The organism is Paraburkholderia sp. UCT31 (genome assembly GCF_014397655.1).
Classification (GTDB): Bacteria; Pseudomonadota; Gammaproteobacteria; order Burkholderiales; family Burkholderiaceae; genus Paraburkholderia; species Paraburkholderia tuberum.
Genome location: NZ_VZQP01000018.1, coordinates 56898 through 142871, shown reverse-complemented (window position 1 = coordinate 142871; position 85974 = coordinate 56898). Strand labels below are relative to the sequence as shown.

At 59.2% G+C, this 85974-nt stretch carries 77 protein-coding genes, 14 tRNA genes and 4 pseudogenes (1 of these 95 cut by a window edge); 63 read left to right on the top strand and 32 right to left on the bottom strand.

What is annotated here, in order from left to right; translation table 11 throughout:
• The 3 genes and pseudogenes from F6X40_RS41865 to F6X40_RS17510 form a co-directional block, all read right to left on the bottom strand.
• A pseudogene (locus tag F6X40_RS41865) lies at positions 1-257 on the bottom strand (hypothetical protein); the annotation flags it as partial.
• A 955-nt stretch (positions 258-1212) separates the two neighbouring features.
• A complete protein-coding gene (locus tag F6X40_RS17515; protein ID WP_187628706.1) occupies positions 1213-1893 on the bottom strand; it encodes an SPRY domain-containing protein in 681 nt (226 codons plus the stop codon).
• Positions 1894-2040: 147 nt separating this feature from the next.
• On the bottom strand, positions 2041-2199 hold the full coding sequence (locus tag F6X40_RS17510) for a hypothetical protein (protein WP_187628705.1): 159 nt from the start codon (positions 2197-2199) through the stop codon (positions 2041-2043).
• Between the two features lie 273 nt (positions 2200-2472).
• Between F6X40_RS17510 and F6X40_RS17505 the strand changes: the two genes are divergently transcribed.
• The gene (locus tag F6X40_RS17505; protein WP_187628704.1) at positions 2473-3135 is read left to right on the top strand and encodes a hypothetical protein; all 663 of its coding nucleotides are present in this window, start codon (positions 2473-2475) and stop codon (positions 3133-3135) included.
• A 47-nt stretch (positions 3136-3182) separates the two neighbouring features.
• Here the strand turns inward: F6X40_RS17505 and F6X40_RS17500 are convergent, their stop codons facing one another.
• The 4 genes from F6X40_RS17500 to F6X40_RS17485 all read right to left on the bottom strand — a co-directional run bounded on the left by F6X40_RS17500 (position 3183) and on the right by F6X40_RS17485 (position 5673).
• Positions 3183-3341, bottom strand: coding sequence for a hypothetical protein (locus F6X40_RS17500; RefSeq protein WP_187628703.1), 159 nt, complete (start codon positions 3339-3341; stop codon positions 3183-3185).
• A gap of 62 nt (positions 3342-3403) precedes the next feature.
• Positions 3404-3601, bottom strand: a complete 198-nt coding sequence (locus F6X40_RS17495) for a hypothetical protein (RefSeq protein ID WP_187628702.1) — start codon at positions 3599-3601, stop codon at positions 3404-3406.
• Positions 3602-3642: 41 nt separating this feature from the next.
• Entirely contained in the window at positions 3643-4614 is a 972-nt protein-coding gene (locus F6X40_RS17490) for a hypothetical protein (protein ID WP_187628701.1), read from the bottom strand.
• 270 nt (positions 4615-4884) lie between these two features.
• Positions 4885-5673, bottom strand: coding sequence for an SDR family oxidoreductase (locus F6X40_RS17485; protein WP_187628700.1), 789 nt, complete (start codon positions 5671-5673; stop codon positions 4885-4887).
• Between the two features lie 112 nt (positions 5674-5785).
• On the opposite strand from F6X40_RS17485, the gene F6X40_RS17480 reads away from it, so the two are divergent.
• The 4 genes from F6X40_RS17480 to F6X40_RS17465 all read left to right on the top strand — a co-directional run bounded on the left by F6X40_RS17480 (position 5786) and on the right by F6X40_RS17465 (position 8875).
• Positions 5786-6016: a hypothetical protein gene (locus tag F6X40_RS17480; RefSeq protein WP_187628699.1), complete on the top strand. Its 231-nt coding sequence runs from the start codon at positions 5786-5788 to the stop codon at positions 6014-6016.
• A 60-nt stretch (positions 6017-6076) separates the two neighbouring features.
• Complete coding sequence (locus F6X40_RS17475; RefSeq protein WP_187628698.1) at positions 6077-6802, top strand: methyltransferase; 726 nt, start codon at positions 6077-6079, stop codon at positions 6800-6802.
• Positions 6803-6980: 178 nt separating this feature from the next.
• Positions 6981-7481 (top strand): molybdopterin-dependent oxidoreductase, encoded by a 501-nt coding sequence (locus tag F6X40_RS17470; protein WP_187628697.1) that lies wholly within the window; start codon positions 6981-6983, stop codon positions 7479-7481.
• Positions 7478-8875 (top strand): sensor histidine kinase, encoded by a 1398-nt coding sequence (locus F6X40_RS17465; RefSeq protein WP_187628696.1) that lies wholly within the window; start codon positions 7478-7480, stop codon positions 8873-8875. The genes F6X40_RS17470 and F6X40_RS17465 overlap by 4 nt, the downstream gene beginning before the upstream one ends.
• 117 nt (positions 8876-8992) lie before the next feature.
• On the opposite strand, the gene F6X40_RS17460 is transcribed toward F6X40_RS17465, so the two are convergent.
• Positions 8993-9163, bottom strand: a complete 171-nt coding sequence (locus F6X40_RS17460) for a hypothetical protein (protein ID WP_187628695.1) — start codon at positions 9161-9163, stop codon at positions 8993-8995.
• 93 nt (positions 9164-9256) lie between these two features.
• Between F6X40_RS17460 and F6X40_RS17455 the strand changes: the two genes are divergently transcribed.
• A complete protein-coding gene (locus F6X40_RS17455; RefSeq protein ID WP_187628694.1) occupies positions 9257-11074 on the top strand; it encodes an ATP-binding protein in 1818 nt (605 codons plus the stop codon).
• A gap of 181 nt (positions 11075-11255) precedes the next feature.
• Positions 11256-12446 carry a porin gene (locus tag F6X40_RS17450; protein ID WP_187628693.1) on the top strand — a complete coding sequence of 397 codons (1191 nt, stop codon included), beginning with the start codon at positions 11256-11258 and terminating at the stop codon, positions 12444-12446.
• 79 nt (positions 12447-12525) lie between these two features.
• Here the strand turns inward: F6X40_RS17450 and F6X40_RS17445 are convergent, their stop codons facing one another.
• Positions 12526-12759, bottom strand: coding sequence for a DUF4148 domain-containing protein (locus F6X40_RS17445; protein ID WP_187628692.1), 234 nt, complete (start codon positions 12757-12759; stop codon positions 12526-12528).
• A 251-nt stretch (positions 12760-13010) separates the two neighbouring features.
• Here F6X40_RS17445 and F6X40_RS17440 point away from each other — a divergent pair, with 251 nt between their 5' ends.
• Positions 13011-13232: a hypothetical protein gene (locus tag F6X40_RS17440; RefSeq protein WP_187628691.1), complete on the top strand. Its 222-nt coding sequence runs from the start codon at positions 13011-13013 to the stop codon at positions 13230-13232.
• Between the two features lie 98 nt (positions 13233-13330).
• Here F6X40_RS17440 and F6X40_RS17435 read toward each other — a convergent pair whose 3' ends face one another.
• From F6X40_RS17435 to F6X40_RS17415, 5 genes are all read right to left on the bottom strand, one after another.
• Positions 13331-13519 (bottom strand): hypothetical protein, encoded by a 189-nt coding sequence (locus F6X40_RS17435; protein WP_187628690.1) that lies wholly within the window; start codon positions 13517-13519, stop codon positions 13331-13333.
• 47 nt (positions 13520-13566) lie between these two features.
• Complete coding sequence (locus tag F6X40_RS17430; RefSeq protein WP_187628689.1) at positions 13567-14067, bottom strand: hypothetical protein; 501 nt, start codon at positions 14065-14067, stop codon at positions 13567-13569.
• A gap of 43 nt (positions 14068-14110) precedes the next feature.
• Positions 14111-14467, bottom strand: a complete 357-nt coding sequence (locus F6X40_RS17425) for a hypothetical protein (protein ID WP_187628688.1) — start codon at positions 14465-14467, stop codon at positions 14111-14113.
• 103 nt (positions 14468-14570) lie between these two features.
• Positions 14571-15008 (bottom strand): hypothetical protein, encoded by a 438-nt coding sequence (locus F6X40_RS17420; protein WP_187628687.1) that lies wholly within the window; start codon positions 15006-15008, stop codon positions 14571-14573.
• An 18-nt stretch (positions 15009-15026) separates the two neighbouring features.
• Positions 15027-16253: a DNA methyltransferase gene (locus F6X40_RS17415; protein ID WP_316251816.1), complete on the bottom strand. Its 1227-nt coding sequence runs from the start codon at positions 16251-16253 to the stop codon at positions 15027-15029.
• 289 nt (positions 16254-16542) lie between these two features.
• Between F6X40_RS17415 and F6X40_RS17410 the strand changes: the two genes are divergently transcribed.
• From F6X40_RS17410 to F6X40_RS17395, 4 genes are all read left to right on the top strand, one after another.
• Entirely contained in the window at positions 16543-17241 is a 699-nt protein-coding gene (locus F6X40_RS17410) for a hypothetical protein (protein ID WP_187628685.1), read from the top strand.
• Between the two features lie 132 nt (positions 17242-17373).
• A complete protein-coding gene (locus F6X40_RS17405) occupies positions 17374-18147 on the top strand; it encodes a hypothetical protein (protein ID WP_187628684.1) in 774 nt (257 codons plus the stop codon).
• Positions 18148-18511: 364 nt separating this feature from the next.
• A complete protein-coding gene (locus tag F6X40_RS17400) occupies positions 18512-18931 on the top strand; it encodes a hypothetical protein (protein ID WP_187628683.1) in 420 nt (139 codons plus the stop codon).
• A gap of 151 nt (positions 18932-19082) precedes the next feature.
• Entirely contained in the window at positions 19083-19472 is a 390-nt protein-coding gene (locus F6X40_RS17395; RefSeq protein ID WP_187628682.1) for a hypothetical protein, read from the top strand.
• A 137-nt stretch (positions 19473-19609) separates the two neighbouring features.
• On the opposite strand, the gene F6X40_RS17390 is transcribed toward F6X40_RS17395, so the two are convergent.
• The 3 genes from F6X40_RS17390 to F6X40_RS17380 form a co-directional block, all read right to left on the bottom strand.
• A complete protein-coding gene (locus F6X40_RS17390; protein ID WP_187628681.1) occupies positions 19610-20116 on the bottom strand; it encodes a hypothetical protein in 507 nt (168 codons plus the stop codon).
• Between the two features lie 145 nt (positions 20117-20261).
• Positions 20262-21296 carry a GSU2403 family nucleotidyltransferase fold protein gene (locus F6X40_RS17385; protein ID WP_187628680.1) on the bottom strand — a complete coding sequence of 345 codons (1035 nt, stop codon included), beginning with the start codon at positions 21294-21296 and terminating at the stop codon, positions 20262-20264.
• A 134-nt stretch (positions 21297-21430) separates the two neighbouring features.
• Positions 21431-22015: a hypothetical protein gene (locus F6X40_RS17380; protein WP_187628679.1), complete on the bottom strand. Its 585-nt coding sequence runs from the start codon at positions 22013-22015 to the stop codon at positions 21431-21433.
• 259 nt (positions 22016-22274) lie between these two features.
• On the opposite strand from F6X40_RS17380, the gene F6X40_RS17375 reads away from it, so the two are divergent.
• The 3 genes from F6X40_RS17375 (at position 22275) to F6X40_RS17365 (ending at position 24943) form a co-directional block, all read left to right on the top strand.
• Positions 22275-22496: a hypothetical protein gene (locus tag F6X40_RS17375; protein WP_187628678.1), complete on the top strand. Its 222-nt coding sequence runs from the start codon at positions 22275-22277 to the stop codon at positions 22494-22496.
• Between the two features lie 166 nt (positions 22497-22662).
• Positions 22663-23724 carry a hypothetical protein gene (locus F6X40_RS17370; RefSeq protein WP_187628677.1) on the top strand — a complete coding sequence of 354 codons (1062 nt, stop codon included), beginning with the start codon at positions 22663-22665 and terminating at the stop codon, positions 23722-23724.
• A gap of 82 nt (positions 23725-23806) precedes the next feature.
• Complete coding sequence (locus F6X40_RS17365; RefSeq protein WP_187628676.1) at positions 23807-24943, top strand: hypothetical protein; 1137 nt, start codon at positions 23807-23809, stop codon at positions 24941-24943.
• 43 nt (positions 24944-24986) lie between these two features.
• Here F6X40_RS17365 and F6X40_RS17360 read toward each other — a convergent pair whose 3' ends face one another.
• Positions 24987-25577, bottom strand: coding sequence for a hypothetical protein (locus F6X40_RS17360; protein ID WP_187628675.1), 591 nt, complete (start codon positions 25575-25577; stop codon positions 24987-24989).
• Between the two features lie 540 nt (positions 25578-26117).
• Between F6X40_RS17360 and F6X40_RS43235 the strand changes: the two genes are divergently transcribed.
• The 3 genes and pseudogenes from F6X40_RS43235 (at position 26118) to F6X40_RS17345 (ending at position 28206) form a co-directional block, all read left to right on the top strand.
• Positions 26118-26933, top strand: coding sequence for an ATP-grasp domain-containing protein (locus tag F6X40_RS43235; protein WP_187628674.1), 816 nt, complete (start codon positions 26118-26120; stop codon positions 26931-26933).
• Positions 26934-26969: 36 nt separating this feature from the next.
• Positions 26970-27551, top strand: a complete 582-nt coding sequence (locus tag F6X40_RS17350; protein WP_187628673.1) for a hypothetical protein — start codon at positions 26970-26972, stop codon at positions 27549-27551.
• Between the two features lie 158 nt (positions 27552-27709).
• Positions 27710-28206, top strand: a pseudogene (locus F6X40_RS17345) (hypothetical protein).
• A gap of 63 nt (positions 28207-28269) precedes the next feature.
• Here the strand turns inward: F6X40_RS17345 and F6X40_RS17340 are convergent.
• Together F6X40_RS17340 and F6X40_RS17335 are read right to left on the bottom strand one after the other, a co-directional pair.
• On the bottom strand, positions 28270-28998 hold the full coding sequence (locus tag F6X40_RS17340) for a hypothetical protein (protein WP_187628672.1): 729 nt from the start codon (positions 28996-28998) through the stop codon (positions 28270-28272).
• Positions 28999-30162: 1164 nt separating this feature from the next.
• Positions 30163-31968, bottom strand: coding sequence for a hypothetical protein (locus F6X40_RS17335; RefSeq protein ID WP_187628671.1), 1806 nt, complete (start codon positions 31966-31968; stop codon positions 30163-30165).
• Positions 31969-32226: 258 nt separating this feature from the next.
• On the opposite strand from F6X40_RS17335, the gene F6X40_RS17330 reads away from it, so the two are divergent.
• The 6 genes from F6X40_RS17330 (at position 32227) to F6X40_RS17305 (ending at position 37679) form a co-directional block, all read left to right on the top strand.
• On the top strand, positions 32227-32907 hold the full coding sequence (locus F6X40_RS17330) for a hypothetical protein (protein WP_187628670.1): 681 nt from the start codon (positions 32227-32229) through the stop codon (positions 32905-32907).
• 190 nt (positions 32908-33097) lie between these two features.
• Positions 33098-33697, top strand: coding sequence for a hypothetical protein (locus F6X40_RS17325; protein ID WP_187628669.1), 600 nt, complete (start codon positions 33098-33100; stop codon positions 33695-33697).
• Between the two features lie 167 nt (positions 33698-33864).
• A complete protein-coding gene (locus tag F6X40_RS17320) occupies positions 33865-34416 on the top strand; it encodes a helix-turn-helix domain-containing protein (protein WP_187628668.1) in 552 nt (183 codons plus the stop codon).
• Between the two features lie 106 nt (positions 34417-34522).
• A complete protein-coding gene (locus F6X40_RS17315; protein ID WP_187628667.1) occupies positions 34523-34999 on the top strand; it encodes a hypothetical protein in 477 nt (158 codons plus the stop codon).
• A gap of 421 nt (positions 35000-35420) precedes the next feature.
• The gene (locus F6X40_RS17310; RefSeq protein ID WP_187628666.1) at positions 35421-36254 is read left to right on the top strand and encodes an RCC1 domain-containing protein; all 834 of its coding nucleotides are present in this window, start codon (positions 35421-35423) and stop codon (positions 36252-36254) included.
• A 255-nt stretch (positions 36255-36509) separates the two neighbouring features.
• Entirely contained in the window at positions 36510-37679 is a 1170-nt protein-coding gene (locus tag F6X40_RS17305) for an RCC1 domain-containing protein (RefSeq protein ID WP_187628665.1), read from the top strand.
• A 306-nt stretch (positions 37680-37985) separates the two neighbouring features.
• Here the strand turns inward: F6X40_RS17305 and F6X40_RS17300 are convergent, their stop codons facing one another.
• Positions 37986-38510 carry a Uma2 family endonuclease gene (locus F6X40_RS17300; protein WP_187628664.1) on the bottom strand — a complete coding sequence of 175 codons (525 nt, stop codon included), beginning with the start codon at positions 38508-38510 and terminating at the stop codon, positions 37986-37988.
• On the opposite strand from F6X40_RS17300, the pseudogene F6X40_RS43540 reads away from it, so the two are divergent.
• Positions 38509-38862: pseudogene (locus F6X40_RS43540) on the top strand (hypothetical protein); the annotation flags it as partial. The gene F6X40_RS17300 and the pseudogene F6X40_RS43540 sit on opposite strands and share 2 nt — an antisense overlap.
• Positions 38863-38951: 89 nt before the next feature.
• Here F6X40_RS43540 and dcm read toward each other — a convergent pair.
• Complete coding sequence (dcm, locus tag F6X40_RS17290) at positions 38952-40043, bottom strand: DNA (cytosine-5-)-methyltransferase (RefSeq protein ID WP_187628663.1); 1092 nt, start codon at positions 40041-40043, stop codon at positions 38952-38954.
• A 269-nt stretch (positions 40044-40312) separates the two neighbouring features.
• Positions 40313-41368, bottom strand: a complete 1056-nt coding sequence (locus F6X40_RS17285) for a phosphoadenosine phosphosulfate reductase family protein (protein WP_262421476.1) — start codon at positions 41366-41368, stop codon at positions 40313-40315.
• A 193-nt stretch (positions 41369-41561) separates the two neighbouring features.
• Here F6X40_RS17285 and F6X40_RS17280 point away from each other — a divergent pair, with 193 nt between their 5' ends.
• Positions 41562-42320, top strand: a complete 759-nt coding sequence (locus tag F6X40_RS17280) for a hypothetical protein (RefSeq protein WP_187628662.1) — start codon at positions 41562-41564, stop codon at positions 42318-42320.
• A gap of 253 nt (positions 42321-42573) precedes the next feature.
• A complete protein-coding gene (locus F6X40_RS17275) occupies positions 42574-43311 on the top strand; it encodes a hypothetical protein (RefSeq protein ID WP_187628661.1) in 738 nt (245 codons plus the stop codon).
• 183 nt (positions 43312-43494) lie between these two features.
• Here the strand turns inward: F6X40_RS17275 and F6X40_RS17270 are convergent, their stop codons facing one another.
• Together F6X40_RS17270 and F6X40_RS17265 are read right to left on the bottom strand one after the other, a co-directional pair.
• Positions 43495-45273, bottom strand: coding sequence for an RDD family protein (locus F6X40_RS17270; protein ID WP_187628660.1), 1779 nt, complete (start codon positions 45271-45273; stop codon positions 43495-43497).
• Positions 45274-45958: 685 nt separating this feature from the next.
• A complete protein-coding gene (locus F6X40_RS17265) occupies positions 45959-46276 on the bottom strand; it encodes a hypothetical protein (protein ID WP_187628659.1) in 318 nt (105 codons plus the stop codon).
• A gap of 2783 nt (positions 46277-49059) precedes the next feature.
• Here F6X40_RS17265 and F6X40_RS17260 point away from each other — a divergent pair.
• The gene (locus F6X40_RS17260) at positions 49060-49953 is read left to right on the top strand and encodes a hypothetical protein (protein ID WP_187628658.1); all 894 of its coding nucleotides are present in this window, start codon (positions 49060-49062) and stop codon (positions 49951-49953) included.
• 1 nt (position 49954) lies between these two features.
• Complete coding sequence (locus F6X40_RS17255; protein ID WP_222946101.1) at positions 49955-51274, top strand: DNA topoisomerase; 1320 nt, start codon at positions 49955-49957, stop codon at positions 51272-51274.
• Positions 51275-51421: 147 nt separating this feature from the next.
• On the opposite strand, the gene F6X40_RS17250 is transcribed toward F6X40_RS17255, so the two are convergent.
• Positions 51422-52102, bottom strand: coding sequence for a helix-turn-helix domain-containing protein (locus tag F6X40_RS17250; RefSeq protein ID WP_187628657.1), 681 nt, complete (start codon positions 52100-52102; stop codon positions 51422-51424).
• A gap of 336 nt (positions 52103-52438) precedes the next feature.
• On the opposite strand from F6X40_RS17250, the gene F6X40_RS17245 reads away from it, so the two are divergent.
• The 14 genes and pseudogenes from F6X40_RS17245 to F6X40_RS17180 form a co-directional block, all read left to right on the top strand.
• On the top strand, positions 52439-52759 hold the full coding sequence (locus F6X40_RS17245; RefSeq protein WP_187628656.1) for a single-stranded DNA-binding protein: 321 nt from the start codon (positions 52439-52441) through the stop codon (positions 52757-52759).
• 176 nt (positions 52760-52935) lie between these two features.
• Complete coding sequence (locus tag F6X40_RS17240; protein WP_187628655.1) at positions 52936-53187, top strand: hypothetical protein; 252 nt, start codon at positions 52936-52938, stop codon at positions 53185-53187.
• A 16-nt stretch (positions 53188-53203) separates the two neighbouring features.
• Complete coding sequence (locus tag F6X40_RS17235) at positions 53204-54061, top strand: hypothetical protein (RefSeq protein WP_187628654.1); 858 nt, start codon at positions 53204-53206, stop codon at positions 54059-54061.
• A 356-nt stretch (positions 54062-54417) separates the two neighbouring features.
• Positions 54418-55341, top strand: a complete 924-nt coding sequence (locus F6X40_RS17230; RefSeq protein ID WP_187628653.1) for a sigma-70 family RNA polymerase sigma factor — start codon at positions 54418-54420, stop codon at positions 55339-55341.
• A 37-nt stretch (positions 55342-55378) separates the two neighbouring features.
• Positions 55379-56155 carry a hypothetical protein gene (locus F6X40_RS17225; protein WP_187628652.1) on the top strand — a complete coding sequence of 259 codons (777 nt, stop codon included), beginning with the start codon at positions 55379-55381 and terminating at the stop codon, positions 56153-56155.
• Positions 56152-57381, top strand: coding sequence for a TraU family protein (locus F6X40_RS17220; RefSeq protein WP_187628651.1), 1230 nt, complete (start codon positions 56152-56154; stop codon positions 57379-57381). Before F6X40_RS17225 ends, F6X40_RS17220 begins: the two co-directional genes overlap by 4 nt.
• The gene (locus F6X40_RS17215; RefSeq protein ID WP_187628650.1) at positions 57354-58292 is read left to right on the top strand and encodes a TrbC family F-type conjugative pilus assembly protein; all 939 of its coding nucleotides are present in this window, start codon (positions 57354-57356) and stop codon (positions 58290-58292) included. Before F6X40_RS17220 ends, F6X40_RS17215 begins: the two co-directional genes overlap by 28 nt.
• 67 nt (positions 58293-58359) lie before the next feature.
• Entirely contained in the window at positions 58360-61830 is a 3471-nt protein-coding gene (gene traN / locus F6X40_RS17210) for a conjugal transfer protein TraN (protein ID WP_187628649.1), read from the top strand.
• Positions 61831-61860: 30 nt separating this feature from the next.
• The gene (locus tag F6X40_RS17205) at positions 61861-62307 is read left to right on the top strand and encodes a hypothetical protein (protein WP_187628648.1); all 447 of its coding nucleotides are present in this window, start codon (positions 61861-61863) and stop codon (positions 62305-62307) included.
• 144 nt (positions 62308-62451) lie between these two features.
• Positions 62452-64185 carry a type IV secretory system conjugative DNA transfer family protein gene (locus F6X40_RS17200; RefSeq protein ID WP_187628647.1) on the top strand — a complete coding sequence of 578 codons (1734 nt, stop codon included), beginning with the start codon at positions 62452-62454 and terminating at the stop codon, positions 64183-64185.
• 76 nt (positions 64186-64261) lie between these two features.
• Complete coding sequence (locus tag F6X40_RS17195; RefSeq protein WP_187628646.1) at positions 64262-64594, top strand: hypothetical protein; 333 nt, start codon at positions 64262-64264, stop codon at positions 64592-64594.
• 12 nt (positions 64595-64606) lie between these two features.
• Positions 64607-64867 carry a hypothetical protein gene (locus F6X40_RS17190; protein WP_187628645.1) on the top strand — a complete coding sequence of 87 codons (261 nt, stop codon included), beginning with the start codon at positions 64607-64609 and terminating at the stop codon, positions 64865-64867.
• A gap of 326 nt (positions 64868-65193) precedes the next feature.
• On the top strand, positions 65194-68109 hold the full coding sequence (locus F6X40_RS17185; RefSeq protein ID WP_187628644.1) for a ribonucleoside-diphosphate reductase subunit alpha: 2916 nt from the start codon (positions 65194-65196) through the stop codon (positions 68107-68109).
• A gap of 105 nt (positions 68110-68214) precedes the next feature.
• A pseudogene (locus F6X40_RS17180) lies at positions 68215-69276 on the top strand (ribonucleotide-diphosphate reductase subunit beta); the annotation flags it as partial.
• A 181-nt stretch (positions 69277-69457) separates the two neighbouring features.
• On the opposite strand, the gene radA reads toward F6X40_RS17180, so the two are convergent.
• Positions 69458-70822, bottom strand: a complete 1365-nt coding sequence (gene radA / locus F6X40_RS17175; RefSeq protein WP_187628642.1) for a DNA repair protein RadA — start codon at positions 70820-70822, stop codon at positions 69458-69460.
• A 244-nt stretch (positions 70823-71066) separates the two neighbouring features.
• Here radA and F6X40_RS17170 point away from each other — a divergent pair, with 244 nt between their 5' ends.
• From F6X40_RS17170 to F6X40_RS17100, 15 genes are all read left to right on the top strand, one after another.
• On the top strand, positions 71067-71288 hold the full coding sequence (locus F6X40_RS17170) for a hypothetical protein (RefSeq protein WP_187628641.1): 222 nt from the start codon (positions 71067-71069) through the stop codon (positions 71286-71288).
• Positions 71289-71960: 672 nt separating this feature from the next.
• Positions 71961-72036 (top strand) — tRNA-Thr (locus tag F6X40_RS17165).
• 131 nt (positions 72037-72167) lie between these two features.
• Positions 72168-72243, top strand: a tRNA-Ala gene (locus F6X40_RS17160).
• 285 nt (positions 72244-72528) lie between these two features.
• Positions 72529-72604, top strand: a tRNA-Val gene (locus F6X40_RS17155).
• Positions 72605-72860: 256 nt separating this feature from the next.
• Positions 72861-72950, top strand: a tRNA-Ser gene (locus F6X40_RS17150).
• 59 nt (positions 72951-73009) lie between these two features.
• A tRNA-Val gene (locus F6X40_RS17145) sits at positions 73010-73084 on the top strand.
• Between the two features lie 93 nt (positions 73085-73177).
• A tRNA-Ile gene (locus F6X40_RS17140) sits at positions 73178-73252 on the top strand.
• Between the two features lie 16 nt (positions 73253-73268).
• A tRNA-Leu gene (locus F6X40_RS17135) sits at positions 73269-73355 on the top strand.
• 21 nt (positions 73356-73376) lie between these two features.
• A tRNA-Leu gene (locus F6X40_RS17130) sits at positions 73377-73463 on the top strand.
• An 83-nt stretch (positions 73464-73546) separates the two neighbouring features.
• Positions 73547-73623: transfer RNA gene (locus tag F6X40_RS17125), tRNA-Thr, on the top strand.
• Positions 73624-73668: 45 nt separating this feature from the next.
• Positions 73669-73745 (top strand) — tRNA-Pro (locus F6X40_RS17120).
• Between the two features lie 54 nt (positions 73746-73799).
• Positions 73800-73876 (top strand) — tRNA-Pro (locus F6X40_RS17115).
• 41 nt (positions 73877-73917) lie between these two features.
• A tRNA-Met gene (locus F6X40_RS17110) sits at positions 73918-73992 on the top strand.
• 17 nt (positions 73993-74009) lie between these two features.
• Positions 74010-74085, top strand: a tRNA-Ala gene (locus F6X40_RS17105).
• A gap of 203 nt (positions 74086-74288) precedes the next feature.
• Positions 74289-74371 (top strand) — tRNA-Arg (locus F6X40_RS17100).
• Between the two features lie 753 nt (positions 74372-75124).
• Here F6X40_RS17100 and F6X40_RS17095 read toward each other — a convergent pair.
• A complete protein-coding gene (locus F6X40_RS17095) occupies positions 75125-77092 on the bottom strand; it encodes an AAA family ATPase (RefSeq protein ID WP_187628640.1) in 1968 nt (655 codons plus the stop codon).
• 179 nt (positions 77093-77271) lie between these two features.
• Here F6X40_RS17095 and F6X40_RS17090 point away from each other — a divergent pair, with 179 nt between their 5' ends.
• The gene (locus tag F6X40_RS17090) at positions 77272-79386 is read left to right on the top strand and encodes a helicase C-terminal domain-containing protein (RefSeq protein ID WP_187628639.1); all 2115 of its coding nucleotides are present in this window, start codon (positions 77272-77274) and stop codon (positions 79384-79386) included.
• Positions 79387-79449: 63 nt separating this feature from the next.
• Here F6X40_RS17090 and F6X40_RS17085 read toward each other — a convergent pair whose 3' ends face one another.
• The 3 genes from F6X40_RS17085 to F6X40_RS17075 form a co-directional block, all read right to left on the bottom strand.
• Positions 79450-79665, bottom strand: a complete 216-nt coding sequence (locus F6X40_RS17085) for a hypothetical protein (protein ID WP_187628638.1) — start codon at positions 79663-79665, stop codon at positions 79450-79452.
• Between the two features lie 155 nt (positions 79666-79820).
• Complete coding sequence (locus tag F6X40_RS17080) at positions 79821-80465, bottom strand: C40 family peptidase (protein ID WP_187628637.1); 645 nt, start codon at positions 80463-80465, stop codon at positions 79821-79823.
• A 263-nt stretch (positions 80466-80728) separates the two neighbouring features.
• Positions 80729-81433, bottom strand: a complete 705-nt coding sequence (locus tag F6X40_RS17075; RefSeq protein WP_187628636.1) for a hypothetical protein — start codon at positions 81431-81433, stop codon at positions 80729-80731.
• Between the two features lie 234 nt (positions 81434-81667).
• Between F6X40_RS17075 and F6X40_RS17070 the strand changes: the two genes are divergently transcribed.
• The gene (locus F6X40_RS17070) at positions 81668-82231 is read left to right on the top strand and encodes a thymidine kinase (RefSeq protein ID WP_187628635.1); all 564 of its coding nucleotides are present in this window, start codon (positions 81668-81670) and stop codon (positions 82229-82231) included.
• A 146-nt stretch (positions 82232-82377) separates the two neighbouring features.
• Here F6X40_RS17070 and F6X40_RS17065 read toward each other — a convergent pair whose 3' ends face one another.
• Complete coding sequence (locus tag F6X40_RS17065; protein ID WP_187628634.1) at positions 82378-83211, bottom strand: hypothetical protein; 834 nt, start codon at positions 83209-83211, stop codon at positions 82378-82380.
• Between the two features lie 301 nt (positions 83212-83512).
• Here F6X40_RS17065 and F6X40_RS17060 point away from each other — a divergent pair, with 301 nt between their 5' ends.
• From F6X40_RS17060 to F6X40_RS17050, 3 genes are all read left to right on the top strand, one after another.
• On the top strand, positions 83513-84031 hold the full coding sequence (locus F6X40_RS17060; RefSeq protein WP_187628633.1) for a DUF2844 domain-containing protein: 519 nt from the start codon (positions 83513-83515) through the stop codon (positions 84029-84031).
• 13 nt (positions 84032-84044) lie between these two features.
• On the top strand, positions 84045-85250 hold the full coding sequence (locus F6X40_RS17055; RefSeq protein ID WP_187628632.1) for a DUF3443 domain-containing protein: 1206 nt from the start codon (positions 84045-84047) through the stop codon (positions 85248-85250).
• A 154-nt stretch (positions 85251-85404) separates the two neighbouring features.
• Positions 85405-85974: the 5' end (the start) of a class I SAM-dependent methyltransferase gene (locus F6X40_RS17050; RefSeq protein ID WP_187628631.1), read on the top strand. It continues 666 nt past the right edge of the window; 570 of the gene's 1236 nt are visible here — the first part of the coding sequence; it begins with the start codon at positions 85405-85407; its stop codon lies beyond the right edge, outside the window.

Genomic DNA, 85974 nt, shown 5'->3' with positions numbered 1-85974 from the left:
CTGTTAGTCGTCCCCCCGCCCCCGCCGATTGCTACGGAGCTGATTGAAAAAACGCCGGCAGGAACTGTCCAGGACGTGGTGCCGACGGTGTTAAAAACGACGTCGCCCGTCGCGGCTGGAGTTTGCGGTACCCCCGCAGCCCGTAGGCCGGGAACAGAAACTTTGAAAACGTAAGAGGGGTCGGCAACCGCGAAACCGGCTGCACCGAGAAAAGTGAGCGCAGCTGCAAGCTGGAGTGACTTGACAAATCGAAACATTAGCGTTCCGTTATAGAGCGTAATAAACACGTGTAGTCAAATTTTCGCCAGCCCGTTGCCGTACGGGCGGCGCGGAAACGCCGCCAGAGGCACCTTAATGGCAGTAATTCGGTTGACTGGGACTACATTCACAAAATCTTTTCCGTTACGACGCTAAGCGCAGGGTGCGGGACGAGTTGCCCACCTCGCCGAAAGCGTTCATGAAAAGCATTGTTCGAAAAGGCCTTATTGCCATTCTTTTTGCCTGCAGCGCTATAGCTACGGGCGCCAGCACAGCCAGCGGAACGTACACCCTGCGGCTGCCCTTCCCGGGGCAGGTCATGAGCGTCACGGTAGGGGCTGGCGGACAACCCTCACGGCCGCGAAGGCGGCTCTAAAGCACGCGCGGGGGCCAACGCGGAGGTAATCCCGAAAACTGCTGAGACTGTGGGGAACGCGGCCACGCGCGCTGCATTTGCGGAAGTCACGGATGACCAAAGTTTCCAGCGGGAATGCATCCTCGGCGAGCTCGAAGTGAAGCTCAAGTCCTTACGCGATGAGTTGGCGGTTGCAGGCGAGGGACGCGCGCTGGAACTGGCGCGAGAGAGCATCGCGCTCGTCGCGGCGCTTGCCGGCCACCCCGCGTAGAGCAGCAGAACGACTCGATGATTAACGCGCCGCTTCCGAGGTCCATTCGGAGCGGCGCTTTTTTGATGGACCCAGGCCGAAGCGGATTTCAGGAACCTGAAAACCGGGGCTGCGCAGGACTGCGCCAGCCCCTGCTATGAGACAGACCAGCAGGGGAGATGTTCTCCCAAGCCAATGAAAACGCAGCGTCCTGAAGGTGCTTCTCATCGAGCAGGACACAGGTGGGATTACTGAACTTCCGACACCTGACCAGATAAAAACGGGGCGCCCACGCGCTCTTGAGGAAGCTCCAACCAAGCGACGCGACAGCTAGCTTGGTTGGAGAGTTTCACTGGTACCAGCCTGCGTTGTATCCGGACGGGACGGCGTATTTGAAGGGACTCTGCCCGAAATTGGTGGTGCTTGTCGACGTGCCGCCCGCCTGCGGGTCGCAAACGTAGGGGTAGTAGGTGCCGCCAGGGAGCTGGGCGCTTGTGTACGCGACGCCCATGGAAACGCCGTTCCGGTAAAACGTCACCGTGCGATTGTCAAAGTCAGCCGCCACGCCAACAACATCCCCGACCCCTACAAGCTGGCCATAGGGGATGTGTGTAAAGCTGCCATAGATTAGCGTGGCGGAACTACTCCCGAAAAATGTGAATTCGTTCGGCCCCCAAAATCCAGATGTCACCGGGGTGTCCGCGCCCGCGAGGCCTATCACGGGCGGTTGAAAGTTCCCCAAAGCCGTGATGGTAACCTCCCAATACCACTTGCCCGCCGCCTTTCCCTGATTCGCCCTTACGCCGCCGCCGGAGTATGCCGCCTCGGCGAGGTTACCCCCGGACAGGGTCAGGAGCGTCGCCGACTTGTCACTTGGGTTCCACGTGGCGTAAGTGTGGCTGGATTGCGAAGGGGAACCCGGCCCGGATAGCCCCGAAACAGGCACACGATATTCATAGGCACTCGCAGGCAGGCAAAACATGCAGCACAGCACTGCAAGCATTCTGGTAAAAGCAGGGACCACTTGCATCGCAACGGTTCCACGACAAATCGGAAGGAGGAATCCGGTATAGCCAACTTTTACCCGGTGTCCCGACAACCGTTACGACGACCGCTGCCGCCCGTCGGCGTACAGCACAAATCGCACGCAAGTCAGGTGAGCAGTCGTTACAATTGTTTAGTGGACCTTCGACCAAAGCTCAAGCCACGCAGACATCTGAATAGTCATGCCAGAGATGTAGCGCGTGGCCCGGTGTACTTCAGGATGGTTCAGCAGAACCCAGTCATTCAGGTCAATCCAGTCAGGTTCGGCGACGTCCAGCGGCTGGGCGGTCATGAGGTTCTCCTTGGATGTTGGGTTCGTTCTTTGCAACGTGTTGCGCGCGACCAGGTAGCCCCTCAGTAACGAGCGTCCCATCCTTCTTCTGGCGTCTTGCCAAAGATACCGAAAATCCAGCCGGCGCCGGCGCCGGCCGCAAGTAACCGCATCAGCGAGTTTCCCAAGCGACACCAGCAGCGACGCCGGGCTGAGGCAGGTGTGACGGTCCGCGCGGCCGGCTAAAAAGCAGAGGCTAAACGTTCGACATCCCCTTTCGAACGGAAAGCACCCATGTCTCTCCTTGCCTGCTATAGCGTCGTTGCCACCGGAGCCGCGACTGTCTTAGCCGCGATATTGATTAAATCACGCGTCACGCAGGCATCCGCGCGCAATGAGCTCAAGCTTGTAAAGGATGAGTTGACCGGCCACGAAATGGCCGTCGTAGAGCTCGCGACCGCCATGCTCTCATTCCGGAACGTGTTCGACCACTTTAGCGCTTACGTCAAAATGGACGAGCGTCTGGGCCGGCTGCTGTTCCTGCTTGCGAACAGCCTGCCTGCCTATGCCGAGTCGCTCCCGCAAATGCTACTGCCAATCCCCCCGTCGGCCCCGTACCTCAACCCCGCGACGGCAGTGCCTGAAATGCCCTGGCGCTTGCAGGACAATGAGGTGGCAGCGCAGCTCGTCAAAGCTATCAACGACCCGGTGTTCAATGCGCTGTGGGAGACACGAACCCCCTCGGCAATCTGCGAGATGCTGCGCCACGGCCTGTTCCTCGCCTTCGGCTACCCTCACTCGGTCGCCCGATGGTCCCCCGAGGGCGTCAACCTCGAGTTGCCTCCTGCGAACGACCCGGGCTACACGAACTGGGGCATGCTGCCCGTGGAGCGCCTTGTTCCACGCCACCAGCAACTTTGGGAAAAATGGCGCGCCGCCCCGTCAGCGTGCCAATGAAGTCGGCACAAGTCGCGCGCGGGTCAGGTGAGCAGCCGTCGCAATTTTTAGTGGGCCTTCGACCAAAGTTCAAGCCACACAGACATCTGAATAGTCATGCCAGAGATGTAGCGCGTGGCCCGATGTACTTCAGGGTGGTTCAGCAGAACCCAGTCATTCAGGTCAATCCAGTCAGGTTCGGCGACGTCCAGCGGCTGGGCGGTCATGACGTGCTCCTTGGAAGTTGGATTCATTCTTTGCAACGTGCTGCGCGCGGCGAGGTAGCCGCTCAGTAACGAGCGTCCCATCCTTCTTCTGGCGTCTTGCCAAAGATACCGAAAATCCAGCCGGCGCCGGCGCCGGCCGCGAGCAACAGAACCAGCAGGGTTCCCAGCATCGACACCAACAGCGACGTCGGGCTGAGCATGAGGGCGACGAACGCGAGTGCGACTACGACCGCGAAAACAAACAAGAGCTTACGCTGCAAGACTGACTCCAAAGAATGAGATAGGGAAAGGCCGCCGGGTCTTATTCGACGGCGCCCGCGAGAGGGTTAGCAGCCCCTCGTCGTTCCGCCTGATACTGCTCGTACGTCCGAAGACGGAAGGAAGCCTCCGGCCATGTCTTGCCTTCTGCGACCACGTCCTTTTCGCGCTGCTGCTGGCGCCCGTCTGAAAACACGTCCTCCACCAGAATCTCCCAGGGCACACTGCGCGCCTCCCGCACGACAGCCTCGAGTCCGCTCCTGAGCGTCGGCGCCAGCCGCGATTCGATGAACTCCGTGTGCTTGCGCGCTGTCGCCCATCTACGGGCGTATCGGTCCTGCGAAAGACGATGGCTTGCGACGGAATCAGCCAGATTTTCGAGCGGAATCGAATACTGATTGCCCGACTCGAAAGCTATCACCAGGTCCGTACCCAAAGCGTCTCCCCACACGCGCTCACGCCACGCCTCGCGCGCGTCCCAGTCCAGGTGCCGCTTGCGCTGCTTCGCCAGTACCTGCTGTAGCGGCGCGGTTACGAGGTCTTCGTCCGGGTAACCGGGCCATATGTTCATGTTGCGCCCGCGTGCGCGCCTTACCTCTTCAAGATGTCCCTGCAGGTTATCCAGCGCAGCTACATACAGCGCGCGGTCGAACCGAAGCTGCAAAGGACCCTCGCTCCCGAAAGCCTCGGCGGCGAGCGTCTCGCGGAACGGCTTCTCAGGAAAGGTCCACGTAACCGTATCCGACTCGACCACCATGACAGCCGGTGTGTGAATGCCGATGCAGCCCGGCACACCACAGCCACAGGTGAAGGGGAAGAAATTCGGCGAAGGCGTCGCGCGCAGGGCTAATACAGTGGCCGCGTCGAACACATATCCGTCCGGTTGCCGAAGCAGCGAAAGCCCGTCAACGAGAACGTCGATGGTGCCCGGCGCGAACGCGTCGGCAGGCGACTCAGTTTCGCCGGACGGCACGTCGGCATCCGCGCCCCGGATTCGAAAAGAAATTTCGTTCAAAACTAGATTCCGTTGTAAGAGTCGGACTCACAATATTGGCAACGACTCCACTTTTGTAAAGCCGCTAACGCGTGACCTGCAGGAAGTCACCGCGCGCAGGAACGCGGGTCATAAACCCGACAATACCGGCAATTGTAAAGCACCGGAAGGCGAAGCGCACGAGAAAAGCCACAGTCCCGCCCTGCCCGGCGACAAAACTGTGGTTTTGTAAAATCTGTGCTGTTTGAAGAACTGCGCGTTACAGCAGAGCGTCCAGGTGCGATTCTCGGCCTATTCGGCGAAGAGGGTATCTCTCTCGCGCTTCCACAGGTGTTGGCCACCGTCGACGACCAGCACCGTATCCGTTGCCGACGGGGCGTCCGCCAGATAGCAGACGGCCGCGACAATGTCCTCCGGTCGGGATGACCGCCCGAGAGGAGTTTCCTTATGCGCGCGCTCGTACGGGCCAATGGCCTGTTCTTCGAGTCGCATTGTCAAGCCGGGCGCGACACCGACAACGCGCATCTTTGGCGCCAGGCTCAGCGCCAGCATCGAGGTCGCCGCGTGAAGCGCCGCTTTGGTAAGGGTGTAGGACAGGTGGTCGGGGTTGAGTCCCCAAAGCTTCTGGTCAAGCAGGTTGATGACCGCCCCGCGCTTCGCATCGTCCGTGGCGGCCTCCTCGGGAAGCGCCGCATAGACCGCCTTGGCGAGCGCGAGAGGCGCGGCCACGTTCGCAGCCATCAGGCGGGTCAGCATGCCGTAGGTGACCGTCTGGGCAGTGTCATACTCAAAGGTCGATGCGCTGTTGACCAGAATGCGTGGCGCACCCAGCATTTCGATGCACGAGGGGACGACCCGCTCAACCTCTTCCTCCGACGCGAATTCCGCACAGACGGACGCCGCTCGTCTGCCTAACGCCCGCAGGTCCCGTACAGTCTGCTCGGCCTCGGCGCGCGAGTGCCGATAATGAATGCATACATCCCAACCTGCTCGAGCAAGTCCAAGGGCGATTTCTCTGCCAAGGCGGCGCGCGCCGCCGGTAACGAGCGCAACGCCTCGTGGCGATGAAACAGTCGACATCGTGTACAGCCCCACCCTCTGATTTCAGTCGCGCGATTATACGTGATGGCGTATGACCGCCTTAAGAACGGCTTGACAATGCGCCGTTTCGCGCGACATAGGCCCTTTGCCTATGCAATCGCTTGCGTCGATGGCGAATAAAATCGGTAAAAAAATCGGTAAAAAAGTAAAAGAAAATCCTCGCAAAACCGCATTGACATCGGCGCTCTCTTTTACGACAGCTAGCCCCCGCATTTTAACGAAAACAGTAACAGTGTTTCTTCAAATGGCCTGGAGCTGCGTCGACATCGGCGCTCTCCTTACTGTACAATTTGCCCGCTTAACGCGTTGGCCCCGCCGCTGAACCCAGCGGCGGGGTGCGCATCCTCCCGGGACCACGAGCCCTTACCTGGAATGTGCGGTAATGTTGGACCTACAAGAAACAGTTTTGCAAAACTCCTCGTTCGGCCGACTGCTCGCGCGACGTGCACACCAGAAACCGCACTACCCCGTCTTCGACGAAGGCTACCGCAGCCTGATTTCGACGCTGCGCGAACCTCTCGAATACGATTTCCTGGGCCTCAAGCTGGTTGCGCCTGCTGGCGTCTATCATCCGCGTCCCGAAGGTTCGTCAACGAGTTTTGTTGCCACGCACTGGCACTGCGCCGGGCTCGACGAGCCGAACGGCACGCTGCTTGAGCTTGGCTGCGGCACCGGCGCTCTCGCGCTGCTTGCCGCTCGGCGTGGCTGGAAGGTCACTGCCGCAGATTGCGACATCAAGGCGGTAAGCGCTGCGCGCGCGAACGCGGCAGCCAACGGCTTGACAGTTGACTTCCTCCTTTCCGACCTCTTCGCGGCTTTTGACGGCCGGAAGTTCGACGTCGTCCTTTTCAATCTGCCCCTTTATCACAAGAGGGTGGTCAGCGCGGATGAACTGGCACTCGCCGACGCCGACGGCCAGCTGGCGGCGCGCCTGCTTGACAGCGCAAAATCACATCTGAACCCGGGCGGGCGCCTGGTCTTCACTTACTCGAACTGCTCCGACGACCGGTTGCTCGAGCGCGATGACTGGCACTTTGATGTGGCCGCCTGTGACTTCGAAGGGCACGGTCGATATTGGCGCGCCTTGCTGGTTGCAGAACCCGTATAAAGTTTTCAGGCCGGCTGCCGTAATAGTCGACGTGGCGATGTTCCATGGACCGCTCCGGCCGTGACGCGACATACTTATTTTTCTGTCGTGACTCCCCGTAAAGCCGTGTCTATAATCCAGCCGCGAGAATTGGGCACCTTCTCCGCCTGACCGACTTTGACAATCTAGAGGACAACATATGCACCTTTTGGCACGTAACGCGCTGTGCGCTGCCGCCGCTCTTTGCGCGCTGAGCAGCTCGGCCTTTGCGGACGAGACATTCCTGACGGTTTCCGGAAACATCACGGCCGGCGCAAAGTCAGGGTCCGGACACAAGGTCTCGTTTACGCAGGCCCAGTTTGACGCCCTCCCGCAGACTACCGTTTCGACGTCGACCAGCTGGACCAAGGGCGTGCACGTTTTTCGCGGCCCGCTGCTGCGCGATTTGCAAAAGGCAGTCGGTGCAAGCGGCACCACGATGAATGCGTACGCGATTGACGACTACATGCAAGGCATTCCGGTCTCGGACTTCACGAAGTACAACGTGATTCTGGCCGATACGATGGATGGTAAGCCGCTGCCGCCTGACCACTACGGTCCGACGTGGGTCATCTATCCGCGTGACCAGTTTCCGGAACTCGTTGGTCCGCTTACTGACGGCAAGTTCGTGTGGCAGGTGAACCGCGTCGTCTTCAAATGACACTGCTGCCGTTTTCCGCGTGGTCGCCTAAAAAGCTCTTCGCGGTCTTCGCAGCTGTTTCTGTGGCGCTAACCGTTGGGTTAGTGCCCGCAATTCATCACGCTCTTCTCTCTCCCGAAGAAACTGGAAAGTGGACGCCTCGTTTTGAGGAGGTGTATTGGGTGCCGGCTCAGGTCCAGCTCGGCACCGAACGCCTGGGGGCGGAGGTCGCGGCCTACGAGATGGGGGAGACATCCAAAGCCAGCGTCCGCCAACGGCTTGATGTGCTGATGACCAAACTCGCAGAAATGCAGGCTGATTCGGACGTTGCCCGTTCCCTTGCCCTGATTCCGGGCTTCGGTGATACGCGTGACGAAATCCAGGCATTCGTCCGGACGGCGGACGCGCATCTGACGGCAGGCCAGCATAACGACCTCGAGGCCGTGCGCGGTGACATCGAACAGCTGCGCCCGGACATCATCGCGCTGGCGATGTCCGCGCGCGAGGTCGAAACGCGTGCGAAACTCACCCGTGACGCGGAAATACGGAATAACCGGCATGTGCTGCTGGGCGCGTTCCTCTTTATCTGGGTCGCTTTTCTTGCCGTCATATGGGCCGCCATCTCGCGCCTGCTCGCCAAGGAAAAGGAACTCAAAAGTAGCCAGGAGCTTGCCGCTGCGCGACAGCTGGCGCTCGATGCTGCGCTTGAAGCGGAGCATGCCCGCAATACGTTTTTCGGCAGAATCTCGCATGAGTTTTATACCCCGATGCAGACACTGCTCTCCAGCGTACAGCTCCTGCAGCACCAGTTTAAGGGCAATGACAACGTACTAAGGCCAGTCGAGCGGATTAACACGAGCGTGATGCAGTTGCAAGCGCAGGTTGGCGACCTCCTCGACATGTCCTATCTCAAGAGCGGCAAGCTCACCCTGCAACTTGAGGCGGTCGACCTCCATAAGCTGCTCGAGCAATCCGTGGCCGTCCAGCAGCCCAGTGCGGAGATTAAGAATCTCCGGCTCCTGTTTTATCCGGGTGAATTGCGCGTCGTGCGCACCGACGGGCGACGCATCTCGCAAATCCTGACGAACCTGCTAACCAACGCCATACGCCATACTGAGCGAGGGGTCATCACCGTCGCCGCAAATCTTATTCCGACGGAGACTTCGGCTACCAAGCTGGTCCTGAAGGTAAGCGATTCAGGCTCGGGCATCGCCCCCGAGGTCCTGAAGCACCTTTTCCAGCCCTTCACCCACGCTATCGGCAGTACGCGTGGCAGCGGGCTTGGTCTCGCCATCGTAAAGGGGCTTGCCGAGCAGCTCGACGGGCATGTCGAATGCGCGTCAAGGGCTAACGAGGGAACAGAGTTTATCGTCACCCTGCCTGTGCAGGTGGTTGACGCGCCGGCAGCACGATGAGATGTGACTACAAAAAGCGTCTGTCAAGACCCTCGGTCCCATTATTCCAGTTTTAGAAATTCTCCCTTCTTCAGAATGGTGAAAAGCGCGCCATTTCATGGCCGGGCATGAAATACGTTAAGGCCTTTCTTTGATTTTAAGCCGCGCGGGCGAAAGCGCGGTATAAAAACAACCTTTTTGACGCGCCGCCGTTGTTATAATCGCTGGCTTATTTTCAGGCGCTGCCGACCCGGTAAAGATTGCTGTAAAGGCAGCCAGTTCCTGTTTTGTAGACGTTTCCGCTCTCATGGAGTGCGCCGGAAACGGCCGCAGCTATGCGCTGCGGCGTTCCATGAAATGCGGCCGGCTCGCCGGGTAACAACTTGCTTTTTAGTGACGTGAATGGCCCTCGCATCCTGGTCGCGCAAAAAACTGTCAGTTCTGTACGTGTCGGCCGCAGTTGGACTGACCGGAGCACTGATTCCCCTCGCCCACCACCTCCTCAGTAGCGATGAAGCACTCGTTGCGCGCAGGTTCAACAATGAAGAGCTTTACTGGGAGCCAGCACAGCTGCAGCTTGCGGCAGAGCGATTCTGCAAAGGGGTCGAGGAGCTCGAACTGCATCGCACCAACGTGGCCGATTTGAACGCCCGGCTGGATGCGCTTAACGATGCCCTGGGCCACGTCCGCGACAGCGTTCGGGGCGGTCGTGCTCTGTCGCGCGTTCCTCAGGCGGAAGAGACAGTGGTGAACGTGTCCACCTTCATTGCCGCCTCGCGGACAACTCTGAATACGCGACCGAATGATTTCGGAACTCTGCAGGCAGCGGTGCACGGCATGGTATCGGCAGTCGGCGAGCTTCGTGCGAACGCACGCGCGGCCGCTACAGAGGTCCGGCGCGTAAGAAACATGGAATCCCAGCAGAACCATCGCCGGTTTTTAGCGCTTCTGTGCAGCGGTTGGGTGACCCTCGTTACGGCATTTGGGTTCCTGCTGTTCTCCCTCAAGGCTAAGGACGAAGCGGTCATGCAACGTCAAAAAGCTATCGAGGACGCTGCCCGAGCCAAGGATGCCCGAAACACGTTTCTCGGCAAGATATCCCACGAAATCATCTCGCCGCTACAGTCGTTCGTCACCAACGTACAGTTGCTGGAGGAGCGCTGTGCATCCGACCCAGCAGCAACGAAAGTCGTCAAGCGCCTGAAGACGAGCGTAGCGCTATTGCGGGCACAGGCCGGCGACCTGCTGGAGGTCACCGAGCTCGAAAGCCGACGGTTAAGCCTGAGTCGCGAGGTGGTCGACATCGCCGCCCTGCTGGCGGAGTCGCTTGAGGTCCACGAAGCCAGTACTGACCTGAAAAATCTGAGTCTCTCCTTCAGTCACGGCAACATTGGCCTGATTGTCGCCGATGGCCGCCGCATTTGCCAGATTCTGACGAACCTGGTGACGAACGCCATCAACAACACCGACCGGGGCGCCGTCACCGTTCACGCCAGCCTGCGCGCGCAAGCGTCTATGGGCCAGCTCGTCATGCGCGTACGAGACACGGGCTCGGGCATCCCTCCCGACATTCAACAGCATCTGTTCGACCCGTTCGTGCGAGCAAACAAGAGCCGTGGCACCGGACTAGGCATGGCTATCGTGAAGGGCCTCGTCGACCAGATGCGTGGCGACATCACGTACACGACATCGGAGCTCGGAACGGAATTCGTCGTGACCATCCCTGTGGGAATACCGGAGGCTGGTGTGAGCGTACCCGAGCGGCCGGCGCGACCAGTCGCCCCGCCCCCTGCAGCGCCCATTGCATCACCCGGCGAGGCTTCCCTCAACGCGCCGCTGGGTTCGGTAAAGCTTCTCTATGCAGAAGACGACCTGTCTATCCAGGAAACGCTCGGTGACCTGCTCCTGTCCTATGGCTACGCCGTCGACACCGCTTCGACCGTGAAGCAGGCGAAGGAGTGTCTGCTCAACCACCCCTATGACTGCATCATTCTCGACATGCAGCTCCCAGACGGTACGGGCCTCGACGCGGCCCGGTTTTGCCAGAAGACCCAGAACTTCGCGACCCCTGTTATCGCGGTGACGGCCTACCACGACCTGCTCTCGCAGCCGGGTACGGAAATCTTTCGCGCCGCGCTGAAAAAGCCGGTGTCAGTGCAGGACCTTCAAGACGCGCTGGAAAAGTGTATCCGCGCGTCGAGGGAAGAACTGGACCAGTAATCGCTGGCTGTTTGTAGGGACGCCCGCCAGTATCGGGAGCGTTTTGGACAGGTCACAGCAGGTACACATTTTTGTCGCACTTTTGCCGGACCTCAAGAGTGTGAAGGAAGCTTGCAGGCGAGCGGCCCGCAAGACAGTCCACGGGTATCCAGCGTCCGATGATAAGAAATTCACGTTCAACATGAAAAAACAACTTCTCGCAGCCGCAATTTCCTCGGCCGCATCCTTCGGCGCGTTTGCTCAAAGCTCTGTCACGCTCTACGGCACGCTTGATGAGGGCATATCGTATTTCAACAACTTTGGCGGCAAGTCACTCGTGCAGGCCGAAAGTGGAAATCTTTGGGGGACCGCCTTTGGCCTCAAGGGTACGGAAGACCTGGGCGGGGGCATGAAAGCCGTCTTTCAGATTGAAAGTGGCTTCGACATCAACTCGGGTCGCAACCAGCAGGGTGGGTTGATGTTCGGTCGCACCGCGTTTGTCGGACTCGGCTCTGACAAGGCCGGCACCGTCACGCTTGGGCGCCAGTTCGATAGCGCGAGCGATGTACTCGGCAACTACACCAGCTGCTGGGTCTACGGCGGCTCCGGGTCGCATTTTGGCGACAACGACAACGCGTGTCAGTCGGCACGGTTTAACAACGCGGTCAAGTACGTCTCCCCGACGCTGGGCGGGGTGACGCTTGGCGGAATGTTTGCGCTGGGGAATCAGACCAATTTCGCGAATAACCGGGCGTGGTCAGTCGCCCTGTCCTACGTCAACGGGCCGTTTTCCATTGGTGGCGGCTACCTTGACGCGAACGATATCGGCTCGAGCGCCGGTCCGTTCGACTCGGCCGGCATCGGCGCGGGATTCCAGGACCCGAGCAAAGACAACTACACCGGCTACATGGGCGGCAACTACATTGGCCTGCAGGATGCGGCGAAGTGGAAGGTCGCTGGAATCGGCACTTCGTACACCATCGGGAAGGCCGTCCTGCTTGCCGAGTACACCAACACCCGATATGAGCAGAGCGCCTACCTGGTGGACGCCGGCGGCCCGGGCAACCCGCTCACGACGGTGGTATTCAACAACTATGAAGTGGGCGCCCTTTACAATTTCACGCCAGCGTTCTCGGTGAACGCAGCCTATGTGCTCTCGACCATGGATTTGCATGCGGTTTCGCGTGAGTCGAAGTTCCACATTTTTCAGTTGCTCGCCGACTACAAGCTCTCGAAGCGCACAGACCTTTACGCGTTGGGCGATTTCCAGCTTGCCGCAGGCGACGCGGGCTACTTGACCGGCGGCCAGTTCGTCAAATCCGCGTCCATTCAGGGCTACTCAACGACGAGCCGACAATTGATGTTGACCGTGGGTATCCGCTCGCTGTTCTGACATCTTCCCGTCGGACACCCGAAACGAAAAACCGCTCAGGCATTGAAGTGCCTGGGCGGTTTTCAATTGGGCGGCCGCCTTATTGGCCGCGATAAACTTCGCTGCCCGGCTCGCCGGCGGCGAGGTAGGCCTTCAGTTCGGCCTTCACTTCGGCGCGCGTCTTCGGTGCCGACGCGGCGGTGCCTCCGACCGGGTCGGCCGTGTAGGACGGATGGGAGCCATGACCGCCGGGGCCATTGCTGTTGCCATTTGCAAAGGCTGGTGCAGCCAGAAGGCTCAGGACGAGGGAGGATGCGAGGAGTGCTGTTTTCAACGATATCTCACGAGGTTAAGGGGCAGAACAAATCTCGTCTGCATACCCCGTATAGCAACCGAAGTAGGGTAAACCCTTACTATTTCCAAAAATCAGCTTTGCGAAATAGACAACAATCGTTCCGGCGGCAAGGGACAATGAACTGGACTATGCAGTGGGAGAGGACGTGCGCATCGCTATATTGCGTAGGACCGTGCATAGCTTTCATGCCTGCGGGTACATTTACCGTATCGAAAACACCGGAGAGGACAATGACTCAAGCTGAAAAATCCGACGACCTTTACACCGAAATCCTGCAACACCGCATCAAGTTCTTCCTGCGCGGAGACGATGCTCCCAACGAGCTGGATGAAGCCTCAGTCGAGCACATCGAGAAGCTAATCCGGGACGGGTTCAATCAGGGCGAACTCTGTGTCATCGGTGCCGACGACGAGACGGAATATCGCGGCTGGTGGTCGATTGAAACTGCGTAAGCGATTTTGATTTCAAGCCTGGCTCTTCCATTCGGAGGCCAGGCTTCTTCTTTGAGCGGTGGACCTGGTCGCGCTCGGCGAACCTGCCCGAAAACCTGTCACGCGATAGCTCGAGTCAGGCGCTCGAACGAGTTCAGCAATTCGCACCTCGGCACATCCGGGAAAGCCGCTTCGATGGTGGCTCGGATAGTGGCGGGCGTGCGGTCCGTCGAATCGCGGACAAACCGCAGAATTTCGAAATCCAGCTCAATGCCGGAAAGCATGTGTTGGCTTGCAGCAGCGTCCATTTTAGTCCAGGTGGTTTAGGACAAGCCCGCGAGACGGGCTTGTTTTTTCAACAGTTCGGTGTCCCGCTGCGTACATCGCCTCTGTACGGCATTTTGTCCACCAACTCGTCGGTCAGGTAACGCGAGGGGCAGCCAGGGGCGCCGCACTTACCCGATTTGTCACACTGGGCATGGCCGGCGCATGCTCTCTTGAGTGCCCAGCGCTGGTCACCGTGGAAGAACAACGTGAAGTCGACAGCGGTATAGTCGCTCCGGCTGTCGTAGTTCGTCGTCTGCGCGGCCAGTTGACCGATGAGGCTAAGGTAGCGTCGTTGCAGCAGGGCCAGTTCGGCCTGGAGGCCTTCTACTGGTACCGGCGCACCGGACGTCGCCGGGCAAGGCAAAGCGAACTCGTTGACCGGATGTCCTTGCAGCTGCCAGTTCTTCGCCAGTTCTGCGTCCAGCGTGATATCGGTGGGTTCGCCGGCGCGGTTACACCGCATCCAGCCTATTTTCGGCAGCGCTTTAGCTGTCTGCTCAGTTGCCGTTGCTTTACCCGGGTGGTCCATGGGTTCTGTCCTTGTACTGTCGTGAGTCGAGGCTTAGCCGCGCTCAAGCTGCCTGCGGTGGCGGACCAACAATTATTTCGACGATGCCTGCGGCCGATGCGGTTTTCTGGCACGGCTGGCATGCGTAGGTGTGACCTTCCAGATAGAGCGTCGCGCCCCTGGCGTGGTCAGCGGCTATGCGAACCGCGTTGACCTCCGCATGGCCGTCCTGCTCGCAGACCGACTTGCACAGTTCGTAACCGACGCCTGTGGGCATGCCTTCACGGGCACACGTACTTTGCGGCCTCATGCAATGATTCGTCCCGACGAAACGGATTCCGTCGGTGGCAACGATGGTTGCCTTGACGGTTTGTTTGCAGCAAGGGCCGGAACCTTCCGGCGCATAGATTTGGGTACTCATTCGTTTTTCGTCGCAAAGGGGTAAAGCGTTTCTATCTGGGCCTGCCGGCTAAGTTCTGAATATCACAACGCTCTGTGAATCGATTCGAATTGTCGTGGCGCCCCTAGTGTGTTGGCTCCAGCGCACGTTGGAGCTCGCGTGCAAACGCGCGCGCGTGGGTCTCCTTCACGAAAATAGCGGTGCGCCAATCGGCCAGCTTGCGCACATCCCCCGGGGCAGTCATTCTGGGCTGAACACCATGGTCGCATTCGCGAGCATCGACCAGCCACAGTGACGCCGCACGGGTGCCGACGACTTCGTGCAGCTTCCACGTTCCGCGCACCGCGCGAAATGCGGTACCAATCGCGTTGCCGGGTACATCAATGGCTTCATACGGCGCCAGGATGTCGGTCATGCGATATCCCCGGTCGGGCATGAAGCTCTCGCAAAAGAACACGCGCCCGTCGGCCGAGCGCCACAGGACGCCCACCGTCAGGTGATAGGGGTGAGTGGCCGGCGTCTGGACGCCCTGCTGCTCTTCCAGTTTCTGTTCGGCTGTCATTTCCAATTTCCTGACAGCTCAAGCGGCCAGTCGGTTGTAAAAGCCCGGCGCCTGCACAAAACGCGTCGCGCCGCCACACACGTACTCGAGCATGCACTCAGTGGCGAGCCACCGGCGGCCAAGCCGTTCAGCGGCGTCGGCTGTCGTGAATGAACCCGCGAACGGGTCGACGACGAGTTCACCCGGCTCCGTCAGGAACTCGATGAGGAACGATGCAAGCTTCATCGGCATCGGCGCGCCGTGCGCGGGCAGCCCCCGCTCCTTGGCGGCGCGCTTATACGCAGTCTGCGTCGGACACCGGTGACCGAAAGACAGGACGTTGCGCGGGATGCGGCCCTCCGTCGGGTTGGCGAATCGCCCCGGCTTGATTCGGTACGCGCCGTCCGAGAAGCTCACATCACGTTGCTCGCCGCCCTGCTGAATCAAATCAAGATGCCGCTGCGTATGCTCCTGCAGCACACGCCGGTTGTTCGAACGCACCTGATACGGGTCGTTCGTGAGCCAGTACACCGGCTCGTATTCGACGTTCAGCTGCGTACGGTCGATGCTCGCGTAGCGTATGGGTCCCGGGGCTTTGCTCGGGTTTCGCCATATCAGCTCGTCCATCTTATGGAGTCCTAAGCGGTCGTGCAGTGCCAGAACAAGTCGTTCACGGTAGAGCGAGCGCGCCGGACTGCCCGGCATGAAGATGTCGTTCGAGACATTCAGGCAAATACTGCCGCCCGGCACGAGATTGCGCACCACGGGTTCCAGCATCTTGCAAATCCAGTCGACGTATTGAGCCTCGGTTGGATTGCCGTAGCTGCGCGCGCGAGCGAGCGGATACGGAGGCGAGGTCACGACGAGCGTGATGGGTGCATCAAGCTTCGCGAACACCGAGTCGCAAGACCCAAGGATGGCGATGCCGAGGTCAGTGGAAAACCCGAGAACCGAAACCGTCGGCTCAATCTGGTTCAGGTCCTTCGACGCCGGCCGCGTGAGCTGCCACACGCCACGCTCCCCGGCGACATGCTCGAGGATGCCTGCTGACTTCAAGGTCTGCTGATACCACCGCACCTTGCGCTCGAAGACGTTGCGCATGTCGCCGTCCTTGCCAACCGGCGCGCGCGCCGCCGCGTCGGCTTCGCTTACCCCGGCCGCCACAGCGACGTTCCGGTAGAGCGCCGCGTTGTCGAGCACACCGGAGGTCTGCGCCGAGTAGGCGTGGAGCACGCTTGAAAAGAGATTAAGTTGAGTCGCTTCCACGTCGCGAGGCCCCGAGAGTATTAGCTTTACAAATATTTGACAGCGGCCGGCAGTTTTGTGAAGTGCCGTATAAAATGTATTGTAAAGCATAGCCGCGAATCGCGATAGCCCCGCCTCACCTGAAAACCTCCGCTCCGTTCATTGTGCGGTTTTACGATTCTCGAGAGAGGTCCACGACACCGGGCCGGCTCAACTAGAGCGCTCGCGCGCCGCCCACATCGTGCCCTGGTGATTTTCCAGCCGCGACGCGCTATGCTCGCTTTTTCCCAAAAAAATCGACCGGAACAAAATGCCCCAATCGACTTCTTTGCTATCGCCGCTAGCAGGCGGGTTTCATGCGCTCCCTGGCGGTCATGCGGGGTTTGAGGAGGAGCTCAAAGCGTACTGCCACAGCGAAACCGGTCCCTACCTGCGACCTTTCACGGGGAACCGCAACTGGAAGACAGCATCGGTATTCATCATTGGGACCAATCCAGCGACGCCGTTGCGCGATGAATTTGAGGATTTCGAGTCGTACTGGGAAGGGCTGACCGGCAACACCGAGCAATTCCGGAAAACGTATGCGGCGAAACATTCTGGCCAGGAATCGAAGACCTCAGGGAACGTCCGGCTGCTCAAGTCGCTTATCGGCGAGGAGCACTGCCTCGTGACGAACAGGTGCTGGCACCCGACGGCAAGCGTCCGCGAACTTTCCTCGAGGCAGAAAACGCAGCACGAGACGTTCTTGCGCCGGCTCATCGAGTTCTGCCGACCCAAGGTCCTCTTTGTGCATGGACAAGACGGGGGCATTGCCTTCGTTGAGCGCACGTACGAGATTTCGTTGGACCGGTTTGAACCGCCTGCCGTGCAGAACACGGTCGTCGACGGGACGCTCCTCCTGGCTTATCCGCATCTCAGCGGAAAGTATGTGCCACGCGCAAATTTCCAGCCGGATACCCATTTTCCGATATTCGCTGACCGTATCCGGGCCCACCTTCTGAAAGCGTGACGGTCGGTGCGTTGGTCGCGCCGGCGTGGCTCGTTGACATCGAGGAGCGGCCTGCTATAACAAACAAAGAATGCCCGTTTGAGCATAGGTCCGCGTCGAATGGCTACCTCGCCGCAGGACGTTGGAGTCACGATGGAAGAAACCGACACCAGAGAAAGCGTCGAAGGCTATCCACCCGAAGGCGGGTGGCTACGAAAGCTTATAGTCCCCGCGCTCGTGACGCTTGCTCTGTCGGCGCTGACCGCCGCCGGGACGTTCATTGTTTCCTACATCGACAAGGTGCGCGTCGCGCGGCTCGACGTCGTCAACAAGCAAATCGAGAAGCTTTACGGGCCGCTCTATGCGGTCGCTAAGGCAAACGACGAGACGTGGACGCAGTTCAGAGCCCAGTACCTTCCGTCGAGGAAGGGACTGCCTGTCTACAACGAAGCAGCGAAGCCGCCGCAACGGCCGACGGCGGAAGAAATATCTGTGTGGCGGAGCTGGATGCGCAACGTGTTCCAGCCAATGAATGTCCGGATGGAACAAGCCATCGTCGGCAACGTCCAGCTGGTCATTGGCGACTCATTGCCCAAATCCTTCCTGGACCTGGTCGCACACACCGAGGGATACAAGGCGGTCATTGCTGGGTGGGAACACTCGAGCGCAACAGATAGCAGCTACACCTTTGGCAAGAACAATCTGTCCGCATTGAACTATCCAACCAGCCTGCTCCTCTGCGCAAAAGACGGATACGAACTGTTGAAAGCACGTCAGGCGGAATTGCGCGTGAACCCCCTGGCTGGTTTCTATTCCCCGTTACACACGCCGTGTAGTTGCGAGCCAAGCACGCCCGAACGAGGAGCTACTCAAGAGTGTGCGCAGCCGATGAGCAAAGCTACCACCGCTCCCGCAACGCGGGATTGATTTGATTGCTCCCGACTGCAAGTATGTTTGAAACATCAGCACCACCCGGTTGACGAGCCGAGCTAGATTTGTATGGAATATCGCACATCGGCGGCAAGTTGTATGACGTATCATACAGAACGCAAGCCGACCCCAGGCTGAGTGAGCGCACGAAAAAGTGACCACTTGCACGGCTTCCGCCTTTACAATTACGACGTCCAAAGACCTGCCTCCGGCGCCGGCCTGCGCTCGTTGTAAAGAAGAGAAAGCCCGTCTACCGTAGGCATGTCCCGGACACCCGTATGTCAAACACTACTGGCGCTGGCGCCGCCGCGCGCCCGGTTTCACCCGTACAGTGTTAGCCACTTCAACAGGACTTCAACAAATGCGACAAAATTTCATCGACGACACGGGCGCCGGCACCCATTGGGCGGTAGGAGAGGACACATTTTTCGGCAAGGTTATCGTGCAACTTCAGGACGAGACCGGCGAGCAGGTGCGCGTCGCGCTGGTCCCCGCAATGGCGCGACAAATGGCGGAGCGGCTGCTATTGGCCGCAGCCAAAGCCGAACTTATCGGAGACAGTCCTCGTCCGGCAGTGGCGGAACAGGCGACAGGCGAAGCGGGTGACACCAGCAACACGGCCCAATCACCCCGCGTGCAGCAGTATCTCGCGTCTGGCCTCACGCCCGAACCGGTGACCGCGATTGAGAAGTCCGACTACCCGCGCATGCGAAAGCTCTTCGGTCTCGATGGCCGTGCCGAGGACACGGATGCAGCGCCGCACACGTACCGGCAGGGCTGATAGCTGTACGTTGAGGGGCTACGGGGGTTGACGCGGGGAGAGAACCCTACTGTTTTGCCCGAGGCTGGCCCCGTCCCCCTTTGCCCGTATTCACGCGCGTGCCACTCGTTAAGCACGCAGCGACGCCGCCCTCAACCTCCACGGAGTTTCCATGCACCGCCCACGTAGGACGTTCGACCGCTTCGCCCTCATCAGCGCAACGGAGCGCAGCCGAATGTATGTGGACAGCATCCTGGCGCTCGCCCGGGAAATCGAGACTGACGCAAGAAAGTCCCTGCGGCTCGAGAAGCAGGAATGCAAGAGCTGTTTTTACCGCCAGCGAGTAGGCGGCGCGTCGATGACCTCGCAGCCTTGCGCCTGCTGCGGAAAGCTCATGCAATTTGGGAGCACGGCAACCGACGCACTGTGTCCGGAATGCGCGAAGGAGCACAGCCTTTGCAAGCATTGCGGCGGTGACCTTGAGATGCGTCCGCGCCGACGGAACTGGCCCACGGCGGCGGACGCCCCGCGCACGGGCGGCGCGCCCGATGGCAACGATTAGGTCGCGTGCGAGCGCGTAAGGCTCGCACGCTCGCCTAAAACTGCAGACAAGCCCAAGAAAAAGAATCCCCTGAGGCGCGGCGCCAGAGGGGATTCGTGGAATCAACTACACGTCATTGCAATCACCGGGCACGGACGTCAGGCAACAGCGTCCGCGACCAGACCGAGAGCGCGATACAGCTGCTCTTGACCGACACTCGCCTGCAAGTTCGAACCTTCTCCGAGGCCGGCGGCCGCGTCGTCGATACCGGTCGTCAGCGCGTGTGCCTGTTCTTCCGAAAAGTCCTTCCCAACGCAGATTTCCAGTTCCAGGTCGCGGAAATATCGCCAGTAAGCGAGACGCGCTTTGACGGCGGTCTCCAGCGCCTTGTGTGCGCTTTCAGCGGCCTTGAGGCCCGCCGGCGTCACGTGCTTGAGATACGCGTCGTCCATCGCGCCATCGACCTCGGTTGGCGTGTCGAACCCGCCAGCGATTTCGTCGATTCGCTCGCGAATTGTTGCGACTTTCGATTCGGCGTGTGCCTTGCCGGCGTTGAAGCTCATTGCGAGGCTGGTGACCGCTGCCGCGTACGCGATGCGCGCTTTCACAGCGTTGCGAAAGACATCGACTGTGGAAGATGCGGTTGCTTTGAACTGTTCGCTCATATGTCCTCTGTGCAATTTTAAGGTAGGCCATCGTTCCGTGAATCGGAACAGGCACGTTCCGTATAGCGCACGCACAGCAGCCGAACAAGCTCGCGCAGCCCGCTGCCATCCTCCAAATTCGGTCCATCCTGAAGCACCGAGGCAATCATGGTTGCTGTAATTCGTCCAGATAGTCCCGAAGCTGCTCGCTAACGTTGGCCGGACGCACGACGCGAACTGCGCGCGCGGCGCCGTTTGCGACACGGTGGCGGGCCGCCTCATCTAAGGCGGCCCGTGCTTCCTCGATGTCGTTCGGTGCCCGGTCGAGTAGCGCCTCGAGCAACGTCACGGCCTGATGGCAATCTTTGTCGGCTTTTTGTGCGCTGGTCTCGACCCGCAACGTGCTCACGATGAGCTTGTGCAATGCAAAGCGCGCGGGCCTCGGAATCCGGACTGGAATGATGTGGTCCTTTCCGATGACGGCTCCGGCAATTGCCTCGTCCATGAGGTACCCGAAGAAAGGCAGTGCAGTCGCGTGCGCCTGCAGGCCGGGCACCGGGCGAGACTCGTAGCTCATGGTGCCGGGCACCAGCAGGTCAACCTTCAGCGGCTGTCCAGCGACCTTGAACGATGTCGATTGCTTCCGGTGGTCAAGCTCAGGCACTTCGAGAAAACGCAACCCGCTTTCGCGCAACACTTCCAGCAGACTGCGCCGCTCGTCGATACCAAGAGCAATGCGCGGCGAAGTGCCAATGTCGATGTCGGTCGTCTGGTAGTTCCGGGCCGGACGAAGCCCGAGGCTGTTGAGCAGGGCACCAAAAGCGTGGCTGCCCACGAGAACGCCGCCATTTCGAAAAATCCCGGCGTTGAATATCGATGCGATGGTAACGGCGGCGTCGTTGTCGGCCGCCGCATAATGGGCCGCCCGGAGCAACTGTGCCTTTTTTGCGAGCGACATGCGCTCCCGCTGGAGTTCGCGCTTGCGCTCGAGCTTTTCCTCTGCTTCGGGTGTATCCGCGCGACCAAGCGATTCCTCGAACCGTTTCCCCGCGCGATAATAGCGCCAGTAGAGATACTCCAATCCTTTAATGGTTTTCCTATGGGGAGAGCCGGGTGAGTCCAGCGGAATCACCTCCTGCGTATTCGCTTCGTCCACCGCTTCGGCGAACAACGTCTGCATTGCGAGTTCGTGGAATTCCATGGGCAGCCCCTAGGTTACCCCATGCTATCAAATCGCATGGGGTAACGCAATCCGGCGGCGCGCCCAGACCGGCAGCGCCATCCCCGAAGGGTCACGGCTGACAAAAAGAGCCGTTCACCCCACATCGTCGGGCTTTAGCGGTCGTTTCCGCTGCCCCGAATCGTGCCTTTGACGTGCCGCGCGTCGATTTTCGCCCGGTTCTGGCTCATGATGAACTCGGGCTCCACCTCGAGAAGCGCGCACACACCACGCCAGGCCGCTGCGAAGCCACCAAGTCCTGCCTCGAGTTTTTCACGATTGAGACTTCCGTCCCGGACGTATTTCTTGCAAGCCTCCTGAACCTTTCCCGCCGCTACGACCATCGTCAACGTCTGGCTTTTCAGGTCGTTCTCGAGTCGCAGCGGAGCACTGAAAAAGACGGTGCTCGCGCGCAGACCGAATTGTCGGGTGAGTCGACAAAAATAGTAAAAGCTGTCGCCGAGCTCCTTGAGCAGATTGTCCGGGGCAACCCTTTCTGAACCTCCCGCATTTTCGAAATTCAGCACTTCCTCGGCGACTTCAGCTGTTTCACCGCCAAGGCCAAAAGCCATCACGAGTTCACTCGCGAGAGACGGGTCGATACCGGGCAGCAGGGACGTGGTCCATCGGGTTTCTGCCCAGTCCGCGTAGTCGTTGATGTAGTCGGCGATGATTCGAGGTGATTGCGCTGCTTCCAGCATGCGGGTTCCCTGCCAATTAGAGTTGAGGTCTGCAACTCAACATAGCGAAAGCGATTTATCCGCAAGGGAAAACGCGTGAAGACGATGCCTCACGCTCACGAAGGTGCGCTTTTGAGCGTGGAGCGTCCTCCTTCCGTGCAGACCGGGAGTCAACAAGCGGGCCCGCGCTCAATGGGCGTCTCTGCCGGCCTCGAAGGTCGCGCGCGCCGCCGGCTGATAAACTGCGCGATTGTTCCAAGCAGTCAGGCTCGTCGTAGGTATGCAGATGTTTGTTTCACGAAGAAGGGCTGTTCAGGAGCTGGTGACCAGGAGGCGTCTGCTCACCGAAGAGCTGGAGCAAGCAAAACCGCCCGATTGCGCGGCGCTTGAAAACGGTATCAGTGACCTGGAGCGACTCATCCTCGATGTAAGAGCCGGAAGACTCAACGTCTTCGAACTCGTCGATAAAGGCGGGGCCGTAACCCGCGTTTTCGTTTCGTGAACGCGAAGCGCTGCGTCAGGCACGCCGCCGCACCGGCGCGATGACGAACAAGGCAAGCGGCTAGAACGCAGCAGGCGCCTTCGTATAAAATCCCTCCTCGTGCGGCCGGCCCACCGCGTCGCCGGCCAGTCGTTCCACCCTTTAACTCTCACGCGGAGGGACTGTCTTGCATCGAACAGAGCTACGACTTCTCGATTCCGGAAACTTCGAGGGATATCTGGATTTCATCTGCGCGCACTTGGGCCTATCTTCAAAGGCCTCAGTACCCGACGGCACGGGCGAGCTCGCAACCGCAACGGGGTATGCGTCGTTCGCCGTGTCGCGCGAGAACGCCTTCGCTGCGTTTCAATGGATAGCCCCTTCCGGCGACACGCCAGCGGTGACCGAATCGTTTTTTGTTACGCCGCAGAATTCGCCGGCTCGCAGTGGGCTACGAATACGTCCTGTGCGCGAGTCCGGGAACGGCGATGGCGGCGCGCCAACGCTTGCAATGGAGTGGCGTGCGGCGGTCGGCGGCGTCGATACAGCGCCCGACCTTCGCTTTCCGGCATTCGTCGACCTGGTGGCCATTCTCGCCAACCATGGGCGGGTCGTGGTCGGGACATCGGCCGCGCTGGAGCGCGCGCGTGTGCTGGAGTCCGAGGTTGAGCATTTACGCATCATGCTGCTCGAGCAGTCGGACCATCTGCAAACAGCCAAGGAGAACCTCCGACACATAGGGCAATCTCCGTCCTTCGACCAGATGCTCGCGCCCATGTTCTCCGACGTCGATACGCTACCTTCATCCGAAGAAGGCCTTGGACTCGAAGAGCTTCCAGCGTGGGCGGTGGAAAATACGGAGCGCATCGTGATTCTCCCGCGCGCATTGAACGGCGCGAAGAAGTCGCAGTACCAGAGTCCCGCGACTATCATGGCGTCACTCGAGATACTAGCCGGGCCTTACCGCGACCACCGTTTGGGGCGGACAAGCAAGGCAGAGTTTGAGGCCGCGCTCGCGGCCGAAGGCCTTCAACTCGCTGGCTCAGTCGCTCCTGCCATCGCAGGCGAACAGGGCGACGCCTACTTCGTTAATTGGGGTGGCCGTCGCCGTTTTCTCGAGTTCCACCTTCTTAAGGGCGGAGGCCGCGAGCCTCGGTATTGCATGCGAATCTATTTCTTCTGGGATGCCGAGACCGAACGATGTGTAGTCGGTGTCATGCCGCAGCACTTGCCGAACTCGCTTTCCTAGTTTTGCTGGCCCCCCCGCCCGGGGAAACCCGGAGCGCCCGCTCCTCCCGTCTCTCATCACATCCGCGCCACGAGATACCACCATGGCTAGCAATGACAGGAAGTTACGCAAGGCTGCGTCCCAGCTGATGGAGATGCTCTCGAACGTCTCCGGGAGCGAGCTGAAGGCACTGATGGAGCGCCTGGCTCCCGACGCGCCGCCGCCCGAGCCGGTACCCGAAGCCATTACAACCTTCCTCGAAGAAGAGGGGCAGCAACTAACGCGTGAGCTGTCGATTCTTGCCCGTTTCGGACCCGCCGCGCCCCGCATCCTGACGTACGAGCGCCTGGGCAGTACCCCATCTAAATCGGGTGCGAAATGGAAAGGCGCGGGTGTTCAATTTGCGCCGCCTGTCTTCTTTCACGCGGGTTCGTCGGCGCTACGCGACAAGATGGACGAGACCCTGCGCGCCGCCGGCGATAACGTCGCCGTCAGCCTTTGGATAGGGGCTATCCAGAGTCGCCATGTCGAAGGATTTTTCGTCTTCTTGCGCGACCACACCGGCGGAGAAGCACTTTATGCCGCGCTCGCCTCGAGCCTGCGACGCATTGCGACAAACCAGTCCGAAATTGAGCAGGTGTTGTCTGAGGTGCTGCCCACGCGAGACGGGCCTCCGGATGCATCGAAAATCGTCCAACGGTGGCTTCGCGAGGACAGTTGCAAAAACGAGCTAGCGGCCGCGTGCCGGGCAGCAGAGCCTGCGCTCGAGGTTTCCGACCCACTCTGGCAGGCAATCACGACGTGGCTCAGCCAATCCCACAGTCTCCTTCAACACATGGTCGACTTCGCGGAACGCCCCGCATCGAGCTGCCTGGAAGAATCGCATCTGCTGCTTAATGCCCTCGCAAGGGCACTGACAGACCTTTTCGAGAAAGTTACCCTGGAGCGCGAAGAAGCATTCGCGGCGCTGGAAAAGCAGCATGAGAAAAAGCTGCGCCGCCTTCGGTCAGACCTTGAAAAGTCGAAGACCCTGTCGGAAGGTGTTCGGCGCCGGGCCGAGAAGGCCGAGCTCGAGAACCGCAAGTTGCTGAATCGATTGAAGGAGAAAGGGACCGCGCCGCAGCAGGCGCCCCTGGCTGGAGCTTCGGCAAGCCCGCGCCGCGTATCGCCCTCGCCTTCGCGGGCGCCGGCAGCCCGCGTGCAAACCCTCGGGCAGGCTCTCGACGAGATGTTCGGGTAAAGGCCAGGTACCCGTGGCGGGTTAATTGGGCAACGCGGCCTCGTCACTCGCTATCTGCGTGTGCCGGCCCGGTCGCAGCGTTCCGCGCGTAACCCGATTTTCCATAGCACAACCAGTACGCCACGTTCACCGCATAGTCCGGCGTGCCGAGGCTCCCCGGGTATGTCGCCATGGCGTCCGCAGTAACTGCGTCGATGTCGCGCAACACGTCGGCCGGAATTGCGCTGCGAGTATCGCCTTCCGTGTTTTCCTCGCTCGCCACCGTGACGGCCCGCGCGTTCGACAGCGCCGTCAGCGCGTCGCGGACGCGCTGCTTTGCCTCTTCGGCATTCGCAAGTCCGTTGCCGTTGTCGAAGCGACCACCGACCGTTGACCACGCGCTTGCGAACTCCTGCACTAGCGTCATCACTCGGTCCACCTCTGACGGCCCTTCGTCAGCAGGCGTAGCGGTGCGCTGCTGCTTTAGGCACATCGCGTCATACTCCAACATCTCCGCGCCGTTGAGGGCGCCGGCGGTATGAAGGCCCTTCGCCGCGCTATGGATGGCAGCGAAGGCGTCGCTTTTCGCTTGAGGCGGAACATCGGTGTTACTCGAGGTGCCAGTCTCTGAAGCAGTGGGGAGTTTCTCCGACATATTGAATTTGCCTTCCTATTTCGAAAATCCATTGAGTCCGGGGTACGTGGGGCGAGTCACGGTGAGCATCGAGGAACAGCCCCGCATTTCAGCTTCGTTCTTCGCGAGAATGCTGCATCCATAGAAGATTCCGTCCCGGTACACCGCGTCCTGTGTCGCCTTGGCAGTATGACGCCCGCCCGCGAAGGCGCTGACAGCAATGAAGCTGATTATTAGCACTACGCCCAAGACCACTTTTTTTGACTTCAAGAATCCTCCCGTTGTGATGTTCGGCGAACGCTCGATTACCCGCATTGTAAACCACCGGCGACGCCACCAGCCATCTTGTAAAGCGAGCGCGGCCCTAACTTTCGCGGTGCTAGCAGGCGTTTCCAGTTAATCACGGCACAAGACGGCTATGGACCTACATGCTTGGGCTATCCCTCCGGTAAAACTCGAAGGGTAAAGCATCGACCTCAACCTCCTCAGAGCGTTTTTGTAAAGCGCCAGCCCGGTTCGGGTAAAATGGAGGCTCTATCTTTCGCCCGTTCGGGAGTGCCTGTGAAGCCTGTTGTGTTGTTCCGAAGCCAGTTCGACCAGGACGGTGAATCCACTATCGCCGGCCGCCATCTGCCTGTTGTGGGCCTGCGCGCCGCCGTTCCTCCGGAAAGCCTTGTCATCGGTCGATACGCCTGCCTGCCCTACTACACTGAGCTCGCCGGCGACCTCGCCATTCACGGCAGCCGGCTCATCAACACCGTAGAGGCGCACAACTACATCGCCGACTTCGAGTACTACCCGGATGTCGAGCCGCATACGTTCCGAACGTGGGAGAGTTTCGCGGCCATTCCTCAGTGGGCGCGCGGCGGCGCGTTCGTCGTAAAAGGCCGCACCAATTCGCGCAAGCTGCAGTGGCGGACGCACATGTTCGCGCCTGACTTCCGAAGTGCGGTCCATCTCGGTGCCGAGTTGATGAACGACCCGTTCATCGGGCCGCAGGGGCTGGTGATTCGCGAGTATGTGCCGCTCGAGACGTTCGAGATAGGCCTGAACGACGTGCCGATGACCAACGAGTGGCGGCTCTTCTTCTACCGTGACGAGCTCCTCGCCCACGGGTACTACTGGTCCATCATCGATGACCTGACGGCGGTCGAGAAAGCGAAGCCGGATTTTCTCGAAACGGGGATTCCCTTCGCTCGCAAGTTGGCTGCTATCGTTGCCCAGCGCGCCGCCTTCTTCGTGCTCGATATCGCGAAGACCGCCGCCGGCGAGTGGGTCCTCGTCGAGGTGAATGACGGCCAGCAGGCGGGTGTCAACGAGTTCATTGACGTGGATTCGCTCTATGCGAACCTCGCCAAAGCTTTGCCCACTGTGTAAGCTTCCTGGACCCTGTGACATCCTCCAGTGACAAGCATGCTCACCTCTCCCGCTGGCATCTTCGACGCGACTGTCGTGCGTGTCTGCACTGCTCTTAACGAAATTGGCATCGCGACAACCTTTGTTGAAAAGGCATGCGGATTCCTCGAGAACGTCAGGATTGTCAACGGCACGCTGCATATCGCGCCCGAATGTGATGCCTCCGATGTCCTGCATGAAGCCGGACATCTCTCTATCATCCCCAGCCGTTATCGGTCTCGCGCCAACGATGACCTCGACGTCCTGACAAAGTTCATGCTGGAGGATTTGGACCTCGTGAATGGAGACGAACCAGATTCGCCCCTGTATCGAGCGGTCATCCAGTGCTCCGACCCGGAAGCTACGGCGTGGGCATGGGCGTTTGGCAAACACCTGGGACTGCCAGAAGAGGAAATCATCAAGGACGACCAGTACCCGGACGAAAACGGGGTGCCGACAGGCGCCGAAGTGCGCATGTGCCTCGCTATGCGTGCGTACGTTGGCATCAACGGCCTCGCCCATGCCGGCTTCTGTTCGGTCAATCGCTTCGGCCGGCTACCGGTGTACCCGAAGCTCGCCTACTGGACTCAGGAACTCTGAGGGTCTGCTAGCAGGGCATCGGCTGCCTGATGTGGGCGCGCTCTATACCAATCTCACTGTTCGTGGCAGCGGTCGTCCCTGAGCGAGATTCTGCGTCACTGGTTTAATGTCGCGCCCGGGCGTTCCGGGCTGCCCCTGTGAATTCTTTCGCCCGTAAGATGCTTGCCACCATTCTCGCGATTCCCGCCGACGTCTGTTCCTTCCTCCAAACCTTCCTCTACATCAACATCGGCCAGCCGTTTCTCTTTAGCATGGGCCTCATGACCTACGACGACACTCTTTACGACTCGATGTTCTGGGTCGTTGTGGGCGGGTTTGAGGTGCTTGCGATTCTCTGTATCTTGCGTCCGCTGGAAGCATTGTGGCCGGCAGAAGAATGGCAGGAGCGCAAAGCCACTCGCGTCGACATGCTTTACATCATGCCGTCGGATATGGCCATGAGGGAACACGCTACGGATGCAATTTCGGCGTTCTCTTTCCGTGGTGGGACATCATGTTCAGAAGCGCGTCGTGGAACCCGGCCGTTGAGCCTACCGGGATTCGGGACCAGGAACCGCAGGGCGGGCGTGAAGGCGTCGATTACGGCAAGGGATTCTGGGCGCAGCAATGGCGCGCGTTCTCACGCGCCGCCCAGCGGCTGACGCACCAACGCTAGTTTGACTGCCATCTCGCCGGTTAGCGGGCGCACTAAAGTGCGTGCCCCGCCCTCTTTTTGCCTCTACCGCCAGGGGCGCGGTATATCGAACCAATCTGAGGGCTTCCCGATAGCTTTGCACAGCTCCTCGGCGACTTCGTTCTCCATCGCCATCGCACCCCTGAACACATGAAGAAGGCGCGCCTTCGGTACGGGAGTCAGGTCAGCGATAGCGGCGGCGACGTCCTCCCGCTCGCGGCAGAGGAGTCTGAGGTTTGCGAGGCGCACATTGATGATAGCGCGGCCGATTCGTTCATTTTGCGCTTGAACACGTCGGTCCTCGGCTTCCGCCCGCCTGCGCATTATCAACTGCGCTTTTTCTAATAGGCGTCGCTGTCTAAATTGTTCTTCCTCGAGCTGCTCGCGTTGCAACTGTTCGTGCCGTTCAATCTTCCTCTCAACGACCGCCAGTTTTTCCTGCAACAAGCGAACCTTGTTGCGGTGCTTTCGAAGGTCTCGCCACTTTAGATGTTGCTCGCGTGGCGCAACTGTCCGTTCTTCCTCGTGGTCCCGCAATCTGAGCAGGACTGTAGCCGTGAGTTCGGTATTTGCGTGCTCTCGCGAGTGCTGGTCTAACCATCCCTCAGATAATCCCAAGGCTGAACAAATGGATGCGACAGCTGCGTCACTGTCCTCGGACAAATAATCCTGGTACAGGCCGTGGTCAAGATTGCGAAGGACTTGCTCATCAACGCCGGTCAGACGGGAAAGGTGTTTAAGCGTCGAATATGGTTGCGACAAAAGCAGACGCATATTCTCACGTCGCGCAAGTGCCACGGCCTTGAGTTCGTCGTCCGCGTCCGCCTGGGCTTGCGCCGTGGCAACGGAATGGTCATCCTGCTTGGGCAGTCGCGGCAGACGGCCTCGTCTGGCGGGAAAAGGGCATCGCCCGGCTGTCACGTTGCGGAGGACCTGATGAGAATGAAAAAGGCTCCGAGTCTATGGGAACGCTATGCCCTCGTCAACCAGGGGCCAAGTGAGTCGGCGCCTGATAAAAGCGACTCAAGGCGTCGGCCCGGCTAGGCGGTAGTCCACACAGCAACTCCAGTAACTCTGGCCAGCCTGCACCCGTGCACCGCGAAATGCTGCACTGCCGGCGCTGCAGACGGCGTGGTTTGGCGGTAGGCCCACTCAGGCAAACGCGGCGCCAATCCCGCAGAACCCAGGAAAACGAAGCAAAAATCCCACATCTGCGGAGTCCGCCCGGCGAGCGATTGAGACTTTCTCCCACTCCGCCGCGAATTCGGCTACGGCTACAGCGGAATCCAGCTTCAGCCAGCCGCCCCGGGCCAGCAACCATCGCATTCCGCCAGCCGCGCTTGCTATGGGGCGTGTAATATCGTTAGAAGCGCTCGCTGACAGCGACTGAGGAGGCCGTTATGGTGACAAGACTACTTGCCGTAGCCGCATTGGCCCTGGCCTTCACAGGAACGGCATACGCGCAGGGGAAACCTGGCGCGGGGGCACAAGCTGGTTCAGGCACCGGACGCCAGGGCGGCAATGCCGGGTCGAAACTTTCCACCCCCGGCCCAGCCATGTCTGGTTCGCCCTCCGCAGCTTCCGGGACAGTGACCATGGACCAGACCGGCGGCGCGGGAATGTCGACGGGTCCGGATGCGTCGCCAGGCACCCCTGCTAACCCGAGCGGGCTAAAGAAGCCCGATTGACAGCAGCGCGCGACGTCCGCTGTCCGAGAGCGCGCTAGGCTTTCTGGCCGCATTGGTGTTGAGGACTCTCCGAAGCCGCGCGTGGCCAGCGTCTACTCTCGGCAAGGAGCGTCTCACGCATAGGTCGCCGCAAATGAAAAGCCCCTTGACAGTGCACGGGCCTGCGGGCGCAGGTTGCTGCTGGCGAACGGCGGGCTGTCCACGGGCTCGTTTTTCTCGGCCGCGCGCCGGCTGCGCTTAACGCGGTAGCTTACTTCGTGATGCCTGTGACCGCTGCAACTATGAAGGAACTGAGCACCCATCCCGCGAGTTTGTGAACGTACAGGTAGTACCGCACGCGGGTTTTGACATCGATTTTGTAGTGTTCGTCGCGGAGTCTGACCAGCGGCAGGAACATGTCGAAGCTGTAGGCAAATCCGATTGGAACTTGGGCGAACCGCGCCTCGAGCATGTGGCTGAAAACTCCCGCACCGATGCCTATGAACGCAGCAGCCCAGATAATTGACAGATACAAGCGGTAGCCGTAGCCAACAAGCCCCCAAGAAAGCCACAGGTAGGTGCACGTCAGAATGTGCTCTGCTGCGTCGCGCGTAAAAACTTTGCTGCAGGTGTCCCTCTTTTCCCTGTTCTTTCCCGCAAATCCAACTGCGGCGGAAGCCGCAGGCTCTCCCGTTTTTTCCAGATAGTCTGCGACGGCCTGATAGGTGCTCGGCTCGTAACGATTCGAGGTTGCACGCTCGAGCAAGCACGGAAAATATTTTTTCAGATTATCACTTTCTAACTTATTCTTGCTTCCGATTATCCGAAAGTGTTTAAAGGAGAGACCGGACAGGCTGATTTGGTTGGGCCATGTGTCCATGTCAGTGTTTCCCACGATTTCGTCGATAGAGGCTCCTCTGAGCTGAAGAACCTGCTCCGGCAGTTCTCTACCCGAGCAAGTCGGTTCCTTGTCGAGGGGCCTTGAGCGGGGCGATACGTCCATGAGAAGGCGAGCGATATGAGCGTCTGTTGCGTCGACAGCATCAAAGTCCATGCTATGAAGATGCAGCGTACCACCTATATCCGCGTTTTCCAGGTCGACTACGGCGATTGGTCCGGCGGGTAAAAAAAGGTTATGAATCTTCGCGTGGCTCACATCAACAACATATATTTTTGTACGTCCAATTATCAGACTGCCGACAGTGCTGCTTCTGAGTGCAAGCGTATTAATATCGGGACGTAGACCATGGATTTCAAAACTACCGTCTACAGATATATTTTCCATGTCAAAGGAATCCAATTTTAGGCGTGTGAACAATATTAAAGAAAACCGAAGGTCACCGTTAACATGACTGCCCGATAAATTGGGGGGCTCGTAGAATTCTCCGTCGTCAAAGACCAGAGAACCTCCTATCATGGTGTTCCTGAATGAGACGGAATCGTCAAATGCGAAACAATGGAATTGAATATCTCCCGGAAGGGAGCGCCTGGAAACGTTAAAATCGCCGATGACGTGCACGCCTGACAAGGAAAGGCCACGCTCGGCGACGAGCTCGCGATATGGATTTTTAGTAAGAAGCGTGGACAGGAATGCGCTTGAAATAGCCGCGCGGTCGCTGCTGCAAAAATCACCAATGTCAAGGTCTGACATTTCTCCGGCCAGAAATAACATCCGGGAGGCTGAGTATGGCTCGGAATCGGAAACGAAACAGCGTGCAAAGACGTCACCCCCGGTGGTGGTGAGATAGGCAGACCCCGCCGGGCTTGTAACCATGTCTTCAAAAATAAGCAGGGCACCTTGGTAATCCCGCTGGCGCTCCTCCGTCGCCGGGCGCATGAAATCTTCACGAAAGCCTTTTGGCTTAATACATTTTAATTTTGACGGGACTTGTGCTGCATTGCACGCTGACGTCCAGACCTTGCGCTCGGTCGCGGTCCAGTCTGCTTCATAGTGCAGGCAGTCGTCCCGCTGACTGGATGATGCAGCGTGCGCGGGATTGAACTGGCCGGTCCCGAAGAGCCAGAACAACCCCAGAACGACGAAAAGCCGGAACGGGCGCATCTGGGTCTCCTGCATCGAGCAGTCGTCGCAATATCAGCTCCGTGCGATAACCTGGTGGCGCGGTCACCTGGAGGGTGAATCTGGCTGATGTGCGCTGTCTGTGCGCTGGCTCACGTTTTGCACGCTAGCAGGACCGACTAAACTTCGCCCGCGCACTCGGCAGGCCGTCCGGAGATTCCTGCCAGGCTTGGAATGCCTGCGTCTCCGGCGGAGCGGGCAGCGGAGTGATGGCTACACGTCGCAGGAACATTCACAACAAGGACAAACCCGCCAATGAAACCGCAGTACGACATTCGAACGCTGACCGCCCTTTGCGCCGCTGCGAAACTGGCCATCAAAGCGGAACGGGAGCAGTTCAAAAAGGCCCTGCTTGCCGCCTCCGCCTGGAGTAATCGCCCGAAACATCGATGCGTCGAGCGGACCGCTTCAGAAAAACAACTTCCCTGCGCTCCGTCGCACCATCTGCTTGCTGCGCTTGTGCCTCTGACCCGGTCGTTGGACAAGTACCTCGCACAGATTCGCAACAAGCAATCGACACACGCCTTCGCCGACGCGCCAGCCCGGTTCGTGGGGGGAACACTAGTCTATTTCGTCTCTGGCGACATCGAAGTACCCGAAGGCCATCCGCTGTGGGCCATCCCGCTCCCGGCTGATGTTGCCTGGCAAAGCGCCTTGGCAGCGGGCTTGAGTGACCCAAAGAAGCCGTACGGGCCGACGCTGTCCAAGGAGGTGGTCCTCGAGCTCTCCGGAGCAACGCTCGGCGAACTCCGGGCGTCGTATGTCGAGGCAGTGCGGAAGCTGGAAGACGCGGCCGCCGCTTTGCGCAAGAAGCGGCTCAGGCAGTTCGAGGCCCTCAATCAGAAGCTACGCACGCTGCTGAGCGATAAGGAATATGCCTTGCTCTGCGAACACGGTCACCATCTGATTCAGTACACTCCCCGCGCCGCCCGATAAGGCCGGATAGCAGTTCGCCCGAGCGCGCGAGAACTCCTTTGATTTGCAACGCGCCCCGTAAATCCTACGGGGCGCGCTCTTTGTGCCTTTACACCTTCTCCTTTACGCCGCAGACAATGCCCAGGCCTTGAGGTTTAAGCTCGCGACCCTTCGCTAGACAGTAGAAGGAATACCAATCGCGAGGTCAGCTATGAAAATCTGGTTCACCCGTCCCTCTACCTGGGACCTCATCGTTCGCGGCATCGAGCGATGTGACATGTGGCTCCAAAAGCCGTTCTATGACACGCATCCGCGAGGTCCGGAGCAGGAGCGGTGCCCCATCTATCAGAGTCTGCCCCTGGGATGGCGAGTCGTGGACCCGGTTTATGGCGACGTCTCGCACCACGTGCGCATCACTGTCCGGGAAATCATGTCCAGCCGCCTCTACGAAGAGGTCGCCGATGCGCTGTGGGAAGCTCTGTGTCGTTCAGTTGATGGCAAGGGGCCGACTGAGGGGGGTCTCGCTCCTCGCCGCTGGATGGACCGTGATGAAAGCGATGCAGACCGGGAGGAGGAAGCTGTGGCGGAATCGACCTTTCTTTTCGAGTTCGACGCGCCGCCGAACCTCTGGTTCAACGCTGCCATTCTGAACGGCCTTGAATACCAGACGGCCGAAGGGCGTTGGGCACAAAAGTTCTTCCCGATGGACGACGAGCTCGGAATCGACGTCGACGAGCCGCCCCCAGTCAAGAACCCGCCCATCCGATACGACGGAAGTGAAGCGCTTCTGGAAGGCCGGTCGGCTTTATAGTTTGCACCTACCGTCGTCTCATTCATTCATCCCGCCAGCACCCCAGCTGCGCGGGATTTCTTTTCCCCGTCATTTCCCGGTGGAAGCCCCTCACGAGACTGCACATATCTGCCGCTCCTTTACAAAGCGTGATACATTTACGCATCACCGAACCGAAAAGGATGCGTATGAGTGACACAGCCGTAGTTCACCAGGACCAGACTGACGCCGTCTGCCGGGGACTGCTCGGGTCGATTGCCCGGCAACAGGAAGCGCTGGGGCTAACCAACGTCGAACTTGCCAAGCGAGTGGGGGTGAGCCGGATGACGATTCAACGCTCGAGGGAACAGGACGCGGACCCGCAGCTCTCCACGGTCGTTGCGATGGCACTCGCCGTGGGGCTTACACCATCTGTCGACGCTTCGGGCGCAGCGGGCCACCTGCTTGAACGCGATATCGTCCACCGGGGACTGGCACACAACAGGCTGAAGCGTGACCGGAAGTGGCGTGATACGCAGCGCGAGACCGCGTTAGCGGTTGCGTGGGAGGCGGCCAACGACTATGCCGGACCGGGCTTGGAACCCGTCATGAAGCACCTCGTTCCGAACTACGACCAGGCACAGGCCAGCGCGGCCGCGACGGTCCTCCAGTGGCTCGGCAGCGATGTGGGCTTCATCTTCCTCGAACGCGCGCTCAAACAGGCCGGCTATAAGCTTGTGGACGAACGTGTGGGCCGGTGACGCGGGTCGAAGATTGCGGCAAGCATTGAAGAAGGGCCTACGGGGGGCGGCGCGTGTGTTTAAACCAGTGACCTAGACCGGAACTAGGAAATCACTGGGAAAACGCATGGAACGCGCGCGATATCGCCCAAGGTTTGACAGATACCATAAAGGCGACTGGCCCTATCGTGGCGACGAGGGCGTGGGCCTTGAGCTGAGCGGAGCTCCAACGGACGCCCACGCACTTCTCGACTTGCTGATGGGTGAGAGCTGCAATCCGCCGGCGGCGCGCCGCATTCTTCACTGCCTGCAGGCGGGCGAATCCAAACGAACCACGGTGATGGCGGCGCTCGACTTCAACGCTCTGGGCGACCGCCTTGCGCAACTGGGCGTCACGCTGCGGATTATTCCGCCGGCAGAACCCGCGAATCAGGATATCGACCAGGCCGTGCTACGGCTGGAACAGGGCCTGCCGTTCGACCTCTCGGGCTTCTCCTGGGCTGAGCTGGCAATCATCGGTGCGCGCCGCCAGCAGCTCCATGAGAGCCTGCAGCGTATCCCGCACGGCTTTGGGCCTTACGAGGTCCGCGAGACGCGCGTGTAGCATACGGCCCGGCCGCCGAAGAAAATCGTGCCGTATCTACACGCTCCAAATACCTGTGAATATTTGGAGCGTGTCTAAGATGCAGCCACCACTACGTTCGATTGCCTTAGCCGTTGCCCTTTGTGTCATTGGTCTTTCCACGGCAAGCGCAACCCCCAGCAGCCTTTACACATTACGCGTCCCGTTCGTGGGCTTGACGGGGCCTGCACCGTCACAATCTTCGCCACCCGCTTTCACTGCCCAAGCGGTTTTCGCGGGAAGCGAATCAAACTCCAGCTTCATTTTAAAGCCGGACACCTCCTTGTGGGCGACCGGCTCCAACAGCTTTGGTCAGCTGGGGGACGGCTCCGCCACGAATAAAACCCGGTTTGCGCAAGTGCTAACAGGAGTGCGTAGCGTATCTGGAGGGCCGAGTACCTCGATGGTGATAAAGTCAGACGGCACTCTGCTGGCTGTGGGTTACAACGGCGTTGGTCAGCTGGGGGACGGCACCACCACGAACCGCGCGTCATTCAAACAGGTGCTCACCGGCGTTACTCAGGTCTCCGCTGGTTACCATTCTGTCGCGCTGAAAGCCGACGGGACGCTCTTGGCGACTGGAGAGAACAGTATGGGCGAGCTTGGAGACGGCTCGACCTACACCTACCGAAGTTCGTTCGAGCAGACGCTCAGCGGAGTAGCGCAAGTCGCCGTTGGTCTCTACCATACCGTGGCCCTGAAAACCGACGGGACGCTGTGGGCGACGGGGTACAACTACTATGGCCAGCTTGGGGACGGCACGACCACCAACCGCCAATCGTTCAAGCAAACTCTTGCTAACGTGTCCCAAATCGCGGCGGGTGGCTTCTTTACTTTGGCGCTGAAAACCGACGGCACACTTTGGGCGACGGGATTCAACGGAGACGGCCAATTGGGTGACGGCACGACCACCGCCCGCTCCTCATTTAAACAGGTCCTCAGCGGTGTTACGCAAATTGCCGCCGGGGATTCCTCTGTGCTTGCGCTGAAATCTGACGGCACCGTGTGGGCGACGGGGTATAACGGTGATGGCGAACTCGGTGATGGCACGACCTCAGACACCGTCTCAACTTTCAAGATGGTGCTAAGCGGGGTGAGCGCCATCGCGTCGGGTAACGGGCACTCGCTAGCACTGAAGTCCGATGGGTCAGTGTGGGTCACTGGACTGAACAGCGGTGGTCAGCTGGGGCTAGGGGATGTCGCCAATCGGACGACATGGACCCAGGTTACCCAATAACCCTTGAGTATCAAAGCCGGCGCCCGGTCACCTGACGCTGGCTCACGGGCACCCTTAGCCGAGTCTGGCTGACGAAGCTAGCCACTGGGCCTATCTTTATCGGCGCGGGGTTCGCTCCCTGTGCCGCCGCCATCGGCATGCCGCTCGGCAACGCGTCAGTACCTTCGAACAGGTATTGAGCGGTACGCCTAACAGCTCGCATAACTTGTTCTATCTACACGCTCCAAATAACTGTGAATATCTGGAGTGTCCCCGATGCAGGCACCACTACGTTCGATTGCCTTAGCCGTTGCCCTCTGCGGCGCCGGTCTTTCCACGGCGAGCGCAACCCCCAACACCCTTTACACATTACGCGTCCCGTTCGTTGGCTTGACGGGGCCAGCGCCCTCTCAATCCGCGCCCTCCGGTTTTAGCCCACAAGCGATTTTCTCTGGGTATGCGGCATACGACTCCTTTGCACTGATGCAGGGGGGCACGCTCTGGGCCTCCGGTGACAACGAGTTCGGCCAGTTAGGTGACGGCACGACCACAGGAAAAACCAAATTTGCGCAGGTACTAACTGGAGCGGCTAGCGTATCCGGCTCCTTTCACGTGATGGTAGTGAAGTCAGACAACACCCTCTGGGCTGCCGGCTACAACGGCTATGGCCAGCTTGGGGATGCGACGACCACAAACAGAAACGCGTTCGAACAGGTACTAAGCGGCGTTACGCGGGTCTCCGCTGGTTATATGCATACCATGGCGCTGAAAGCCGACGGCACCCTTTGGGCGACTGGGTGGAACAGCCAGGGACAACTCGGCGACGGTACAAACACAAACCGTTTGGCATTTGTGAAGACACTCAGTGGAGTAACTCAAGTGTCTGCTGGTTATTACCATACCGTGGCCCTGAAATCGGATGGCACCCTGTGGGCGACGGGACACAACGGCTATGGCGAACTAGGCGACGGTACAACAACAAACCGCCTTACATTCAAGCAGGTGCTGAGCGGCGTCACTCAGGCCACCGTTGGGGAATTTCATACCATGGCCCTGAAATCGGATGGCACCCTGTGGGCGACGGGATACAACAGCGATGGGGAACTAGGGGATGGCACTACCACGAACAGCCTCTCATTCAAACAGGTTTTAAGCGGCGTAGCTCAGGTGTCCGCCGGTGACGGTCACTCTCTAGCCCTGAAGACCGACGGAACGCTTTGGGCCACAGGGGTCAACAACGTTGGCCAACTCGGTGATGGCACTACCGTCTCCCGCTCAAGCTTCAAACAGGTACTGAGCGGCGTGGCCCACGTCGAGGCCGGTATCCTTCAGTCGCTAGCGCTGAAAACGGATGGTTCGCTATCGGTCACCGGATGGAACGTCGATGGGCAGCTGGGGCTGGGAGATAGCGCCAATCGGTCGACGTGGACTCCGGTCACCCAGTAATGGCATTGAGTATCACCTCCGGCGCCCGGTCACCTGATACAGTGCTCACTGGCTGGTTGACGAAGACAGCCACGGCCTAGCTTTATCGGTGTGGGGTTCGCATCTCGATGCGAACCTCGGTCGCCAAACCCCTTCTCCACTTGAGAATCGCGTACCAGAAGAGTTCGCCAGCCGAGGGGCCTACCAGCGTGCACGGAGACGCTATTGCCCGAAGGGCGGCGGTCCCGCTTCACGTGGGTGGAGAGCTTTGAAAGCGGCGAATCGCTGCACATGAAACAACGGGCCCGAAGGGCCCGTTGTTTTCAATCAACTGCGAGGGAGGAGCGTGGGACTGATGTTCAGCGTGAGTCCAAGTCGAGAAGACTTCGACTCCCCGTCATGCCCCCAGTAGCTAATTTGCCCATCCATCCCAACCAGGATGACCTCTTTCGCTCCGCCATCGAGATACGCTTTGGTCTTCCTCGCAATATCGAGCGTGGTGTTGCTCTTGGACAAAATTTCAACACAGACATCAGGCGCGAAAGCAAGCGGGTCTTCTCGAGATAAACCTTCCCAGCGTTCAAGCGGCATCCAAACGACGTCGGGCACCAAAATCCCGGCCAATGTCAGGACAGAAGCTTCGGATACCACCAAGTCGCCGAGTTGAGCGAATAGCTGAGATGCAACATAGCCACCGTAAGCTTGATGGAACAGCGTAGGGCGGGGCGTCACGACGATTTCTCCGCGCTCATTGAGCTCGTAGTAATCGTCTTTGATTTCCAGTTCACCGTCTTGAAGCGCGCGCCAGCGGGCGAGCAATTCTGAAGGAGCGAGTCGGTCTTCAACATGCATGATGTCCTCGTCTGATGCAGAAGATTCTGCCCCGATTATAGCTATCCGAGAGGCTGTGAGCACGACGCAGACGTCTCATCCAACATTATATCTTCGACTTTTGTCCAACGATTGCTGTGGGATTCGAAAAACCGACCGCGCGCCGGTTGCTCGAGGCCCTGGCGACGCGCGGGGCTATACCGCCATGCTCAACTTTCCCCCTGCCTACTATGGGGAGCTGGGGGACGGCGCGACCGGTATTAACCGGACGCCCTTCAAGCAGGCACTGACTGGTGTTAGCCAGGTCGCTGCCGGGGCCGTCCATGCGTTGGCGCTTAAGTCCGACGGCACGCTGTGGGCGACGGGGCAAAATTCGTCGGGCCAGTTTGGGGCTGGGGGGCGGCTGGTCCGCTGGGCCGCTGCGAGCGTCCTTCTGCTAACGCGCCGCCCTACCGTCGCGAGTCAGTCCACGTTCGGAATGTCCACCGCGTGGCGTTCAACCTCCTTGCTGCCCTTGAGCACAATGACGGGCTTGTCGTCGGAAGCAGCCTTGCCCGACGCGCGTCCAGTGGCCAGCGCCTTCGTCAGATACGGCAGCATCGCCGAGGCGACGGCCTTCACTGCAGGAACCGAGACTGAATTGCCGAACTGCCGGTAGAGCTGCGTATCTGACACCGGGAGGATGAAGTCATCCCCGAAGCCCATCAGGCGCGAGCACTCGCGAGGCGTGAGGCGTCGCGGAATCTTGCCCGGTCCCTGGTCAATCAAAATCTCGGAGCCGTCCTTGCGATAGCGCGCCGACAGGGTTCGGCAGGTGTCGGCGGCCGTCACCACCGAGCAGCCGAATCCGTTGCCGGCCTTCTGGTGCTTTTCACGGTAGGCCTGCAGGTAGGCCCAGAGCTTGGGTGTCAGCGTGTACTTCGGCGCAACCTCTTCTGGCGTCTGCAGCACCGAGTTCATTCGCGCGCCGCCCGGCGCCGGCCATTCCGACTCGTCGGGCCATTCGAAGCCGACGTCGTCCCGAAAACCCACAATGTAGATGCGCTCGCGATGCTGAGGACTCCAGCGGCGCGCGTCAATCACCTTGTAGCTGATGTGGTAGCCGAGTTCGTTCTCGAGCACGTGCCGGATGACGCGAAACGTGTGCCCCTTGTTGTGAGACACCAGGTTCTTGACGTTCTCCAGCATGAAGGCCGCCGGCCGCTTTTCCTTGATGACTTCAGCGAGGCGAAAGAAAAGCGTGCCCTGCGCATCACATGCGAATCCGTGCACGCGGCCCATTGCATTTTTCTTCGAAACACCCGCGAGCGAGAACGGCTGACACGGGAAACCTCCCACGAGCACGTCATGGTCGGGGATGGTCTCGAGCTTGACCGCCCAGATGTCGCCGGCGATGTCGTCGATGGGCAGGCCATAGTTTGCCGCATAGGTCTGGCGCGCGAACTTGTCCCACTCGGAGGTGAAAACACACGCGCCGCCAATCGATTCGAATGCGCGACGGATACCGCCGATGCCTGCGAACAGGTCGATAAAAGAGAAGTTCTCGCGTGACATGCGCCATCCGGGGAGTGAAACCCTGTCTAGCGAACCGCTTTATCCCTTTTAAAACCCCGCGTTTCCACGGGCACACCTCGACTATCCCGGGGTTTAAACAGCCGGGCTGCATTGGCGATGACCTCCTGCTCCGTAAGCGGGAACTGCAACGCGACGCTCTCGAGCTCCCGCTGAGCAATCAGTCGGCGGATTTTATTTGGAGGTGAGGACAAAGCGCGAAAAATAGGCCCGCGCAGTGCACGGGCCTGGAATGAGAAGCAACCTCTGGATTAGGTGGGACCTGATGTCTCACCAAAGGCGCCTAATGGGAGAACCCACGTGGACGGCTCGATGAGGATAGGGGCCGTAAAATCATTGCCCATCGCGATGTCAAGCCAGTATGGGTCCAGCTCGGGCGCAATACCTTTTGCAGCGGTCGCTTCGACAGTCGCACCACGCTTGATGGTCGTGCCGAAAGCGGTCTCATAGTTGGCAATCCTGCTGAAGTGGCGGGGCATGTAGGTCTTCAGCATTGCCCATTGCTGCGGGCTGCCGAAGATGCAGGCCATACAGGACGTCCGGCTGAGGCCGAGATGGTAGGCAGGATGCGGGTTCACGCCATACTTGCGCATGATGTCCCACACTTGCGCTTCCTTCCAGCTGTGAACTGCACGGAAGACATCCACCCAGCGCTTCACCCTGACGCCGTCCCGGTTATCAGACCGGTGCGGCTCGAAGGCCTTGTAGCGCGCGCGGGCCGTCGACTCTTCAGCTCGTTCTCCTGTCAGCACCAACGTCTTGCCCTGCCTGAACACGGGGTCATTGACGATGTATGCCTCACCAACCCCGATTTTCAGGTAGCTGCTGCACCACCGTACCGACAGGTCAGCCGACACTTGCGGAAATTTCTCCCGGGTGCCGAGTGGCCCCACGCCGCCGATTTGGCGCTTCTCCCCCGACTGGGTGTAGAAGTGCACTGGCGCCGTAGGAGCTTCATGACGTAGCATCTCGCGCTCGAAGCCACCTTCTTTCCAGGAGAACGACATACGCACGCCGAAGGATGCTGCGAACTTGGTGCAGTAGTCCGTGGTAATCGGCCAGTCCATTAGCTCCGAGCCTTCTCGACCATCGACGAGATGGTGATGCAGCTCGATTTTCTCGACAGAAATGCCCTGGTCGAGAAGCCACAGGAAGCAGGCTACCGAGTCTTTGCCACCTGAAAAGAAAACAATGAATCGGTCGTAGTCGTCAAGAGACGGTTCCGATTGCACACCAGGTTGTGCGTCCTGCAAAATTGCAGACTCTTGAGCGGTCATGCCGCAATGAAAAAGGCTTTGCTGCTCCATAGGTTCCTCCGAATTGTCCTTAAGTTCGTTCCTAAAGCCGTATAGGAACCTGACCTACAAGGACGTACGTGACGGATGTCGAATCAGGCGGCGACCTCGACTTTGCAGCTCTCCGCGTCCCGGTTCTGCTGGAACTGAAGGATGAGAAGGACGCGCACGAGTTGCCGGTCTACAGCCTGAGGGCTAGACATTTGTGATTAACCGCGATGCCCACCAGGGGGTCGCGGTTTTCATTTGGGCAAAGAAAAAACAGCGGGAGGACCCGCCGGTTTCAAATCACACATCAGACGCTATCGATGAAGCCCCGCTCGCGGTTACAATGAAAAACTGTCTTCTGAACGTGTTTCTTGTGCCAATGAAATCCGTAGAAACCGAGCCGAATGTCGACGCCCTGCAACTTGCAACGCAATGTCGCGCGTGGGTTAAATCGCGATATAAGGCGACATCGTGCATTGAAAGCGCATTTCTGTTCGAGCGCACAGCACATCACCTGGGCCTGGGCGTCAAACGGGCCGTTTGTCAGGCGACTGCGATGACTCCGTTGCTTGCGCAGGCGGTGGCCGAGGGCCGGGATGCCGAAGCGTTGATGTCAGAGCCCGGCTATTGGGCGGTGGGCGTGGGACTGCCCGAATCGTCCGACGACTTTGTAGGCCGGAAGGAACTGGACAAGAACCGGTTCGTCGGCCATGTCGTGTGCCTGACAGAACGGCATCTGATAGACCCAAGTGTCGACCAGATGAGTCGACCGGCCAAAGGACTGTTTCTCGACAGCCCCCTGATTGCGAGCTACGAGGGAAAAGCCATTGTCGTTGGCTTCGGTCAACGCGGGGCCATAGTGAGATATGTTTTGCACCTTAACGTGGCCCCGCCCGCCCCTCGGACCGACAAAAAACTGGAGCGAGCGGCGCGCAGCCTGGCGCAGGAGTGGCTAAATTCTCCACGAACGGCCTGAACCGTTTGTGAAAGCGTCACAAAAACGCTGACCTTCCTGGGTCGGCGTTTTCTTTGTCAGGCGGCTTCTTGTTGTCCACCACATGCTGTTTTGACACCAGCTCTGTCCACCCGCTCGCGCGCCGCCGAGCCGACCCGACGAGGCCGCTTGTCCCATCCGCTATACGCAGTTGAGGACATTTAACCAATGCGGATAAGCACCGTCACCCTGTAAAGGACTACCGGCGCGCCGCCTTTTCAAAAAGGAGCAATAGATGGAAACGATTTCCCGCAATGTTGAAGACCTGGTCGTGGGCAATCGGGTCGACCTCGAGTCGTGCCCGTTCCTTCAGAACCACCCCACAGCTGACTCGGAATACGCCGTCGTCGCGCATGTGGACCGGGAAACTCCGGACTGCGTGGTCATCGGCTACGAGGGCATTGACCGTGTGGGCTACCCGCTGGGAACGGTGCTCCAGGTGCGCGCACCGAAGGTCGTACCGGACCCCGTTGTCATGGTGCAGCCGGTTGGTGGAAATCCCGATGAGCCGGTGCAGCCGGTGGACTGGCTCATCTCGCAGAACCTCACCGACCGATGGGGCGAGCTGAACTACCACAACGCTGCCAACAAGCCGCTGGAGGAGCTTGAGGACGATGAAGCGCTGTTCGAGCGCCTGCGTGCCCAGATGTGGGACGAGCTCACTTTCATCGTGCGCAAGAACGGCCAGTTCGGCGTTCTGTTCGAGGCGGAATACTGCTCGAAGGAAAGCGAAGAAGGAGAGTCATCCGGCGACTCGGAGTTCGACCGCAACCTCAAGCCGCACGAGGAAGTCGTCAAAGCTCTGCTGAAGGGGATGAAGCCGCTCGCGGACCAGTTCCCGGGCGTGCTGTTCGCGGTTCCGGACAAAGAAGTCATCATCAACGACCGACCGGCGGCCTGGGCTTTCGTCGCTGACGGCCTGCTCACCGAGACCCAACGCGAAGCCCTCGGCCGGGCGCTGCTCTCACTCTAAGCAGCATAAGCCTTTACTTCTCGCCCCCGCGCAGCACTGCTGCCGGGGGCTTTTCACGCTCATTTTGCAGGTTGGCCGCTTCACCGCGCCGCCAGCCCGATGAGCGCTCAGGAGGGGCTTTTCACCACGGCGATTCATGATTCTTCCCGACCCGCGCGCCGCCTGCTCAACCTCACGCCCAACCTACGGCGTCGTCGTACTCAACACCGCGTGAAAGAAGTTTTCCGCGTCTTTTTCAGCTCGCGGAAACGCCGCCTCTGCCGAATAGCTGACACGCCAGAAACCGCCGTTTCCTCTAAAGAGCCAGAACCGCACGAATTCCGGGGTGGCGTGGTAGACAAGACCCGCGTCGCCCGTCGCTTCACCCTCCCACACCCGCCTGCCGCTTTCGACGACCTCATGGCTGTTGACCAGGAGCGGGTAAATCGGGTCACCGGCCGCGTGCATCGCTTGCGCGTAGGCTTGCAGCGACTCTGAGCTGGTGCCCTCGTCCGGGAAATAGCGGACACCGACCTGCTCCTCCCCGCCGGAGCAGGGTCCGGCCGAACTCGCGCAATGCAGGGAGCCAAAGGCCCATGGGTTTTGTTTATCCGGCAAGAAGGGATTGCGGTGCCAACGCGCGTCGAGCCTGACCGCTTGGCCGGAAACGGGGTTCAGCCACGTAAGCGCGCTGCCATTCGGACCTTCAGCCGGGTCAGGTTCCTGGTCGCGTCGGGTAGAGTTCAATACAGCGGTGAAGAAATCATGCGAGTCTTTTTCGTTCTGCGGGGTCGCTACGTCAGCCGCATACGTGACCCGCCAGTAACCTCCGCTTCCCTTGAAGGCCCAGATGCGGGCGTATGTTCGGAGGTGAGTAACGCCCCGGGTATCGACATAGGGGTTCAGAGCCCGGTTCTGCAGGTCTAGGGAGCCTACCCCTTGGCCCTCCCAGACATCCCTGCCGCTTTCAACAATTCTCTGAATGCTCACTACAGGGCCATCCGACTGATGAAGACGTACCACCTGTCCGTTCGTCATCAAGTCATAGACGGGGGCGGAGTCGACGCTCACCACTTCGTCGCCGCCGGCACTCACGAATACCCAGGAGTCGTAGCTGCCTTCGAGCGACCGGTTCTCACTCCAGCGGGCGTCGAACTGGGCCGGCAGTCCTGAGATTGGATTTTTCCATGTGACTGCCTGCGCGCTCTGCGCCGTTGCCACTGGCGGCGCTATGGGCGTCGGTACCGCGACGGCCACTGGCGGCGCGGGCATAGCCACGGGTTGGTCGCCCGTGAGCGTAGTCTGGGGCGGTGTAATCGGTTGGGAATTCTCGCTTTCCAGATTACCGGCCGGCTGCGCAAGAAGCAGTCGTTCTAGCGACTTTGCCGCTTCTTGACCTTCCATTCGCGAAATGACGGTCATCAGCAAGCCCAGCACGATAAACACGCCCACCCGCCACGCCTGCCGGCGGGTCCCAACTACCCTGTAGCCTCCTTCCCTGTCCCAGCGGGTGGCTCCGGTTTGCTTAAGGGAGTGGCCGCTCGCGCCGAGCGCCACCATCGACACAAGCGGCAACCCAAACCCGAAGCCCGGCGCCCACATCGCAAAGTTTCGTTTCATGTACTGAGCCGGCGACAGCCGCTCATCCGCAGTAGTGCGCACCGACAGACTGAGCAGCGCTTTACCCGGCGTGTTGCCAAACCAGCGATAAACAAGGGCGTCGAAGCACAGGTTCACGGGCAGCGACACGAGGACGAAGACTGCGGTAACGATGAGGACGGTAGCAACGAGCTGCGAGTCGACCGCAGCGGCGAAGACCGGCACGCACAGGCCGAGGACGTAGGCGAGCGGGTACCCCACCAGGAACGACCAGAGGGTGAGGTCGAACATGCGCGCGTAAAAGCGGGTCATCGCAGAAGGGTTGGTAGCTTCTGTTTCCACTGCACTTTTTGGCGTAGATTCCGAGGCCTCGCCGGTGTCCATGCGTCGAGCTCGAAGTGCAGAAAGGACCCAGCCGGCGCCCCATGTGAGAACTAGCGGCAGCACACCCCATTCGACGAATGTGGGTCCGGACAGGTGGCCGCCCGGGGCCGCCAAGAGATAGACGAGGCAGCACCACAACAGCGACATCACAACCGCCACGCGTATCCACCACAACGACATTTTTGGCATCACCCGGCCCCGTTTTCGTTCTATTTGTGGGCATAGTAGCGCCCTGCGCGCGGGATTCAGTGTGCGTTACGACGCGTTTCAGCGGGGGCGCCACCGGGTTTCACTGGTAGCCGATTGGACCGGTGGACTGCTGGGTTCGGGGACGCCGGGACAGAGCAATGGCCGGGTCATTACGGGACCGCAGCCGGATTCAGCCTGGACAGCCCGGAGCTTTTGCTCCGCTGCGGCCGCGTTTCTCTTTTCGGACAAAAAAAACCGCCATCTTTGCAGATAGCGGGACAGAAAAATCGATTCCGTATAGGTCGCTTTGGACGCTACCCACGGGCGGTCGTGACGGCAACTGCCCTGTTGCATTGGGTTCGGCTGGCGTGCTGATTGGCCCACTCCGTGAGCCTCTGTTAGCCACGCTGTCGCCTCGCCGGCGCAACGTCAGTGCGACCGGAATCAGAGCAAAACCGGGGCGGTCCGTGCCGCCGACCGCTGCCCGGCTCGTGCGTCAGTTGAGGACTCGACCCACATGCTCACGGTACAGCCGTGAGAATTCCTCGGCCTCTTCGGGGGTGAGTCCGGCCACGTCGACGAGCCGCCTGAAATTCGACTCGAGGTCCGCGTATGCGCCCAGAAAGGCGTTCGCGCCGATATCGTCCCCCTCGCGGGCCAGCACATATCCGTCGCTGGTGATGGAGACTTCGGCGATGGCCGGGCTGGTAAATTCTTCATTCAGTATGAAACCTACGAGCGCGGCCATCTTGCTGCTCATCTGCTGGAAGCGCTGCGGATTCAATTTGGCTTTCAAGGAATCTTGCACATTCATTTTTTAACTGGTCCTCTTCAAAAAACAATCCCTTTGGCGGCTGGCTGCTCGCCCCCGAAAGTGCGGCCCCCACCATAGCACTTTCCGCCGTGGTCTGGCACCGTTCGCGCGCCGTTACGACCGTCGTCCGAGCGTCGACAGCCGCCTGTAACTCTTCCTTCTGGTCGTACAAAACCTCGCGTCCGCAGGCACGACTGAAACCAGATTGTATGGCTCGGGCACGGTATTTGCACATTAACTGTTCCATTAACTGCATTCCATCCACACGCTCAGATGCGAGATTTCGCTGCACTGCCGCAGGAAAGGAATTCGCCGCAATGCTTGTCCTACGGCGTGTTGGCGACTAAAGTTAAAGCATCTTCTCAAGTCTGGCGCGCGATGCGAAAAAGGGGGGAAGATGCGAAACAGAAGGCGACATCGCAGTCGAACAGTTTCGAGGCCGGGGCATGCCCGGAGCTGCCCAGTAGTTAGAGCCACAACCACTCTCGAGCAAATGTGCCTCGCGGCATATGAAGCGCTCGAGGATGCGCCAATCGACTACACGGTCGACGACGCAGAGACCCGAAATTCGCTTACGGAAATTTACTTTCTGCCCCTCCCCGAGGCCGATTCTTTCAACTGAGGGAGGGTTCCGGCCCGCTCCTGGCAGGCGGGCCGAAAGTCGATTCGTCATTGGTCATGGATTGCCAGCGGCCCGGCGATGAGATGCGGGCGCACGTGCCTTTCGGCCACCGGCGCACGCGACATGCGCGATGGGGCAGGTCGTGGGCAGCCCGAATTTCACGCCAGCCGATAGAGAGCGCGATGCTCTCCCGGCGGCAAATCTGCCCTCGAAAAAGCCGGCTCCGCCGCTCCCGTGATTTGATGTCGGGTTCTCCTCAGCGTCTACCGCGAAGCGCTACCCGGCCACGCGCGCACCACCGAAAATCACCAAAAAACCACGCGCCGAAATTCACACCCCATTGGCAAAGCTGCCTTCAAGGAACTACCCCGCGCAACTAAAAGCGAGGGAGCCAAAGTCACCCGCGCACGAACACCCCACGCGGCAAAGCCTCGCCACCGACAGACCTCCGCATAGCATTCCTTCTCCCGAACCAGGGGAGAACAGTACAGCGTGCACAAGGGGGGCGGCCGCCGGAAAAGGAGTTCCGTAGAAGCCCTACGATAGGCACTCGCGGTCACCTTCGCAGGCACGTTCCGAAGCGCCCCCCTTCGCTCGAATGCGCGCCGCGCAGCCCTATGTTTCATCGACCGGAGGGTTCGCGTTCACAAGCTCCGCTGCGCTCTCACCCGCATGCCCGGAACATCGGCTAGCCGCGAAACAGATAAGCGCAGGGACAGGAGCCGCACGAGAAAGACCGGAGCACTTCGACGGCCAATCTACCTGTCCTCCGCGAACCGGTGCGTTCAGCCAGGCCCCTGTCCACCCCGGCTTGAAACGCCGCAAATTAAGCCTCGCTGCCATCCGCAATCGTCGCGCGAAGCGGTAAAACCGGGCATCCACGGCGGGCGGGAAAACCGGATACCGGCCATCAGACTGAGACCCAATCCCAAAACGGGACGCGATGCGGCCAACGGAAAACCAAGTGCGCGCGCAAGGAGCAGGGGCCTGTCCGGTATCGCAGTTCCGCGTACCCAGTCGCGCAGCCGTTCGAAGCAGTGACGAGCCAGTAGAAGCCGCAACGAGCCGCCCGGGGGCGCGCGTGCAACGGCCCCCTGTGTCCATCGCAGGCACAAACGCGAACATCGCGAAGGGTTGAATGCCGCCGCCATGCAGAGACGGTCTGCACGAGCGCGAAGCGGTAAAGCCGGGCGAACCCCGGGGCAGGGATATCGGGGAAGCCGCGCTCAAGCTAATACCCATTTCCGTCGTTATGCCACCATAGCCAGCAGTACCCCGCCGTTCAGGCGGGGCGAGGCGACAGCCGTATAAGGGAGGGGACCCGTCGGCCGCGAAGCGGTAAAACCGGGACGCCCCAGCGGACCGGCCAACGGGGCACCGCCCCCTCAAACTGAGACCGAAATATCCTCCGCGCCGCGTCAGCAAGGCGCCGTGGAGGAGCGTAGCTCGCCACCCGGTGTACCAACGGCTTCAACACGCCCCGGTGGGGCGGCCTGTGGCGCGCGCCAGCGCGCACAGCTGCAGCCAAATGTGAATCGCATCCGTCGCGTGCCGGCCGCGTCAGCGGTGGTGCCGGGCCGCACACGCGGTCCGGTCGGCGCGCTGCGTACCACCATTCAATCTCCTATCCGCCCTTCCTGTTGCCCCGCGCAGCGGCGGCTCGTGGAGGAGCGCAGCTTGCCACCCCGCTTCCAAACCGCTGTCGTTGCCACGGTAGGTCCCGGTGTTCGCGACGTCCCTGCCTCGTTCGCCCTTGACATCGCCTCACGCGCTCCTCAACGTGTTTGTCGCACTATCCCCCCCGTAAAGCCGCCGAGTTGTCGCCGCGTATCAACCCCTGCCCCGTTCGAGAAAACCGGTGTTTGCCGCAGCGCGAAGCGGTAAAGCCGGGGCCTCGCCGGGGGTTCGGGAAACCGGATTCCAAACGCTCAAGCTAATGTCCCCGGAGGGGCGAGTGCGCAGCAGGAGGGGCAAGGTTTTTCGCCCCGGAAAACGCATGCACCCACCGCCCAGTGGCTATACTCCTTTACAAAGAATTTTCCCGATACTTTACGGATTTTCAAATGAAGCTATACTTGAGGCCTCCGCACGGCCCCTCTTCCACTACCCCCTTACCCTGCCAGGGAAGGGGCTAAGGGAAGAGGGGTACCCTTGAAAACCGATGAAATATAAGCCGAAAAATCCCACAAAGATTGATGGTCGAGTTGTCGCAGAATGGAACGAGGAAAGCGTGCTCCAGATGGTGAGCAGGTTCGGCCACTTGCGGCGTGCAGAGATTGCTGCGTCCGTGTGGCCTTCTTCGAGTCCGGAGAGTGCGAAGAAGATGTGCTCCATCACGGTGCGGCGACTGCTTGCGCGTAGGGAACTGGAGGAGCGGCCCAACGCACTCGGCGGAAAGTCCCTCGTAGTCGCATTGCGCGGCGTACGCAGACTTGCCTTGTCCGGACACGAGTCCGCAGACGGCCGCGACCTCAGTAGTGTTGACGGACCGCAGTTCTATCATCGCGCGTTGGGAACCAACTATCTCATCCAGAAACTGCGCGAGGGCGCGCAAGTGTTCGGAGAATATGCCATTCTCAAACAACGCGCACCGGCGACCCGCGCCGGGTTGAAAGAACGATTCAACAAATTCCCTGACGGCCTTGTGCTTTATCCCGCAAGCAGCCGGGGCTATAACGGCCCGCGTTTTGCCGCAGACTGGATTGAGGTCGAGTCCAATGTAAAGGCAGACGCCGATATCGCAAATATGATGCGCATCGCGCTGCGCCCCGGTGTGTGGCTGGACGCAGCGGAAACTACGGTGATTGACCGCGTCGTGTTCCTCTTCGACGCGCGGCAGCGACATGAGGCCGCCTTCTGTTCGTATCTGCGACGCGAGGTGATGCCAGTTCTCTCGGACTACGGCGATGGCGTGTTGCACAACATCGTGTTCGCTCGCGCACAGATACGAACGCCCCTGATATGGGAAGGCTGCACGGAAGTCACGGCAGCAGAAGTCCTGCTCCGTTCGACAGGTGAAAGCGCCCTACTGAAACAACCAAAGGAAGATGTCTGAAATGACGACTGTGTGGCTAACGGAAAAGCCCTCTCAAGGCGCCGATATTGCGCGCGTGCTCGGAGCGGCAGGAAGAAAAAACGGCTTCATCGAATTGAAGAACGGAGACAAGGTCACGTGGACGATTGGCCACCCGCTTCAAGGCCTCGAGCCGCACGAATACAATCCAGCCTGGAAGCGGTGGGCTTGGAACACACTTCCGATGATTCCTGAGGTGTGGAAAAATGCGGTCGACAAGAAGAAAGCCGGCCAGGTGAAGGTCATCAAGGAACTGCTCAAGGGCGCACAGCGAGTCGTCATCGCAACTGACGCCGGCCGTGAGGGTGAGCTGATTGCTCGCGAGACGCTCGAATATTGCAAATTCAAGGGAAAGATAGAGCGCCTGTGGACGTCCGTCCTTACCGACGCCGGTATCAAGACGGCTCTCGCCAATCTGTTGCCAAACGAGGCTAAGCTTCCGTTGCACGAAGCAGCTTTGGGCCGCCAGCACGCCGACTTCCTCTGGGGCATCAACCTGACGCGTGCCGTAACGCTGGCAGCGAATACTGGCGAGATGTTTTCCGTCGGCCGCGTCCAGACGCCGGTTTTGTATCTGGTGGTGAGGCTCGATAACGAAGTCGAAACATTCAAGGCGCAGACTTTTTATGAGCTCGTTGCGGAGGTCAAAACCGCGAACGGACATCTGCTCAAGCTGAAGCACGCGCCCGGTGAAAAAAGCGAAAACGCGATGCGGACGGAAGCGGAAGCGAAGCGCCGCCTGGAACTCGCAAAAGGCGCCACCGCACCTCTGCGCGTCGAGACCTCCCCCGGCGCTGACGAACCGCCCTATCCCTACTCCATGCCTGCGCTGCAGAAAGATGCAAGCACCGCGTTCGGATTCAGTGCGGCAGAAACCCTCGCGGTGGCGCAGCGTCTGTACAACGATTTGAAAGTCATCAGCTACCCACGAACAGACAGCCAGCATCTGGACCCAACCCTTATTCCAGGCATTCCTGCCGTTCTGCGAGGCCTCACCAAAATGTTCCCCGACGCCGCGTCAATTGTCATGGCAAAAGGGCCACAGTATCGGAAGAAGGTTTTTGATGAGTCACAGCTCACAGACCACCACGCAATCGTTCCCACGGACAACGTGCAAGCATTGTCAGGAAAGGACCTGCAGCTCTATACGCTCATCGTTGAGCGCTTCCTGCAGGTTCTGGCGCCGACTGCCGAATACGACACAACCAAGGTATCGATGAACGCAAACTCCGTGCTGTTTTCGACGTCCGGGCGCGTCTACCGAGGCGATAGCTGGCGCAATATCAAGCTGCTCTCCCGATAACGCTCCGGGCGACTCGGGCGCTTTGTCGTCAGCACATAGAAAAACCCCTAAGCCGAAGCTTAGGGGTTTTTAGAATCAAGACATGGTCTACTGCCTGATTACGGGTAGGTGGTGCCAGTGGGTCCTGCATCGGGGCTAGACATCCTTTCACGCTTCCAACGGCTCTTTTCCCGTCAGCTGTTGCAGACGGTTAGCTTTTTCGCGCTCCGCTTTCGCAAGCAGCGCGAGGTGCTGCTCGATGAATACTTCCATCTGCCGCGTCAGCTCTTCGGGGTCCTCGTACCCGGGAAGCAACTTTGTGTTGGTGGCTGCCTCGTACAAAAACACCACAAATAGTTGCATTTGGGGCGACAGGTCAGGCAGCTCAGGTGGAACCAGCGGACCATACTTCTCGTCCTTTTGAATCCACTTGATTGCCTTCGGCACGCAGCGCAACGCTTCGTGCGGGTCCGCATACATGTCCAACGGCGACATGCGACGGCTCGCTACCTGTACCGTGATGCGAGGAACACCCAAATACGCGGCGCACGCCGTGACAAACTCGTCCTGGATGTGCACCGTTTTGCGCGCGCCACCTCGCAGCTGCGAGATGTAACCGCCCGTGTATCCGAGCGCTTCGCACATCTCGGCTTGGCTATGTCCGAGTTCAGCAGCTTTGGCTGACAACATAGCCAACAGCACGCCACCGGGTTTTTTCATATCTTCTTGCCACAGCCCCCCCGTCCACCCGAGACATCGCGCCGGCACAGGTGCTTCACGCTTTGCACCCGCTTCGGCGCCGCCTCCGGCTCCGGCTCCTACAACGTTGCTGTCCTTGTTACCTTTCATTGTTTCACCTTTTGTTCGGTTGTGAACCGCTCTCTTTGCCCTTGATGTTTTTATTGGAGACCTACGTCTCGTACATGTATAGCGAACGCGGGAGGAGGGCGTCTTTTAGCGGCGCCTCTCTGCGCGAACCGGTGCAACGATGTCACGCGCAGAACTGCCCTGCAGAGCCTTGTCGATTGCTATCGAAAAAAGTGAAGATTTTTGCTGGGTTTGTATAAAAATCCGAATGCGGTCGCTATACGAGGTAAGCGCCTTTCTTTTCGTCTTTACAAAAGTGGCGTCTTCCCATGAACACGAGGCCGGCGAAGCCGGTCAAGCACCCCCGGAGCACCGCAAATGGAAGTCAAAGGCAACATCGGTTCCAACGTCGAGAAGAAGATTGCGAAGAGCGGCAAACCGTACTATCGGTTCCGTGTGGCCGAGAACTTTGGCAAGGATGACAACAAAAAAACGACGTGGTACGACGTCAACGCCTTCATCGACGACCTTGCTGGCGACATGCTGGGGATGCGCATGTATGTTCACGTGAAGGGCCGCCTTGACACCTCTATTTACGAGAAGGCGGACGGAACGCAAGGAGTCGGCCTGACCATTCTTGCGTTCGAGGTTGAGCCGACTGAGCCCCCGCAAAAACGCGCGGAAGAAGTAGCGGAGTAACTTGTCGGCCGGAGCACAGAAACCGGAGCCTCGCGACCGCCGAGGCTTCTGCGTTTCTGCAGTGTCGTTCGTTGACCACTTGCTTTTGTAAAGCCTTAACCCTAATATACATCTGCTAAACAGCGCAACGCCTTTTGTAAAGCCAGCGTCGCGTTCTAGCCTACCGGAGACTCACCATGCCAAAACTCGTTCTGGAAATTGAAGAAGAGGACATCGAACGCGTCACGCTTGGCCTGCCCAAGACGACGATGGAACGTTTGCGCGCGTACAAGGCGTACAAGGAGGGTCATCTGGGCGGGAAGCTTAAGATGAACTACTTTGTGCAGCGAATTCTCGACACGCTTATCAGCGACGACAAGGAATTCGTGAAGCACGAGAAAGCTCAAAGCGGCGACAAGTCCGCCGTGAAGTCGGCGAAACAGTCCTGAGGCGGGCAGACCACCGATGTCCCTCACCCCAGTGGAAACGCGTGCGCCCCCGACCCCTGGCAAGCTCGTCTATCGTCTTGTGCTGCCTGAGCAGACGCCTTCGAACAACGTCATAAAGGGCATGCATTTCCATACCTATCGGGCCTTGCGGAAGCGGTGGCGAACGATGGTGCTCGCGGCGCTGCGAGGTTTGCGGCCCGCCAGCTCGATTCGCAACGCAGGACTTACGGTCGTCCGGCATTGTGCCAGCTCGGGCCTCGACTGGGACAACGCGTATGGAGGCCTCAAGCCGTTGCTTGATTGTCTCGTCGAACCGAGCGCGCGCAACCCGGATGGGTTGGGTCTCATCGCCGACGACAATCCCCGCAACATGCCGGTCGCCCCGTACATGCAGCAGGTCGTCTCCAGCAGAGGAGAGGGCCGAACAGAGGTGCTGATTTATGACGTCGAGGGCGGAGCGTCCACGCCGGGATGGCAGGAGGGCGGCAATCTGACATACCACCTCTGGCTTCCTGAAGAGACCCCGTCAAACAACGTCATTAAGGGCTTGCACTTCCATGCCTACCGCGCTTTTCGCAACAAGTGGCGCGACAGGGTGTATTGCGCGCTACAGGGTTCGGGAATAAAGGAAACCGTCGCGGTGTCGCGGCTCGAAATTGTCCGACATTGCGTTGGTCACCTGGACTGGGATAACGCCCTTGGCGGGCTGAAGCCGTTTTTGGACTGCCTCGTGGCGCCGAGTGCGCGCAATCCGGATGGGCTTGGGTTGGTAGCAGACGATAATCCCCACAACATGCCGCAGCCTCCGTTCATGCGGCAGGTCAAGGCGAAGCGGGGGGAAGGCCGGACCGAATTACTTGTGTATGCGATGTAGAAGGTAGCACTCAGTAGCAGGTAGCAGGTAGCAGCCGGGGGAATGAGCCGTTGAGAAGAGGTCAAAACCCGGTCGGTAAGGCAACGGAAGTCAAAAAAAAGAGGACAAATTGTTAAGCACGGGGGTAGCTGCGCCTGCCGTAAAGCTTAAATAGTGGCGTTTTGCAGGGGCCGCCTCGCTCACCACAAGTGCGCGTCAACCGACGCCTGGCTCAGCGAAGCGACGCTTTTGTAAAGGCTGCACTGACAATCTGAACTTTTTGTGCGGTTGTGAACAACCAGCACTCTCTTTGACGTGACATCGCAACGGCGTGGCGGTCCCCGCAGCAGTTCGATGTCGGACCGGAGCTTTTTTGAATGACCAGAAATCGCGCTGAACTTGACGAGCCCTACGAAGGCCCGGACGAGCCGTCTTTTGGTTTCGGCGGAGATGACGTACCAACGCTGGGCGGGCCCGAGGGCGAAGCACTCTTTGGCGACCAGGAGCCAATTCTAAGCGTTGACTCGTTCGAAGATGCCTCCATCGAAGCAGACTTTGGGGACTCTGACCCTGCGGCTACGGCGCGCCGGTCTCCGGGGCGCAAGCGCAAAGCCGTGGTTCCGCCTGAAAAACTCAAGAAGGGCATGAACCTTTACGAGTACCTGAGCCAGTGTCAGCCCCCTCTCGACAAGAAAATCATCGATATTGCTGTCGCCCAGACGCAGGTGCCTGACTCGTTGCACAGCGACGCCGGGCAGGAGATATGCATCGTCTGGTCGCAGATTAAGCCGGACTGGAAGAAGTACAAACCCGGGCAAATCGCGTCATATGCCCACCAGATGGCTCGCCACACCGCATTGCGCCTGCGTCGCGAACTCGGCTCATCGGTTCGGCTTCCGGGGTCCGCCTTTCGCAAACGCAAGGATGGAACGACATATGTGACGCCCGGCGTGCTCTCAGTTCCCCTCCAGTGGGAGGAGCTCGAGGGGTGGATGGATGCGGACGAATCCGCCGATGCTTCCTTTTCCGTCGGCTCGCTCGATGTCAAGGCCGTGGTCAACGACCTGGAGCAAGGTCCTTCGTCTGTCAGCGTGGAAGACGAGGAAATGGAAGCCATGAAGCAGCGTCTTGCGGTGGTGAAAGCCAAGCAGGACCGGCTTACCAAGCAGCAACGGGAGATTTTCATCCTGCTCATCCACGGCGAGACGTACGAAAGCATCCAGAAGCGCCTGGGCATCAAGCGGGCCGCATTGCTCAACGAAATTGAGTCCGCGACGGCGCGACTTTATCGCCGCGATTGATTACACATCGTAGCCCGTTCAATCTCTCTGAACCCCAATGGCCGCAACCACCAAGCCAATCATCGTTGCAGTACTGAGCGCCGCCCTCCTCGGGGCGGCTTTCATACCAAAAGCGCAAGCCAAAGACTTCGGCGTAGTCGCGCAGGTATGGCCCATCACTGAGCGCGACATTCGCGAAATTGTCGCGGAGCAGGTATCTCAGGTCGACTGGAGCGCCGCAAACAAGCAGGTGGTAGAAAGCGGGAAGACGTATCTGAATCGCCTTCCCCGCCGTAACCTGCCGACCGCTACTCAGCTCGCGACCAAATATATCGACCCGTCTATTGTCCTGAACTCTGATGTAAAGGTGCCAGTTAAAACGGCGTCCGGCTACGAGTGGCAAATCGCCTACAAAGCGGGCGAAAAGGTGAACACCCTCGCGAAATTCCGCCCCGCGACAGCCATGCTGTACTTCGACGGCCGAGACCCGGAGCAGGTCGCCTTCGCGAAGACGCTTGCATCAGATATCCACTATCGGGTCGTCCCAATTGAGGCGTCCGGGGAAGACTTCCAGGGCGTATTGAAGTCCTTCAACCGACCGGTGTTCTTCGCCTCCCAGGTGCAGTTGACCCGTTTCGCCATCGATAAGCTACCCGCACTGATTTATCCGGCGAGCGGAAAATACGCCCTCTTCCTCGCGAATACCGTCTTTCCGAAGCCCTATCAGGTCAGTCAGGTGACGAGCCTTTGGCCTGGTCCGGAGACCGGCACACCCGGCGTTTCCTACTCGCCCACTGGTGCACCGGCGGGCCTACCTCCAGGAGCATCGAAATGAGAAAGAGCCTTTTCGCCCTTGCGGCCGCAGTCGCCCTGACCGTTAGTTCGGCGGCGTCCGCCCAGGCAACTGGCGCGGCCGCCGGCTCTGGCAGTTCGTCATCCAGTTCCAGCGGAACAGGGATTAGCGGCATGGCCTGCTCTGGCCGGCTGTTGAACCCCATAAACGACCTGGACTGGAATAACCTCTACCCCATCACCATCGCTGGAGTCCAGTCGGGAGCCAATTCGAATCCTCCGTTGATGTATGAGCCACCCGTCTGTCAATGCGGTTCGGGCATTTTCGGCTACGTCGGCGTCGGCGTCACCTTCTGGATGCCGGCCTACGTTTATGAAATCGAGCGTACCTCGGGATGTCTCGAGTCTCTGGGTGGAATTTCGCTCTTCAAAAGTGGAGCCTCCAGTGGCTTGGGCGCGCTTAACTCGGAGCAGGCGAACCGGAACGGCGACCTTGACTCAAACGTCTCGCGCATGCAGATTCACGAGTATGAGTATCCGGCTGCTACGATGCTCAAGATTATTAAGGACGTCGCCTGCGTGTCCGGAGACGGCTTCAACCTTGGGTATGTCACCGAAATCGACTACACGTGGCAGGACGACGCCTGGGGGGCCATCTTCGCACCAGAGGCAGCGCTCTTCGACTCACTGCTGTTTCAGGCTTCTTGCGCCGTCGACGCGGTCGCAGCTGAGGTCGCGTTCCCCCTCGACCCGATGTTCTGGTGCGCGGGCAGTTGGGGCGGCGTCTACCCCCTTACAGGAAACGGTAATGAAAGCAACACGCCGTTCCAGTTAAACAACCTGGTGATGAGCAAGTTCATCGCACGCCAATTCCGCATTGGTTTGCAATGGATGACTATCGGACCGTTAGCCGAGTGCTCGGCGGTTCCCAGCCCGGTGTGGATTAAGGACCAGTTTCGCGTGAATCAGGTCATGCCCTATCCGCGCAGCGGCCCCCCCATGTACATAGGAGGCCAAGGACTGCTGCAGACGGCAGCTGTGACTCTAACGCTTCCTATCAGCCAAAGTGGCGGGGCTACCGCCGGGTCTAGTGGAACGGCGGAGGGGTCGAATTCTGGCGGCTCCTCATCGTCGGGAAGCTCCGGCGGCAGCCAAGCTCCGTCTCTCACGCTGGACGTGCCAAACATCACGAATTCGCCCACGCACGAGTCGACGGTCAACTTCCTCTGGGAAGGCCAGCAATGCTGCATGCCTATGATGATTTACTGATGAAGAAGACTACTCTCCTCCTCGCGCTCGCTCTTGCGGCGGGCGCCGCGCACGCTCAAGTAGCCGAACAGCCCGCAAAGAGCGCCAGCAATGACGTCGCGATTCCGACGGGCTACGGCACGCAGTTATCGCCCGCCGACTTGGCTCGCGCACAGCAAGCGGGCGAGCTTATCACCCAGTCATCGCTCAACGCGCTTCAGGGCGGCCAAGCCAAACAGTTCACCGAGCAAGCGGCAACCATGGCGCGGCGTGTTGATGACATCGCCGATGGAGCCATCGGCTCGCAGCGAGACGACGTCCTCAAGTTCCTGGGCATTAATCCCCAAGGCGGCTCGAGCATGTATTACTTCGTGTCGTGGTCGATGCCTCTTGAGATGCTCCGCGCGTACGCGGCAGAAGCCATGTGGACTGGCGGATTCCTTGTCTTCAGGGGTATCCCGCCGGACATGGGGCTCAAAGACTTCATCATGACCGACTTGAAGCAACTCGTCTACGGGAAGGGCGCGTCGGCCGCTATCTCCCTCGACCCGAGGCTATTCGACGCGTATGAGGTCAAGGTCGTGCCGACCATCGTGTACACCTCGACGCGAGCCAACATGTCCTGCGACGTCCCGAAGTCGTTCGTCGGCGACGACAAGCAAGTGATTCAGTACAAGGTTTGCCCGGCGGTCGGGCAGGACAAGTACTGGAAAATTTCCGGCGTCGTCACGTCGGACTATGCGCTTCGGGAGTTCATCGCGGACGGAGCGCCCGGCGCGAGCACATATCTCGACGCGCTCAAAAAGGGACAAGCGACGGGCGAGCAGACGCCGATGCTCCAGCAGGGCTTCCAGGGAGAGTGGAAAGACGCGCTCAGCCCGGCAGACGTCAAGGCGATGAAGGAAGGAAAGGCGTCCATCAACGCGCAGTAACAGAACGGGCCGCGATAAAGACTCTTTCTATACGGGCCATGACCCGTTAAGGAAGAGTCCGTTCCCAATGAAAAAAACTGCCCTGTTGCTGTGCCTGCTCACAGCATCGTCCGTAGTGGGTGTTTCGCCTGCTGCTTTCGGTGACACAATGTCCGCCGGTATTGCCATTGCTCAAGGAATGACGGGCAAGACTGCAGCCTTTGACGCAAACGGCAACATCGCCACCAGCGCCAGTGGTGCGGCGACTGCTACAAGCGGACACACCGCAGTGCAGGCCCAGGGCACGTTCTTCAACTCCATGATGGGCGTGACCAGTGTCCAGGGTAATCAGACACCTGGGGCACAGGCGGCCGCTCAGGCGACGGTCAGCGGCACCAGTTATGGCGACTTCGCCTGCACCGGGACAGGCAGCGTCCCCAAATCGGTCGGCGGCCTATCGGTGCGCCTCACGGCCTGTAACGGCGGTTCCGGCGGTGTGACCAGCGTAGCGCTCCAGGTCTGCTCTGCGACCCTGCAAGGCGCTGTGTGCGACGCCAACCAATACACGAACTATACGGTCCGCATGGGCGATTGGGTCAGTCTTGACCCCAAGACTTCGATTGGCGTCTCATGCAATGGCAGCAACGTTTGCCGGGTCTCTGTGTCGGCCACGAAAACCGTAGGCGGCAATGACGCGGCAATTCGCCAGCAAACCGCAGCGGCGGTGGCGGCTCAGGGAGCCTCTGGGGCCGCCGCCGACTTCCAGAAGATAGCGCAGTCCAAGAGCTCGGCCCAGCAGGCGGTCGCCGAGAATTCGTCGGCCTGCTTCCTGATGAACCAGGACCGGCTATCACAGGGACTTCCGGCGGTTAGTTGTGACGGGCAGTCGCAGGTCTCCGGCACCGACCAGATTGCGCAGAACGCGACCAACGCCGCGTCGTGCGACGGCACCTACTCGTGCGCGCGCACCGTAACCTCAGCCGTCAACTACACGCAGGTTTGCACTCGCACGTTCCCGCTGTCTGAATACGACTGCACTTACCAAATTCCCAGCAAGGATTGCACCGTTACGGCCGGACCGCGTTATGCACAGGACAACTCCGACACGACCAGCTCCTGCTCGGCTGCTGACCTGGAAGGCGCGCATAAGGTAGGTTCCACTCAGGGTCAAACGGCGTGCGACAACACGGGAAAGTGCGTGCCGGTCACCCAGTGGACCGACTACTACGTGTTTCCGGACCAGGCAACGCAATCCGGCTCCTGCACCGCGTACCCGTATCAGCTGAACGGCACGCCGGCGGCAGCATGCTCGAATCAGGGCAAGGGCCAGTTGACCGGCTGTGCGTCGGGCGGCTGGTACGGCCGAACGCTCCCAGACAGCCAATGCACCAACGTCTCGGAAATTCCACAGACCGACGGCTCGGTGGCCCAGACCATCACAAACCTCACGAACGCAGACAAGAACGGCTGCGGCTATTGCGTCATGCAAACGATGGCGGACACCTGCTACGCTCAGCCCGGCTCCGGGGCAGCACTTGCGGACGACTGCTCTACCTCCCTTCACAACAACTGCCAGTTGCAATCGGTCACACCACAGTCGTCGGTCGGGGGACTCACGACGTCGCAACAGGAGCAATATCAGTGCACGCAAAGCCAGACCCAATGCGCCGAATGGCAACAGAATACGACCTGTACAGGCGGGTTGACGCACGGGCTTGACGGGAACAACGCCACCATCAACACCAACCCATCAAGCTTTACGCAAGGTGCAGCATCCGCCGCTGTCATCGATGCCATCGCGAAGTCAGGAAACACCAGCGCACAGCCAGGCGCGCTGCCGCTTATCTTCTCAGGTGCGGACTTGCGTTGCCGCAAGCCCGTTGGCTTTCTCTCTGGCACGTTGATGAATGATTGCTGCCGTACGGACCTGAAACAGACGGGTGGAGGAAGTCCTTTCGGCCAGTGCAGCCAGAACGAAGTCACCCTTGCGGCCGCGCGCCGAGCTGACACTATCTACTACGTGGGTGAGTACTGCTCAAAAAAGATTGGATTCGGGCCTTTCAAAAAGTGCATCGAGAACACGCAGACCTACTGCACGTTCGATGGCTTGTTACCAAAGACGGTGCAGATTCAGGGGCGCCAGCAACTGGCCCAGTTGACTACCACTGGCTTTGGCAGTGTCCAGTCGCAGGAATTGAAGTTCAACTACTATGACGGCAATGGCGGTTGGGGACAGGCAATGACCGTCAATGGCGTAACCGTGGTGCCGTGGCGCAACCCGACGTATTGCCAGAATCCGGACCAGGCGGCCAGCGCCATGCAGAACAATCCCAATGCGGTTTCATGCCCGCCGGTGCTGACGCAATGGTTCGCGGTATGCGATAGCGGCCAATGCGGTAATCTTCCAGACGACCCGGCGCTCGGTGCAGCTGGGTGGGTGGTGCAGCAAGTCGACCCCCTCAAAAACGAGGTCAACGCCCTTTCGCGGTACGCGTCTATCTCGGGCGCCTGCGACCCCGCCTCGTCGGCTTGCTCGTATAAAGTCAACGCTTGGCCCGCCGGCATTGGCGGTAAAGCGGTCATGAGCCGCCAGGTCAGCTTTCCGCTCTTCGCCACCCCGGGCGTAGCGCAGAACGAATTCAGCATCGGCGACTACGTGTTGCGCCCCGTGGCAGCAATCGGAGCGGCCGGCACCGCCTCGATGCCCGACAATCTGGACCTCGAGTTCAGCATCGACTATGGACAATCGTGGTCCACTTTGGCGCTGCCGACGCATACGCCAGACGTCGGTGTGACGCTGCCAAATTCCGATGTCAATCTGTCTGGAAGCTGCAGCGCCCAGACCAACCTTTGCCAATTCAAGATGGTAGGCACCGTCGTTGCCACTGCCAAGCCTTGGGGCTCTGCCCAAGGCCCGGATTGCTCTGGCTTCACAGCCTCGCAACTCTCGGTCCTCGATTTTGACAAGATGGACTTTTCAGAGTGGATGGCGCAGGTGATGAACAACGTTAAGGCGCCCGACGGCTCTTCTCTTGCACAAACCGCAGTTCAGGATTCGAAAGACTTTTACAATGCGGTGCAAAGTGGCGCAAGCATTGCGGCGAACGTACCGGGGGCTTCCCAAACAGCAGTGATAAATCCGACGCAGGGGTTGGGGCCATTCATCGCGCGTCTTACCGTGGCATCGAACTACCCAACATCGACCGGAGACCCCGCTACCGATACGGACCCGGTGTCGTCTGTGAAAATCGACTGGGGCGATGGCTCGCTAACTGATGTCGCGGACCTCGAGCAACACCTTGATGCGTCGGGCAAACAGGAAACGGCATACGCCGCTCAGCACCAGTATCCCGCCACCAACAAGCTCCTGAAAAATCCGGCGACACAGAACGTACCGATGACGGTCACGCTTACCATTTCCTCGAAGAGCGGGATACACTATACGACGTTGCAGGTCACCGATGTCTGGGACACCATAGATGGAGTCGGCTTGAATGGACAGGGTACATCGTCGGTAGGAAAGACCGTGACTACCGCTGCGCCGAAAGCGATGCAATAATCAATAGAAGGTAAAAGGATGACGAGGATAATGTTATTGGCCAGCCTGGCTGGCACGGTTTTGCTGTTGATGACCACCCGTTTGTCAGGGCGTGAGAAGAAGGTTGCATTTGCAACCGAAGAAGCCTCTCAAGGCAGTGCATTGGTGCCGGAAGTGCTACAGGTGGCGGGGACGGTAAAAGTGCCCGCATCCCTGCGCGGTTTCGTCACCCGCTTTGATATTCCGAAGGACCGCTTAGACGATGTGGTTTGTTACGGCGTTCCCGGCACGCTGTCGGACATGCCTGACGACGTCCGCGAGCTGCTGCGGCTTTCGTACAATCACGGCGAAACCCGAGGCCTAGAAGTGGCTGAAGTCCTTTTCAAGAACCGACCGTTACAGGTAGGCGAAGCGCTTTACTTCGCCTTGATGAAGAAAACCCGGTCGCAAGACGAAGAGCCGACGATTTACTCGTTTCTATCGACTGCTCTCAAGTAGTCGATAGGCTGTTTCGAGTCCCTTGTTCAAAAGCCCCGCACACCACGGGGCTTTTTCTTTGTCTCTAACCCCGGAACGCATGAAAATGGTAGCAGGACGTCTCTACACATTCGACTTACCTCTGTCAATGTGTTTGGAGACGGCATGCTTATTGGAAGAAAGGACGCCATGGCCTTACTGGGCTTTGGCGCAGGAATCGCCGCGTCAAGCCCGTGGCTCGCCGGCAACCCCCTTGCCCTCGCTGGTCTAGCGGGGCCCTTCGCCGGTGCCTCATGGCTCGCGTACAAGGCCACCCGGGAGTGGCTGGACCGCACTGACACCGAGTCCCGAGAGAATTTCATCCTGCCCTCGGATGAGACTTATGGCGAACTGATGCACACGCAGAAGGGTCTTCGCTTCGGCTATACCCGCGACAATGCGCTTCCGGTTGACATCGAAGACGGCTTCCTCCAGCGCCATACCGCCATCATCGGACAGAGCGGGGTCGGCAAAACGACCCTGGGTGAGTTCCTGCTCTGGCAGCAAATCTCGCGTGGTGGCGGCTTTATTTTCATCGACGCAAAACTCGACGCCGAGACTCGTGACAAGCTGGGCCTGATGATGGCCGTCGCGGGCCGCTCCTCCGAGCTTTACGTCCTTAACGTCGACAAGCCCGAGAACTCCAACACCTACAATCCGCTCCTTCAAGGGGACCCGGACGAAGTCGCGAGCCGCCTGCTCAACCTTCTACCGTCGGCCGATAACAACCCTGGTGCCGACTATTACCGTCAAAGCACAAACTACGCGCTGACCGTAATAATGGGCGCACTCCAGGCAGCAAAAAAGCGCTTCCACTTCTCTGACATCACCATTCTGCTGCAATCCGGGCGCGCGCTGGCAGAAATCGAGCGGATGATTCCGGCGGGGACCCCGCAGCGGATGGCGTTTCAGCTGTTCCTTGACCAGTTCCGCAAAAAGGGCAAGGAAGGTGTCCAGATTGACATCGACCGTGTTAAGCAGGTCCTCGGCGGGATGGCCGGCCGTATGGCCACCTTTGCCCAAGGCAAGTTCGGAAAGGTATTCAACACCTACACGCCCGAAATCGACTTGACCGACATCGTCCTCAATAATAAATGTCTGTACGTGATGCTACCGACGATGGGGAAGGATACGGCAGCCCTGAACCTTGGGAAGATGATTCTGTCGGACCTTCGCACGGCAGTCTACAACGTACAGGGCCTCAAAAAGATTTACAGGCCGAGTCCGCCGTTTCTGGTGTTCGCTGACGAAATGGGCTCATACGTTATGCCCGGCATCGCCCGTCTTTTTGAGCAGGCCCGGTCAGCCAATATTTGCATGGTGCCCGCCTTTCAATCGTTCGCAAACCTTAGCGTCGTCTCGCCAGATTTCGCCGACATTATCATTCAGAACACGTGGAATAAGGTGTTCTTCAAGTTCGCTTCCAAGGACTCTCCGGAACAGGCTGCAGAGATTATCGGCAAGTCCAAGAAGTACGTCTATTCGATGTCCGTGAGTGAAAACGAGGGGGAGTCTTCGCAGAATACCCGTACCACGCCCCAGGCGAATGCGTCGAAGGGAGGAGGCATGTCCGAGTCATTCCGCGCTTCCGAGGAGTTTCGCGTTACACCGGACCACTTGAAATCCATCGGTATGGGTGAGGCGTTCGTGATGAGTGGCCCGCGCATCTATCACATCAAAACCCCAATGTTGCTGTATCCCGAACCCGTCCCCGAATATCACGTGCTGCGTAGAAAGATTGAGATGCAGCCGGGAGAGGAAGGACTGAATTTCGAGGAGCGCTACAAGGAATTTCTGATGTCCGTCGAAGAAGAGGCTCGCCTGCCCGCGAACGCCCCCTCTGAGCCTCGTGGGGAATAAACCTCGGCCTTACACGAAAGCATGCGGTCGACGATGCCTCATGTTCGGCCTCCCGCCCTATTCTACGGAGAATGCCTTGAGCTCAACGAATCCGCGTATTCTTGAAAAGCTGGGGACCATCGTCACCCAGATTCCGACTCAAATCAACGACGACAGCCAGGCAGACCCCGTGGTTGACGTGAGCGTTATTACGATTCAGCTCGGCGGCGACGTGACTGTCATGCGCCTGGACTCCCCCGACGATTCCCCTTTCGCGACAGAGCTCGCAATGATGAAGGCTTTACTCTCTACAGTGAGTACGAACGAACCCAGCCCCCGGGTGCGGACCCTGCTGACAAAAGCGCTCAAGCAGGTCGAATTCGCGTACCGCATCAAGACGGGTGAGGTTCGAAGCACCCTCGTACACTGAAAGGAGCACCTCGTGAGCACCATCATTTTCGTATTGTCGGGCATCATCCTCGGACTTGTCATCATGAGCAAGATTCCCGGACTGGAGCATTTTGTAAAGCCGACTATTGACCTGCTCTTCACATTCATAAAGTTTTTGTGTGCGAACGCGTCTGCGTGGGCAGTGTATTTTTTCAAAATGTTCGTGGATTCCCACCTCGACCTGCTCAAGCACCTGTCCCTTTCGGCCGACGCAATCGACCCCTCGATGAAAATGAAGAAGAACGCTGCCTGATTTCCTACCTCGAATGCAGTCGAGTCCTCAGCGCTTGCCGGCTGCACGTAGTCCGACGTGACTATACAGATTTTTGAGGCGTCGTCACTGCGTTCAGGGCAAACCCAGGCGGCTTCCTCACCCTTCATCGGGTGAAGGCACCGCACCCTAGGACCTCGACGGCGCTGCACGATGTGGCGCCTTGCAAACGACATCAAACCCCACTCTTCGCCCCTTTCCCACTTCCCCGACCGGTGCCACATCCGCGTCTGCGGGCAACTCACGGGGAAGGTAGTTCCCATCATCGGGCGTCGTCCTCGCGGGCTGGCATCCGATTTTTAACAAGGATGAGATACATGTCCAACGCATCAAACCCGGTTGACTTCGGGAAATATCACACTATCCGGCGCAACGGGTCGGTAGTCGCATTTGAGCCGAGTAAAATCTCGGTGGCACTGACCAAGGCTTTCCTCAGCGTACTTGGCCGCTCGGACGCAACGCCCTCGAGCGTCCACTCGAAGGTGTCCGTACTCACGGAAACCGTGGTGGTGGGCCTCGTTCGCAGCCGGCCGCAAGGCGGGGCGATTCACATCGAGGACATTCAGGACCAAGTCGAATTGGCCCTGATGCGCGCGGGCGAGCACGACGTTGCGCGCTCGTACGTTCTCTATCGTGAAAAGCGCGCAGCTGCTCGCGAGTCGCACCGCGACGCGCTGGGTTCGACAGTCATCAATGTGGCAAAGGCCGACGGCTCACGCGCGCCCCTTGACGTTGTCGCGTTGCGCGCACGCATCGAACTGGCCGCGAGCGGACTTCACGAGGTCGACGTGGGCCGGATTCTCACCGACACCCTGAAAAACCTCTATGACGGTATTCGCGAGCACGAGGTCAACACGTCCGCAATCATGGCCGCCCGCGCGCGCATCGAAATCGACCCGGCGTACAATCTGGCCACAGCGCGTCTGCTCATGGACGACATTCGCCTCGAGATTCTGGGTGAAAGCGTCGGCGCGCTTCAGATGCAAGCCCGATACGCGTCCTACTTCCCCGAGTTCATCCACAGCGGCATCAAGGCGGAGCTCCTCGACGAGCGGCTGGCTACGTTCGACCTCGCCAAACTCGCCGGTGCAATCAAAGCGGACCGGGACCTTCAGTTCGGTTACCTAGGCCTGCAGACTCTGTATGACCGCTACTTCCTGCACATCGAGGACAAGCGCATCGAGATGCCACAGGCGTTCTTTATGCGTGTGGCGATGGGGCTGGCTCTCAACGAGAAGGACCGCGAAGCACGCGCCGTCGAGTTCTATGACGTGCTTTCGACCTTCGACTTCATGAGTTCGACACCGACTCTGTTCAACTCCGGCAGCCGCCGCAGCCAGTTGTCCAGCTGCTACCTCACGACAATTGCAGATGACCTCGCCGGGATTTATGAAGGCATCAAGGAGAACGCCCTCCTCTCGAAATTCGCCGGTGGCCTCGGGAACGACTGGACGAAGGTGCGTGCGATGGGCTCCTGGATTAAGGGAACCAATGGGAAATCGCAAGGTGTTGTGCCGTTCCTGAAGGTCGTGAACGACACGGCCGTCGCTGTGAACCAGGGCGGGAAACGCAAGGGCGCGGTCTGCGCGTACCTCGAAACGTGGCACGCGGACATCGAGGAATTCCTCGAACTGCGCAAGAACGTCGGCGACGACCGCCGGCGCACGCACGACATGAACACGGCCAACTGGATTCCAGACCTGTTCATGAAGCGTGTATTCGACGACGGCGAATGGACGTTGTTCTCTCCGTCCGAATGCCCGGACCTCCATGAGGTGTACGGGAAAGAATTTGAAAAGCGCTATCAGGCGTACGAGGCGAAAGCTGCGCGCGGAGAAATGAAGGTCGCGCGCAAGATTTCCGCGAAGACCTTGTGGCGCAAGATGCTCGCCATGCTGTTCGAGACCGGCCATCCGTGGCTCACGTTCAAGGACCCGTGCAACATCCGCAGCCCGCAACAGCACGTGGGCGTCGTGCACAGCTCCAACCTGTGTACGGAAATTACGCTGAACACCAGCGACAGCGAGATTGCAGTGTGCAATCTCGGCTCGGTGAACCTTGTGGCACATCTCGTGCAAAAAGTCGACGGAACGTGGGAACTGGACGAGCAAAAGCTCAAGCGCACCGTGCGCGTCGCGATGCGCATGCTCGACAACGTCATCGACATCAACTACTACCCGGTGGAAAAGGCGCGCACGTCGAACCTCAACCACCGTCCGGTCGGTCTTGGCATCATGGGCTTCCAGGACTGCCTCCAGGCTATGCGCGTGCCGTACGCTTCCGAAGCGGCCGTGGAATTCGCTGACATTTCTATGGAAATGGTGGCGTACCACGCATACTGGGCCTCGACCGAACTCGCTGATGAGCGCGGTAAATATCCCAGCTTCGATGGTAGCCTGTGGTCACAAGGCATTCTGCCGCACGACAGCGTGGCGCTCCTGGCAAAAGAGCGGGGTGCCTATCTCGAAGTGGACGATACGGTTCGGATGGACTGGGACGGACTGCGCAAGCGCATCGCAAAGGTGGGCATGCGTAACTCGAACTGCCTTGCCATCGCTCCAACGGCGACCATTTCGAACATTATCGGCGTTTCTGCGTGCATCGAGCCGACCTACCAGAACCTCTATGTGAAGTCGAACCTGTCCGGTGAGTTCACGGTGGTCAACGACTATCTCGTGCGTGAACTGAAGGCACGAGGTCTCTGGGACAGCGTCATGGTCGCCGACCTGAAGTACTTCGATGGCAGCGTAGGTAACATCGACCGCGTTCCGGATGACCTGAAGGCCGTGTTTGCCAACGCCTTCGAGATAGCTCCGACGTGGTTGATTCAGGCTGCTTCCCGCCGGCAGAAGTGGATTGACCAGGCGCAGTCCCTGAATATCTACATCAAGGGCGCATCCGGCAAGGTACTCGACGAGACCTACAAGGAAGCGTGGTTGCGCGGCTTGAAAACGACGTATTACCTGCGGACCCTCGGGGCTACTGCAGCGGAGAAGTCGACCGGAAATGGCGGTGAGCTTAACGCGGTGCCGGTACATGGCGGTGCGCATCAAGCTACACAGCTCGCGGCAAAGGCTCCAGCTCCGACCGCCGCAGTGCTGCCGGTGCCGGTTGCACCTCCTGTTCCGCAGGCCGCCCCGGAGCCCGAGGACGATATTGTCGGTCCCGCGTGCATGCTCCGGCCAGGCGACGTCGGCTTCTCCGAATGCGAAGCGTGCCAGTAGAAATGCGTTGAACCTTTGAACCAGAACTCCGGGGCAGCGAACAGCTCGCCCCGGAGTTCTGCCCCAAATTTGTAAAAATAGATGGAGATTTTCATGCTCAACTTCGACGATGACGCTATCGTGCCGGCGCCCGTTCCTGCGGCGGCTACCGCCCGCATTCGCGCCTCTGAAAAGCGCGTCATCAACGGCAAGACGGATGTCAACCAGCTGGTCCCGTTCGCCCATAAGTGGGCGTGGGACAAGTATCTGTCCCAGTGCTCGAACCACTGGATGCCGCAGGAAATCAATATGCAGCGCGACATCGAGCTGTGGAAAAATCCTGACGGACTGACCGAGGATGAACGCCGCATCGTAAAGCGCAACCTCGGCTTTTTCGTGACGGCCGACTCGCTCGCGGCGAACAATATCGTCCTCGGAACGTACCGACACATCACATCGCCCGAATGCCGGCAGTTCCTGTTGCGTCAGGCATTCGAGGAAGCGATTCATACCCACGCGTACCAGTACATCGTCGAAAGCCTCGGCCTCGACGAGGGCGAGCTCTTCAACGCCTATCGGGAGATTCCCTCCATCCGGAACAAGGACGAGTTCCTGATTCCATTCATCGACGTCTTGTGCGACCCTTCGTTCGCCACCGGCACGCTTCAGTCTGACCAGACATTGCTGAAGTCGCTCGTAGTGTTCGCCTGCATTATGGAGGGCCTCTTCTTCTACGTCGGATTCACACAGATTCTGGCTCTCGGTCGCCAAAACAAGATGACCGGCGCGGCGGAACAGTATCAGTACATCCTGCGCGACGAGTCAGCTCACTGCAATTTCGGCATTGACCTTATCAACCAGATAAAGCTCGAGAATCCGCATTTGTGGACCGAGGAGTTCAAGGCCGAGCTCACTGCAATCTTTCGCAAGGCGGTCGACCTCGAATTCGCCTATGCGGAAGACACGATGCCGCGCGGCGTCCTGGGCCTGAACGCAGGGATGTTCAAGGACTATCTGCGCTTCATCTGCTCACGACGGATGGTGCAAATTGGTCTTACCTCGCTTTTCCCGGACGCAGTGAATACGTTCCCGTGGATGAGTGAGATGATTGACCTCAAGAAGGAGCGAAACTTCTTTGAAACGCGAGTCATCGAATATCAGACCGGCGGAGCTTTGAGCTGGGAATGACCGCTGAGTTGCAAAGCAATAGGCCTCGGTTGCTCTGCCGTCGCCCGCATGCAAACGCTGCGGGCGTTTTTACGGGCGTCGCGCGCTGACTGCTGTGGGCGATTGGGCACTCATCACAGATAAGAAGTGTCTATCGGACACGAGCCTGGGCTACCTCTCGCCGAACCGGGCATGGTAATCATTACCCCAGTTCGCTCACCAGGTCGAGGGCCTTGTCAAGCCGCGCGACATGCCGAACATCAATGCCCGGGACCGGCTTTGCCAGCTTATTGGCCGCTGGGACAATGGCCAGCTTAAATCCAAGCTTCGCAGCCTCCCGCAAGCGCGTCTCCACATCCGGAATGGCCCGAATCTCTCCAGCAAGTCCTACCTCCCCAGCAAGCACGAGTCCAGTCGGCAACGGTCTGTTCCGGAACGACGAATGTACCGATAGAAGCGCGGCGAGGTCTGACGCCGGCTCCGTCAGTCGAACGCCGCCGACGACCTTAAGATAAACGTTTTGCTCGAACGATTGCGTTGGCGCGTGCTTGTTCAACACCGCAATGAGCATCTGGAGCCTGTTCAAATCGAAGCCTGATGCATAGCGGCGCGGGGATGGGCTCGTCGTATCCTCCACGAGCGCCTGAACTTCTACCATGAACGGTCGATTGCCCTCGAGCGATGAACACACCGAACAGCCGCTAACCGGTACGTCGTGCTGCGTGAGAAACATGGAGCTCGGGTTCGACACTCCGCTCAGCCCGGTCTCCGTCATTGCGAAAACACCGAGTTCATTGACCGCCCCGAAGCGATTCTTTATCGCCCGCAACATCCGGTAGGATGACCCGGGTTCACCCTCGAAGTACAGCACCGTGTCAACGATGTGTTCGAGCACCCGAGGCCCCGCTAGATTCCCCTCCTTTGTGACGTGGCCGACAAGGAAAAATGTCGTGCCGCGCGACTTCGCGTAGCGGGTCAACTCTGCGGTGCACTCGCGGACCTGCGTCACCGAGCCCGGCGCTGACTCATATTTGCTCGAGAACATCGTCTGAATTGAGTCCAGCACGGCAACGCGGGGCTTGTACTGCTCCACCTGTTGCAGGACACGTTCAATCTGCGTTTCAGCGACCAGCTTAATCTGGCAGTCACCAACTCCCATCCGGTCTGCTCTCAGCTTGATTTGCTGCTGCGATTCCTCGCCTGACGCGTAGAGCGCCATGTCGTGACGGGATATGCTGGCCAGCGCTTGCAGAAGCAGTGTCGATTTACCGATGCCCGGGTCGCCACCAATAAGGATGACCGCGCCCCGCACAATGCCCCCTCCGAGCACCCGGTCAAGCTCGTCGACCCCGCTGGGGCTGCGCGCCACATCTTCTCCCTCAACCAGGTTCAAATCAATCGCCGGTGTGGACTCGCCGGCCCACGACGAATACTTGCTCGGACCGGAAGTGTCGACCATTCCCTCCTGAAGGCAATTCCACTCATTGCAATGAGGACATTGCCCCGCCCACTTCGACGTCTGTCCGCCACACTCTGTACAAAAATAGCCGGTCTTTTGTTTCGCCATCGTTTACTTTATGTAAAGGCTAAAGGAGGGGTGCCAGCTTACCACATGCAGGCTTCACAATAATGCAACGCAACGCCAAACCGATACTGGTAGTGACTTCCGGGTCGTGGCTGTGGACTGGTTACACCTATAGCAGAGGTACAAGTCCTCGTTTAGCAACCGTAATGACTGACGACGCGACTCCCGCCCATTTAAAAACCGGGCGCTACACGTCTATCGGAACTCATTCAAACCGGAGAAAACAATGCCCGACTTTGCCGACGACGCCTCTGCGCTGGAGGAACTCGCGTTACAGCAAGCCTTGCAGGCGCATCGGAACAAAGGGCGTCAACTCGCGCCCAAAGGCACATGCCATTTCTGTGACAGCCCTCTTGAAAAGGTCGAGGGAAAGGACGTCCAGCTCTTCTGTGACGTGAACTGTTCCAAGGACTGGGAGCGTCAGGAGAAGGCAAAACAACGACGCTGAAAAAAAGTTTGACACTTTACAAAAACGGTGGCTATACTGATTCACATCGGTAACCACAAAGATGTACCAAACCCGAAATGAAAAAACGACACTTCTTCGTACTCGCATTAGCTCTGACGCTGCATGTCGCCTTCACGGCGGCAGGGTATGCTGCGAATGCAGATACCTCGATGTCCGTGTCGTCCCCAGCGTCAAGAACAGCTCTTGACATGGAAATCGGTAAGTAGAAAGTCCTGATGGATACTCCGCCAGGACCACCCGGCGGAGAGACCCTCCAGCAGCATCAGACAACCCCGCCGGGTAGAGCCAGCAAGGCTCACACGACGGGGTTTTGGTTTTTGTTTGAACGAAGTTTTCTTAAGACTGTCAGTGCCTTTCTTGAGTCGCACCTGCTGATTCGACAAAGCTTTCTGGACCGCCACTGCCAGTCTTAAGTAGATTTATTCGCTCTTTTACAATTCGAGAAGAATGTCCTGTACCGACACAGGTTGTCGTTTTGTCGGTCGGTTCGTGTGCACCGCCTTTTGCAGATTCGAAAGGTTAAGCACGTCGTCCCAGCCCGGTAATGTGCGCCCTTAGGACCCCTGGTGCTTCGCGTTTCTCAATGAGAAGCGGTTGTTCTACCAAGTCTAACGAGGGCAATCCATTACCGGGTAAAAGATGAGGAAAGTCGCCGGAATAGCTCAGCTGGTAGAGTAACGCACTCGTAACGCGTAGGTCGCAGGTTCGACCCCTGCTTCCGGCACCACTGTAATGCCTGCTGAGTAACGGGGTTTTACCCCGACAGCCAGTGAGTTCGAACCTACCGCGTCCACCATCAACAAATTGCGTTCCCGGGGAGCGTCATTTGTTAATGGCCGAAGCAAGGTCAGAGTTATTGGGGGTGTAGCTCAGTTGGGAGAGCGCCTGCTTTGCAAGCAGAGGGTCGTCGGTTCGATTCCGACCACCTCCACCAGTTTCGCCGTAGTGTAAGGGAACGCCAAGTCCCTTTCCATGTGCTGAAGATACCAAAGCAAAACGTTCGCAAATTTCCCTTGCCCCGCGTCAACCGAGGGGTCCTCATGGCCCGGGACCTCGTGCAGCGCCGTATGCGTGGGGGAACTGGGATTTGCCCTATCGTGCTGCCCGGGTATTCTCGGAAAGGAAAGCAAACGGCTAGTACATCGACGCATAGGGGTCGCCAGCAGCGCGCGCACCAGGCCCCGGAGCAGAGTTCGTCGTCTGCCGGCGAATTTAACTTGGTCGACTAGCTCAGTTGGTAGAGCGGCGCCCTTACAAGGCGAAGGTCCACAGTTCGAGCCTGTGGTCGACCACCAAGGTTGCTGTCGACGCTTCTCGCGCCGACGGCGCCACCTCGAAGGAGCTTAACTGGCGGGTTCAACCCGTTGCAGGCTCCTCCGAGGTGGTAACAGCCCAGCGTTAAGAGAAGCTGCAACCCAAGCCGTTACGGCAAGACGCATCCCGGCGACGTCGTCCGAATATTTCGGTGACGCAAAGCGAGGGTGGAAGGCCGAATCAGGGAGAGTCCTAGAGGCTCTTAAACGCGCCACGGAAGGACTGTTATCACCCTGCGGGAACATGGGGGAGTGGTTTAACCCAGCAACCTTGAAAGCTGCCGTCGGGGCGACCCGGCCATCCGTTCGACTCGGATTGTTCCCGCCATCTCTTAACCGCGTATATACCCAATGCCATTCTGACTGAGCGGCCTTCGGCATATATGTGCCTTGATAGCTCAGGGGTAGAGTACCGCGTCGACAACGCGGGGGTCGATGGTTCGAAGCCATCTCGAGGCACCAACGTTTTTCGCGCGAGAGCAGTCGATAGCTCGTCCGGTTTGATTCGGTTTCGCGCAACCATATTGAAATGAAGTACGGCTTTACTCTGGATGTGGGCTGTTAGCTTATGGGTGGAAGCGTCCGGCTCATAACCGGTTGAGAAAGGTTCGAGTCCTTTACAGCCCACCAGAAGAAACCGTTTTCGGCCCCGCTGGTGAAATCGGTAGACACAGGGGACTTAAAATCCCCGCTCATTAGAAGCTTGTCGGTTCGACCCCGACGCGGGGTACCAGTAGTGTCGATTGTCGGTCGTGCGAAGTTGGCGAAATTGGTAGACGCACCAGGTTTAGGTCCTGACGCCGGCAACGGCGTATCGGTTCGAGTCCGATACTTCGCACCACTTTTCCGTCCATGCAAAGGATGGTGAAAAACAGAAAACGCCCACAAGACGCGCAGCAAAAGCTTTTGTAAAATCGATGCATTGCCGGCTTAGCTCATCAGGTTAGAGCAGTAGCTTTGTAAGCTTCAGGTGGCCTGTTCGAGTCAGGCAGCCGGCACCATTTTTCAGTTTCAGTGTTATACTTGTTTCAGCTTTTGTTTTTCGTCGGAGCGTAGCGCAGTCTGGTAGCGCACGCGGCTGGGGGCCGCGTGGTCGGAGGTTCAAATCCTCTCGCTCCGACCATCTCCCCTAGATTTGTGAAGAAAATGCAATTCGCAAGAGTTATCCTGCTCACGTCGGAGCGTAGCGCAGCCTGGTAGCGCAGCTGGTTTGGGACCAGCGGGTCGAAGGTTCAAATCCTTTCGCTCCGACCATTCTCTTCACAATATTTCTTCTTCTTCTTCTTCTTCTTCTTGGTTAGTTGGCCGAGTGGCTCAGGCAGCGGTTTCATACGCCGCGCACATCGGTTCGAATCCGTTACTAACCACCATTTTTGTTCGATTTGCCGGGGTATTAGCTCAGCCGGGAGAGCGCTTGCATGGCATGCAAGAGGTCGCGGATTCGATTTCCGCATACTCCACCACGATATTGCTGGTAAGGAAAGACCCCTTGGGAGTGTGATAACCGTCTCTTAAACACGCCTCGTTAAAATGACGGGTTGCAGCCGTCAATTTGACGATAGGCGACGTGGGATGACTAAGCGCACAAACGGAGCCTGGGTAGCGCAGGGCTTGAAACCTTCGCGCGGATACCGCACCGGCCAGCAATTCGCCTTCGCCTGTCAACACGCCGGTGGCCGAAACGGATTAGGCACCCGCCTCCTAAGCGGGTTTTCACTTACGCGGGTTCGAATCCCGCCCGGCGTTCCATTTCGATTGGAATCGTTGCCTCCGTATCCCCTCGTCCTTCTAAGACGCCGAAAGGGTAATGAACGCATGTGAGTTTGAGCCTCACCGGAGGTGCCAATGCTACTTCATCATTCTTCTCGAATTCTCTGTGTTGCCACCCTACAGATGGCGCTTACGACACCTGTAGGGTAACAACCCATCATTCATCCCCTTCCTCCTAGGCGTCCTCGCAGCTGTTGTTTACTTGCGACTGTAAAGCCAGTTTTTTGTAAATCCTGCTGGACAATTGAGCGAGGCAGCGACTATGCTGTTTTTACCCCGCCTGAGTCGGTCCGAAAGGAGCACTCGGCGATTCCGCCCTGAATTGGAAAGTGAGATGGCACGTCTCACATGGGCAGGTGGCCTGGAAGACCTCCCATCGTGGAAAACCATGGACGAGTTGACCGACTAGCTCGGCTCTCTTCGGAGGGAAGTCGCGTGACTGGCAAAGTGCCCTGTGCCTCCGCGCCTGGTAAGCGCGGGAGGCACACCCTCTCTCAGTTCCTGACGGCCTGTTTCGCAGTTGGTACTTTTTGGCGCTTGACTCTCACGCTCTCCAAAGAACTGCGGCCGTACTTAAGGCCGTAAATCCTCCCGCAGTCGACCGCCGCTGATGTCCCCTTGCTCAAGACACTTCTTTTCGTAGGTCCTCTTCCTTAGCTCCCCGGTGCGCAACAGGCGTCACATCAGCGACGCCTGAAACAAGTGCCGTCGTATAGACGGCGTGGCACGGAGTTAATTCATCTCGGCATCGGACGCTGCGGCTTCGTCCGGTGCTGGCTCTACGTCCGTGGCCAGTTCTGTGGCGTTAGGCCTGTTGGCCTCAGCGATGCAACGGTACACCACCTCCCCGGGCACCGTCTCTTGCGCGTCCAGCGCCGCTGCAAGCGCATCGAGAGCGCGTCGATGTGAGTTCAAGATGGTCTCGCATCGCCGTTCGGCTTGTTCGACAAAACCGCGCGTCTCGGTGAGTACATCAGCCTGCATCGAACGGGCTTCGCTCTCTGGCAGGCCCGCGACGCTAACCGCCCCGATTCGATAACTCATCCCCCATATCGCCACCATTTTGTAGGCCCTTTTCGTGACCTCTTCGAGGTCGGCCTGCGCTCCGGTGGACACTGTTCCAGTGACCATTTTTTCGGCGACCCGGCCGCCGAGGTACATCGCGAGCGAATCGTGCAGGTAATCTTCGCCAAGCAGGAACGGGTCGTACTGCTCTGTGACAAGCGTTACGCCGAGCGCAGCGCCGTGCGGCATGTTGGTAACCTTCTCGACGACGCCGAGATTAAGCACTGCGGCAACGATGGCGTGGCCGGCCTCATGAACGGACACGCGCCGCACCGTTTCGGGCTGCATCGCCTTTTTACGCTCGGGTGCTGGCGCTCCCATCTGGTGTTGCTCCAAGGCAGCCATCAGATGTTGATGCGTTACCTGCTGCGCATTTGTATTTACCGCAAGAACAGCGGCATCGTTCACAACGGATTCGATGTCTGCCGGGGCGCGCCCGCTCGATAGTCGCGCTAACTGCCGAAAATCGACGCCTTCAGCTAGTTTGAGCTTTTTCCCGTAGAACTCGAAGAGATTCTCCCGCTCGTCGACCGTGGGCAGCGCAATGAAGACCGTTCGGTCAATCCGGCCAGAACGAAGCAGCGCTTTGTCGACGTTGTCCGGGTGGTTCGTGGCGAAGATGACAATGACCCCGTCCGTCGCGCGGAACCCGTCCATCTCGACCAGGATGGCATCGATAATGCGGTTGTTTTCTGTCTCTGCCGCGCCGCCGCCACCGTTCGAGCGCTGGCCGATGGCGTCCGCTTCGTCGATGAAAACGATGCATGGCGCGTGCTTCTTCGCGAGCGCGAAGAGAGACTTTACCCGAGCCACCCCAACGCCCAAGAACTTGGCCGTGAAGTCGCTCCCTGACAGACAGATAACGTTCGCGCCGCACTCGCCGGCCAGCGCGCGAGCCAGCTTAGTCTTGCCTGTTCCTGGCGGCCCCACTAGAAGCCGCCCGCGCGGCGGCTTGGCGCCCATCGCCACGAATCGGTCCGGCCGACGCAAGTAGCTTTGAATGTCCTGCAGAGCGGCCTTCGCCTCGGCGGCGCCAATGACGTCCGCGAACCTGCCTTTCGGCCGCTTCTCCAGCGAGAAGCGGCGCATGTCCCCGAGCAACTGTTTGGCCATCACACCAAGCAACCCGAGCATCAGTATGGGCATGCCGACGTTAAAGAGACGAACGATATCGACTTGTGCAAGCGCGTGTGCCATTGGACTCGCCGGAGGCGCAATACCTGCCACATTCACTACTTTGACCGCCCCGTTCTTCATCTGGTCTTCGAGCAGCTTCGAGACCAGTAGCCATTGCTCGGCGACGTTGACGTAATAGCGAGCTCCGGATTTGAGTGTAACAAGAGCGAATGATGGCGACAGGACCACTGACTGAACGGCCGACGCCCGGACATCCCTGCTCATCACAGTCAGGTCGCGCTCCGTTTTGAACCACGAGTTCGGATTGGCTTGAGCTTCTACAGCAAGGCCGTCTTTTCCAATATCCGGCACCTTCCCGTATAGTTGCACGACGACCAGGGCTACCGCTGTGAAGGCGGCGAGCGCGGCTAGACGTAGTACCTGGCGGACTGCAGGCCGTTTAGCGAATGCCTGAGCACGGGCGATGACTTCCGCTGATTTCTGGAATATGCGTTGCATGGAACTTTCGGTAGGGATGTTGGTGGCGCGGCACGGAAAGTCTACCACGTAGTGCTTTTGTAAAGCCTACTGCGCAGGTATGTTAAACTTGACAAATACCCCTCGCGCCGCAGAAAACGTATAGCGGACTAAACGGCCGCGCCGCCGCCCTTTGCGACTCGGGCGCCTTTACATTGCATATGTCGACACAACAAGGTTGTTTCGTGGAACAAAACACGACTGCAGTAGACCGCGCGCTCGCGTTCATAGACGATAGCTATGCAAAGCTGGCCTCACTCCCCGACTTTCGCCGGCGTGAGGCGCAGCCACAGTTATCGAAGGCCATCGCCCTAAGTTTTCTTCAGAGCAAGCCGCTGCTCGCCGAGGCTCCGACCGGAACAGGCAAAACGCTCGCATATCTTGTCGGTTCTTTGGCGGCTGCGGATGTGACTGCGACCAGCGGGCGGCCGAAGCCCGTTATCGTCTCCACCGCCACGAAAGCGCTTCAGAGTCAGGTCGTCAGTAACGACCTTCCTAACCTATTCAAAATCGGCCTCCTCACGCAGGCGGACGTGGTTATCGCGAAGGGGCGCGGTAACTACTTTTGTGCGAGCGGGGCCGACCAGGTTATCGCTGCTGGCGAAATCGCGGAGATATCGGAGGGGAGCGCGCGCGAGGACGACTTCGTGCGTATCTCAGCTGACGACGTGGTCCCGATGCTGGACTCGTTTGAGTCGGGCTTCTGGGACGGCGATTTCGACAGTTACATGGGATACCGCCCCGTGTCGCTTGACGCCGTTAAGGCGAGCGTTGAAACGTGCAATGGCATGAAATGCCCCCGGTACCAGAACTGCGCGTTCTACAACATGAAACGAAAAATGCCGCATGCGCGCGTCATTGTGGCGAATCACAACCTGGTGCTGCTCGACCTTATGATGGCCGCCGAAGATGTTGAGCCAAATCTCCCGGTCGACAACTACCTTAGCGTCTTCGACGAAGCGCATCACCTGCCGGGCAAGGCACTAGAAGTCGGAAGCAGCAACGCTTACCTCACCGCTCTACAGGTACATCTAACGAAGCTGAAGTTCTTTCGGAAGGAGCTGCTGAGCGCAAAAGAGCTCCCGGATGCACTCGCTGGCAAGGAGCTGAGTGTCGAAGACTTCGGTGGCGTGGCGCTCACGCGCGCACTCGACGAGCTCGTCAATTCGCTGCAGTCTGAGAAGGTGGATGAACAGTCGCAGAGAAAGCGTTATGCGGGGGGGCGTGTTCCGGAACGGCTCGCCTTCTACGTGAAGGCGATGGTTGACGAGTTGCTTCCCTTCTACCGAAATATGACTAATGCCGTCAGCGCGCTTCAGGTCGTCCTCGAAGCGGATGACGCCTCGGAGTCCGCGAAAAAGTCAGCTCGCGAGGCGCTGTTGCTCGGAGTGAAGCTCAACCGCGCGCTGAAGGAGTCGTTACGCGGGTTGTCCACGTTCGTTGGCCCCGATGACGTTGTCAAATGGTTGCACCGCACTGACAAGGGTGTCTCGCTTCACACAAGTCCTCTGGAAGGCTCGGTCGTTCTCAAGCCGCTCCTGTGGGATGCCGCCCGTGCTACGGCAGTGCTGGTCTCGGCCACACTTCGGGATGTTGACGGGTTCAAGCGCTTCGCCAAGAAATGTGGCATCCCCGAGCACCACGAGGAGTTGGTCCTGCCCTACTCGTTTCCCTACGAGCAGTCGCGGCTGACGGTTGCCCCGATGCGTGCTTCGCCCAAGCCGATTGAGCGAAAGGCATTCGTGCAGGAGCTGTCCATGCTGCTACCGGCGAGCATTCGCGAGGATGAGGGAACGCTCATCCTTTTTCCTTCCCGCAAACTCATGAATGAGCTCGGTCCGGTGTTGAAAATGCGCTTCGGCGGCTCGACCGTGGCGCTTCAAGGGGAGGACAACCTGCGCGGTCAAATCGAGGTGCACCAGCGCCGCATTCGGGCAGGCAAAGGCAGCATCCTGTGCGGCCTGCAGACCATGGCGGAAGGTCTGGACCTTCCGGGCGACCTCTGCACCCACGTCGGAATCATTGCGCTACCGTTTTCTGTCCCGACCGACCCAGTGGAAGAAGAAATCGCGGAACGCCTGGGTGACAGGTACTTCATGGAACGCGCCCTGCCCGATGCCACGCTTCGGTTGATTCAGATGGCAGGCCGCCTGCTGCGGCGTGAAACCGACTCCGGCCGCATCACCGTGTTTGACCATCGCATCGCAAGCACCCGCTACGGGCATCGCATGCTCAAGGCGCTGCCACCTTTCGAGGTTGTCATCGAGCGGGCGTAAGCGCCGGCTACACCGCGTCAGTAGCTTGGAAAAACCGGAGTTTCCTAAGAAACTCCGGTGAAATCAACGACGTTCGAAGAGAGCCGCGTACACTTCGTCCTCGCTTACCCGGTGCCCGACCTCCCTCTCGAGGTCGGCCCACTCCTTCAGTAGCGCCTTCCTCTTACGCTCAGCTTCCGCCCGGGAAATTTCGCCATCGCAATGGAGATTCTCCGACGACAACCGGTTGCTCAGGTCGAGAAACCGCTCCAGTATCTCTTTCGTTAGTCCATGGGTCATTTTGTCCTCGTCACGTGAATAGCGCCGATTCGTCTAGCGAGCGGGAAGGACAAGCGGGCCTGCAGAAAAGCAAAACCCGCCGGCAAAGTGGCGGGTTCTAGGCATTGGGGCGCGTCTGCGGCCGGCATGCCGCAAGCTGAGACGGCCGTCGATGACTACTGGGGCTGTGGCAATGCGCTGTTGGCGATGGCCTCGGCTGCATCCGGCGCTGTCGCCTCTGCCTGAGGGCTGTCGCCGCTCGTGCGACCGTTCAATATCGCGAGTACCCGGGCAGCTATGGCGTCGGGTGAACCGGCGCTCCAATGTGTCACCGAGGGCTGCAATGCGCCCGCTACGCGGCGCCCCCCGTAGTAAGTGTGCACCCAATAGGACGAGTCGAGACTATCGACTCGAACCTCTGTGCCAGTATGCGGAGCGTGAACAAAAAGCCGGTTGCCAAGATACACGCCAACGTGCGAAATCGCCTTGCGGGTGGTGTTGAAAAACACGAGGTCCCCGGGCTTCAAGTCTGACTCCGCCACAGCGACGCCCACTTTGCTTTGTTGAGCGGCGGTCGGAGGCAATGTCAGGCCGACGGTCTTGAATACATACTGGACCAGCCCGCTGCAGTCCAGCCCGTGTTCCACCGTTTTGCCGCCCCAACTGTAGCGGATACCAATAAGGTTTGTCGCTTGCGCAAGGACCGTCTGAATTTTGCTTTGTACTTCGGGAGGCGGTGGCGATTCGTTTTCGATTTCCGCCGCAGGCGCGTGCAGCGCGAACAGCAGCAATGTGAGTGCAAAAAATGGCTTTAATGTCATTGTCGTCGCATCATATCGGCGCGGCTCGAGCCGGCCCTTAAAAAGTGTCAATAGTTCGCATAGCGACCTCGGCCGCACGAATTGAATAGTGACCTTTTACAAAATTGTTTAGCCCGCAATCATACTACTTGCAGGCTTCACAAATCAACGTTGTAGCGGTAGCTGATAGCCGTGGGCGACATTCATCCTGATACCTTTCCTCGTCCTTCAGGGGGCGAGGAGGAAAGGAGGCGCGCTGTACGAGGCAACGTGCCCCGTCCCTCTCACCGCTTCGACGGTGCCTTGCGGAACGAACGCTTGTCAAATCCCGCCTGGGCAATTCGGTACTTATCTTCGATGCTAACCATCGGTCGAGATTCGGGCGCGAGGATGTTCCCGAAAAACATGCTCAACTCCTGGAAAGCCTGGAACGGGTCGAGCACCCGGAAGAACTCAAAGGACTTGAGCTGGGCGTTCAGGGTGACTGCCTGCGCTGACCCGCTGCCGTAGTGGTGAGCAACCACGACAGCTTCACGACGACCAACGAAGAAATCTGTCAACGAGCTGCTCACGCCTTTGTCAAGGAACGCGAAGAAAAGCCCCTGAGTCTTCGAACGCTTCTCGTCGCCGTCTGCCTGGGCGCCGGCGAGGTCGTGGTTCTTCATAAACGCGCTCAGTTCGTCAGGACGGTAGATGAAAGCCGTGCCGTAGGCTCCGCTCGCCGCTCGCGTCCATCCTTCAATTCCCGGGTACATCTTCCCACAAAACGCTACGATGAACGGGCGGAGCACCACTTCCTCAATCCCTCGTCTGTAGACCGTCCAGCTCGCGGGCAGGTGCGCCAGAAACGAAGCGTACTCCGGCAGTTTGTCCGCACCTTCAGCGCCATCACAAAAGAGCGCCGTCTCGCGGAAGAACGAGATACTGTCGTCGTGTCCATGAGACAGTCCCCCGTCGTAGTAATCCCGGAACTTGGATAGAATCCGCATCTCATCAATCTCCTGTCTTTCCTTGGTTGACTCGTCTCCGTTATAGCAACGCCTCTTAGCCTGCTCATTTTTCGGGCAACAGACTACCGAGAGCGGTCCGCTAGTCGTTCGAGGACAAGAGCCCACAGACTTATCCACAGAAATTGTGGATAAGTTTACCGATTTAGCGCCGCCGCGTACGACAGGGGCAATTATGGCTATACCGTACAGACCCGCTTTTGAGGACCAAATAATATGGCCAAGCTTTACTTCCGATTCTCCGCGATGAACGCGGGCAAATCAATCCACCTGCTGCAGGTGGCGAACAACTACGAGGAGCAGGGACGCCGTGTAGCTCTTTACACGGCAGAAGTGGATGACCGGTACGGGGTGGGTAAAATCACCTCGCGGCTGGGCCCGTCGCGCGACGCGAAGACGTTCAACGAGCACTTCGACTTCCTCGCCGATGTCCAACAGTGCGCCGACATCGCTTGCCTTCTGGTAGACGAAGCTCAATTTCTGTCCGCACAGCAGGTACGCGACCTTCACCGAATCGCCGCTACCCAAAGCATCCCGGTAATCTGCTACGGCTTGCGCACGGATTTCCTGGGCGACCCTTTCGAAGGCTCAACGTGGTTGCTTGCTCGAGCCGATTCAGTGGAGGAACTGAAGACCGTGTGTGGGTGCGGCGAAAAGAAAGCAACGATGAACGTGAGGATGGACGAGCTCGGCCAACGCGTCACCGAGGGCGCTCAAGTCGCAATCGGCGGAAATAGCCGTTATCGTTCCGCATGCAGTCGCTGCTTCCACCTGACTTAGACCGATAACGTCTTTTGATTCGCAACGGGAGTCCTCTGGACCCCCGTTTCTTTTTTCGTCCGCCTGCACCGCACCGGGTACAAAAGAAAAAACCTGGCAGGCGAGCTAAGCTCACGAGCCAGGTTTTGAATGAAACGACTTCGCCGTTAGTTCGTGCGGACGAACTGGGAAACCAGCGTGGAATTCGACAGCGGGCTGTACAGAATCACCGACAGTGCATTGTTCGAGCTACCGTTCGCGTCGGTGAGTTCAGCCAACCCCTGCACGCTGGTCCCATTAACCGTCAACGTTGCCTGGAACTGATTCAGGGCGCCGACAGTCGTTGTGGACTGGCTCGCTGCACCCGCGTTCATCGATACCAACGTCCCGGCGACTGCCGAGCCGTCTTTCATCGCACCCGTCACCTTGCCACTGGTGTCCACCGTAAAGGTATTGCCGAGGCTGTCCTTGAACGAACCACCAGCCAAGTTCGCCAACGTGGTCGACCGTGTCGACTCCGTATCCAGAACCGCGAGGAGCGACTTCGTCCCTTGCGGACCAACGTACGTCAACTGCAACGTGCCGTCAGGCTGCAGCGACCCGGTCATCGTGAAACTCGCGGATGCTTTGCCACTGGGCCACGTGGGCGAGGCGGTAACTGTCGTACCGTTGCAGACGGCCGGACGATACGCGGTTCCAGTCACCGTGAGCGTCTTGCCGTCATACGACGACTGACCGACGTAAGCGCTACAGTCGGAGTCCGCCCCGAATGCGCTTCCGCCAGGCGTGAGACCAATCGCGAGGGTCATGCCTTGGAGCGTTGTCGACACACCGGTTTCCTTCGCGGTGTAGTTGCCTTGGACCTTGATGTTCGGGTTGGTCACGACAGGGTCAGGAGGCGTGCTGCCGCTTGCCGATGAACCGCCGCCACCGCCGCCACCGCATGCCGAAAGCGCACCAGTCAAAGCCGTAACCGCGATAATCCACAAAGCCTTTTTCATGATATTTCCTTTGTCAAATTTAGTTTCTCAGGGGTAGGAATCATAGCACTCCCTTTACATATAGGCACTTCCTCAATTCATTCTCTTTACACCTCACAACGCGCTTATGAACATATCGGCGCCTTGACAGAACGCATTCCGGCGTCAAGCACGCTTGCCGGTTGAGAGAAAGCCGCGTCGTACCGGCGGCCGCAAGTGGCTAAACGATAAAGCATGGAAGGCTCGAGCGCCTTGGGCGGCCCTTTCGTGTTAGTGCGGTTGACGTTATTTCCCGACCAACACCCTTAAAACGGTTCAAGATATGAAACCCCCTGCTCAAAAAAAGAGCGCATCGGCGCAGCTTGTAAGGCTGTCTGCCAAGCGCGCGGCCGTACCCGCTATCATGGCTGCGTGCCTGCTTGCCGCATCCGCCGCCAACGCGGCTCTCGGTCAGGCTCCGCTACCCGCCACACAGTCAACCACCCGTGCGACCGCCGCTGTGCAGATGAGCGCGCCGCGCTCGCAGGTACCTGCGGCAGTGTTCACGACGCAGACGTCGCAGCTTGCCAACGACGTGACTGTCACCGAGTACGTCGACGGTTCAGGCAAAGTATTCGCGGTGACATGGCGCGGACCTGTTCTGCCGAACCTGCAGACCCTGCTCGGCACGTATTTTCCGGAGTACGTCAATGCGCCCAGCTCCCACAATGGTCGCGGTTTCCGCTCGGCGGACACTGGCGACCTCGTCGTGCAGTCCTCGGGCCACATGCGTGCCTTTACGGGCGCGGCATATCTGAAAAGCCTGATGCCGGCTGGCGTGTCGGCGGCTGACCTGCAATAAGGAAAAGAGACAGATGAGAAAAATCCTCGGCATTCTTTCCGCAGTTGCCCTTCTCAGCGTTGCCGCGTGCGGTGGCGGTGGCGGTGGCGGCGGCGGCGACACCGCTACCACCACGTCGACTTCCACCTCCCCGAACAGCAACGTTGCGGTCGTGAACGTCGAAGGCAGCCTCGGCACTGCGAACGTTCCTTACGTGTCAGTGCGGGTCTGTGCACCGGGTTCCAGCAACTGCCAGACCATCGACCACATCATGGTCGACACCGGGTCGACGGGTCTGCGCGTACTCAAATCGGCGCTTGGTACCACGACGCTTCCCCAGACAACCGTTTCGGGCACGGGTTACGCGGAGTGCGCGCAATTCGCGGACGGCGTATCGTGGGGCCCGCTTGCAACTGCGGACATTACCCTTGGCGGCACAAGTGCATCGAATGTGCCGGTGCAAGTCATAGACGGGAACTACGCAGCCGTGCCCTCGGGGTGCTCGAGCCTTGGACCGCAGAACAACACTCAGGCGAACCTTGGCGCGAACGGTATTCTCGGCGTCGGCCTGTGGAAAACCGACTGTGGTGCAACCTGCGTTTCCGCTACCGTCGGCCTTTACTACGCCTGCCAGGGAACCAGCTGCTCGGAAACGACTATGCCGCAGGATAAGCAGACGCACAATCCGGTCGACCTGTTTGCGTCCGACAATAACGGCGTAGTTCTGCAGATGCCGGCTGTCGCCGATACAGGCGCGAAGTCCGTGACTGGCTCGCTCATTTTTGGCGTCGCCACGAGGACGAACAACGCGCTCGGAGCGGCCCAGGTTTATCCGACAGACGTCGTCGGAAACATCACGGCCAACTACAAGGGTACCGCGATGTCGGGGAGCTTCTTCGACAGTGGCAGCAACATGATGTTCTTCCACGACGCCTCGATTGCACCCTGCTCGTCGAGCAGCGGCATGGCCACGTTGTATTGCCCTTCGTCGACCCAGCAGCTCTCGGCCGCGCTCTCGGCGAGTGACGGCAGCAACGGTTCCGTCAACTTCGTTCTGGCCAACGGTGATGCAATGGCGGCGTCAGGCAACGCGGCATTCAGTGGCCTGGGTGCATCGTACTCGACGCTCGGCGCTTCGACCTTTGACTTTGGCATGCCCGTGTTCTTCGGTCGCAGCGTGTTCATCGGCATGGAAGGTCATACCGCCGGCGGCAAGACCGGGCCTTTCTTCGGGCTTTAAAGTACGGCGCCGCCGCCGTGAGTCAGCGGCGGTGAATGCAATCTAAAGGGCGGCGTCTTCGCGGACGCCGCCCTTTCTTTCGGCCGACCGTGCGGGGGGCGCGCGCGATAAACAGCGGCGCTACACGGGCGATTGCTCCCATCGCGCGCCGCCCATGGCTCAACGCCCTCTACGTTCAAAGCTGCCTACCGACCGCCTAGGACGCTATTACACGACGGAATTCGTCAGCCACTTGCTGGCCCGGGAAATGGGCGACATCGCGCCACAGACCTTACTGGATTTGGGATGCGGGGGCGGCGCGCTCACGCGTGCGGTGTTGAGCCGCTGGGCCGGCGTTGCGGTCACCGCAGTGGACATTGATGACACTGCCGAGGGACTAGCAACGCTGAGCAGGGCGGGTGCCCCACATCGCGCGATTCATGGCGACGCGGTACGACTTCCGATGGCCAAGCGATGCTTTGACGCTGTAGTCTGCAATCCCCCGTTCACTCCGCTGGCCGAACCGGCCGAGGACGCCCTGTTCGCTGAAGCGGGGCTTTCCACTGAGCTTGGTACAGCGCCCGCTGCCTTTCTTGCGAAGTGTCTCCGGTCACTTCGTCCGGGCGGCTTGCTCGGTTTCATTGCGCCGGAAGGTCTCATTTCCGGTCGGCGATATCTCCCGTTGCGCGCCGCATTACTCGCAACCCACGAAGTGGTATCCCTCATCCAGCTTCCCCGTAACGCG

Bases quoted from the DNA above. Each gene is read 5' to 3' on its own strand.
- F6X40_RS17515 (WP_187628706.1), bottom strand. From the start codon at position 1,893: ATGCAAGTGGTCCCTGCTTTTACCAGAATGCTTGCAGTGCTGTGCTGC.
- F6X40_RS17510 (WP_187628705.1), bottom strand. From the start codon at position 2,199: ATGACCGCCCAGCCGCTGGACGTCGCCGAACCTGACTGGATTGACCTG.
- F6X40_RS17505 (WP_187628704.1), top strand. From the start codon at position 2,473: ATGTCTCTCCTTGCCTGCTATAGCGTCGTTGCCACCGGAGCCGCGACT.
- F6X40_RS17500 (WP_187628703.1), bottom strand. From the start codon at position 3,341: ATGACCGCCCAGCCGCTGGACGTCGCCGAACCTGACTGGATTGACCTG.
- F6X40_RS17485 (WP_187628700.1), bottom strand. From the start codon at position 5,673: ATGTCGACTGTTTCATCGCCACGAGGCGTTGCGCTCGTTACCGGCGGC.
- F6X40_RS17480 (WP_187628699.1), top strand. From the start codon at position 5,786: ATGCAATCGCTTGCGTCGATGGCGAATAAAATCGGTAAAAAAATCGGT.
- F6X40_RS17475 (WP_187628698.1), top strand. From the start codon at position 6,077: ATGTTGGACCTACAAGAAACAGTTTTGCAAAACTCCTCGTTCGGCCGA.
- F6X40_RS17470 (WP_187628697.1), top strand. From the start codon at position 6,981: ATGCACCTTTTGGCACGTAACGCGCTGTGCGCTGCCGCCGCTCTTTGC.
- F6X40_RS17465 (WP_187628696.1), top strand. From the start codon at position 7,478: ATGACACTGCTGCCGTTTTCCGCGTGGTCGCCTAAAAAGCTCTTCGCG.
- F6X40_RS17460 (WP_187628695.1), bottom strand. From the start codon at position 9,163: ATGAGAGCGGAAACGTCTACAAAACAGGAACTGGCTGCCTTTACAGCA.
- F6X40_RS17455 (WP_187628694.1), top strand. From the start codon at position 9,257: ATGGCCCTCGCATCCTGGTCGCGCAAAAAACTGTCAGTTCTGTACGTG.
- F6X40_RS17450 (WP_187628693.1), top strand. From the start codon at position 11,256: ATGAAAAAACAACTTCTCGCAGCCGCAATTTCCTCGGCCGCATCCTTC.
- F6X40_RS17440 (WP_187628691.1), top strand. From the start codon at position 13,011: ATGACTCAAGCTGAAAAATCCGACGACCTTTACACCGAAATCCTGCAA.
- F6X40_RS17435 (WP_187628690.1), bottom strand. From the start codon at position 13,519: ATGGACGCTGCTGCAAGCCAACACATGCTTTCCGGCATTGAGCTGGAT.
- F6X40_RS17430 (WP_187628689.1), bottom strand. From the start codon at position 14,067: ATGGACCACCCGGGTAAAGCAACGGCAACTGAGCAGACAGCTAAAGCG.
- F6X40_RS17425 (WP_187628688.1), bottom strand. From the start codon at position 14,467: ATGAGTACCCAAATCTATGCGCCGGAAGGTTCCGGCCCTTGCTGCAAA.
- F6X40_RS17420 (WP_187628687.1), bottom strand. From the start codon at position 15,008: ATGACAGCCGAACAGAAACTGGAAGAGCAGCAGGGCGTCCAGACGCCG.
- F6X40_RS17410 (WP_187628685.1), top strand. From the start codon at position 16,543: ATGCCCCAATCGACTTCTTTGCTATCGCCGCTAGCAGGCGGGTTTCAT.
- F6X40_RS17405 (WP_187628684.1), top strand. From the start codon at position 17,374: ATGGAAGAAACCGACACCAGAGAAAGCGTCGAAGGCTATCCACCCGAA.
- F6X40_RS17400 (WP_187628683.1), top strand. From the start codon at position 18,512: ATGCGACAAAATTTCATCGACGACACGGGCGCCGGCACCCATTGGGCG.
- F6X40_RS17395 (WP_187628682.1), top strand. From the start codon at position 19,083: ATGCACCGCCCACGTAGGACGTTCGACCGCTTCGCCCTCATCAGCGCA.
- F6X40_RS17390 (WP_187628681.1), bottom strand. From the start codon at position 20,116: ATGAGCGAACAGTTCAAAGCAACCGCATCTTCCACAGTCGATGTCTTT.
- F6X40_RS17385 (WP_187628680.1), bottom strand. From the start codon at position 21,296: ATGGAATTCCACGAACTCGCAATGCAGACGTTGTTCGCCGAAGCGGTG.
- F6X40_RS17380 (WP_187628679.1), bottom strand. From the start codon at position 22,015: ATGCTGGAAGCAGCGCAATCACCTCGAATCATCGCCGACTACATCAAC.
- F6X40_RS17375 (WP_187628678.1), top strand. From the start codon at position 22,275: ATGCAGATGTTTGTTTCACGAAGAAGGGCTGTTCAGGAGCTGGTGACC.
- F6X40_RS17365 (WP_187628676.1), top strand. From the start codon at position 23,807: ATGGCTAGCAATGACAGGAAGTTACGCAAGGCTGCGTCCCAGCTGATG.
- F6X40_RS17360 (WP_187628675.1), bottom strand. From the start codon at position 25,577: ATGTCGGAGAAACTCCCCACTGCTTCAGAGACTGGCACCTCGAGTAAC.
- F6X40_RS17350 (WP_187628673.1), top strand. From the start codon at position 26,970: ATGCTCACCTCTCCCGCTGGCATCTTCGACGCGACTGTCGTGCGTGTC.
- F6X40_RS17340 (WP_187628672.1), bottom strand. From the start codon at position 28,998: ATGCGTCTGCTTTTGTCGCAACCATATTCGACGCTTAAACACCTTTCC.
- F6X40_RS17335 (WP_187628671.1), bottom strand. From the start codon at position 31,968: ATGCAGGAGACCCAGATGCGCCCGTTCCGGCTTTTCGTCGTTCTGGGG.
- F6X40_RS17330 (WP_187628670.1), top strand. From the start codon at position 32,227: ATGAAACCGCAGTACGACATTCGAACGCTGACCGCCCTTTGCGCCGCT.
- F6X40_RS17325 (WP_187628669.1), top strand. From the start codon at position 33,098: ATGAAAATCTGGTTCACCCGTCCCTCTACCTGGGACCTCATCGTTCGC.
- F6X40_RS17320 (WP_187628668.1), top strand. From the start codon at position 33,865: ATGAGTGACACAGCCGTAGTTCACCAGGACCAGACTGACGCCGTCTGC.
- F6X40_RS17315 (WP_187628667.1), top strand. From the start codon at position 34,523: ATGGAACGCGCGCGATATCGCCCAAGGTTTGACAGATACCATAAAGGC.
- F6X40_RS17310 (WP_187628666.1), top strand. From the start codon at position 35,421: ATGGTGATAAAGTCAGACGGCACTCTGCTGGCTGTGGGTTACAACGGC.
- F6X40_RS17305 (WP_187628665.1), top strand. From the start codon at position 36,510: ATGCAGGCACCACTACGTTCGATTGCCTTAGCCGTTGCCCTCTGCGGC.
- F6X40_RS17300 (WP_187628664.1), bottom strand. From the start codon at position 38,510: ATGCATGTTGAAGACCGACTCGCTCCTTCAGAATTGCTCGCCCGCTGG.
- dcm (WP_187628663.1), bottom strand. From the start codon at position 40,043: ATGTCACGCGAGAACTTCTCTTTTATCGACCTGTTCGCAGGCATCGGC.
- F6X40_RS17285 (WP_262421476.1), bottom strand. From the start codon at position 41,368: ATGGAGCAGCAAAGCCTTTTTCATTGCGGCATGACCGCTCAAGAGTCT.
- F6X40_RS17275 (WP_187628661.1), top strand. From the start codon at position 42,574: ATGGAAACGATTTCCCGCAATGTTGAAGACCTGGTCGTGGGCAATCGG.
- F6X40_RS17270 (WP_187628660.1), bottom strand. From the start codon at position 45,273: ATGGACACCGGCGAGGCCTCGGAATCTACGCCAAAAAGTGCAGTGGAA.
- F6X40_RS17265 (WP_187628659.1), bottom strand. From the start codon at position 46,276: ATGAATGTGCAAGATTCCTTGAAAGCCAAATTGAATCCGCAGCGCTTC.
- F6X40_RS17260 (WP_187628658.1), top strand. From the start codon at position 49,060: ATGAAATATAAGCCGAAAAATCCCACAAAGATTGATGGTCGAGTTGTC.
- F6X40_RS17255 (WP_222946101.1), top strand. From the start codon at position 49,955: ATGACGACTGTGTGGCTAACGGAAAAGCCCTCTCAAGGCGCCGATATT.
- F6X40_RS17250 (WP_187628657.1), bottom strand. From the start codon at position 52,102: ATGAAAGGTAACAAGGACAGCAACGTTGTAGGAGCCGGAGCCGGAGGC.
- F6X40_RS17245 (WP_187628656.1), top strand. From the start codon at position 52,439: ATGGAAGTCAAAGGCAACATCGGTTCCAACGTCGAGAAGAAGATTGCG.
- F6X40_RS17240 (WP_187628655.1), top strand. From the start codon at position 52,936: ATGCCAAAACTCGTTCTGGAAATTGAAGAAGAGGACATCGAACGCGTC.
- F6X40_RS17235 (WP_187628654.1), top strand. From the start codon at position 53,204: ATGTCCCTCACCCCAGTGGAAACGCGTGCGCCCCCGACCCCTGGCAAG.
- F6X40_RS17230 (WP_187628653.1), top strand. From the start codon at position 54,418: ATGACCAGAAATCGCGCTGAACTTGACGAGCCCTACGAAGGCCCGGAC.
- F6X40_RS17225 (WP_187628652.1), top strand. From the start codon at position 55,379: ATGGCCGCAACCACCAAGCCAATCATCGTTGCAGTACTGAGCGCCGCC.
- F6X40_RS17220 (WP_187628651.1), top strand. From the start codon at position 56,152: ATGAGAAAGAGCCTTTTCGCCCTTGCGGCCGCAGTCGCCCTGACCGTT.
- F6X40_RS17215 (WP_187628650.1), top strand. From the start codon at position 57,354: ATGCTGCATGCCTATGATGATTTACTGATGAAGAAGACTACTCTCCTC.
- traN (WP_187628649.1), top strand. From the start codon at position 58,360: ATGAAAAAAACTGCCCTGTTGCTGTGCCTGCTCACAGCATCGTCCGTA.
- F6X40_RS17205 (WP_187628648.1), top strand. From the start codon at position 61,861: ATGTTATTGGCCAGCCTGGCTGGCACGGTTTTGCTGTTGATGACCACC.
- F6X40_RS17200 (WP_187628647.1), top strand. From the start codon at position 62,452: ATGCTTATTGGAAGAAAGGACGCCATGGCCTTACTGGGCTTTGGCGCA.
- F6X40_RS17185 (WP_187628644.1), top strand. From the start codon at position 65,194: ATGAGATACATGTCCAACGCATCAAACCCGGTTGACTTCGGGAAATAT.
- radA (WP_187628642.1), bottom strand. From the start codon at position 70,822: ATGGCGAAACAAAAGACCGGCTATTTTTGTACAGAGTGTGGCGGACAG.
- F6X40_RS17170 (WP_187628641.1), top strand. From the start codon at position 71,067: ATGCCCGACTTTGCCGACGACGCCTCTGCGCTGGAGGAACTCGCGTTA.
- F6X40_RS17095 (WP_187628640.1), bottom strand. From the start codon at position 77,092: ATGCAACGCATATTCCAGAAATCAGCGGAAGTCATCGCCCGTGCTCAG.
- F6X40_RS17090 (WP_187628639.1), top strand. From the start codon at position 77,272: ATGTCGACACAACAAGGTTGTTTCGTGGAACAAAACACGACTGCAGTA.
- F6X40_RS17085 (WP_187628638.1), bottom strand. From the start codon at position 79,665: ATGACCCATGGACTAACGAAAGAGATACTGGAGCGGTTTCTCGACCTG.
- F6X40_RS17080 (WP_187628637.1), bottom strand. From the start codon at position 80,465: ATGACATTAAAGCCATTTTTTGCACTCACATTGCTGCTGTTCGCGCTG.
- F6X40_RS17075 (WP_187628636.1), bottom strand. From the start codon at position 81,433: ATGCGGATTCTATCCAAGTTCCGGGATTACTACGACGGGGGACTGTCT.
- F6X40_RS17070 (WP_187628635.1), top strand. From the start codon at position 81,668: ATGGCCAAGCTTTACTTCCGATTCTCCGCGATGAACGCGGGCAAATCA.
- F6X40_RS17065 (WP_187628634.1), bottom strand. From the start codon at position 83,211: ATGAAAAAGGCTTTGTGGATTATCGCGGTTACGGCTTTGACTGGTGCG.
- F6X40_RS17060 (WP_187628633.1), top strand. From the start codon at position 83,513: ATGAAACCCCCTGCTCAAAAAAAGAGCGCATCGGCGCAGCTTGTAAGG.
- F6X40_RS17055 (WP_187628632.1), top strand. From the start codon at position 84,045: ATGAGAAAAATCCTCGGCATTCTTTCCGCAGTTGCCCTTCTCAGCGTT.